The organism is Mucilaginibacter sp., assembly GCF_965201005.1.
Lineage (GTDB): Bacteria > Bacteroidota > Bacteroidia > Sphingobacteriales > Sphingobacteriaceae > Mucilaginibacter_A.
On sequence record NZ_OZ241747.1, the window covers coordinates 2,650,433 to 2,765,775 of the forward strand.

At 39.1% G+C, this 115,343-nt stretch carries 101 protein-coding genes (2 of these 101 running past the window's edge); 46 read left to right on the forward strand and 55 right to left on the reverse strand.

Going from position 1 to position 115,343, the window contains the following annotated elements:
• The 3 genes in view from ACOFKR_RS12225 to miaA are tightly spaced (at most 36 nt apart) and all read left to right on the forward strand, a layout consistent with a single transcriptional unit that may run on beyond the window.
• A protein-coding gene (locus tag ACOFKR_RS12225; protein WP_419803639.1) for a CCA tRNA nucleotidyltransferase crosses the window boundary here: on the forward strand, positions 1-335 show its final stretch. It extends 1,081 nt beyond the left edge of the window; only the last 335 of its 1,416 coding nucleotides appear in the window; the start codon falls outside the window, past its left edge; it ends in the stop codon at positions 333-335.
• A gap of 26 nt (positions 336-361) precedes the next feature.
• A complete protein-coding gene (locus tag ACOFKR_RS12230; RefSeq protein WP_419801086.1) occupies positions 362-985 on the forward strand; it encodes an IS1096 element passenger TnpR family protein in 624 nt (207 codons plus the stop codon).
• Positions 986-1,021: 36 nt separating this feature from the next.
• Complete coding sequence (gene miaA / locus ACOFKR_RS12235) at positions 1,022-1,945, forward strand: tRNA (adenosine(37)-N6)-dimethylallyltransferase MiaA (RefSeq protein ID WP_419801087.1); 924 nt, start codon at positions 1,022-1,024, stop codon at positions 1,943-1,945.
• On the opposite strand, the gene ACOFKR_RS12240 is transcribed toward miaA, so the two are convergent.
• A complete protein-coding gene (locus tag ACOFKR_RS12240) occupies positions 1,924-2,922 on the reverse strand; it encodes a glycosyltransferase family 4 protein (RefSeq protein ID WP_419801088.1) in 999 nt (332 codons plus the stop codon). The two genes, miaA and ACOFKR_RS12240, sit on opposite strands and share 22 nt — an antisense overlap.
• 61 nt (positions 2,923-2,983) lie before the next feature.
• Between ACOFKR_RS12240 and ACOFKR_RS12245 the strand changes: the two genes are divergently transcribed.
• The 5 genes from ACOFKR_RS12245 to ACOFKR_RS12265 are packed head-to-tail and all read left to right on the forward strand — an operon-like array spanning position 2,984 to position 8,399.
• Positions 2,984-4,246: an oligosaccharide flippase family protein gene (locus tag ACOFKR_RS12245; RefSeq protein ID WP_419801089.1), complete on the forward strand. Its 1,263-nt coding sequence runs from the start codon at positions 2,984-2,986 to the stop codon at positions 4,244-4,246.
• Positions 4,239-5,171 (forward strand): glycosyltransferase family 2 protein, encoded by a 933-nt coding sequence (locus tag ACOFKR_RS12250; protein WP_419801090.1) that lies wholly within the window; start codon positions 4,239-4,241, stop codon positions 5,169-5,171. Before ACOFKR_RS12245 ends, ACOFKR_RS12250 begins: the two co-directional genes overlap by 8 nt.
• Before the next feature lie 15 nt (positions 5,172-5,186).
• On the forward strand, positions 5,187-6,578 hold the full coding sequence (locus tag ACOFKR_RS12255; protein ID WP_419801091.1) for an O-antigen ligase family protein: 1,392 nt from the start codon (positions 5,187-5,189) through the stop codon (positions 6,576-6,578).
• Positions 6,568-7,266 (forward strand): acyltransferase, encoded by a 699-nt coding sequence (locus ACOFKR_RS12260; RefSeq protein WP_419801092.1) that lies wholly within the window; start codon positions 6,568-6,570, stop codon positions 7,264-7,266. Before ACOFKR_RS12255 ends, ACOFKR_RS12260 begins: the two co-directional genes overlap by 11 nt.
• 2 nt (positions 7,267-7,268) lie before the next feature.
• A complete protein-coding gene (locus ACOFKR_RS12265) occupies positions 7,269-8,399 on the forward strand; it encodes a glycosyltransferase family 4 protein (RefSeq protein WP_419801093.1) in 1,131 nt (376 codons plus the stop codon).
• Here ACOFKR_RS12265 and ACOFKR_RS12270 read toward each other — a convergent pair.
• Together ACOFKR_RS12270 and ACOFKR_RS12275 are read right to left on the reverse strand one after the other, a co-directional pair.
• Positions 8,396-9,499: a glycosyltransferase gene (locus ACOFKR_RS12270; RefSeq protein ID WP_419801094.1), complete on the reverse strand. Its 1,104-nt coding sequence runs from the start codon at positions 9,497-9,499 to the stop codon at positions 8,396-8,398. The two genes, ACOFKR_RS12265 and ACOFKR_RS12270, sit on opposite strands and share 4 nt — an antisense overlap.
• An 8-nt stretch (positions 9,500-9,507) precedes the next feature.
• On the reverse strand, positions 9,508-10,449 hold the full coding sequence (locus ACOFKR_RS12275) for an SDR family oxidoreductase (RefSeq protein ID WP_419801095.1): 942 nt from the start codon (positions 10,447-10,449) through the stop codon (positions 9,508-9,510).
• A gap of 259 nt (positions 10,450-10,708) precedes the next feature.
• On the opposite strand from ACOFKR_RS12275, the gene ACOFKR_RS12280 reads away from it, so the two are divergent.
• The 3 genes from ACOFKR_RS12280 to ACOFKR_RS12290 all read left to right on the forward strand — a co-directional run bounded on the left by ACOFKR_RS12280 (position 10,709) and on the right by ACOFKR_RS12290 (position 15,492).
• Complete coding sequence (locus ACOFKR_RS12280; protein ID WP_419801096.1) at positions 10,709-11,941, forward strand: glycosyltransferase family 4 protein; 1,233 nt, start codon at positions 10,709-10,711, stop codon at positions 11,939-11,941.
• A gap of 214 nt (positions 11,942-12,155) precedes the next feature.
• Positions 12,156-14,423, forward strand: coding sequence for an SLBB domain-containing protein (locus ACOFKR_RS12285; protein WP_419801097.1), 2,268 nt, complete (start codon positions 12,156-12,158; stop codon positions 14,421-14,423).
• A gap of 1 nt (position 14,424) precedes the next feature.
• Positions 14,425-15,492, forward strand: a complete 1,068-nt coding sequence (locus tag ACOFKR_RS12290; RefSeq protein ID WP_419801098.1) for a hypothetical protein — start codon at positions 14,425-14,427, stop codon at positions 15,490-15,492.
• 369 nt (positions 15,493-15,861) lie between these two features.
• On the opposite strand, the gene ACOFKR_RS12295 is transcribed toward ACOFKR_RS12290, so the two are convergent.
• The 25 genes from ACOFKR_RS12295 to ACOFKR_RS12415 form a co-directional block, all read right to left on the reverse strand.
• On the reverse strand, positions 15,862-17,505 hold the full coding sequence (locus tag ACOFKR_RS12295; RefSeq protein ID WP_419801099.1) for a capsule assembly Wzi family protein: 1,644 nt from the start codon (positions 17,503-17,505) through the stop codon (positions 15,862-15,864).
• Positions 17,506-17,561: 56 nt separating this feature from the next.
• Positions 17,562-19,247, reverse strand: coding sequence for a capsule assembly Wzi family protein (locus ACOFKR_RS12300; protein ID WP_419801100.1), 1,686 nt, complete (start codon positions 19,245-19,247; stop codon positions 17,562-17,564).
• A complete protein-coding gene (locus ACOFKR_RS12305) occupies positions 19,244-19,645 on the reverse strand; it encodes a hypothetical protein (protein ID WP_419801101.1) in 402 nt (133 codons plus the stop codon). Before ACOFKR_RS12305 ends, ACOFKR_RS12300 begins: the two co-directional genes overlap by 4 nt.
• Before the next feature lie 240 nt (positions 19,646-19,885).
• On the reverse strand, positions 19,886-21,820 hold the full coding sequence (locus ACOFKR_RS12310; protein ID WP_419801102.1) for a nucleoside-diphosphate sugar epimerase/dehydratase: 1,935 nt from the start codon (positions 21,818-21,820) through the stop codon (positions 19,886-19,888).
• A 288-nt stretch (positions 21,821-22,108) separates the two neighbouring features.
• Positions 22,109-23,077, reverse strand: a complete 969-nt coding sequence (locus ACOFKR_RS12315; protein ID WP_419801103.1) for an MraY family glycosyltransferase — start codon at positions 23,075-23,077, stop codon at positions 22,109-22,111.
• An 8-nt stretch (positions 23,078-23,085) separates the two neighbouring features.
• Positions 23,086-23,979, reverse strand: coding sequence for an NAD-dependent epimerase/dehydratase family protein (locus ACOFKR_RS12320; protein ID WP_419801104.1), 894 nt, complete (start codon positions 23,977-23,979; stop codon positions 23,086-23,088).
• A gap of 233 nt (positions 23,980-24,212) precedes the next feature.
• Entirely contained in the window at positions 24,213-24,971 is a 759-nt protein-coding gene (locus tag ACOFKR_RS12325; protein ID WP_419801105.1) for a glycosyltransferase family 2 protein, read from the reverse strand.
• Positions 24,956-25,666, reverse strand: coding sequence for a glycosyltransferase family 2 protein (locus ACOFKR_RS12330; RefSeq protein WP_419801106.1), 711 nt, complete (start codon positions 25,664-25,666; stop codon positions 24,956-24,958). Before ACOFKR_RS12330 ends, ACOFKR_RS12325 begins: the two co-directional genes overlap by 16 nt.
• A gap of 66 nt (positions 25,667-25,732) precedes the next feature.
• The gene (locus ACOFKR_RS12335; RefSeq protein ID WP_419801107.1) at positions 25,733-27,019 is read right to left on the reverse strand and encodes an O-antigen polymerase; all 1,287 of its coding nucleotides are present in this window, start codon (positions 27,017-27,019) and stop codon (positions 25,733-25,735) included.
• A gap of 54 nt (positions 27,020-27,073) precedes the next feature.
• Positions 27,074-27,817 carry a glycosyltransferase family 2 protein gene (locus ACOFKR_RS12340; RefSeq protein ID WP_419801108.1) on the reverse strand — a complete coding sequence of 248 codons (744 nt, stop codon included), beginning with the start codon at positions 27,815-27,817 and terminating at the stop codon, positions 27,074-27,076.
• A gap of 13 nt (positions 27,818-27,830) precedes the next feature.
• Positions 27,831-28,958 (reverse strand): glycosyltransferase, encoded by a 1,128-nt coding sequence (locus ACOFKR_RS12345; RefSeq protein ID WP_419801109.1) that lies wholly within the window; start codon positions 28,956-28,958, stop codon positions 27,831-27,833.
• On the reverse strand, positions 28,931-29,830 hold the full coding sequence (locus tag ACOFKR_RS12350; protein ID WP_419801110.1) for an NAD-dependent epimerase/dehydratase family protein: 900 nt from the start codon (positions 29,828-29,830) through the stop codon (positions 28,931-28,933). The genes ACOFKR_RS12345 and ACOFKR_RS12350 overlap by 28 nt, the downstream gene beginning before the upstream one ends.
• Positions 29,827-30,453 carry an acyltransferase gene (locus ACOFKR_RS12355; protein ID WP_419801111.1) on the reverse strand — a complete coding sequence of 209 codons (627 nt, stop codon included), beginning with the start codon at positions 30,451-30,453 and terminating at the stop codon, positions 29,827-29,829. The genes ACOFKR_RS12350 and ACOFKR_RS12355 overlap by 4 nt, the downstream gene beginning before the upstream one ends.
• Entirely contained in the window at positions 30,443-31,726 is a 1,284-nt protein-coding gene (locus ACOFKR_RS12360; protein WP_419801112.1) for a lipopolysaccharide biosynthesis protein, read from the reverse strand. Before ACOFKR_RS12360 ends, ACOFKR_RS12355 begins: the two co-directional genes overlap by 11 nt.
• Before the next feature lie 2 nt (positions 31,727-31,728).
• The gene (locus ACOFKR_RS12365; protein WP_419801113.1) at positions 31,729-32,640 is read right to left on the reverse strand and encodes a glycosyltransferase; all 912 of its coding nucleotides are present in this window, start codon (positions 32,638-32,640) and stop codon (positions 31,729-31,731) included.
• Between the two features lies 1 nt (position 32,641).
• On the reverse strand, positions 32,642-33,943 hold the full coding sequence (gene rfbH, locus ACOFKR_RS12370; protein ID WP_419801114.1) for a lipopolysaccharide biosynthesis protein RfbH: 1,302 nt from the start codon (positions 33,941-33,943) through the stop codon (positions 32,642-32,644).
• 148 nt (positions 33,944-34,091) lie between these two features.
• The gene (locus ACOFKR_RS12375) at positions 34,092-35,810 is read right to left on the reverse strand and encodes a thiamine pyrophosphate-binding protein (protein ID WP_419801115.1); all 1,719 of its coding nucleotides are present in this window, start codon (positions 35,808-35,810) and stop codon (positions 34,092-34,094) included.
• Between the two features lie 6 nt (positions 35,811-35,816).
• Positions 35,817-36,722 (reverse strand): NAD-dependent epimerase/dehydratase family protein, encoded by a 906-nt coding sequence (locus tag ACOFKR_RS12380; protein WP_419801116.1) that lies wholly within the window; start codon positions 36,720-36,722, stop codon positions 35,817-35,819.
• The gene (gene rfbG, locus ACOFKR_RS12385) at positions 36,715-37,794 is read right to left on the reverse strand and encodes a CDP-glucose 4,6-dehydratase (protein ID WP_419801117.1); all 1,080 of its coding nucleotides are present in this window, start codon (positions 37,792-37,794) and stop codon (positions 36,715-36,717) included. Before rfbG ends, ACOFKR_RS12380 begins: the two co-directional genes overlap by 8 nt.
• Positions 37,795-37,797: 3 nt before the next feature.
• Positions 37,798-38,571 carry a glucose-1-phosphate cytidylyltransferase gene (gene rfbF / locus ACOFKR_RS12390; RefSeq protein ID WP_419801118.1) on the reverse strand — a complete coding sequence of 258 codons (774 nt, stop codon included), beginning with the start codon at positions 38,569-38,571 and terminating at the stop codon, positions 37,798-37,800.
• Between the two features lie 52 nt (positions 38,572-38,623).
• A complete protein-coding gene (locus ACOFKR_RS12395; RefSeq protein WP_419801119.1) occupies positions 38,624-39,691 on the reverse strand; it encodes a lipopolysaccharide biosynthesis protein in 1,068 nt (355 codons plus the stop codon).
• A 41-nt stretch (positions 39,692-39,732) separates the two neighbouring features.
• A complete protein-coding gene (locus ACOFKR_RS12400) occupies positions 39,733-42,213 on the reverse strand; it encodes an SLBB domain-containing protein (protein ID WP_419801120.1) in 2,481 nt (826 codons plus the stop codon).
• A 476-nt stretch (positions 42,214-42,689) separates the two neighbouring features.
• Entirely contained in the window at positions 42,690-42,908 is a 219-nt protein-coding gene (locus tag ACOFKR_RS12405) for a sugar phosphate nucleotidyltransferase (protein WP_419801121.1), read from the reverse strand.
• A 16-nt stretch (positions 42,909-42,924) separates the two neighbouring features.
• Positions 42,925-43,968: an FAD-binding oxidoreductase gene (locus ACOFKR_RS12410; protein ID WP_419801122.1), complete on the reverse strand. Its 1,044-nt coding sequence runs from the start codon at positions 43,966-43,968 to the stop codon at positions 42,925-42,927.
• Between the two features lie 62 nt (positions 43,969-44,030).
• Entirely contained in the window at positions 44,031-44,339 is a 309-nt protein-coding gene (locus ACOFKR_RS12415; RefSeq protein ID WP_419801123.1) for a DUF3467 domain-containing protein, read from the reverse strand.
• A 334-nt stretch (positions 44,340-44,673) separates the two neighbouring features.
• Between ACOFKR_RS12415 and ACOFKR_RS12420 the strand changes: the two genes are divergently transcribed.
• Positions 44,674-45,099, forward strand: coding sequence for a DUF1810 domain-containing protein (locus ACOFKR_RS12420; protein ID WP_419801124.1), 426 nt, complete (start codon positions 44,674-44,676; stop codon positions 45,097-45,099).
• A gap of 101 nt (positions 45,100-45,200) precedes the next feature.
• Here the strand turns inward: ACOFKR_RS12420 and ACOFKR_RS12425 are convergent, their stop codons facing one another.
• The 3 genes from ACOFKR_RS12425 to ACOFKR_RS12435 form a co-directional block, all read right to left on the reverse strand.
• Positions 45,201-47,396, reverse strand: coding sequence for a bifunctional alpha,alpha-trehalose-phosphate synthase (UDP-forming)/trehalose-phosphatase (locus ACOFKR_RS12425; protein ID WP_419801125.1), 2,196 nt, complete (start codon positions 47,394-47,396; stop codon positions 45,201-45,203).
• 243 nt (positions 47,397-47,639) lie between these two features.
• Positions 47,640-48,206 (reverse strand): hypothetical protein, encoded by a 567-nt coding sequence (locus tag ACOFKR_RS12430; protein WP_419801126.1) that lies wholly within the window; start codon positions 48,204-48,206, stop codon positions 47,640-47,642.
• 361 nt (positions 48,207-48,567) lie between these two features.
• The gene (locus ACOFKR_RS12435; protein WP_419801127.1) at positions 48,568-51,216 is read right to left on the reverse strand and encodes an MGH1-like glycoside hydrolase domain-containing protein; all 2,649 of its coding nucleotides are present in this window, start codon (positions 51,214-51,216) and stop codon (positions 48,568-48,570) included.
• Positions 51,217-51,484: 268 nt separating this feature from the next.
• On the opposite strand from ACOFKR_RS12435, the gene glgX reads away from it, so the two are divergent.
• The gene (glgX, locus tag ACOFKR_RS12440; RefSeq protein ID WP_419801128.1) at positions 51,485-53,605 is read left to right on the forward strand and encodes a glycogen debranching protein GlgX; all 2,121 of its coding nucleotides are present in this window, start codon (positions 51,485-51,487) and stop codon (positions 53,603-53,605) included.
• A gap of 83 nt (positions 53,606-53,688) precedes the next feature.
• Positions 53,689-55,881: a 4-alpha-glucanotransferase gene (gene malQ, locus ACOFKR_RS12445; protein WP_419801129.1), complete on the forward strand. Its 2,193-nt coding sequence runs from the start codon at positions 53,689-53,691 to the stop codon at positions 55,879-55,881.
• Positions 55,882-56,103: 222 nt separating this feature from the next.
• On the opposite strand, the gene ACOFKR_RS12450 is transcribed toward malQ, so the two are convergent.
• The gene (locus ACOFKR_RS12450; protein ID WP_419801130.1) at positions 56,104-57,390 is read right to left on the reverse strand and encodes a citrate synthase; all 1,287 of its coding nucleotides are present in this window, start codon (positions 57,388-57,390) and stop codon (positions 56,104-56,106) included.
• A 341-nt stretch (positions 57,391-57,731) separates the two neighbouring features.
• On the opposite strand from ACOFKR_RS12450, the gene queA reads away from it, so the two are divergent.
• Positions 57,732-58,781 carry a tRNA preQ1(34) S-adenosylmethionine ribosyltransferase-isomerase QueA gene (gene queA / locus ACOFKR_RS12455; protein WP_419801131.1) on the forward strand — a complete coding sequence of 350 codons (1,050 nt, stop codon included), beginning with the start codon at positions 57,732-57,734 and terminating at the stop codon, positions 58,779-58,781.
• A gap of 34 nt (positions 58,782-58,815) precedes the next feature.
• Positions 58,816-59,493: a 2-C-methyl-D-erythritol 4-phosphate cytidylyltransferase gene (locus ACOFKR_RS12460; protein ID WP_419801132.1), complete on the forward strand. Its 678-nt coding sequence runs from the start codon at positions 58,816-58,818 to the stop codon at positions 59,491-59,493.
• A gap of 38 nt (positions 59,494-59,531) precedes the next feature.
• Here ACOFKR_RS12460 and ACOFKR_RS12465 read toward each other — a convergent pair whose 3' ends face one another.
• From ACOFKR_RS12465 to ACOFKR_RS12485, 5 genes are all read right to left on the reverse strand, one after another.
• Positions 59,532-59,693, reverse strand: a complete 162-nt coding sequence (locus ACOFKR_RS12465; protein ID WP_419801133.1) for a lmo0937 family membrane protein — start codon at positions 59,691-59,693, stop codon at positions 59,532-59,534.
• 298 nt (positions 59,694-59,991) lie between these two features.
• Complete coding sequence (locus tag ACOFKR_RS12470) at positions 59,992-60,213, reverse strand: DUF2795 domain-containing protein (protein ID WP_002996718.1); 222 nt, start codon at positions 60,211-60,213, stop codon at positions 59,992-59,994.
• Between the two features lie 72 nt (positions 60,214-60,285).
• The gene (locus tag ACOFKR_RS12475; protein ID WP_419801134.1) at positions 60,286-60,834 is read right to left on the reverse strand and encodes a cob(I)yrinic acid a,c-diamide adenosyltransferase; all 549 of its coding nucleotides are present in this window, start codon (positions 60,832-60,834) and stop codon (positions 60,286-60,288) included.
• Positions 60,835-60,981: 147 nt separating this feature from the next.
• Positions 60,982-61,272, reverse strand: a complete 291-nt coding sequence (gene gatC, locus ACOFKR_RS12480) for an Asp-tRNA(Asn)/Glu-tRNA(Gln) amidotransferase subunit GatC (RefSeq protein ID WP_419801135.1) — start codon at positions 61,270-61,272, stop codon at positions 60,982-60,984.
• Positions 61,262-61,999, reverse strand: a complete 738-nt coding sequence (locus ACOFKR_RS12485; protein WP_419801136.1) for a lysophospholipid acyltransferase family protein — start codon at positions 61,997-61,999, stop codon at positions 61,262-61,264. The genes gatC and ACOFKR_RS12485 overlap by 11 nt, the downstream gene beginning before the upstream one ends.
• A 39-nt stretch (positions 62,000-62,038) precedes the next feature.
• On the opposite strand from ACOFKR_RS12485, the gene trpS reads away from it, so the two are divergent.
• The 4 genes from trpS to kdsB all read left to right on the forward strand — a co-directional run bounded on the left by trpS (position 62,039) and on the right by kdsB (position 65,596).
• Complete coding sequence (gene trpS, locus ACOFKR_RS12490; protein WP_419801137.1) at positions 62,039-63,082, forward strand: tryptophan--tRNA ligase; 1,044 nt, start codon at positions 62,039-62,041, stop codon at positions 63,080-63,082.
• A gap of 47 nt (positions 63,083-63,129) precedes the next feature.
• Positions 63,130-63,744: a deoxynucleoside kinase gene (locus ACOFKR_RS12495; protein ID WP_419801138.1), complete on the forward strand. Its 615-nt coding sequence runs from the start codon at positions 63,130-63,132 to the stop codon at positions 63,742-63,744.
• A 246-nt stretch (positions 63,745-63,990) separates the two neighbouring features.
• Positions 63,991-64,629 (forward strand): NAD(P)-dependent oxidoreductase, encoded by a 639-nt coding sequence (locus tag ACOFKR_RS12500; RefSeq protein WP_419801139.1) that lies wholly within the window; start codon positions 63,991-63,993, stop codon positions 64,627-64,629.
• Between the two features lie 226 nt (positions 64,630-64,855).
• Entirely contained in the window at positions 64,856-65,596 is a 741-nt protein-coding gene (gene kdsB / locus ACOFKR_RS12505; RefSeq protein ID WP_419801140.1) for a 3-deoxy-manno-octulosonate cytidylyltransferase, read from the forward strand.
• On the opposite strand, the gene ACOFKR_RS12510 is transcribed toward kdsB, so the two are convergent.
• On the reverse strand, positions 65,597-65,908 hold the full coding sequence (locus ACOFKR_RS12510; protein ID WP_419801141.1) for a hypothetical protein: 312 nt from the start codon (positions 65,906-65,908) through the stop codon (positions 65,597-65,599).
• Between the two features lie 170 nt (positions 65,909-66,078).
• On the opposite strand from ACOFKR_RS12510, the gene epsC reads away from it, so the two are divergent.
• Complete coding sequence (epsC, locus tag ACOFKR_RS12515; protein ID WP_419801142.1) at positions 66,079-66,894, forward strand: serine O-acetyltransferase EpsC; 816 nt, start codon at positions 66,079-66,081, stop codon at positions 66,892-66,894.
• Between the two features lie 10 nt (positions 66,895-66,904).
• Positions 66,905-67,777, forward strand: a complete 873-nt coding sequence (cysM, locus tag ACOFKR_RS12520) for a cysteine synthase CysM (protein WP_419801143.1) — start codon at positions 66,905-66,907, stop codon at positions 67,775-67,777.
• A 144-nt stretch (positions 67,778-67,921) separates the two neighbouring features.
• Here cysM and ACOFKR_RS12525 read toward each other — a convergent pair whose 3' ends face one another.
• Entirely contained in the window at positions 67,922-68,257 is a 336-nt protein-coding gene (locus ACOFKR_RS12525) for a YtxH domain-containing protein (protein ID WP_419801144.1), read from the reverse strand.
• Positions 68,258-68,577: 320 nt separating this feature from the next.
• On the opposite strand from ACOFKR_RS12525, the gene ACOFKR_RS12530 reads away from it, so the two are divergent.
• The 9 genes from ACOFKR_RS12530 (at position 68,578) to ACOFKR_RS12570 (ending at position 79,133) form a co-directional block, all read left to right on the forward strand.
• A complete protein-coding gene (locus ACOFKR_RS12530) occupies positions 68,578-69,390 on the forward strand; it encodes an MlaE family ABC transporter permease (RefSeq protein WP_419801145.1) in 813 nt (270 codons plus the stop codon).
• Positions 69,391-69,399: 9 nt separating this feature from the next.
• A complete protein-coding gene (locus ACOFKR_RS12535) occupies positions 69,400-70,176 on the forward strand; it encodes an ABC transporter ATP-binding protein (protein ID WP_419801146.1) in 777 nt (258 codons plus the stop codon).
• Positions 70,177-70,179: 3 nt separating this feature from the next.
• Positions 70,180-71,175, forward strand: a complete 996-nt coding sequence (locus tag ACOFKR_RS12540) for an MlaD family protein (RefSeq protein ID WP_419801147.1) — start codon at positions 70,180-70,182, stop codon at positions 71,173-71,175.
• A 194-nt stretch (positions 71,176-71,369) separates the two neighbouring features.
• Positions 71,370-72,056 carry a class I SAM-dependent methyltransferase gene (locus ACOFKR_RS12545; protein ID WP_419801148.1) on the forward strand — a complete coding sequence of 229 codons (687 nt, stop codon included), beginning with the start codon at positions 71,370-71,372 and terminating at the stop codon, positions 72,054-72,056.
• Between the two features lie 220 nt (positions 72,057-72,276).
• Positions 72,277-73,119, forward strand: a complete 843-nt coding sequence (locus tag ACOFKR_RS12550; RefSeq protein ID WP_419801149.1) for a GLPGLI family protein — start codon at positions 72,277-72,279, stop codon at positions 73,117-73,119.
• Positions 73,120-73,292: 173 nt separating this feature from the next.
• The gene (locus ACOFKR_RS12555; protein ID WP_419801150.1) at positions 73,293-75,842 is read left to right on the forward strand and encodes a hypothetical protein; all 2,550 of its coding nucleotides are present in this window, start codon (positions 73,293-73,295) and stop codon (positions 75,840-75,842) included.
• A 452-nt stretch (positions 75,843-76,294) separates the two neighbouring features.
• Complete coding sequence (locus ACOFKR_RS12560; protein ID WP_419801151.1) at positions 76,295-76,660, forward strand: STAS/SEC14 domain-containing protein; 366 nt, start codon at positions 76,295-76,297, stop codon at positions 76,658-76,660.
• A gap of 167 nt (positions 76,661-76,827) precedes the next feature.
• Complete coding sequence (locus tag ACOFKR_RS12565; protein ID WP_419801152.1) at positions 76,828-77,205, forward strand: BlaI/MecI/CopY family transcriptional regulator; 378 nt, start codon at positions 76,828-76,830, stop codon at positions 77,203-77,205.
• A gap of 5 nt (positions 77,206-77,210) precedes the next feature.
• A complete protein-coding gene (locus ACOFKR_RS12570; RefSeq protein ID WP_419801153.1) occupies positions 77,211-79,133 on the forward strand; it encodes a M56 family metallopeptidase in 1,923 nt (640 codons plus the stop codon).
• Positions 79,134-79,206: 73 nt separating this feature from the next.
• Here the strand turns inward: ACOFKR_RS12570 and ACOFKR_RS12575 are convergent, their stop codons facing one another.
• The gene (locus tag ACOFKR_RS12575) at positions 79,207-79,707 is read right to left on the reverse strand and encodes an FKBP-type peptidyl-prolyl cis-trans isomerase (RefSeq protein ID WP_419801154.1); all 501 of its coding nucleotides are present in this window, start codon (positions 79,705-79,707) and stop codon (positions 79,207-79,209) included.
• Between the two features lie 86 nt (positions 79,708-79,793).
• Complete coding sequence (locus tag ACOFKR_RS12580) at positions 79,794-81,791, reverse strand: thioredoxin domain-containing protein (protein WP_419801155.1); 1,998 nt, start codon at positions 81,789-81,791, stop codon at positions 79,794-79,796.
• A gap of 256 nt (positions 81,792-82,047) precedes the next feature.
• On the opposite strand from ACOFKR_RS12580, the gene ACOFKR_RS12585 reads away from it, so the two are divergent.
• Positions 82,048-83,094, forward strand: coding sequence for an NAD(P)-dependent alcohol dehydrogenase (locus tag ACOFKR_RS12585; protein WP_419801156.1), 1,047 nt, complete (start codon positions 82,048-82,050; stop codon positions 83,092-83,094).
• 71 nt (positions 83,095-83,165) lie between these two features.
• On the opposite strand, the gene ACOFKR_RS12590 is transcribed toward ACOFKR_RS12585, so the two are convergent.
• Positions 83,166-83,504 (reverse strand): YMGG-like glycine zipper-containing protein, encoded by a 339-nt coding sequence (locus ACOFKR_RS12590; protein WP_419801157.1) that lies wholly within the window; start codon positions 83,502-83,504, stop codon positions 83,166-83,168.
• A gap of 147 nt (positions 83,505-83,651) precedes the next feature.
• Here ACOFKR_RS12590 and ACOFKR_RS12595 point away from each other — a divergent pair, with 147 nt between their 5' ends.
• The gene (locus tag ACOFKR_RS12595) at positions 83,652-83,795 is read left to right on the forward strand and encodes a hypothetical protein (RefSeq protein ID WP_419801158.1); all 144 of its coding nucleotides are present in this window, start codon (positions 83,652-83,654) and stop codon (positions 83,793-83,795) included.
• Positions 83,796-83,875: 80 nt separating this feature from the next.
• Here the strand turns inward: ACOFKR_RS12595 and ACOFKR_RS12600 are convergent, their stop codons facing one another.
• From ACOFKR_RS12600 to ACOFKR_RS12610, 3 genes are all read right to left on the reverse strand, one after another.
• Entirely contained in the window at positions 83,876-84,595 is a 720-nt protein-coding gene (locus ACOFKR_RS12600) for a dienelactone hydrolase family protein (RefSeq protein WP_419801159.1), read from the reverse strand.
• 102 nt (positions 84,596-84,697) lie between these two features.
• A complete protein-coding gene (locus ACOFKR_RS12605) occupies positions 84,698-85,354 on the reverse strand; it encodes a hypothetical protein (RefSeq protein ID WP_419801160.1) in 657 nt (218 codons plus the stop codon).
• 245 nt (positions 85,355-85,599) lie between these two features.
• Positions 85,600-86,685 (reverse strand): DNA topoisomerase IB, encoded by a 1,086-nt coding sequence (locus ACOFKR_RS12610; RefSeq protein ID WP_419801161.1) that lies wholly within the window; start codon positions 86,683-86,685, stop codon positions 85,600-85,602.
• A 118-nt stretch (positions 86,686-86,803) separates the two neighbouring features.
• On the opposite strand from ACOFKR_RS12610, the gene ACOFKR_RS12615 reads away from it, so the two are divergent.
• Positions 86,804-87,826, forward strand: a complete 1,023-nt coding sequence (locus ACOFKR_RS12615; RefSeq protein ID WP_419801162.1) for an aldo/keto reductase — start codon at positions 86,804-86,806, stop codon at positions 87,824-87,826.
• 207 nt (positions 87,827-88,033) lie between these two features.
• Here the strand turns inward: ACOFKR_RS12615 and ACOFKR_RS12620 are convergent, their stop codons facing one another.
• Positions 88,034-88,930: an aldo/keto reductase gene (locus ACOFKR_RS12620; protein WP_419801163.1), complete on the reverse strand. Its 897-nt coding sequence runs from the start codon at positions 88,928-88,930 to the stop codon at positions 88,034-88,036.
• Entirely contained in the window at positions 88,927-89,943 is a 1,017-nt protein-coding gene (locus ACOFKR_RS12625; RefSeq protein WP_419801164.1) for a threonine aldolase family protein, read from the reverse strand. The genes ACOFKR_RS12620 and ACOFKR_RS12625 overlap by 4 nt, the downstream gene beginning before the upstream one ends.
• 151 nt (positions 89,944-90,094) lie before the next feature.
• Here ACOFKR_RS12625 and ACOFKR_RS12630 point away from each other — a divergent pair, with 151 nt between their 5' ends.
• A complete protein-coding gene (locus ACOFKR_RS12630) occupies positions 90,095-90,805 on the forward strand; it encodes a hypothetical protein (protein WP_419801165.1) in 711 nt (236 codons plus the stop codon).
• Between the two features lie 112 nt (positions 90,806-90,917).
• Complete coding sequence (locus ACOFKR_RS12635) at positions 90,918-91,778, forward strand: N-acetylglucosamine kinase (RefSeq protein ID WP_419801166.1); 861 nt, start codon at positions 90,918-90,920, stop codon at positions 91,776-91,778.
• Between the two features lie 61 nt (positions 91,779-91,839).
• On the opposite strand, the gene ACOFKR_RS12640 is transcribed toward ACOFKR_RS12635, so the two are convergent.
• A complete protein-coding gene (locus tag ACOFKR_RS12640; protein WP_419801167.1) occupies positions 91,840-92,025 on the reverse strand; it encodes a hypothetical protein in 186 nt (61 codons plus the stop codon).
• The gene (locus ACOFKR_RS12645; RefSeq protein WP_419801168.1) at positions 92,012-92,707 is read right to left on the reverse strand and encodes an NUDIX hydrolase; all 696 of its coding nucleotides are present in this window, start codon (positions 92,705-92,707) and stop codon (positions 92,012-92,014) included. Before ACOFKR_RS12645 ends, ACOFKR_RS12640 begins: the two co-directional genes overlap by 14 nt.
• A gap of 113 nt (positions 92,708-92,820) precedes the next feature.
• Here ACOFKR_RS12645 and pfkA point away from each other — a divergent pair, with 113 nt between their 5' ends.
• The 6 genes from pfkA (at position 92,821) to ACOFKR_RS12675 (ending at position 98,554) form a co-directional block, all read left to right on the forward strand.
• Positions 92,821-93,801, forward strand: coding sequence for a 6-phosphofructokinase (gene pfkA, locus ACOFKR_RS12650; RefSeq protein ID WP_419801169.1), 981 nt, complete (start codon positions 92,821-92,823; stop codon positions 93,799-93,801).
• A gap of 4 nt (positions 93,802-93,805) precedes the next feature.
• Positions 93,806-94,654, forward strand: a complete 849-nt coding sequence (locus ACOFKR_RS12655) for a hypothetical protein (protein ID WP_419801170.1) — start codon at positions 93,806-93,808, stop codon at positions 94,652-94,654.
• Positions 94,655-94,658: 4 nt separating this feature from the next.
• Entirely contained in the window at positions 94,659-95,654 is a 996-nt protein-coding gene (gene gap / locus ACOFKR_RS12660) for a type I glyceraldehyde-3-phosphate dehydrogenase (RefSeq protein ID WP_419801171.1), read from the forward strand.
• 311 nt (positions 95,655-95,965) lie between these two features.
• Positions 95,966-96,403, forward strand: a complete 438-nt coding sequence (locus ACOFKR_RS12665; protein ID WP_419801172.1) for a hypothetical protein — start codon at positions 95,966-95,968, stop codon at positions 96,401-96,403.
• A 777-nt stretch (positions 96,404-97,180) separates the two neighbouring features.
• Positions 97,181-97,870: a sensor histidine kinase gene (locus ACOFKR_RS12670; RefSeq protein ID WP_419801173.1), complete on the forward strand. Its 690-nt coding sequence runs from the start codon at positions 97,181-97,183 to the stop codon at positions 97,868-97,870.
• A gap of 39 nt (positions 97,871-97,909) precedes the next feature.
• Positions 97,910-98,554, forward strand: a complete 645-nt coding sequence (locus ACOFKR_RS12675) for a response regulator (RefSeq protein WP_419801174.1) — start codon at positions 97,910-97,912, stop codon at positions 98,552-98,554.
• A 273-nt stretch (positions 98,555-98,827) separates the two neighbouring features.
• Here the strand turns inward: ACOFKR_RS12675 and ACOFKR_RS12680 are convergent, their stop codons facing one another.
• From ACOFKR_RS12680 to ACOFKR_RS12700, 5 genes are all read right to left on the reverse strand, one after another.
• Positions 98,828-100,165 (reverse strand): glycosyl hydrolase family 18 protein, encoded by a 1,338-nt coding sequence (locus ACOFKR_RS12680; protein WP_419801175.1) that lies wholly within the window; start codon positions 100,163-100,165, stop codon positions 98,828-98,830.
• A 33-nt stretch (positions 100,166-100,198) separates the two neighbouring features.
• A complete protein-coding gene (locus ACOFKR_RS12685; RefSeq protein WP_419801176.1) occupies positions 100,199-101,203 on the reverse strand; it encodes a glycosyl hydrolase family 18 protein in 1,005 nt (334 codons plus the stop codon).
• A 324-nt stretch (positions 101,204-101,527) separates the two neighbouring features.
• Entirely contained in the window at positions 101,528-103,126 is a 1,599-nt protein-coding gene (locus tag ACOFKR_RS12690; protein WP_419801177.1) for a SusD/RagB family nutrient-binding outer membrane lipoprotein, read from the reverse strand.
• 21 nt (positions 103,127-103,147) lie between these two features.
• Entirely contained in the window at positions 103,148-106,573 is a 3,426-nt protein-coding gene (locus tag ACOFKR_RS12695; RefSeq protein WP_419801178.1) for a SusC/RagA family TonB-linked outer membrane protein, read from the reverse strand.
• A 118-nt stretch (positions 106,574-106,691) separates the two neighbouring features.
• Positions 106,692-107,753 (reverse strand): FecR family protein, encoded by a 1,062-nt coding sequence (locus tag ACOFKR_RS12700; protein WP_419801179.1) that lies wholly within the window; start codon positions 107,751-107,753, stop codon positions 106,692-106,694.
• A gap of 394 nt (positions 107,754-108,147) precedes the next feature.
• Between ACOFKR_RS12700 and ACOFKR_RS12705 the strand changes: the two genes are divergently transcribed.
• On the forward strand, positions 108,148-108,747 hold the full coding sequence (locus ACOFKR_RS12705; protein ID WP_419801180.1) for an RNA polymerase sigma factor: 600 nt from the start codon (positions 108,148-108,150) through the stop codon (positions 108,745-108,747).
• A gap of 194 nt (positions 108,748-108,941) precedes the next feature.
• Here the strand turns inward: ACOFKR_RS12705 and glgB are convergent, their stop codons facing one another.
• Positions 108,942-111,068 (reverse strand): 1,4-alpha-glucan branching protein GlgB, encoded by a 2,127-nt coding sequence (gene glgB / locus ACOFKR_RS12710; protein WP_419801181.1) that lies wholly within the window; start codon positions 111,066-111,068, stop codon positions 108,942-108,944.
• A 306-nt stretch (positions 111,069-111,374) separates the two neighbouring features.
• Between glgB and ACOFKR_RS12715 the strand changes: the two genes are divergently transcribed.
• The 3 genes from ACOFKR_RS12715 to ACOFKR_RS12725 form a co-directional block, all read left to right on the forward strand.
• Positions 111,375-112,646 carry a TolC family protein gene (locus ACOFKR_RS12715; RefSeq protein ID WP_419801182.1) on the forward strand — a complete coding sequence of 424 codons (1,272 nt, stop codon included), beginning with the start codon at positions 111,375-111,377 and terminating at the stop codon, positions 112,644-112,646.
• 19 nt (positions 112,647-112,665) lie between these two features.
• Positions 112,666-113,760: an efflux RND transporter periplasmic adaptor subunit gene (locus ACOFKR_RS12720; RefSeq protein ID WP_419801183.1), complete on the forward strand. Its 1,095-nt coding sequence runs from the start codon at positions 112,666-112,668 to the stop codon at positions 113,758-113,760.
• Between the two features lie 129 nt (positions 113,761-113,889).
• A protein-coding gene (locus ACOFKR_RS12725) for an efflux RND transporter permease subunit (protein ID WP_419801184.1) crosses the window boundary here: on the forward strand, positions 113,890-115,343 show its beginning. It continues 1,684 nt past the right edge of the window; the window shows 1,454 of its 3,138 coding nt (coding positions 1-1,454); its start codon is at positions 113,890-113,892; the stop codon falls past the right edge of the window.

Genomic DNA, 115,343 nt, shown 5'->3' on the forward strand with positions numbered 1-115,343 from the left:
CCGAAAGTTTGATGCTGTTGTGCAATGCAGACGTAACCACCAAAAATGAGTACAAAATAAAAAAATACCGCAACAACTTTGAGCTGGTAAAGCAGAAGCTGAAAGATGTGGAAGAACGCGACCAGATACGCAACTGGCAGCCGCCGATTACAGGCGAAGATATTATGCTGGCTTTTGGCATTAAGGCCGGAAGGGAAGTCGGGCTGATTAAAAGCAGTATCCGCGAAGCAATTTTAGAAGGCGAAATTTCTAATTCCAGACCGGAAGCATTAAAGCTGATGATTGAAAAAGGAGAAGATATTGGCTTAAAAGTTGTTGTTGAAATTCAAGACTAATTTATTTAAAATAAAAATTTATACTGATGGCAGTTTACAGGTTTAAGGTGGTTTTTGAAGACTATGACGATGTTGTCAGGGAAATTGAAATCGAATCTAAACAAACATTTGAAGATTTTCACCGGATTATCCAGCAATCAACCGGTTACAATGCAGAAGCTTCATCTTCATTTTATGTGAGCAATGATTTTTGGATCAAGGGCGAAGAAATAGCTTTTATGCCATCTGCCAAAAAAACCGGACGCGGCGTAGCTTTAATGGAAAACGCTAAACTGAGCAGTTTCATTGATGATCCGCACCAAAAATTTTATTACACTTACAACTTTGATCGTCCGTATGATTTCCACATCGAACTGATCAAAATCTTGTTGGACGATGCCTCCGCAACGGTTTATCCGCGCATTGTCCGCTCTGTTGGTGATGCGCCAAAGCCTTTTGGTGCCGTGGCTGCCACGCCAGCTTCGGAAGAAACCAGCGAAGATTTTGATTTTTTGCATGAGGAAGGTTTGAACCCGGAAGATGCCGAAGATTTTACGGAAGTAGATGATGCTGAAGGTGTACCTTTGGATGAAGATGCGGATGAATTTGCAGAAGAGTTTGATGATAATGAGCATCCGGAAGAACACAGTAATGAAAAAGACGAGTATTGATGCTGTTTTTATCACCTAAATTTTAGTGTAAATTACTTGAACAATCCTTCCGGAAAAACTTTGATCGCTGTGTGCGGGCCAACGGCGGCCGGCAAAACAGCAATTGCCATAAACTTAGCACAGCATTTTAAAACAGAAATTATTTCTGCGGATTCGAGGCAATTTTATAGGGAAACAGAAATCGGAACGGCAAAACCTAATGCAGAAGAATTAAATTCAGTTCCGCACCATTTCATCAATTCGCACTCTATAAAGGATAAAGTTTCTGTCGCTGATTTTGAAACAATTGCACTCCAAAAGTTGGATGGTTTATTTCAAAAACATCCGGTTGTGATTATGGTTGGCGGTTCGGGTTTGTTTTTACAAGCTATCTATCAGGGTTTGGATGAATTGCCAAAAATCTCTGACTTTGAAAGAGAAAAATGGAACAATTTATACCAGGAATTTGGGTTGAATTATTTACAGGAACAATTGCAACTTCTTGATCCTGAATATTATCGTCAGGTTGATTTGCAAAATCCGCAACGCATTATCCGGGCATTGGAAGTTTCTGCAGTTGGAAAACCTTTTTCTTCTTTCCTTACCAAAAACAAAAAGCAACGCCCTTTTGACATTGTTAAAATTGGAATCAATCCCGACAGGGCAATTTTATATAATCAGATTAATTTACGCGTAGATGAAATGGTTGAAAATGGCTTGATAAAAGAAGCATCACAACTGCAACGATACCAACATCTAAACGCATTGAACACGGTTGGGTACAAGGAATTATTTGAAGCTTTCGACAAAAAAATACCGATAAAAGAAGCAATAGAAAAAATCAAACAAAACACGCGGAACTTTGCAAAAAGACAAATTACGTGGTTTAAAAAAGATTCTGAAATTGTATGGTTTGAATCTGCAAACATAGATTTAATTTTAAGTTATCTTTCTGAAAATCAACTGTTTTCTAACTCCTGATACAACGAATCATACTGTGCAACTATGCTTTCTTTGGAGAAACGTTTTATATTTTCAAAACCTTTTTTGATTAATTCTTCACGTAACTTTGCATTACTGATCATTTCTGAAATTCCGTTTTTGATGGATTGTATTTCAAAAGGATCAACAAAAACGGCAGCATCACCGGCAACTTCCGGCATCGATGAACAATTGGAAGTAACAACCGGCAAACCGCAGGCCTGTGCTTCCAGTATCGGCATCCCGAAACCTTCTATCGTGGAAGTAAAAGCCAATAAATCAGCTTTTTGATATTCTGATACAAGTTCCTGCCCGGTTAAATCAAGCTTATTGATGTAATTGATTTTGAACTTTTGCAAAGTTGTAAGTTGTGTATTATTTAAGCTTCCGATAATAATTAGTTTACAATTTACATTGGAAATTGCTTCTACCAACCTTTCTATGTTTTTATTAAAAGCAGTGCCAACTTGTAATATTTGAGGTTGAATTGTGTTAAAATTTTTATCTTTTACCGGTTGATAAATTTCAGAAATAAAGTTTGGGATTACTTTTATTTTTTGCGGATCAACCGAAACGTATTGTAATAAATCAGCTTTGGTTGCTTCAGAAATTACGGTAATTTGATGTGCAAACTTTACCGGCAGAATGATGTAAAACCATTTTAAAATGCTTCTTTTAGCACCTTTATTTTGGTGCATAAAAGCCAGGTCATGGATGGTCAAAACCCTTTTTTTAAACCAGGCACCTAAAATTGCATAATGCACATCACCGGATACATGTAAAATTTTACCCGGTAAAAACAGTATGCAGATCAGGTTAAGCAACCGGTTGAAAAAAGAATTGCTGTAATACGGAAGTGTATATTTTTGGATCTTTTGTGAGATTTGCAGTGAAGATATTAGTTTATCAAAAATAAATTCGATACTAAAAGTATTTGGAAACTGCTTACGGTAAATCAGGGCCACTTCTTTCGTCATTTCGGGAATTAGTTTTTAATTATTTAAATTAACCTAAATTTGAGCCTTTAAAAATCAAAGTTTGAAACAACAAATAGCGGATGCTTATAAAAAATTAACATCGACAAACGTCATTTCTAATTTTTTCAATTTAAGCAGCATTCAGCTTTCCAACACTTTACTGCTGATTCTAAGTATTCCGATCATAACCCGTAAAATTGGCATTGAAGAATTTGGTATCATGATGTTTGCCGGCAGGTTTATGCAATTAGCAGGCACTGTAATCAACTATGGTACAAATCAATCCGGGGTTAGGGATGTTGCCGCCAACCTTGCAAATACTAAAATACTAAGTACAGTATTTTACAGTACTTTTTTTATACGTTTATTTATCTTTCTGATTTTTGTAACTACACTTTTAGCATTACAATCATTTTACTTTCAATACATCAATTATATTCTTATTGCAGTGCCAATTGCACTTGCAGAAGTTGTAAATCCGTTATTCTTTTTTATTGGTGTGGAAAGATTAAAAGTTTTCAACATTGCAAATTTAATTTGTAATATTTTTACAATTGCAACAATTATTCTTTTTATACATAGGCCAACAGATGCCGCTTGGGTTAATTTTATTTTAGGCGGATTTAATGTGCTTACTTATATTGGTTTGTTGATTTATCTTCAACCAGCTTTTAAAATTAAATTTTTAATACCAAAAAAAGAAGAAATACTAACAATTGTTAAAACCAATTTTTATTTAACCATAAACAATATTTCTGTACAATTGCAGCAATCTGTCATGATTTTTGCTTTGACCGAATGGGGAAACACATCTTTACTTGGGGCTTATTCTTTATGCGACCGGATTATCGGACAATGCAGAAATTTGCTGATCACCATCTCAAATGCCGTTTATCCAACCACAGTAAAATACTACAATCAAAATATTAAATTATGGGATGCTTATCGTAAAAAAACAAAGTATCTGGTTGCTGGCATATTTTTCTTGGGTTCGGTTATACTGTTTTTACTGGCTGATTTTATCATCTTTACCTTATCAAAAGAACACAATGCAACAGCCGTTTTCTATTTAAAAACAATGGCTATCGTACCAACTGTTTCTGCATTAAATTTTTTAAATGTGCTTGATTTATTGCTAAAAAACAATACAGTTTATATTTTCAGGATTGCTGTTGTTTTATTGATGATCTCTGTAATAACAGCTTTTCTCTTACTGAAACTTCAACTTTTTTTATGGATTGGATTGTTTACATTGATTATCGAAGTTTGTGCTTTGCTGATGTATGAATATATGATAAAAAAACCTGCCCTGAAAAATGTATAAGCCAGTTGCAATAATTTTATTAAACTGGAATACGCCCGCGCATACTTTAAATTGTATTGCATCTTTACAAAAGTTTTGCAATCAATTCTTGTTTAATATTATTGTAGCGGACAACGGTTCAAGCGATGGATCTTTAACTTTGATCCGAACACAATATCCAAACTTAACTTACATTGACAATAAAGAAAACCTTGGCTTTGCAGAAGGTAATAATCGTGGATTAATCTATTCGATCAATCAGGGTTACGCTTATTCGCTCGTTCTTAACACTGATACAGAAGTTGATGAAGATATTGTTTTAAAACTAAGTACCCACCTCAATCAGCACACAACAGTTGCGGCCGTGCAACCTGCTATATTTTGGATGCATAAAAGAAGCATCATCTGGAATGGTGAAGGCTGCTTCAACAAACTTTTAGGTACAACTTCTTCCAATACAAAAAAACCGGCTTTGATAAACGTAGATGATTTTAAAAATGCCGAATGGCTGACCGGATGCTGCATGATGATCCGCAATTCGGCACTGATCAAAAGCGGGATGTTCAATAAAAATTTCTTTTTATATTTTGAAGATGTAGAATTATCGTTCCGGTTGCGCAGTTTTGGCTATCAATTACATTATCTGCCATCCTGTAAAATGTATCACGAAGCTGGTGTATCGGCAAAAGTTAATGCGCCAAAAAAAGAAGGTTTTTTAAGTCCGGTAATTCATTATTACATCAGCAGAAATCATTTGTGGTTTCTCCGGAAATATGGAAACGCTTTTTTATATCCTCTAAACATTATTTACAACGGCTTTTACTATGGTTTTTTATGGGGATATTTTAAAATCCGCAGCAGAAACGAGAAAGGTAAATTTTTACTTAAAGGTTTAAAAGAAGGTTTTTTCACCCCAAAAAACCTAATTTGGCCTGATAACCATTAACAATTTTCGATAAGCATGTTTATTTTCCTGCTGATATTTATTACTTCTTTTATTGTTGCTTTGAGAGAAGTTATCAACGGAAACCGGGCTGGCATATTCGTGTTTTTGATCTTCGGCCTTTCCATTTATACTACGGCTATGTCTGTGGCCTATTTAATTGGCCTGAAAAGTTTGATTCCTTTATTTCAGTTTTTTAAAGAATTTCTGGTATTAAGTGTTTTGATTTTAAACATCATCAGTTTAAAACAAAAACCACGTTTCCATCTCATTGATTACGCCATATTTGCTTTTCTGGCATACACCATTTTGTATGCAGTTTTACCAATTGGCGAGCAAAACTTTGGACAACGGTTAGTTGCCTTAAAAAGCATTTCTTTTTATGTAGTGGTGTATTTTACAGGCCGTTTTCTTGATGTCAAAAGCATTTATATCAGCAAATATTTTAATTATTTGTTGTTGCTGACTATTGCTGCCGGAGCGGTAGTTCTGGCCGAGCTGGCCTTTAACCAGCAACTGCAAACATTAACCGGTTATGCAGATTACAGTTATTACTTTTTCAACTTTGAACCAAGCGGAAACTATGGATTAAGCTGGACGTTTGAATCTGAAGGCGGCTATAAACGTTTTGCCAGTTTTTTTGCAAATCCGTTAGAACATGCGGCAGCTACTTTACTTGCGCTATCCGTCATTGCAGCATTATATACCCGTGATGATAATAAAATCAGTATAAACAGTATGGGTTTGCTTGCGCTGGGTGCTTCTTTTATCTCTATAATTTTTGCCATATCCCGTGCGCCGCTTGCCGGTTATTTTCTGATCATTTATGTTTACGGCTGGATCACCAGGAAGAAAACCATCACCAATACATTCCATGTTGCATTAGGTTTGGTTGTGGTTTATCTTATTTATTTATTTTCTAAATTTGAAGATAACAACACCGGAATTGTAGAAGTATTGATGAACACGGTGGATTTTAGCAACCCGTCCAGCGTTGGCCATTTGGTAGAATGGGTGCAGGGGATTATGGCGATGATTGCACAACCCTTAGGTCTTGGTTTGGGTTCTTCCGGCAGGGTTGGCGGCACGCTCGGCGAAAATATAGGTGGCGAAAACCAGTTTATCATCATTGGTGTGCAGGCTGGCGTTATTGCTTTATTTTTATATCTATCTGTTTATGTGCTGTTTATCAAAACCGGTTTTAAATGGATCAATCGGCTGAAAGGAAAAGAAAGAAAAATATGTATGGCAGTTTTACTGTTTAAAATCGGGGTTTTTATTCCATTGCTAACTTCTGAAGTAGAATCCTCCTCTTATATTTCTTACCTCAACTGGCTATTATCAGGCATATTTATCAGTATGATTATGTTGCCAAAAACAGTTCCGATTATTGCAGAAAATGTTTATTGAAAACCTGATCCGCAGGCTTAAAAATAATCCTGATTATAAATGGGAAAGCAATTATTCTGCTAAAGATTTGCTGGTGATTACTATTGGCCGTGCCGAGCAAGTTATAAAAGGTTTATGGCTGAAACTTTTTTTAAAAAAATCCCAGGGCCTGGTTTTTGTTGGCAGCCGGGTAAAAATCAAACATGCTTATCAAATATCCGCAGGAAAAAACCTGATTTTGGACGATCAGGTTAGTATCAACGCTTTGTCGGAAAACGGGATTATTTTTGGTGATCACGTTTCTATTGCCCGGGATTCTATTTTGTTCTGCACCGGTATTATTTCACAAAAAGGTACAGGCATTATTATCGGGAACAGAACCGGAATAAGTGCCAGAGCATATTTTGCAGGACAAGGCGGAATCTTTATTGGCGATGACGTAATATTTGGCCCGAATGTCCAAATCTTTTCCGAAAACCATAATTTTTCAGATCTGGCAATTTCGGTCAAAGATCAGGGCGTTACTAAACATGCTGTTTTTGTCGGTAATAATTGCTGGATTGGCGGAGGTGCAACAATCCTGGCTGGGGTAAACATCGGTGCCGGCTGTATAATTGCTGCGGGAAGCGTGGTTACCAAATCAGTTCCGGCAAATTCAATTGTAGCCGGTATTCCTGCAAAAATTATAAAAAGTCGCGGAGCAATTTGATTATGCCGATAAAACCGTTGATTATTGGCGTTGATGTGCGGGATCTGCGTGTAGCAAAAACCGGCACCAAAACTTACCTGGAAGAATTGTGCAAAGCATTTAAAAAATTGGATGATCCAAATACGATTTTCTATTTTTTAGATAGTGATTTCTCTATCTACCAGGGAAATAACAAAATATTTAAGTTGTTTGAACATGTTAAATATCTGTTGTGGAAACAGTTTACTTTGCCCTTAAAAGCCTGGTCAAAAAATTGCAACGTTGTATTTTGTACTGATAACGTTGTCCCGCTTGTTCGCTTAGGTTACAAAACCATTCCTGTTTTCCATGATGCTTTTTTCTTTGAAAACCCTGAAAATTACGGAAAGCTTTGGCTGTGGCTTTATAAAAAAACAGCACTTCCGGCGGCAAAAAAATCCCCTTTTGTAATTACGCCATCTTTTTATGCCAAACAGCAAATTCAAAAGTTTACTTCGCTCACAGCAGATCAGTTAGTTGTGATTTATGAGGGCGTTAAAACATCATCTGCTGCCGAAACAGTTTTTCCGCAGAAAACATCAGAACGTTTTTCACTGTTGCCATCCAATTACATTTTACATGTTGGTTCGATGTTTAAAAGAAAAAACATTCCTGCGTTGATTACTGCTTTTAGCAGGATAAAAACTTTAAACTATCCGGACCTGAAATTAGTTTTGGCCGGATCAATCCCTTCAAGCAAAACAGAAAGTGATTATCAGCAAATTACAGAAACAATAGCGCGCACCAACCTTCAAAACGAGGTAGTTATAACCGGTTATATATCTGATGATGAGTTGGATACACTTTATAAAAATGCTTTAATGTATATTTTCCCATCAATTAACGAAGGTTTTGGCTTACCCGTTTTAGAAGCATTTGAACACAATTTGCCGGTACTTGTTGCCAACAATACGTGCTTGCCCGAAGTTGGCGGCAACGCGGTTTTAACTTTTGACCCTTTTGACAGCGATGCTGTTTTTATGGCGATAAAAACAGTATTGGAAAATGCAGGTTTACGAAAAGAAATGGTTGAAAAAGGAAGGCAGCGTTTGCAGGATTTTTCATGGATAAAAACAGCATCGCAAATAATTGAAGTTTTTAAAAAAGCGGTTTAGCTATTCTTAAAAACTTCTACATGCTCATCGGTTACTTTTTCCCAATTGAAAACACTTAATGCGTGTACCTGTGCCTTTTGGGCGAGGGCGATCATTTCCGGATAATGTGTTTCACAATAGTTAATTTCTTCTGTTAACGAAGCAATATTACCTTTTTTAAACATCCGGGCCGTATCCTGCACAGCATATTTATTTTCCTCAATATCACTCACAATTAAGGGCACATTTAAGCCCATTACCGTTAAAACCACCGGCGACAGTCCTTCCACATCAGAAGGCTGAATGTAGCAGTAAGCATTGGCCATCAGTGTGTTGGTATCGTTTCCGTAAACGTAACCCGGAAATATGATTTGACTGTCGGCCATGGCCATCATCTGTCCTTCGTACGGAGAAGGGTTTGGTGACCCGCCAATCAAAACCAATTTTTTGGCAGAAATTGAATTTTTAAACGCCGGAATTAAATAATGCAAACCTTTATCCGGAATAAACCGGCCAACAAACAAGTAATATTCACCTTTTTTCAGGCCGAGTTTTTGTAAAATGTTACTTGTTTCACCATTTTGCTCCACTTCGCTGCCGAATGGAATAAACTTGAAGGATTTTTTAAACTTGTTTTCAAAAAGCTTTTTTGCGATGACGTTATCAAAAATAACTTCGTTGGGCAAATGGGCAGTGAGAAAAGCTGATAATCTTAAAAAAAGTTTGCCGTACCAGGGCCATTTGTCCCGTTTCCAATCTACACCATCCTGACTGATGAAAACTTTTTTACCGAACAACCGCAAAGGCAAAGCCCAGATGCTGTTGCCGCCATTTTGAATATGAATGATATCGGCAGTATTATGAAAAATAATATCAAAAGTGCTGCGGAAGGAATGCCACAATGTATCAAAACCTTTTTTATTTATGGTTCTGATCGTTTTAACTTTTACACCTTTGTAAGTATCAACATCTACAAAAACATCCGGGTATCGCCTGTTGTAAGCTACAATGCTGTGGCCTCTTGCCACTAATCTCGGGAACAGTTCTATTGCAAATTTATCTGCGCCGGCGGCACCTTTTGTTGGCGGTATTGACCGGAAGCCGAATGCAGCGATACGCATAGCCGGATTTATTGAGTTACCTGATTTGATTTAGGCGAGTTGACTTTGCCCTCAAGATAATCAGCATAATAATCCTGTATATATTCTTTTAAAGCAACTTTCCATTCACGCATAATGTTCATGTTCCTAAGTTCAAGTTTCCGGTTAATCAGGCGTTCCGAAGGCGGGCGTGGTGCAAAGTAAGTGTCGTTAAAATAAGTGGAAGTGACTTCATGAAAAATAACTTCCTGATCCAAACCCAAAATTTTGACCAATTCTTCCGCAACTTCGCGCCTGCTGGTTTCGCCGTTGCAAACTAAATTATACAATCCCCAATATTCTTTTTCAATCAATAACTTTACGTTTTTAGCAAAATCAACTGTAAAAGTTGGTGTACCGTCTTTATCATTTACAATATGCAGATCGCGCTTTCCGCTTGCTAATTGCTTGATGATTTTATTGATGAATTTTTTGTCCTTTTCCGGGCCGCCGCCCATCATCCAGCCGGCACGGCAGACAATATACCGCTTGGCGTTTTCACGCACGTAGCGTTCGCCCATGTATTTAGACCGAGCGTAATGGCCAAGCGGATTAGGTTCGTCCCAATCGTCATAAAAATCTTTTTTACCGTCAAAAATCCCGGCCGTGCTGATGTAGAGTAACGGAATGTTCAGATTATTGGCGATAAAAACAGCATTTTCTACAGAAGTAGTGTTGGTGAGGTAAGTGTCTTCCAAATTCAACTCGCAAAATTCCAAATCAGTGTAAGCACCTAAATGAAAAAGATAATCAGGTTTGAAGTTTTCTACCTCTTGTTTATATTTTTCAAAATTCCGAAAATCTAAAAAGCTCAGCCATTTTTCATTTACATCTTTATCCGTACACTTTATTTCGTAATCGTTTTTAAAAATCCGGTAAAAAGCTTCACCTAACATCCCTCCGGCTCCTGCAATGTAAATTCTTTTCTTCATTTTAAACGTTATACTATCATGCCTTGTCCCATCAGTAAGGAAAACAGCAGTAAGATTTTTTTACAGCTACACCTTAAACCTCAAAAGTAACTTTTTTTGCATCCCAAAAACAATATTTTTTAAAACCAAGTCCCAAACCTTAGATTTTCAGACTTTAAAAATATTAAGTAGAAAGCAATGCTTCTTTTACGATAGTTTTATTTATTTTGTTTTAACTTTATTTTTCAGTTTACTTTAAACCGTAAGTAAATATCTTTTGATGAACATCCTGATTGTGAATTGGACGTGGTACCCCAGTGGCGGAGATTGGACTTATGTAGAAAATATCAGCATGTTGTATCAGCAAAACGGACATCATGTTGTTCCGTTTTCGATGAAAGATAAGCGCAATTATCCATCTGATTATAACAAATATTTTATTGAAAACATTGATTATAAAAAGGTTGATAAAAGAAGCATCAAGGCCGGATTAAAAGTTATAAGCAATAGTATTTACTCTTTCGAAGCGCAAAAAAATTTAGAAAACCTGTTGGCGGTTGTAAAAGTTGATTTTGCCCACATCAATGTAATCCATCATTACATCACCCCCACGATTTTAAAAATTTTAAAAGAAAAAAATATCCCGATCATCTGGACGCTGCACGAATACACGCCTATTTGCCCGGAAAGTACCTTTATCAGCCACGGCCGGGTTTGCGAAAGATGTTTTGGCGGTGCTTTTTATAATTGCATTACCCATTCCTGCAAAAAAAGTTCTTACCTGGCCAGCACTGTTGCAGCTTTAGAAAACTATGTGCATCAGCAGCTTAACTACTATCGGTTTGTGGATTATTATGTTTGTCCTTCAGTTTTTTTGTATGAAAAATTCAAAACTTTCAATTTTTTTAAGGATAAATTAATCCAGCTTTATCACGGTTATAATTATGCCGAGGTTGAAGCGGCACAATCAAAACCATTTTTAACTGATGAGCCATATATAGTTTTTGCTGGCCGCTTAGAAAAAATAAAAGGCGCGCATACTGTTTTAAAAGCGATGCAATCCTGCCCGGATATCCGGCTTAAAATTATCGGCACCGGAACCCAGGAAAACGAATTGAAAGCTTTTAAGGAAACCCATCAGCTTGAAAACATAATTTTTATGGGTAAAAAAAGCAAGGCCGAAACTTTGCAAATTATCAGCAACGCTAAATTTTTAATCTGTGCTTCTGAGTGGTATGAAGTTTTAGGTTTCACTGTAGTGGAAGCAATGGCTTTAAAAAAACCGGTTATCGGATCGGCAATTGGCGCAATCCCGGAAATGGTGATTGATCGGCAAACCGGTTTTTTGTTTGAGCCCGGAAACGCAAAGCAATTAGCAGAAAAAATAAAAACACTTTATGCGGACGACAAAACGCTTTTGCAGATGGGCGGGAATGCCCGGGAACACATTCACCAGTTGATTGACAACGAAAAACATTATAAAGGCTTGCAAAAACTTATGCCGGGTTTGTAATGCTTCTTTTATGCCGGTAAAATTAATGCTTCTTTTACCGGACAATTTTAGTTGGCACTAACCGGAAACCCAGCTCGTTATTTGGCCACAGAACGATTTAATATTTTAGATTTGCATCGATTTTAAGACCATTTTTTACATGCGTAATCAATACCTGTTCTATATTTTTTTAATTTTCTTAATTTTTTCTTCAAGCTGTGTAAAGGCTCAAAGTATGTCGTTGAGTGATTTGCCCAACATCAAAGTAAGCCAATTAAATGATGATCAGATTCGGCTGGCATGGAAAAAACTACAAGATTCCGGCATATCAGAACAGGATGCTTATAAATTATTGCTGCAGAAAGGAATGCCTGCCGGAGAAGTTGAAGAGTTGAAAAACCGGGTAACGCTATTGGGTTTAAATAAAAGCAGTTCAAACAAAGTACCAACCTCCGCAGAAAAAAAAGACATAGATTTTTCCAGAACGATAAATGATAGTTTGAGTATCCCCAAAAGAACAAAACCTGCCCTTCCGCCTGCTAAACCAGTTTTAAATGTTTACGGCACCGATTTTTTTAACCAGCAAACCATCAAGTTTGAACCTAATTTTAATATAGCTACGCCAAAAGGTTATGTTTTAGGTCCGGGAGATGAAGTAATTGTACTCGTTACCGGCTTAAATGAAAGCAGCGTCCGCTCTAAAATTTCGCCCGAAGGGAATTTGCAAATCCCTTATGCCGGAATTGTTTATGTAAACGGATTTACAATTGAACAGGCAACAAACCTAATCAAAAGTAAAATGAGCAGGGTTTATCCGGCGCTAAAATCTGGTCAAACACAATTAACTGTTAATCTGGGCAATACCCGTAGTATCAAAATCACGATTGTGGGCGAGGCAAAAACGCCTGGTTCGTACACACTTTCGTCGTTATCTACGCTATTCAATGCTTTATACAATTCCGGCGGACCAACGATTAACGGTTCTTTGCGCAACATAGAATTGATCAGAAACAACAAAATATACAAAACAATAGATTTTTACTCTTTTTTACAGCAAGGGTTATTAACCGGCAATATCCGTTTGGAAGATCAGGATGTAATCAATATTCCGGTTTATAAAAAACGGGCAGGCATCAGCGGAGAAGTAAAACGCCCGGCAATTTATGAGTTGAAGGAAAATGAAACTTTAGATGATTTGATCAAATATGCAGGCGGATACACCGATGTGGCTTATAAAGGTATTGCCAAAATAGATCAGATCAACGCGATGGAACGGGAAGTGAAAGATGTTCCGGCAAACCTGCTTTCAAATTATATACCACATAATGGTGATTTGGTTGAGATTGGCGCTATTACCAATCGTTATACCAACAGGATTACCTTGGAAGGTGCCGTTTACCGGCCCGGGGTTTATGAGCTTACTGCCGGATTTACACTGGCAAGTTTGCTAAAATCTGCACAAGGATTGAAGCCGGAGGCTTACATGGAGCTGGGTTATATCAAACGGACGTTGCCAAACCTGGAAAAAGACCAGATTTCCTTTAAGCCTTCCGAAATATTGAACGGAAGAAATGATATCCCTTTATTACGGGAAGATTCTGTTGTGATTTTAGATCGGGACATTTTCACCCCAAACCAAAAAGTAACCATTAATGGTTTTGTTAGAAAACCTGCTGTTTTTACCTATCGTAAAGGCTTAAAATTGGCTGATGTAATTGCAATGGCCGGTGGGTTTGATGAACAAGCTGCAAATCATCATGTGGAAATTTCCCGGATTATCAAAAATGAATCTGACAGTGTAGCCAATCAGCTGGTGAGCACTTTTGTAGTTGATATGGACAATACTTCTGCAACAAACCATGATGTAGAATTGATGCCGATGGATTACATCAATGTACCCCGATTAGTTAATTATCGTTCTTTAGGCAATGTAAGTATAAAAGGTGAAGTGCTTTTTCCGGGGAATTATGCCGTGCAAAAAAGAGACGAAACAGTATTGGATTTTTTGAAAAGAGCAGGTGGCATTACGCCTTATGGCTCGGTAGAAAATGCGCAGGTTTACAGAAAAGGTGTCCGGGTGAACCTAAATTTGACAGAAACGGGCATAAATGAAGCAGCACGTAAAAACATGATTATGTTGCCTGGCGATAGTATTTTTGTCCCGAGGGTAATTTCTTATGTAGAAGTAGCAGGCGCAGTAAATAATCCGCAGTATGTAAATTACCTTAAACCCCGGTTTAAATATTACACTAATGCAGCCGGAGGCGTTACCCAAAATGCCAGGCTAAAAGGAGCATACATTAAATATCCCAATGGTTTGAACCGTCCGGTGCGGCACTTTTTGTTTTTCCGAAGTTACCCAACCGTAAAACCGGGAAGTAAGATTGTGGTACCGCAGAAAAGCCCGGAAAGCAGGTTTAAAATTGGCTTTGGTGATGTGGCCGTAATCGTTGCCCCTGTTTTAACTGCAATAGTGAGTTTATTTGCTATTTTGCACAAATAATATGAATCAGGAAAACGTTTCTTATCCTTATGAGCCTGAGTTTTCAATTAAAAAACTGTTGCATGACCGGGCAGATGACTTTAAATATATCCTTCAATTTAAAAAAACCCTGACACTGTTTTTAGTTTTGGGCGGATTGCTCGGTGCATTAACTGCCTGGTTATGGACACCTACTTATACTGCCCGTTTAACTTTTGTGGTTGATGATTCTAAATCTGCAGCTGGTGCGGGCGGATTAGCCTCTTTGGCAGGCCAGTTTGGCGTAAATTTGGATGGATTGAGTGGGGCGAGCGGTGTTTTGGCCGGAGATAACGTTCAGGAATTAATAAAAAGCCATAAATTAATTAAACAGGCTTTGCTAACTGCTTATGATGATTCTCAAACACTGGCCGACCGTTATGCAGCAGTTTACAAACTCAATAAAAAATGGCTGAAGTATAGTACAGATGGTAAAATTATCCGGTTTCCTGCAGATGCTGCGCACAATAGCAGAATACAGGATAGTTTATTGCACGAGATGACAACCTTGATTTTGTCGGGAGAATTCGGGATAGCTAAAACAGATAAAAAATTAGGTTTTTTTGAGGTTAACACAACCATGCGTGATGAAAAGTTGGCTCAACTTTTTTGCACACGCATGATCAAGCAATCCACAGATTTTTTTATCAGCACTAAAACCAAAAGGTTAAGAAATAACATAGCGCGTTTACAGCACCGGGCAGATAGTATCGGCCTGATCCTGAACCGTAAAACCTACGCACTTTCGGCCGCCAACCAAAGTTTGTTAAACTTAAACCCGGCATACACTTCCCCAAATGCAAATGTTGAAGTGCGGGAACGCGATAAAATTATGTTGTCAACTATTTTTACCGAAACAGTTAAAAACCTGGAAGCAAGTAAAACTATGCTTGCCCAGGAAACACCAACCGTGCAAATTGTAGATGAGCCCGAACTTCCGTTGAAGAAAAACAGGTTGAAATTTTCTGTAGGAATAATGATAGGGGTATTAATGGCAGGAATTGTATTCAGTTTTTATGTTTTGTTGACCAGGAAGAATGTCATTGCCTGAACTGCATTTAGCCGCTGTTTATGGTTCTGAAAACATAAAGTGTATGCTTCTTTTATGCCAGTAAATTTTGTTTTTGTGTTGATGGTCGAAAAAAAAAACCACCATATTTTAGGTGATAAAAGAAGCATAACAATAAGAGCCTGTTTAAATTTCTGTCAAATGATGTATGGTGCTTCTTTTATGTCTGTAAATTTTGTTTTTTAAATTGTTTCAGATAGAAAAACCCCATTAAAACCACCAAATTTTAGGTGGTAAAAGAAGCATATAAAATTTGGGGCAATACTTAAACTGAGTCTAATTTTCAAATAAGTTTATACCACTTCTTGCATAATGAATTTATAGTGCTAAAAGAAGCATCGGCAGAAAAGCTTAAAAACGGAAAGCTACGCCAAGTTCCCCGTGGAAATTATATACATCGTTGTGCGGGACATAATACTGACCTGCTGTATAGTCTTTTAAAATCCATTCATAATTCAAGGATTTAATTTCCTGAAGTTTGGCATTGAAGATCAGGTTTTTGTAATTCCATTCCCCATTCAAAGCAAAAGCAAAATCTACCCATTTCCGGCTGTTGCCATTGATATCTGGAAAGTTTGGAGTGCTAAAATCCACATCATGTTCATATCTCGACAACCCGATCCCTAATTTTTTAAGGCCACACAACCAACTTAAATTAAAAGATTGCAGGTTACCTCCGGAACCGGTGCCAGCACCCAAAACCTGACCTTGGTTAGTTTGTCCATCGGTAACCGCGCTATGAATATACCATCCGCTGGCATCCCTAACTATCCGATCTGCTGTTTGAGATAATTGTGTTATCTCGGCACCAAACAGTAGTTGTTGATTATTATTTAAAAGAAGCATTTTCCTCAAGCCAAAAATGTAAGCTCTGGAATGTTGGGGTGATTGGATAAAATCACGAAAATTATAGGAATTATCATTCAAACCATATTCAAAATAAACTTCCGCATGTGCTTTTGTCAATAGCCAGCGTGCATACGCAGAGGTGTATTGGTCTCTTGGAAAAGGGTCTCCGTTTACTCCTGAAACTACTTTCTGATAAGAAATAAAGAAAGGCACATAACCGCTAAACCCTTTCACATCTCCTTTATATGCATCAAAGGTTCTTGTTAAACCCAAAGTCAAGCCATGAACCCATTTAGGATGATAATTCAAATTAAATCCTGTGAAATATCTCCAATCCATTCTTTTTGGTACAAACAAATTGGTGCCATCGACTAACTTTGTTTCTTCTAAAGGCGCAAATCCGGAACCCTCTAAACGGGCTGCGATAATTTCTCCTTCAAAAGAACCAATATAAGTTTTTATAGGTTTTACAGTATTTAAGGTGATGTGTTTAAACCCAGGCGCGTTATTACTTATGATCAGTGCGTTTTGTATGCCCGGCCCCCACCAGATATTTTCATTTGATAAGCCTATTGATATTGGACTGAAAGTAAGCCGGACACTACTTTGTCCCCAGGTTACTTTTTGGTAAGTGCCTGTACCAAACTGTTCCGGCCAGTCTATCAAATTGTGAAATGCGTAGTATGCTGATAAATCCTGATCATTATGCCCTGAAGCATAACCTTTAAAGTTTTGATTAGCGGCATACACATATTCTGGTCGCAATTGGATGCTCAACGGGCCATATTTTACAAAAAAGCCTCCGCTGATCAACGTTTGATAACCTTTTGCCGGAATCATCGGACCATCGTTCAAACCATAAGGATGATCCGAATTATATTGTTGCTGCCAGGTTAAAGGCAGCACTTGGAAATAACCTTTGCCCTTAGCAAAAGTAACCGGCTTTAGCCTGAAAAAATTATCCTTGCTTAAAGAACTGTCCGGATCAAAAACATCTGCTTCTTTTATCAGGTATTTTGGAGAAACCGGCCGAACAGAAAAAGAATAATCAGAATCCAACTTGCCCAAAAGCTGCATCCTGCGATAATAGTCTTCCAGTACAGGTGTACCAACCGGAATGGTCTGGGCATCGGCGCGCTGCTGCATAAAAATGAAGCAGTAAAAACAGCAAAAATAAAATACTTTTTTTATCAACACTTTTTTTAAAATCTATAAGAAACACCAGCCTGAACTTGTAAATTAAACTTGCTGGTTTGATTTACAAATGTTGGATCATTATGATTGCCATTTAAATACCATTGATAATCTAAAGATTGTATGCCCTGAACCTTTCCGTTAAAAATCAGGTTTTTATAATTCCATTCGCCGCTTACAGCCAGGCTCAGATCCACCCAATGCCTGCTGTAATCCTGACTATCTGAAAAAGCGTAGTAAACAAAATCATCATTGTGCACATATCTTTCCAACTGAATCCCTAACCTTTTCAATCCGCGCACCCAGCTTACATCTAAAGTTTGCAAATTTGCACCAGGCCCAATCCCGGCACCAATTACTTCGCCCCTGTTGGTGTACCCTTGCCGTATTCCCTGGCTAACATACCATTCTTTGCCGGTCAAAATATCATTGATGTTGGTTTCCTGCAGTTGGGTAGCTTCCAAACTAATTAAAATGTGCTCATTTCTGGCTGTGTTAAAAGGCATTAATTTACGCAAACCAAAAATGTATGCCCTTGCTCTTTCTGGTGCAAGTAAGGTTTGTAAAAAACTTGAAGGATTGTTGTAATGGCCAAATTCAAAATAAACTTCTGCATGTTCTTTCTCCCAAACCCAACGCATAAAAGCTGCACTTAACCTGTCTTGTTTATTAATGGGTTGATCTGGTGCAGATACTGTTTTTACAGGAGAAAAAAACGGAAGATAATCTTTAACCCCGCTTAAATTTTTACCGTATGCTTGTGAACTTTGATCGTAACCTAAAAACAAACCTGAAACCCATTTGGGATGCCATGTTAATACAAAGCCAGACAAATACCGCCAGTCGTTTGGTTTTGGAACATTCAGGTTTGTACCAAAATAATCATGGTCCGGTTGCAGCGGCGCATAGTTGGAATTTTCTAACCTTCCTGCAATTATCTGGCCTTCAAAAGAGCCAATTGCTGTTTTTATCGGTCTTAATGTGTTAAGTGTTAAGTGTTTAAAACCCGGTGCCGTGTTGCTCATTAGCAAAGAGTTTCTTATGCCCGGCCCCCACCAAAGGTTTTCTGTTGACAGACCAAAAGAAAAAGCTTTATAATTTAACCTGATACTACTTTGGCCCCAGTAAGCTTTTGTATATGTACCAGTACCGAATTGTACCGGCAAATCAATATTATTGTATATATCATAATACCGGGCAAAAATTACATCATACTGGTTATGGTTAAAATTTTCAAAATCAGCGTTTTCTGCAACAACTATCTCTGGTTTAAACTGAAAAGAAAGTACACCATATTTTAAATACACACCGCCGGACAATTGTGTTTGCAAACCTGCTGCCGGAATCATCGAGCCGTCATTCCAACCATAAGGATGATCAGAATTAATTTGAGATTGAAAACTAAACGGCAAAAGTTGAACTTGTACTTTTTTACCGCCAAGCTGGTCAAGGTTTTTTAGATTTAGCAGGTTATACTTTTTTTCCTGGTTATCAGGGTAAAAAACAGTTGCTTTTGAATCAATACTGTTAGGAAATACCGGCCGAACGGTAAAAGAAACATTGGAATCAACCAAACCTTGCAACTGCGAACGCCTGAAATAATCTTCAATTGCCGGAAAACCAACAGGCAACGATTGTGCCCGTGATCCAAGTTGAGCAAACAACAATAAAGCAAGGCCAGCAATGCGCTTCATAATTTAATTGTCTTAACCACTAAATTATCAACAGACCAGCTTTCGTCACATTTAAGATTTGAAGAATCTGTTTTCAATAACTTGTCCAAGCATTCTAAAGATAAGGTATTGCTTTTATGCGTGAAAGTTTTACTGATTTTGTATAAGGTTGTCCAGCCGGCTATGCCTTTCATACTGCAAAAACCGGGAAGGTTGGTTTGATAAGCACCGGATTTTGGATTATGGTTACTGTTTGGATAATTATCAGGATAGGATTGCGGCGGACAAAAAGTATTTACGCCACAAACTGCATTTGAAAACGTGGTGTTGATATAAATTTTGCCATCAGCCAGCATTTGCCAAATATCAGGACCGAAAAGGGAAGATTGGTTACCGCCCCATTGATCATGTATGTACAAATCAAATGTTATAGATATTAAATCATGTGTTGGAAGATCGTTTAGGGATAGAATAAAGTTTTGATTGTAATAATTTCCAAGAACGTTTGAGCCGTTGAATTGGCCAATGATGCCATTTTGGATTGAAGTTAAGTTCTTGGATTCAAAATCATTATGATAAACCTGGGTTTCATTATCAACGTTAGTTTTACAAGACAATAATTGAATCAAACAAAATAATAGAAACAACTTTATTTTCATCTAATTAGTTTTTGAGACTGTATCTAACTGCTCAAAAACAGAATTTTTACTTCTAAATTCTGACACAATCTGCTTCATACTTTTTACTACTTGTAAATCATCATTGAATTGTGCATTATTTATTAATTTTTTTATCTGTGTTTCTACCTCTTCAAATAAATACTCCCTCACTTTTCCAATCATTATCTTTTCATGATGAGTTGGCATTGTGTTTTCATGATCATTTAACAGTTCTTCAAATAATTTTTCGCCCGGTCGTAATCCTGAAAATTCAATTTTAATATCCTGATTAGGGGTTAATCCGGCTAATCGAATCATTCTTTTTGCTAATTCGATGATTTTTACAGATTTACCCATGTCAAATATATAAATTTCACCACCTTTTCCCATACAACCTGCCTCTAAAACAAGTCTGCACGCTTCAGGGATCGTCATAAAATATCTTGTAATTTCAGGGTGAGTTACAGTTACCGGGCCACCTTTTTCTATCTGCTCTTTAAAACGCGGGATTACAGAACCATTTGACCCTAAAACATTACCAAAACGAGTAGTGATAAATTTTGTACCGGATTGAAATTTACTTTCAATATCTTCATTGGATTTATTAATGAATTTATTTAAAGATTGCACATAAATTTCTGCAATCCGTTTTGAAGCACCCATAACATTTGTCGGGTTTACCGCTTTGTCCGTAGAAATCATAACGAATTTTTGCACACTAAACTTTACAGCAAGATCAGCGATCGTCTTGGTTCCTAAAACATTGGTTTTTATGGCTTCGGATGCATTATCTTCCATCAAAGGGACATGCTTATAAGCTGCTGCATGATATACATAATGTGGTTTGTAAGTTTCAAAAAGATGGTTCATCCGGTTTGCATCTTTTACATCCCCGATAAAAGCATGAAAATTGGTATTGGCATGTTTATCTTCTGTTTCAAGATATAAATGGTGCAATGCAGTTTCTGATTGATCGCACATGATAATTAAACCGGTATCAAACTTCAACAATTGCCGTACAATTTCACTTCCAATAGAACCGGCTGCACCGGTAATCAAAATCCTTTTTCCTTTTAGTTCATTCTGGATACTGGTAGTATCAATTTGTATGGCTTTTCTGTTTAATAAATCTTCAATATTAATGTTTTGAATTTGTGCCGGTTTTAATTTGCCGCTGGGCCAAACATCGTAAGGTGGTATATTTAATACATTGATGTTGCTTTCTAAACATAAATCAACAATTTTGTTTTTCTGATCAAATGGAATGGTATATGAGGCAAATATAATTTCATCCAACTCACGCGTTTCAATCAAAAGCATCAGGTTTTGTGCATCCAGTATTTTAATGCCATCGATCATTTTTCCAACTTTCCGCTGATCGTCATCTACAAAAGCAATAATATTTTTGTTCACTTTATAATCATGGTCAAAGGTTCTTTTTGCAGCTACACCGGATTGTCCTGCACCGTAAATTATTACGCGTTTTTTGTCAAGCTTGAGGTTTTTAACGTAAAAAAAAAAGTATTTGACCAGGAACCGGTACGTCATCATCAATATAAAACAGACACCAACATTGATGATCAATATTTGACTGGAAATGAAAGGTTCTTTTTTGAAAGCAACCAAAATTATATCTGCTAAAAACAGTATGCTGTTGCTAATAACTACAGCAAGGAGAATCCTGAAAGAATCTTGCAGGCCCGTATATCTGATAATACCCGAATAAGTTTTAACTATAAAAAAAGCAATAGCACTTATACCTGATACAATTAAAATGTTCTGGCTAAATTGGATATAATCTAATCTGGATAAATCAAAATTTGATTTTACAAGATAAGCCACAGTAAGTGCCAACCAGCAAATCAAAATATCGATTAAAAATATAATCCATCTGGGTACAATATTTAACTGGTTTAGAAGGGAGGCTGAAGTCATGAGTGATTACAATTAAATTGCGCTTTTAAAAAAATTTAGCTCAACATTGAAATTAAGACCTTTTTAAAATTTGTTGAATCTGTTTTAGATACTTCTTTTATCACCTAAAAAATGGTGGGTTTTTTATTTAAAATCGAGGCTGACACCAAATTTTATAGGGTAAAAGAAGCATTGCATTTTTTTGGATATAGTTTATAAACAGGCCCTAACATCATGTAAATATTGTTTTCTACTTAATTGCACAAAACTAATAATTCAATTTATATAATTGTACGTTAAAATAGCAGGTTACGTTACAGTAAACAATCTTTTTGGCTTTTCGAGTGCTATCCTTACAATCAGGAAAGCAATGATAATAACACCAGCAAATTCTAAAGTTTTTATAACTGAACCTGTTAAATAAAAAATGATAATATAATTGAACAGGACTTGAAAAAACACGTATGCAGCAGAAACCAATAGTTGAGGTATTTTTTTTTCGTTGGCTAAATACTGATAAAAATGACTTCTATGGGCTTTAAAAATATTTTCTTTTCTAATTAGCCTGAACACAATCGTGGTGATGGTATCTAAACCATAAACCAAAAGTAACAACACGTAAGTTACGTTTCCGGCTTTAATCATAAGCTGCAATAAAAAGAATACAATAATAAACGCCAGGCTTACACTACCAACATCGCCTGCAAAACATTTTGCTTTTGTGCGGAAGTTGAAGAAATTAAAAACCAAAACCGACAAAATAGCTATAAGTAAAAAATTAATATCTGTAAATCTGATCACGTGTATGTTGATATAATATAATGCAGCAAGTGTAATCAATCCGTATCCGCCTGTAATCCCATTGATGCCATCCATAAAATTGATGGCGTTGATGGTGCCTATTACAAACACCAATCCCAGTAAGACCCAGTAAAACGCAAACGATAACATGCCGACCTGTAGAAAAAGCAAGGCGACAGCGATCAAATGAACTAATATCCTGATTTTATTGCTAAGCTCTCGTATGTCGTCCAGAAAACTGATAAAGCTAATCAGCAGCAGCCCCAAAAGAAAGTATGGATAATTTACACCCATAAAAACAGCATACAAAAGAAGTGCAACAGGAAAAATTATACCGCCGCCGCGAATGGTGATTGCCGTATGTGAACTGCGGTGGTTGGGTTTGTCGATGATGTTGAAATGATCGGCAATTTTAAAATAAAAAAGTTCTGCTGAAAACAGTATGACGAAACTAATAACAACAAAGTATAAGGGCATTACTTGTATTATTTAATTTTAAATCCTTTTAATACAGGTGTTGGGTTCCAACCGAAAGCTGCAACAGCTTTTGAATCATCAAAAGTTAGATCTGAGGTTATCTTATTTAGTTTTTTAGAATTAATTGGTGCTTTTGAACCTATCAAATCCCCAATTTGAGCCATGATATCTGCCGTCCATTTTGGAATATTTTTTGAATTAGATTTTCCTAATTGTTGGGCTATAATTTCCGAAAGTTCGTAAAAAGTAGGGTGATACCGATCTGTTAAGTTATAAATTCCACCTATATCAGCTACAATTGGGATAATTTTAGCAACATCTTCTGCTAAAACCATGCTTTTTTTTGCTTTTCCTTCTGCAATGTTAAAATAGTAACCTGATTTGATACCTTTAATCATTGAGCGTAAATTTCCCGGAGGGTTTGGTCCTGCTAAAAGTGGAAGCCTTAAAATTGTACAAATCACATTATTTTTTGAACACCATTGCTGAATCAAATTTTCAGCTTGGATTTTGCTTTCTCCATAAGGGTCTTTTGCCAATATAGGAGCTGCTTCATCAATCAAATTACCGCTTTCGACACCATAAACGGATACACTACTAATGAACACAAAAGCTTTTGGCAAAGTTTTGCATTGTTCCAAACCTTTGATTAAGTTTCTTGTACCTTGGACATTTACGCCATAAAACCTCTGCTTTTGTCCTACAGTTTTTGGAACTATATGTGCCTGACCTGCACAATGTATTACTGTTGTAATTCGAAGATCCAATTCGGGAACTGTAGATACCAAATCAGTTACAAAATCCGATTGCTGTTGACGACTCAATGTTTTAATATTATCTCTATTGATTGTACTCAATATTTGTTGGCCTAAAAAGCCAGAAGAACCGGTTAGTAAAATCATAAATAATGTTTCAAATTATGTAATGGTTCTTTTGTGGATAGACAATTAAGATACATATAAATATTATGAATGAAGTACCTTCATAAATCCAATTTTGTAATAAATCTTGTTTTTCGGATTTTATACCGATAAAAGAAGCATGAAAATATGTTTAACAAGATATTTAATTTTGTCTTAATTTCACTAAAGCTAAAATTCAAAATAAACAAAATTATTCAAAAGAAACATTTTAGCTATTTTCTATATTTAAAAAATCCGTTAATTGCCCAACTTATTGTGTAATATAAACTTCTTACTAAACCAAGCTTTTCAACTTTATAAAACACCATAAAATGGGGGATGATTAGCTTCCTTTTTCTACCAGTTGTAGAAGAATTCATTACTCTATAATTAGCAATAATTTTTTGATTGCCGTATGCTACGCCTACCTTTTTTATGATTTCTAACCAGTAAACATAATCATCCCTGTAACTTTTAAGTTCTTCCCTTAAATATACCTTCCCGAACTTTTCTATGTTATAAATCCCCGTTAAACAAGAAATTGAAGATGTTTTAAGCATTTCTTTGTAACCAACTTGATTTGGAACAATGAAGGGAGTCAGGATTTCCTCAGAATTTTCATTGATACGCCTATGTGAAGAATAAACTAATATGGCATTCATACTTTCCATAAAGTTCATTTGGCTTTCCAGGAAACCAGGATCCCAAGTATCGTCTGCATCCAATAGTGCTATGTATTGCCCGCTTGCTCTTCTTATACCATTGTTTCTGGCTGAAGCTGAACCACCGTTTGATTGATTTACAAGTTGTATCCTTGGTTCCTTGGATAAATAGTTTGAAACAATATCCGCACCACGGTCTTTAGAACCATCGTTAACAACAATCATTTCCCAGTTTGAATATGTCTGGCTCAAAACAGAATTAATCGTTTCAGCTACAAACCGTTCCCCATTGTAAAGGGGTGTTATAATAGACACTAAGCCTTTTTCCATTTATACTTGATATAAAAAATAATAACATGCTGTAGCATTACCAATCTACCGAATACTTTTTTATAAAAACTTCTTTTACTTTTACTAATTGCATGTGAAGTTACTGCTGAAGAATGCCTCCGATATAAAATTAACGCTTCATTATAAAAAAAAACTTTTCCTGTAATTTCAGCAACTAATCCAATCCACACATCATGACCAATTTCACTTGACGTAGGAAATGGTAATGCGTATTTTAATATTTCACTCCTGAAAGCCATACATGAACCAAAATAAGAGTTTTTAATTGCATTTCTGAATATCCCTTTTTTTGATCTATGGTAGGCAAAAAAAGAAGGATTAAGTTTATTAAGATTTTCGTCAACTATTATAGAATTACTCACAACCAAATCATATACTAATAGTAACTCCTTTAGTTTATCATATTTATTTTCAATCCAAATATCGTCTTGATCCGAAAGAAATATAAACTCTCCTTTAGCTCTTATAAGTGCATTTTGGAAATTTTCTGTTGGCCTTCCAGAGCTTTTATGTGTATAAACTTTTATCCTTGCATCATTGAAACTATTAACAATTGCAACGGTATTATCAGTTGAACCATCGTCAGATATAATCAATTCATCACAAGCATCAAGTTGATTTAAAATTGAGCTAACCTGCTCATAAATATATTGGCAACCATTATATGTTGCCATGCAAACAGAAACCATTATACTTGAAGTTATTATTAAAACATTAAAAACAGCAAACTATTGCAACTCTTACTTATTTAATTTAGAAAGCTTAATTATATGAAAAAAAACTTTTGACATTCCAAAAATTATTATAATTAAAGCAGTTATCCAAAAAATATTATTTAAAAAAACATTAATATCTGTAATGATAGTAAATGCATATAATATGAAAAGGACTAAAAAAATATGAACAGCATAGTTTTGTTTAGCAGGGTTGCTGTTTTTGTATAGCTTTCTCGCATATCCAAATATGAAACCCAATAAAGAAGAGTACAGAATGCTCCAATAATATCCAAAAAAAACTAAGCCAAGATAATTATGTCTGGCGTTAGGACCAACTTCGCGATTATTATACCAATATTCATTAATATCATAACCAATTATACTAGGTGGGGTTATACTGATTCCAATTGTTTTTAAAATTGTTCCAAAGCCGGGATAAAATACATATCTAAAAAATGAACTTTCTTTTATATGTTTTAATACAGCATCATTATATCCTAATACAAAAACGTCTCCACTAGCAACAAAACGTCCAAATAATGCAAGTAAGCTAGATAGTAAATTCCTATTACTAGTTAAAGTTATAACAAGTAGTGGAAATGATACAATAGCTAAAATAAGTAAAAAGTTGATTTTTAGTTTTCTTCTTATCCCATTATATACATCAGGATATATGGAAATAAAATAAATAGAAAAAAAACTTAAAATAGCTGATTTAGAACCGTTTGTTACAGTTCCTAAAAACATTATTATAAAACAAATGATATCAAATATCGAATATTTCTTTTTTAAGTGAAATTTCTTATATATCAAAGATGTAAAAAGTATACTTCTTGACGAAAAAAGAAAAGCTTTAATTATTCCAAATCCTTCATATGCTGATACATGGTTGATATTTTCGTTTAAAACTACTATACCAATGGTTACCAATGATATGATTTCCATTGTTAAAGAAAGGATTTCAGTTATAAATAGAAAAATAGCAAAACTATTTGGATTTTGATTTTTAAATATGGGGTTTTTAAATATTATTTTAGGTAAATATTTAGATATTTTAATCCCTATAATTAAACCTAATTCAGTTGCAACAAATGAAAAAAGATATTTATATTTTATGCTATTGAGATAAGCCAATACAAACACACAAAATGCTGCACTGCCCATGGAAATAGTTTCTAAAAGTAGAGGATCTAAAATGCCCCATATTTCATTTTTGAAAATGAAGAAATAAAGTAAAAGGAACAACAAATAAATTGTACCGTAAAAGTATAAATCTTGATATATTAATATAAAAAACTCTCCAAACTCCATCAACTATATCTGTTATAAGAAGCGTATTAAATAAATAAGGATAAATCCCCCCTCTTAATCTACTATTCCTAACTTAGAAAACACGGGTCTTATAACTGTATAAGCGGCTTTGTAACCAATAAAATATGCGTAAGTGATTATGGAGTATTTTGCCTTAACTAGTTTTACTAAATCATTTTTAAAATGTAAGTCTTTGATTTTTTTACTTAATCCAACAGTATCATCAAAAGAACAAATTAATACTGGTATATAGATAAAACTATAAGATTTATCAGCCATTAAACTTACATTTAAATAATAATCAGCAAATACTTTGTAATTTAGATCATATGAATATTTATTAAAGATATTTTTGGGATAAAAAATAGACTGATGACAAATGTTATTTCTAATTATCTTCCATTTAGAAGTTTTTCCGTAATATAAAATATGTTTACCAATCCAATAACTATCTCCATAAATAATGCTTTTTTCACTTTTTAAAAATTTAATAATTTTTTCAAGATTTGCAAGCAATATATCTCCAGAGTTCAAAAAATAAACAAAATCCCCAGTTGCTATTTTTACTCCTTTGTTCATTGCATCGTAAACACCACGATCACCTTCACTTATAAAATATTTTATTTTTGCCTGGTATATTTTTACTATTTCTTTTGTTCCGTCAGTTGATCCTCCATCTATAACGATATATTCAATATTATGATACCTTTGATCAATCACACTTTTTATTGTGTCTTCTATGGTTTCTACAGCGTTGAATACTACAGTTATAATAGATATAACAGGAAATTCTTTCATTTTTAAAACAGATTTATTCCATAAGAGAAAGGAAATTCTTTACAAATTTTATTATAAGTTCATCGTAGCTAATTTTCACAATTTTAAGATTCTTATTCAAAAGATATTTCATTTTGCCGGATAAATCATCCGCATCTATCGGATCAAAAAATAAACAATTGTTTGAAACTTGTTCTCGGTGAAGGGGAATATCAGAAACAACAATAAAATGATTCAATGCTTTACAATCTTCAACAACAGTACTCCATCCTTCAAAAAGAGACGGCTGAATAATAGATAAAGAGTTTTTCATTAACTGTAATTGATGATCGCGATCTATAAAACCAAGAAATCTAACTTTGTCTTCTATTTGATTATCTAGAACAAATTTTTTCAGATCATTTACATATTCTGGATTTCTATAATCTTTTTCTTTTCCTGTAAATACAACCTGAAAGCTAAAGTTTTCATTCTTCATTAATAAAATTGCATTTAAAATAACTTGATGGTTTTTGTGCTTCCAAAATTGATTTGGAACAATAAAGTATGGTTTAGTAACATTATATTGCTTTAACAAATCAGCAATTTGCAAATTTTTATAACTTGAATCAAGCACTGAAACAAATTTTAGCACATACTTTTTATTCTTATGGTTTGGATAAAACTTCTCAAAATCGTTTTTTGCATTTTCACTACTAAAAACTATAGGATACTTAGTATTGACTATGTTAGAATATAGATTTTCCCTTTGTTTAATTTCTTTTTTTGAAAAAAAATGCGGTAAATAACGTTCTTGAAAATCTGGTATCCAATGTAAGCCAGAGTTGACATTATGAAGATTTATTATTGGGTGTATAGGATATAAATTATTTATTTCATCGTAATTTATCTTCTTTTTGAATATATACTTCCCTAAAAACTTAATACTGAATTTTTGAATAAAATTATAATGTAAATCACAATAAATAAAATTTATATAAGGGTATTTAACTTCTTTTATTGTTCGTAGTGAAGATGCTTCGTTGTAAACAACATTGATACATGGCTTTAAAGTATCACTTAAAGTAAGTAAAGCTTTAATTATATTCAAAATATAGTAAGCTCCTCCTATCCAATTATCATTATATTGATATACTAATGTAATTTGCTTTCTTTCAACCATTCTACTAAATTTTTTAATCCAACATTTATTTCTGTTGTTGTCTGACAGCCAAAAGAGTTTAGCAAAGAAACGTCAGCTCTCCAATTATGAGGATCACCCGGTTTTACTAAATTATTAAATGTAATGGATATTTCTGGATCAATTTCTTTACAAAATATAGTTGCTGCCTCTTTAATGGTAGTTTCGATCCCAGATGCCACATTCACCGATTCTCCGTTAAACAGGCCATCTTCAATAATGAATTTCAAAACTACAATTAAGTCTTTTATATAAATAAAATCTCTGGTTTCTGCCCCGGTTCCAAACAACTCTATTTTATTATTTCTCAAACACTTTTTATAAATATCCCAAAAAAGTTGTTTTCTTAAACCTTCTCCATACACTGAGAATAATCGTAAGTTTATAGTCTTTATATTATATAAATAAAAATACTCTTTACATATTTGCTCTGAGTATAATTTATGCCAACCATACGGGGACAGGGGCCTTGCTTGATCCGTTTCATTGATAGGAAGTTTAAGTGGGTTACCATAAATTGCCGCTGATGATAAATTTATAAATTTACAATTAGGGTTATGAATTTTAATTGCCTCTAAAACTTTAATTGTATTAAAAGTATTTAACTCAAAATCAAATACCGGTAAATTTATAGATATAGGAACACTACCGTTACCGCTAGCATTAATACAAACATCAAATTGATTTTTTTCGAAAATGGGATTATAGTCAGTAGTTTGCTTATCAAGTTGAATATAGTTTTCCTGATCAACATTATCTATAACATCTGCCCCCAAAACTTCATTGTTCACTGAAAAATAATCAAAAGCATGTGAACCTATAAAACCTTGTGAACCTATAATTATTATTTTCATTTTGTTCTTAAATATTCCGGAATTTCTTTTATTAAAGTTGCAGGATTACCACCAACAATAGTCCATGATTTCACGTCTTTAGTAACCACACTTCCAGCAGCCACAATAGCTCCTTCACCAATAGTAATTCCCTTTAGTATTATACAATTCATACCAATCCAAGCATTGGTGCAAATTTTTATTGGCTTACTGACAACATTGTCCCAATTTTTGTTTTCTATAAAATTCCTGCCATCTCTTAAATCTTTAAGTTGTTGTTCAATATCCTTTTGCCGTTGTAAATAATCAATAGAATGAGAATTGTGATCATAAATATATCCTCCCCATGCTATAAAAACGAAATCTTCAATAATTATTTGTGTACGACAAATCAGTGTACTATTCCCTATAAATACTTTATCACCTATTGTGATTTTTCCATTCGACGATTCAAATATAACATTACAGTTTAATATACAATCATTGCCCACATTAAGATAAATTTTATCTTTTATAGGATTGTTAATTCTTAAATCAAAGCCTTCCAAAAAGTGTGACTTCCCTACCTTTATAAAGCTTTTTATCTTATCAAACCTTGTTTTATGGATTATCTTTTTTAAAAACTTTATTCCATCAGATATCATTTTGATTAAATTTTACAATACATTTCCTGCTTTTATGCATTAAATATACTAAAGTTGGCAGTGTGAGTATAGAAGAAGCCAAAGGGACTGTCCCCAATCCGATGTTATGTTTAAATAATAAATTAGACATTGGTATAATCAATATAGCTGAAAGTAAAGATAGTATGATTTGTACATCTAACTTCTCAAATGCATTTAAAACTACAGCTCCAGAATATGAAAAAGCTTGTATTGACACTAACAACAAGAATGGATATAACTGATTTAGATTTATCATTATAATATGCTTTGTCCAAATGTATATAATGTTGGGCATTACTAAAGTAATGGCTGCACAGCCAAAAACGAACAAACTTGAAAGTAGAATAAGTTGATTATAAAGCAATAATAATTTTTTTTTGTTTCTTAATGCCTTTTCTTGTGATATTTCTGCCCAGTAAACAGAAATTATAATATTGAAAACCGTTATACCCATCAAATATATTTTATTTACTGTATCAAATTGTGCAACCTTAATTAAATTTAGATGATTGTAGGTTAAAACATTCCCTAAAGAATACAAAAACAATGAAGATAATTGTAGAAAAAAAAATTTCCCCCCCAATAATATTGTTGTCTTAGATGAACTAAAGTTTTTGAAATTGACAATAGCTTTAAATTTAAATTTGATTTCTTTTAAAGAGATAAAGTAAATCGTGCCATTTGCAAATACAAACAGCATACTAAAACAAATAGCTAATACATTAATACTTGATTTAATGTATCCATTTTTAAATATAACAATTATTGCAAGCCAACTTAAGGATTGTAAAAACATTACCCCATAAAAAAAATTAAATTTTTTTAAACCCTGTATAATAAAATGCCCTAACGTAAACGGAAATGAAAATATGATAGGCAAATAAATAAGTATTGCAAGTGAACTATGAGATTTGAAAACTCCAACAAATACCAATGAACACAAAAAACAAAATAAAATTAGCACTGTCATAATCAGGTAGAACTGTATAGTCCCTGCAATCAATGGCTGAATTTCTGACAAATTTTTATTTGCTAAAGCTTCAGTAACTTTATTTTTCAAACTGTATCCTGAACCAAAGTCAAATAAATTTAACCAGGCAACCAGTGTTGTCATGGTTACCCATATAGCATAATCATTTGTGCCAAGGGCATTTAATAATAAAGGAACTGATATAAAAGATACTGCAGCTGCCGATAGCTTGAATATTGCAGATCCAATAATTGATCTTGCTACTGTATGGTTGATATTCACTTTTAAAATAGAGCTTTAAGTATTCTTAGTTTAGTGCTCAGTTTAGCTCTCCAAGGAAACCTAACAGAATTTATAAATTTCACAGCGCGGATAAAGCCAGAATTTCTTTTATTACTTAGTATACCTCCAATCAAATTTTTAGCATAAACCTCGTCTTTTATGTTTTTTTGATCTATCTTAATCCCTTTAATCCCAAAAAAAAAAACAGCTTCAACAAGTATTTCATCCTGCCATCTATCAATCTCGTTTAACCATTCAGTTGTTCCCAGAGTTAACGTTGTAGAATTGTTATGCCAAACTCGATAAGCAGCCAAGACTTCGGGAATAAATGTTACTGTCCCTTTTAGCAAACATTGTTGGATAAGTTTGCTATCTCCGGCAGTAATTTTATACGATGTATCGAAACCTCCATTCATCATAACAATATTTTTTTTGAAAATCAAGCCTGGAAACCTTGCATCTACACCATATTTAAATATTGAATAAGAGAACGGCGGACTCATTTTCTTATACGTATTTGGTTTCCAGCTATCAATAACTTTATCAGTTTCGTTTATAACATTATGACCAAATATCAATGTATCGCTCAAATGATCTGACTTTAAATATTTAGCAATAAGTTCGAATGAATTACAATAGTAGAGATCATCATCAGAAGGAATAGTAAACCATTCTGTCTTGACCAGATTGATACAATTGTTCCAATTTTCTAATGGCTCAAGTAATCTACTGGTTTTTACAAAAGTGAAATCATGATAAAATGATACAAACTCGTCAGGAACGCTTGAGCCGTTATCACTGATAATTACACGAATTGTACGAGGTATTGTATCTAGTATTTTTTTTAGCATATCTAACCGATTGAATGTTGGTATAACAACAGTTAAAACATCATCTAAAAAATCAACAGTCATATTAGTTTAGATAGTCTTTAATTACATTTGTCATATAATCATAATGTGTTTCATCCAAACCAGGCCACACCCCCAGCCAAAAAGATTGATTCATAATAATATCGGTATTGGGCAAATCTCCGATTTTCCTGTAATTGATATTTGCATATCCTGGTTGTCTTAACAAATTTCCACCAAAAAGCAATCTTGTGCCAATTTTCTTTTCTTCCAGATGTTGTACAAGCATGTGCCGATCTGCGGCATCCCCCTCCCGCAGCGTCAGTAAAAAACCAAACCATGACGGCTCGCTGTTTGGAGTTGGTTCAGGTAAAATAAATACTTCCTCAAACTCCTTCATACGGGCATAAAGAGCCTGATAATTTTCGCGGCGTCGCTGAACAAAATGATCGAGTTTTTTCAGTTGTGAAACGCCAAAAGCAGCCTGCATATCAGTCACTTTAAGATTAAAACCAATATGCGAATAAGTATATTTGTGATCGTAACCAAAAGGCAGAGAGCCTAACTGCTGCGAAAACCGACATCCGCAGGTGTTGTCTTTTCCAGGTTCGCAATAGCAATCCCGGCCCCAATCACGAAAGCTTTCGGCAATCTTCGCCAGTTGAGGGTTATTAATCAGAACTGCACCACCTTCGCCCATTGTAATATGATGCGCAGGATAAAATGAAAAAGTAGCAATATCGCCAAATGTACCTGTTTTTTTACTCATATAAGTTGCACCCAATGAATCACAATCATCTTCCACAACCCAAAGATTATATTTTTTGGCAACTCGCATAACCTCATCCAAATCAAATGGATTCCCTAAAGAATGGGCGATCATAATTGCTTTAGTTTTGGGCGAAACTGCTGCTTCTATATCTTCTGCTTTAACATTATGGGTAGCGATATTTACGTCAACAAAAACCGGTACAGCACCAAATTGGATCATTGGGTTTACCGTTGTTGGAAAGCCGGCCGCCACGGTGATAACTTCATCGCCTGGCTTCACCGCACGTTCGCCTAACTTTGGTGATGTTAATGCGTAAAATGCAACAAGATTGGCAGAAGAGCCTGAGTTAACTAATAGTGCTTTCGGAGCTTTGAAGTAATCAGCGAAATTTTTCTCGAAAACATTTGCAAAACGGCCGGCCGTGAGCCATCCGTCCAAAGCAGCATCAACGCCAAACATGATATCTTCTTCGTCTAAAACCTTGCCTGTTACCGGAATATAATTTTCACCGGGTATAATGATCTGACTGGTTTTTTGCCTTGCTATTTCCCTCAGACCTTGCTCCAAGCTGTTATCTGTAACGTTTTTAAGCATTTACTTAATTTTATTGTAAGAGGTTTTATTTATTTTTCAAAAGCTTCTTTTAGTACAATGTTTCGATGTAGCTTCAATAACTTAACCATTTTTTAATTGATAAAAGAAGCATATTATTGTGGATAATTAACTTCTTTCATACATATAATTATGTACTTTCCATATCCACTGGTTTAAAAAAAGGTTCCATTTCGGTTATTGGTTTGCCAAAGGCAATCTTTGGATAAGTATTGGTATGCGGATCGATCATTACTTGCAATAACTGCGGTTTATGGCGATTTTCTTCTGTCCAAAACCATTCAACAGCTTCTTCCGTCTCTTCTGGCGCAACAATTGTTTTACTATCAATCCCGTATGCCAATGCAACTTTAGCAAAATCGGGTGCATCATATCCCCAATAGGTGGATTGATATCGTGACTCGAAATGAGTATCTTGAAATTGCCTTATCATACCTAATGTCCTATTGTTTAAAACCACAATTTTCACCGGTAAGTTATTCCTAACTATAGTCTGTAGTTCCTGAATATTAATTTGCATACAGCCATCACCAATAATTACTACTACTGGGTTTTTGTTCAACGAAATACTAGTCCCAATTGATGCCGGAAGGGCGAAACCCATCGCGCCCATGCCCCCCGAGGTTAAAAAATATTGCCCTTCTTCCAATTCTATTGATTGCGCGCACCACATTTGATGGCTTCCAACGTCGGCAAGGTAAGCTTTAGCAGCTTTTGAAACCTTCGACAATGAATGTATAAATTCATTTGGATTTATACCTTTAGGAGACAACTCTTTAACATCAGGCCATGCTTCTTTTAAGGAGTTTATTTGTTTAATCCATTCTGTTTTTACGTCGAAAGTTTGATTGCCATAATAATCTTTAAAATGATGAAAAAAAGATTTCAAGTCCGCCGATATTTCAATACACCCTTTGATTCGATTGTTGATTTCTCCTATTTCGCAATCAATGTGATAAATTTTGCGATTACTAAAAAAATTAACATCTGCCCCAGTTTGCCGAATATCTAACCGACTACCTAAAACCACTAATAAATCACACTCTCCAATTGCCATATTAGCCCATCGATTACCATAACTTCCGATAAAACCCACTCTTTGCGGATGATCGTATGATATCGTATCGATCCCGAGTAACGTGGTAACAACCGGAATTTTGGTATGAACTATAAATTCGCTAAAGAATGTTTGAGACCCCGAAGCTTTTATGCCTCTTCCAGCAAGGATCAGGGGATTTTTAGCTTTCTTCAAATCCAACACTAACTGTTTGATTACTTCATCCTTAACAGTAACATAATTATCTTGCGCTTGCTCTTTATATTGTGGTTCGATTTGTGCTCTTTGTATGTCCATTGGAATATCAATAAGCACAGGGCCGGGCCTTCCTTCCAAAGCGATCCGATAGGCATCTTCAAAAATTTGCTCCACTCTTGCAGGATCATCTATCTGAAAGCTGGCTTTTGTAACTGGTTTTGCCATAGTTACAATGTCTGTTTCCTGAAACCCTAATTGACGAATATTCCTTTTGCCTTTTTGCTCATGCCTGTTCACCTGCCCGGTAATAAAAATTGCAGGTGATGAATCAAAAAAACAGCTTCCAATTCCAGTTAAAAGATTTGTTGCACCGGGTCCGCTGGTGGCCAATGCAATACCTGGTAAACCAGTAATTCTGCCGCAAGCTTCCGCAGCAAATGCTGCAGATTGTTCATGATGCATCGTATAAATGTGGATATCAGTTTTTTGACTAATGGAATCTAACAAATGGGTAATCATTCCGCCAGATAATTCAAATACACTTTTTATACCCTTTTTTTGAAGAAATTCAGCAATGAAATCTGATACTTTCATTAAATTCTATTCTGTTAGATAATAACCTATCGTTTTACGTAAAGCCAACTCAAAGTCGGTAAAGTCAATTTCACCAATCGACCCAGTCAATTTGCTTATATCACCTTCTACATACATAGATTGATTTGGCCGATAAGGAATTGCCCCAAAGTTAAGCTTAAAAGATGGATTTACTAAATCTCTGATGGATTCGGCAATACTTCTGATGGAACGGGTCGTATCACTGGATAGATTATAAATACCCGACGGAACCTGATGAATAACTATTTTATGTATGAATTTGGCAAAATCAAGTACATATAAATAAGCATATTTTTGTTGGCCTTCTGTAAGATCCATTTCGTTATTTTTTTGCATTATTTTAATAAGAGCAGGTATCAGCCATGATTCATCTTCTTTTTCGCCGAAGACAGAAAAAACGCGCAACCAAACCCACTTTATGTTATTGAGTGAGCAAAAAGCTTTTACAATCTCTAAAGAAGACAGTTTAACAGCAGAATAAGCGTCTAAAGCCGCTGCCATTTTTTGTTCGTTTACTTTTTCAAACATTCGTCCATATTCGGCCTGCGATCCTAAAAAAATAATTTTTTTTACAGAAATTTCAGCTCCTATTTCCAACAGATTGGTTAGAAACTCAATATTTTTTATTTGTTCGTTCCAGTTATTTCTGCTGCCAGAACCTACTCCCATCCATGCACAATGTATAATTATATCCGGACTTTGATCTAATAGATTTTGTCGCCAGTGTTCGTTAACTTCTACCCAAAAAACCTTACTGGTAAAATCTTTACATCGCCAAACATCTGAGTTTGGTCTCATCAATCCAACAACATCAAAGTTTTCCGAAAGTAGTTTCTCGGCGATTGCTGATCCCAAAAAACCTGTAATTCCAGTTACCAATACTTTAGTCATGCAGATACTCTAGAATTTGTGATTCTGTGTAAAAACAAATGTTACTTCTATTTAAAATAAATTCCCGATACCATTTTAAAGAAAGTTGTACTGCTTTCTCAGCACTCATTTTAGGATACCAGCCCAGCTCGGTGATTGCTTTACTGATATCCAGCTTTAACAAGCCTGCCTCATGTGGCGCATCATCAACGTCGTCGATTATAAAGCTGCCATTTCCCCAAAAGCCAATAGCTAAGTTCACCATTTCTTCAACAGAAAGTACATCAGTTGAAAATGGTCCAAAATTGTAAGATTGATTAAAATATATTGGATTATCAACCAATTTTTTTCCTAAAATAAGATACGCCACGATTGGTTCCAAAACGTGTTGCCACGGTCTAACCGACTTTGGATTCCTTATTTTTATTGTTTGATTAGTCGATAAAGCCAATACGACGTCCGGGATCAACCGGTCTTTCGCCCAATCGCCGCCACCAATCACATTACCTGCCCTGCCGACTGCGATCGCCTTTTGATGTTGCTGATAATGATTTGGATTGAAAAAAGAATTTCTATAAGAATCAATAACCAATTCTGCACAAGCCTTGCTTGCACTATAAGGGTCATAGCCACCTAAACGGTCTGTTTCACGATAGGGATATAGCCATTCATTATTGTGGTAAACTTTATCGGTTGTAATTAATACGACCTGACACTTCTTTTTCAACTTCCTAACAGCGTCTAATAAGTTAGCTGTTCCTACCGCGTTTACTTCAAAAGTCTCTAACGGCATTTCGTAAGATAATCTCACCAGCGGCTGTGCTGCCAGGTGAAAAACGAAATCGGGTTGAAAATCTAAAAGCTGTCGTGTTAGTTCACTTTTATTTCTTATATCTTCAATAATAGACTCGCAAAATTGCCCGCCATCGATTGCATTGTAAAGATTATTAGGATGATCAGGAGCAAGGGCATAACCCCTCACTTGTGCACCAAGCATGCTTAGAAGCTTTAACATCCAAGCACCTTTAAATCCAGTGTGGCCTGTTAAAAATACCTTCTTTTCGCTATATGCTTCTTTTAATAAATCAAACATTTTTTACCAGATTTTCCAGGGGGCATCATTATTTTCCCACATTTCAATTAAATCGTGTTTGTCTTTTAACGTATCCATAGGGCGCCAAAAACCATCGTGTTTAAAAGCATTCATTTGCCCACTGGTAGCAATTTGTTCCATTGGCTGTTGCTCCCAAACGGTTTTATCTCCTTCACTTATATAGTTAAATACTTCCGGTTCGCAAACAAAATATCCTCCGTTAATCCATGATCCATCACCTTTTGGTTTTTCCAAAAACGAATTTACCGACATATCCTCACCTAAATCCAAGGCACCGAATCTGCCTGAAGGTTGTACCGAGGTTACCGTACAAAGCTTTCGGTGCCCTTTGTGGTAATTAACTAATTCTCTTATGTTGATATTACTTACACCATCACCGTATGTCAGCATAAATGTTTCATTACCTATATGAGGCTGAATACGTTTTATGCGTCCGCCAGTCATAGAATCATTTCCAGTATCAACCAAAGTTATTTTCCACGGTTCTGCTTGCGAATCATGTACCTCCATTGCATTTTTACTTAGATCTATCGTTACATCAGATTTATGCAAAAAGTAGTTGGCAAAATATTCTTTAATCATGTAGCCTTTGTAGCCGAGACAAACTACAAAATCGTTAAAACCGTGCGCAGAATAAATTTTCATGATATGCCAAAGGATTGGCATTCCACCGATCTCAACCATAGGTTTTGGCTTCAGTACCGTTTCCTCAGATAAACGTGTACCTAAGCCGCCTGCCAGAAGTACAACTTTCATTTATTGGTATTTTTTGATTTTGATAAATTGATTAAAGGTGTTCTTAATTTGCTCATTTCATGATACTTTTAGATAGTTTTTTCAAAATCAGGACGAAAACTACCAATATTCCTGCTAAAACACTCCCAAAAACAATACCTTTTAATTTACCGAGTTTATTTACCGGCAAAGGCAGAACCGGCTCGTCTATCAACTGTATCAAAGGCGTTTCCTGAAGCAAAGACATTCGCGAAACTTCCAGGTTTTTTACGATTTCACTATAAATGGCCGTACTTGCCTGCACATCTACTTGCTTTCGCTGCGAAGGAACACGCAAAATCAACTGGTTCGGATTTGCATTTGGTGCAGCATCAATAGCAGAAGCTACTCCGCCTATGGAATAATTTAAAATCCTTTTAACACTATCTGCCTGTTTTTGTAAAATCTGCACGTTCTGGTAACTTTTCTTTGTTTTAGTTTGTGCATAAAAATTGTTCACCGTTTCTACAAGTTTAATATTGAATTCTTTTGAAAAGAGTTCATCTTCACTGGCAACATCAACTTTTATAACACTTAATTTTTTATCTAATTTTTCTACATTTAATATTTTTTTATTAAAGAGTTCTACAATATTTGTAATGATACTATCCTGTTTTCTATTAAATTTTTCTGGATTCCCATAAAAATTTATTGAATTTATATGATCTTTTTTTTTCCAAGTATTACGTAATTTGTTGAAATCTATATAACGTTCTATCAAAAGCTCAACTTTACCATTGATGTTTACTTTAGATAATAAGGTTTTTTCAATCATTACGCGCGATTTGTACAATTCTAGAATATTATCCCCTTGAAATATGCCACTAGCACCACCACCGCTAATATCTATTCCGGCGAGTGATGCTAAACCTGCATATTGTCCTAACCCGCCTGCTTTGTTATCCTCTAAAACAAACGTGCTTGTTGCCGTATAAATTGGCTTTTTATATATAGAATATAATACCCCTAATGTACCTCCCAAAACTCCAAATAGTATTATTATGCCACTCTTGCTTTTTAAATAAATAAAAGCAGACCTTAATTTTAATACAAGTTCTTTTAAGGATATTTCGTCAGGATTATCGTTGATATTATTATCCATAAAAAAACTTTAAAATCTTATTCAACTGCATCTCAAAAAGATTATTTTTTAGTAACGCTTATTATGCCCAAAATAATCGCACCCAATGAAGCCAAGCCTGTGGTAAACCCTAAAATAGCACCAATTGTATTTCCGATACTTTTAGGTCTTACAGGCACATAAATTTCACTCCCTGGCTTAACGGAAGGATGACTATTAAAAAATAAAAACTTTCGAGTACCTTTCACAGTTCCGTTCGGATAAATTATGTAAGAGCCTCTTTTATAAGCTGTTGGAGAGAAACCACCAGCATTTAAAACATACCCTTTAAAAGATTTTGTTTTATCAAACACTACAGCACTTGGATACAAAACCTCTCCGTTCACGCGTACAATTTGCTGTTGCTTTGGGATTCTTAATATATCCCCATCTTCCAATAATAAATCAATTTTAGATCCCGGTGTATTTAAGATTTTCTGTAAATCAATACCCACATAGTTGTTTCGTGGTTGCGAATTTTCAGTCTTGGTAGAATCTTTGTAGGTCCTTTTTAACCGGTTTAAACGATCTGTCCTTTCCTGCGCTATGGCAGTTGTATCAGATTTTGTTTTATCTATTCCTAAAATAGCTATATTTTCTCTTTTCAATGATCCGCCTCCTACATCGGCAGAAACGGTTAAACCGCCGGCACGGTTAATTAAATCTGATATTTTTTCATTTTTTGTTTCAATTGTATAAGAACCCGGATACAAAACTTCTCCTTCCACTTTTACTGTTTTTTGCTTCTCGTATCCCGGCAAACTGTATATAGAAACTATATCAAACGGCTTCAAGATAAAGTCTATTCCGCTTACCTTTAAATTATTGTCAACATTCACACTAAAAACTTGTGCTACTTTAGTGTTTTTTGATTTGGGATCTGCATCATTTACTCTACGTGCAACTTCAATCCGTTTAGATGTAGCACCTTCCGCAAAACCACCGGCTTTTAAAATCAAATCTTCTACTTTCATGTTATCACCAAAAGCAAAAACCCCTGGTTTTCTAACAGAACCATTTATAGTAACCGTATATTTATCACGAAGATCAAATATGGAGGATATATTAACTACATCTTCCCGCTGCAAAGTAATGTCCTTTACTTTGTTTAAAACATCTTTAACACTAAAATCAATTATTTCTGTACTGTTGTCAGGTTTTAACCGGGTAATAGTACCGCGTTCTGTAAAAGCATCTTCTTTTAATCCGGCCGCATTGGCAATCAACTGAGATAAGGTTAAACCATTTTGCAATTCAAATTCTCCCGGCCTAAAAACAGCACCATTAATGGTTACCCGGTTTTCAATCCGGTCAATAATGGAGGATACAAAATATTTATCGCCTCTTAATGGAATATAGTTGCTGTAATCCGCCTCAACCACATCAGTCAGCTTGCGTTGCTGGTTATCTATCTGTAAAACTTTTATCCTTGCCGTGTAAGCACTATCGGTAAAACCACCTGCGTAATTAATGATGTTTTGCAAATTTTCGCCGGGCAGCACTTCAAATAATGCCGGGATTTTTACCTGACCGGCCATTTCTACCCTTGTTCTGTAAGTTGGAACCCGGACAATGTCCTGATCATGCAGGGAAATATTATCTTTTTGATCTCCTTTAACCAAGAAATCATATACATCAAGCCTCCTGATGATCTTGTTGTTTCTGATCACTTCAATCTGCCGGAAAGAACCGTTTTCGTTTGGGCCGCCGGCAACATAAAGCGCGTTAAAAACAGTAGCCAAAGATGATAAGGTATAAGTTCCCGGGCGCATCAACTGGCCGATCATAATCACTTTTATACTACGGATGTTGCCTAAACTTACCTGTACACTTGTGCCCCGTCCAATTGCGTAATTATTGGCAGATAGTTTACTTTTTATCAGTGTGGTTACATTTTCTATCGTTTTGCCCGATACGTTTACAATACCGATCCCCGGGATATTGATATTTCCTTCCGGAGAAACTTCAAGCTTCCAGTTGACCAAAGAATTGCCATAGACATTAATGTTAAGCTGATCCTCGGGCCCAACAATATAATTAACAGGTGTTGCCAGTTTTAAATTTGGTTCGAAAGAACTATTTTTTGTTTTGAACAGATCGGCACCAAAAATTTTGGGTTTTAAACTTTCAAAGATATCCTGTTGAGTGGCGGAAGAATCTGCGCTATCCTTATCCTCTTTATAATTCGGCCTTCTTCTGCCATCAATTGTAGTGTCTGCTGAATTACTTGAAGGATTTTTGCTACGGATATCACGAACACGGTCTTGCAGTTTTTGTATCTGGATTGGAGACACGCCGCGGCTACGAGCCTGTTGCAACAAATCTGCATCACTTAAACCTGCATTTTGAGCATCTTGTATCAGCTTTTTAATCTGTTGATCGGTTAAATTATCTACATTAACAGAAGAAAGGTTTTGAAAATTAACTTGCGCATGTGCATTATTTAACAACCCGAAACTGATAAATGCAAAAAATATAAAAGTTCTAAAAATCCTGTTGTTCATTTTTTTAATATTATCAGATCATCAATACTTTTCTGATAAGGGAAACTATTTTTTGCAAAAGTAATTTAATTTATGTGTTATTAAAAACATCCTCCAAATAGCCTAAAACTCACATTTTGATTAATTTAGATAACACTGCCGGTTTTTAACTTTCTAATTTTTAGGCGATAAAAACAGTATATGCTTCTTTTATCGCCTTAATTTAAACGTAGGCATAATCACAAATACAAGTCTGTTTATCCGGTTCAGCATTAAAATCTTTAATATATAGAGGCTGTTTAAATTTCTGTTTATAAGTTGGCAATGCTTCTTTTATGCCAGTAAATTTTGCTTTTTTAACTTTTGCCGATGCAAGAACCTGCATATATATTCCCGGATTTTATATGATAAAAGAAGCATTGAAAATAATTCGGATAAAATTTTAACAGGATATTGTCTGCATCGTTAAGCCAGAGTTCCGGCCGCACCAGTATTTTTTACTTTGTAAATAAAAAATAGTTTGCAAAATATTCTTTGATCATATATCCTTTATAACCCAAACAGATTATAAAATCATTAAAACCGTAGGAAGAATAAATTTTCATGATGTGCCAAAGGATTGGCATTCCTCCAATTTCCACCATAGGTTTGGGCTTGATTACGGTTTCTTCGGATAAGCGGGTGCCTAAACCTCCTGCCAGCAACACTACTTTCATATCAACTTATACTTGTTTATGAAACTAAAAGTTTAATATTATTTGTTAAAGGCAAACTGCAACACAGCAAATACTCATCTTTATCTAAAAGTTGAGTATCGGACGAAGTTAAAACCGATTTTAATTCACCTGATATTAATTGCGCTTTACAAAGTAAACAAGTACCGGTTTGGCAAGAATACGAAAGATCTAGCATGGCATCCAAACCCGCTTCTAAAATTGTTTTTCCTTTCACTACTTCCACACAATATTCCTGTTCAGCTTTTTTGATCAGGACGGTTTGTGTAGCTATGCCTCCAAAAACTTTTGGGTTTATACTGAGTTCAAAATTTTCATAAAAAATATGGTCCTGCAATATACCATTCTCCTGTAGCGTGTTTCGCACCAAATCACTCAACCCGTTTGGCCCGCAGATGTAGTGATAAGTATCGCTTATTTCACTTGTTTCTTTTACTGTTTCAATAACTTTTTGAACATCAATGCGCCCGGATATAATTGCCGGACTGGTTTTGTTTTCTGCAAACTTTGAATGGAAATGCAGCACTGTAAAGTTTACTGGATACTGTTTTTGCAGTTCATTTATTGCCTGATGAAAAATGGTACTTTCCTGGTTACGGTTTCCATAAACCAGTGTTATATGCCTGGCAATATTGTTTTTTAAAGCATATTTGATCATCGAAAATAAAGGGGTAACCCCGCTTCCTGCGCCCCAAAAAACCAAACTGCTGCTATCAGAAATATTTTTATTTTCTAAAGTGAAATCACCTATTGGTTCCAATACTTCTAATACATCATCAATTTTTAAAAAATCGGCAACATAATTAGAGATTATGCCTCCGGGGACCTTTTTGATGGTTACATTTAAAGTAGGATCAATACCCGGCGCAGAAGAGAATGAATAGGGCCGGTGATAGGTCCGGTTGTTTATCCTGAAAATCAACGTCAGATACTGACCTGCTGAATATTTGATTTTTTTTAGTCCGGGTTGCTTAAAACAAATCGTGATCGTATCATTAGTTTCAAACTGAATAGCTACAATCCTGAGTGTAAATTTCAACATGTTTTGAAATTCGGCATTTAAAGATTAATTGTTCATTTTAAAGTTTGGATCATCGATCAAAACTAAGCCTGCCCGATCGGACCACCAAAATTCATAGGTAAAGCAGTAACTTCTTTAAGTTTGATTTTGCCGTTTATTGCCTCAAAACCACTGATGTTATCTTCCAAGGCAATCAACAATCGTTTTGCATGTTCCGGGGTTAAAATAATACGGCTTTTTACCCGTGCTTTTGGTATGCCGGGCATTACCCTCACAAAATCTACTACAAATTCAGAATCAGAATGCGTGATAATTGCCAGGTTGGAATAAACCCCTTCTGCCATTTCTTCTGCTAATTCAATATTCAGCGGGTTATTGTTTTGCTCTTCCATTATTCAGGTTGTGTTCTTAAAAAGTATGCTGGTTAATCTAAGCGGCAAGGCAACTCGGTTTATTGGTTGTAAAATCAAAAAAACCGGAATGCTTCCTCCCGCTGATGCAGAGGCAAGGTAGTAAAAAACGGCCAGAAAAAAACGGGAATATAAAATATCCGTTGTAAGTTATGTGGTTTACCGTTTCAGGAAGATTATTTTTACCGATGGGGCATACGCTGGCAAATCAAGCTTTGTTATATAAATGAACTGTAAGGGATTAACTAATTTTAATACGATAAAAACAGTATAAACAAGAAGTTAAGTTTGCTTGTTTTGCATCAATAATTCAAAAATGAACAATCAGCTAAACCTTCAGCGTTTTCTCGATGCCCAAAAATCTTCTTACCAAATTGCATTGGCAGAAATCAAAATCGGTAGAAAACGAAGCCATTGGATGTGGTACATTTTCCCGCAAGCACAAGGTTTGGGCTTTAGCGAAACGTCAAAATTTTATGCCATAAAAGAAGCATCCGAAGCAGAAGCTTATTTACAACATCCAATTTTAGGCCAAAGGCTGATCGAAATTTCTGAAGTTTTACTTGGATTGAAAACCAACAATGCAACACAGGTTTTTGGTTCTCCGGATGATCTGAAACTCAAATCATCCATGACGCTTTTTGCGGCTTTGGATGATACAAACCCGGTTTTTCAAGCCGTTTTAGATAAGTTTTTTGGTGGAAGCAAAGACCAGAAAACATTAAGCATCATTGGGAAATAACCGGTTGTTTTCCCTGAAAAAACATCGATAAAAGAAGCATCGCCCCACTTCCATCACGATCTAAAAGAAAAAAAGTAAAAAGCGATGCTTCTTTTATCAACCTAAATTTGGGCTGATGTTTCCTGTACAAAACCGGCCAGCAAGGTCCGCACTTCCTGCACATTGTTTACATAATATTTTGCTGCCGAGCTGTTGCTGCCCACTTTTATCGTGGCGGCATTATCGGGCATGGCTTTAAAAATATCTTCGTCTGTATGGTCATCGCCGATGGCAATTTTGAAATCATAATCCCGGCCGTACAGCAATGCCGCAACGCCTTTACCTTTATTGATTTCAATATTTTTTACCTCGATAACTTTGTTGCCCGGCAAAATCTGTAAACCTTTATCGGCCGTAACAAAACGCAGATTGTTCACCAGTTCGCTGGCACGCAAATCGCCCAAACCGGTTTCTACGTTGCGGTAATGCCAGGCCAGCGAATAGGTTTTTTCTTCAATAAACGAACCCGGCGTCCGGTCGGCAAAGGTTTCTAAAACCGGCTGTACGTTTTTTTTCCATGCGGCATTCAATGCAGGGATAGTCGTCCATTCACCTTTTATTTTTTGCCAGGCACCATGATCGGCCACCAAAGTAATGGGCAGATGGCCAAACCATTTTTCAAGCGTTTCATAATCGCGGCCGCTGATAATCACCACTTTATTTAACGGATCAGCTGCAAGGTTTTGCAAAATCCGGTACAGTTTTTCATCCGGGGAAGCCTTTTGCGGATCAGCATGAAAGCCAACCAGCGTGCCGTCATAATCCAGGAAAAAAATACGTTTGCTTGTTTTGGCGTAGATTTTATAGATGGCTTTGCGGGTTACCTCGCCCACAAAACGCGTATGCAAAGCCTGCTGCATGTCTTTCACTTCCCGAAGGCGGTCCATAAAAATTTTCACCCAGTGTTTTACGTTGAATTTGGATACGTTTTGCCGCAGTTTTACCATCCGGCTTTCCTGCTCGTCGGCGGGCATTTCCAGGGCTTGTGCAATAGCGGCGGTCATCATTTTGATGTCGTTCGGGTTTACGATCAGCGCATCGATCAGCTCGCGCGAAGAACCGGCCATTTCACTTAAAATCAAAACGCCGTTGTTTTGCGTGCGGCTGGCCACATATTCTTTACTCACCAGGTTCATACCGTCCCGCATGGGCGTAACCAAAGCTACATCGGCAGTGGCGTAAAGTGCCGATAAAGTTTCAATCGGAAAAGAGCGGTAAAAATACTGCACCGGGCTCCAGTCCATCGTCCGGAACAACGAATTGATGTTGCCCACGCGTTTGTCAATCTCATTTCGCAGGTTTCTGTACTGCGGAACGGTATCGCGTGATGGCACCACGATCATGTACAAAACCACTTTTTCCAGGTATTCGGGCTTGGTTTTGAGCAGTTCTTCAAAAGCCTGCAAACGCTGTAAAATGCCTTTGCTGTAATCCAGCCGATCAACCGATAATACTGTTTTTATGCCATTAAAACTTTCTTTCAGCTGATGGATTTCCTGCAAAACTTCATCACTTTGGGCCAGGGCTGCATATTTCTGCTCGTCAATCCCCATCGGAAAAGCTTCTGCCACCACCAACCGGTCTGGCAGGGAAACAATATTTGCTGATAAATTAAGGTGCAGCAGCCGCGCGCAGCCCTGGGTAAAATGCTGTACGTCATCAAACGTATGGAAACCCACCAAATCTGCCCCGAGCAAGCCTTCCAGCAGCTCTTTTCTCCACGGGATCAGGCGAAAAAGCTGGAACGACGGAAATGGGATGTGCAGGAAAAAACCGATGGAAACACCGGGCAACTGTGCCCGGATTATGGCCGGTAAAAGAAGCAACTGATAATCATGGACCCAGATTTTATCGCCGGGCTGGGCAATTTTCAAAACCTCATCGGCAAATTTTTGGTTCACCTGCTGATAAAAACCCCAGTTGGATTCTTTGTAATTGCTGTAAGTAGAGGCATAATAATGAAAAACCGGCCACAGCACCTCGTTGGAAAAGCCTTCGTAATATTCACTGATTTCCTGCTGACTTAAAAAAACCGGACGCAAACTCAGCCCGGCCAGTTCTGCCGTGATTTCCGGTTGTTTTTCTTCAGGGATTTCTGCGCCCGGCCAGCCAATCCACACGTTTTCGCCTTCCCGGTAAATGGTGCCCAAACCGGTTGCCAGTCCGCCTTCACTGGCCAATAAAGTATATTCGCCGTTGTTTTCCTGTATTTTTACGGGCAATCTGTTAGAAACAATAATCGTTTTACCTGTCATCATGTTGCTAATTTACTTTCTTTACAGGTAAATCCAATATAAAATACGTTCAATGAAGACCAATCCGGCTATTAGAAAAATTAATTCAGACCAATTTGCGCGGTAGCTGCAAACAAACTTTATTGATTTGTAAGGAACTGTAAGAATCGCATAATGCTGTTTTTATCGGATAAAAATTGTTGGTTTACTGCTTAAATTTTTTATCGCCCTGAGATGGTTTGTCATCAAAAAAACAACCGCCACAGATCAGCCTTTTAGATAATAAGTACATATCCAGACGACTTGATAAATGAGGAACATAATGGCCAAAGCGGCTTGTATAGTAGCCTTGCTGGATTTTATACCTATAATACACCCGGCAATATTCAGAAACCCCCTGAGAATATAAGGTATTTCTATCCGCGATACATAGTTTGCCCCTTTTATATAAGTATCGAAAAAATCAAATATAAATAAGGCCGCCAGGAAAGTAAAAAACCAGTTTTTCCTGTTCAGAAAGTAAGTTTTATAGTCTTTATGATCGCTGGTATCTTCCGGAAATAACGTTACCGCCAAAATGTAATAGATGATCGTGTAGGTAATGATGAACAGATATTTAAAAAAATCCCAATTAACAACCTCCGCTAAATGTACTTCAAACCACCAAAAGTAAATGGTGGTGAGAAACAGGTTAAAGCCCCAAAGCAATTGTACCCAATAGGGCTTAATTTTTGTGGGATGTTCTATGATTGTAATAGCACCTTTTAAAGAGTGCGTAATGCTCAATCCCAAAATAATTCCGATTACTGTTTTTATGTGGGCAAAAGTTTCCATATTCAGTCAATAGGTTTGATGGGGATTAGCGGTTTAGTTTTTTCAATTTTGGGTAAATTAAAAAATAATAACAGGAGCCTGTTTAAATTTTATTGATTTCTTTCGGATGCTTCTTTTATCACCCTAAAAACAGTAAATAGCAATGCTTCTTTTATCGGTATAAAATCCAAGACAAGATTTACAGGTATAAAAGAAGCATCGATTTTTTCAGATAAAAATTCAAACCAACCTTATAATTTAAGGAATACTTTTTTTCGTTGAAATCCTGTGTTCCCTATTATCAATACGATTGAAGTAGGGGTTTCTGTTGATAATAATCGGTGATTTTTAGCCATAAAAGTTACTTTTTGCGCATACTTATTTATACACCTTTGCCCATATCCGAAATTAAATTGGCCACCAACGCACTCCAGCCGGTTTGGTGGCTGGCACCTACGCCGCGGCTGTTGTCGCCATGAAAATATTCGTAAAACAGGATCAAATCCGCATTTTCCGGTTTCTGGTAAAAAGCGGTATCACTGCCGTTGCCGTTTACCGGCCGTTTGCCGCTTGCGTCTTTGGTAAAAATATTAATCAAACGGCGCGAAATCTCATCTGCAGCTTCTTTTAAATTGATGTTTTTGCCAGATCCTTTTGGGTATTCTAACTGAAATTCATCTCCATAAAACTCATGGTAGCGGCGCAAAGCCCGGATCACCATGTAATTGATCGGTATCCAAATCGGGCCGCGCCAGTTGGAGTTGCCGCCAAACATATCCGAAGTTGATTCGCCCGGATCGTACTGAATCGTATATGTATGTCCTTCAATATCAACCGAATACGGGTTGTTTTGATAAGCTTTCGATAATGCCCGGATCCCGCCCTCTGCCAAAAACTCGGCTTCATCAAAAACGCGCGTCAGCATACTCATCAGCTTTTCCTTGTCCACAATCGAAAGCAGCACCTTGCCGGTTTTGCTGTTGTCGATAATAGGTAAAAACTGGCGGTTTTTTTCGCGCGATTGATTGAGCCAGGTAGCCCGTTTCCTAAAATCACGCAGTTTTTCGAGGTTGTGATAACTAAAAATCGATACCGCAAAAAGCGAAGTCAAACCCACAATCGAACGTACTTTTAAATGGTAAGCGTGGTTTCTTTGCAGGCGCAGCGTATCGTAAAAAAACCTGTCTTCCTCGTTCCACAAACCCATGCCGTTCAGCGCATCGGCAATCAGCACAAAATGTTCGTAAAATTTCACCGCCGAATCTTCAAAAGCATCGTCCTGTATGGCAATTTCCAGTGCTATGTCCATCATGTTCAGGGCGTACATGCCCATCCAGCTCGTGCCGTCAACCTGTTCCAGTTCCAGGTCGCCATGTAATTTGCTGTTCCGGTCAAACACGCCAATATTGTCCAAACCCAAAAAACCGCCGGCAAAAATATTCTTGCCTTCCACATCCACGCGGTTGGTCCACCAGGTAAAATTGATGATCAGTTTCTGAAAAACCCGCTTTAAAAAACGCACATCGCCTACACCTTTTTTCTCTTTTTCGATGCGGTAAACTTCCAGTGCGGCCCAGGCCTGCACCGGCGGGTTCACGTCGCTATAATTCCATTCGTAAGCCGGAATCTGCCCTTCGGGGTTCATGTACCATTCGCGCATAATCAAAATAAGCTGGTTTTTGGCGAAGTTCGGGTCGATCATTGCCATCGGCACACAATGAAAAGCCAGGTCCCAGGCCGCATACCACGGATATTCCCATTTGTCGGGCATAGAAATCACATCCTGGTTTTTGAGGTATTTCCAGCTGCTGTTGCGGCCGTTCAGCCGGTTTTCCACCACGGGCGAAATCCCGTCGCTGGTGGTGAGCCAACGCTGCGTATCATAATGGTAATATTGCTTGCTCCACAGCAAACCAGCAAGTGCCTGCCGCTGGATGCGCATTTCATCTGCCGTACTGTTTTTACCGGCTAAATTTTGGTAAAAATCATCGGTTTCCTTTTTTCTGTCGATAAAAACAGCATCAAATTTTTCATCAAACGGATTTTTGACACGGCCTTTTGATAAGCGCAGTTTGATGGTTTGGGATGATTTTGCCTTGATCTGCAAAGCGTAAACCGGCGAAAATTTGGTGCCCGAGTTTAAAGTTTTCAGTTTTTCCAGATTGGTGCCGCTGATTACCGCTTCGTGGAAAGCATCTTTTACAAAAGGCGTATCGTTTGGCGTACCGAACAAACGCTCTTTATTGGTTTCGTTTTCGGTAAATAAGGTGTAATCCGGTTCCTCATAATACAAATGATAACTGCCCAGCGGCACATGTGTGGCGCGCACAGAACCGTCTTCTTCGTGCTCAATAATAGGTTTCGGTTTAGATTGATCGTATTGCCAGCGGTTGTAAAACCACAGCGTTGGCAGCAGCCAAACCGGCGCATCTTCGGCCCCGCGGTTGGTAATTTCAATGCGGATATGAATATCTTCCGAATTCTTTTTGGCGTATTCTACCGTTACATCAAAGTATTTATCTTCATCAAAAACGCCGGTATCCAGCAACTCATATTCCGGTTCAGATTTAGACCGCTGTCCGTTTTTGCGGTTCATATCCAAATACGGAAACGCCTGCTGCGGATATTTGTACAAATATTTCATGTAATAATGCGTGGGCACATTATCCAGGTAATAATATAGCTCCTTTACGTCCTCGCCATGGTTGCCCTGGTAATTGGTAAGGCCGTACAGGCGTTCTTTTAAAATTTTATCCTGCCCGTTCCATAGCGCAATCCCGAAACAAAGCTGCTGGTAATAATCAGAAATACCGGCCAAACCGTCTTCGCCCCAGCGGTAAACGCGGCTGCGGGCATGATCGTGCGGAAAATAATTCCAGGCATCGCCGTTCTGGCTGTAATCTTCGCGGACTGTACCCCATTGGCGTTCGCTCAAATACGGCCCCCATTTTTCCAGCGGGATTTCTTTGGCTTCATTTTCAAGTATGCGCAGCTGCTCTGCATTAGTAGTGGTTTCTTCATTAAACATCATGAATTTTATTCTGGGCCGAAAAATTACCGGTAAAAACAGTATCTTCTCCGCATTAAACATTTTTTCGGGCTGATAAAGTTTTTGTTTCCCGATGCGCAAAGGTGCATAAAGTTAAATAATCTACCTTATCAATCCTGATAAACCAAAGGCAAATGCTGTTTTTATCTACCTAAATTTGGGCAAATACAAATACGTTTAGCAGCCTGTTGCGGTTTCGGCAAATATGGTTTCTGCAAAACATTACAAACCAAAATTGATTTAATCAACCATGAATTTTATACAATATCCGGGGAAACCTTATCCTATTGGGGCAACCTGGGACGGCAAAGGGGTAAATTTTGCCTTGTATGCCAATTATGCCACTGCTGTTGAATTATGCCTGTTTGACGAGGACAACCTGGAGACAAAAATCGAAATCAAAGAACGCTCGCACCACATCTGGCATGTTTACATTCCCGGTATTTCGCACGGCCAGTTTTACGGTTACCGGGTGCACGGGCCTTACGAGCCGCAAAACGGGCTGCGTTTTAACCCTAACAAATTACTGATCGACCCTTACGCCAAATCTATTGCCGGGCCGGTAAACTGGCATCCGTCTGTTTTTGGTTTTGATCTGGACGATGAGGAAAAGGATTTAAGCTTCAGCACTACCGATAGCGCGCCTTACATACCGAAAAGCGTGGTGATCGATCAGAATTTTGATTGGGAAGATGACAAACGGCCAGACATTCCGCCGGAAAAAATTATTATTTACGAAACACATGTAAAAGGGTTTACAAAACTCTGCCCGGATATCCCGCAAGAAATCCGCGGCACTTTTGCTGCGCTGGCCCATCCCACAAGCATCAATCACCTGAAAAAACTGGGCATTAACGCGGTAGAATTGATGCCCGTTCATCATTTTATTGTTGATGAACATTTGCAGAAAAAAGGGCTTTCTAATTACTGGGGATACAACACCATCGGTTTTTTCGCGCCGGATGTGCGGTATTCCAGCAGCGGTATCCATGGCGAGCAGGTGATTGAATTTAAGCAGATGGTTAAAGCATTGCACAAAGCCGGCCTGGAAGTGATCATTGATGTTGTTTACAATCATACGGCAGAAGGCAACGAGCTTGGGCCAACCCTGTCTTTTAAAGGGATCGACAATCCTTGTTACTACCGTTTGCTGGACGAAAACAAACGTTTTTATATGGATTACACAGGTACCGGCAACACACTGAACGCCAATTTGCCCAACGTGCTGCGCCTGATAACGGACAGTTTACGGTATTGGATTTTGGAGATGCACGTTGATGGGTTCCGCTTTGATCTGGCGGCAACTTTGGCCCGCGAACTGCATGATGTAAATATGCTGAGCGGCTTTTTCGACATTATTTACCAAGACCCCATTATTTCGCAGGTAAAACTGATTGCCGAACCCTGGGACGTTGGCGAAGGCGGTTATCAGGTAGGCAATTTCCCGTATGATTGGGCCGAATGGAACGGTAAATACCGCGATTGTATGCGCGATTTTTGGCGCGGTGCCGATAGTATGCTGGGCGAATTTGCAGAACGGCTGACCGGCAGCCCGGATTTATACCGGGAGGATTTGCGCAAACCAACGGCCAGTATCAATTTTATTACAGCACATGATGGTTTTACGCTGAATGACCTGGTATCCTACAACGAAAAACACAACGAGGCCAATGGCGAAGATAACCAGGATGGCGAAAACCACAACCGCTCCTGCAACTACGGCGTAGAAGGGCCAACGGATCATCCGGAAATCATCAGACTTCGTGACAAACAAAAACGCAACCTGCTGACTACCTTATTTTTATCTCAGGGAACACCAATGCTGGTTGCCGGTGATGAGTTTGGCCGCACGCAAAACGGAAACAACAATGCTTACTGCCAGGACAATGAAATTTCTTGGCTGAACTGGGAAAATATGGATCATAGTCTGTTGGAATTTTCCCAAAAACTTATTTCATTCCGCAAAAAGCACCCGGTTTTTTCTAAGCGCGGCTGGTTTCAGGGTCAGCCGGTCAAAGCAGCCGGTTTAAACGACATTGTTTGGTTTTTGCCCGAAGGTATAGCGATGACGGAAAACAACTGGTCGCACGATTTTGCAAAATCATTAGGTGTTTACTTCAACGGGGATGAAATTACCGCTGTAGGCACACAAGGGGAAAAAGTGGTTGATGACAGCTTTTACGTTATTTTTAACGCTTATCACGAACCGCTGGACTACGTGCTTCCGCCGGAGGGATTCAGCCCGAACTGGTGCAAAGTTTTGGATACTTCCGAAAACTGCATTACCGAAGACGGACAGGTTTTCCCGGCCTCAGCGAAAATTAATGTTGCCGGCAATTCTGTTGTAGTGCTTAAACATCGCCGTGATTGATTATGGCCGGTTTCAACATCAAAAAAAGGACTTTCGATGTAAAAATGTCAGCCTCAATCCATCACGGTTTATAATAATCTATCATGTACGATCTTGTTTCCACCTACCGCATACAATTTCACAAAAACTTTAATTTTGATGATTTTGAAAAGATCATTTCGTACCTGCAAAAACTGGACGTGGCAACCATTTATGCTTCGCCGGTTTTTGAAGCTGTTCCGGGAAGTACGCATGGTTGCAATGGGCTGGACCCGAACAAAATCAACCCGGAAATCGGAACGGAAGGACAGCTTAAAAACATCAGCAAAAAACCCCAGCTTTTTGATGTGCCGGAAAAAGGCAAACGCTCTGTTTATGCCACATTTTTTGATGCTTCTTTTACAGGTATTTTTTTTAAAGGACAAATCATGGTGCCGTTTTTAAGCGGTCTGCTGGATGAAACCATCAAAAAAAGGGATTTAAAAATGACGTTTGAAGATGTTTTTGTGCTGAAATATCTTGAGGCCGCTTATCCGCTCAAACCTCGTTCGTATGCTTCGATGTTGCGGTTTATTACCGTTCCAACTTTAGGTTTGGCTACTATTTTCAGGGAACAAAATATTGATATTAAGCAAGTTGACTGGAAACAGATCAAAATTATCCTGCCAAAAGAAGCATCATCAAAATGGAAAAACCTGTTGGACGATACAAATGGTTCCGCAGAAAACCGGGAGCTGAAAATTGCCGATATTTTTGGTCCGCAGCTTTATGCGTTACTTAAAACGGGGCAAAAACAAACAGAACGGAAAGCCGGTATTTTGATGCACATCACTTCACTGCCTTCTGCTTTTGGCATCGGTGATCTGGGGCCGGAAGCCAAAAAATTTGCGCAGTTTTTGTACAAAAGCGGGCAGCGGGTTTGGCAGATGCTTCCGCTGAACCCAACCGAGGCCGAACAAAATTATTCGCCTTACAGTTCGGTTTCGGGTATTGCCGGAAATACACTGCTGATCAGTCCGGAATTATTGCAAAAAGAAGGTTTGCTCAGCAAAAAAGAACTTAAAAAACTGCAATTGCCCGGCACCGGAAAAGTGGATTTTGCAGAAGCCAAACAGGTAAAAGACTTGCTTTTTGAACGGGCTTATGAAAATTTTTGCAACGGCGGATTTAAGCAGCTTGAACAGGAATTCAGCCATTTTATAACGACGCAATCTTTTTGGCTGGATGATTTTGCGCTGTATTCTGCTTTGAAAAACCGGCTGCATAAAGCCTGGTTTGAGTGGCCAAACGAGTATAAAAACCGTGATGCGGATGCTTTGCAAAAATTTACTTCGGCAAATCAAAACCTGGTCCGCAAAGAAAAATGGCTGCAGTTTGTTTTTTTCCGGCAGTGGCTGGCACTCCAAAATTACTGCCATAAAAGAAGCATTGAACTGCTGGGCGATCTGCCGTTTTACATCAGTTACGATTCGGTAGATGTTTGGGCAAACCCGCAACTTTTTTCACTCGATAAAAACAGCAATATGATTGGTGTCGCCGGGGTTCCGCCGGATTATTTTAATGCGGAAGGCCAGCTTTGGGGAATGCCGGTTTTCCGCTGGGAAGAACTGAAAAAAACAAATTATCAATGGTGGCTGCAGCGCATCCGTAAAAACCTAGAACTTTTTGATGTGCTGCGCTTGGATCATTTCCGGGCTTTTGCAGATTACTGGGAAGTGCCTTTTGCAGAAAAAACAGCCATAAACGGCGAATGGAAAGCTGGCCCGGGAGCTGATTTTTTCAACACAATCAAAAAAGAAATTGGCAGCCTGCCTTTTGTGGCCGAAGATTTAGGGGAAATTTCGCCGGAAGTTTACCAGCTTCGCGATGAGTTTGATTTGCCGGGAATGAAGGTTTTACAGTTTGCTTTTGGCGAGGATATGGCGCAATCCATCCATATTCCGCATAATTATCCGCAAAACTGCTATGCTTATACCGGCACGCACGATAACAATACGCTGTTGGGCTGGTTTGAAAACGATGCCGATGCGCAAAATTTGAAGCGGCTGAAACAATATTCAGGCAAAAAAAATTCAGCAGAAAGCGTTAATTATACAATGATCCGGTTGATTTACGCTTCTGTGGCAAAAACTGTAATTGTGCCGATGCAGGATATTTTAGAGGAAAATGAACGGGCAAGAATGAACACACCGGCCTCAACCGAATTGAACTGGACCTGGCGCATATTATCCGTAAAACCGGACAAAAAGCTTCAAAAAAAGCTTAAAAAGATGGTTTTATTTTATAACAGAGCTTAAAAAACCCATCATCAAATCAGCATGAAATTATGTGGGTAAAAGAAGCATCGCTGTCCCTGAAATATTTTTCACAAGTATATAACATCATTGTTGTTAAAGGATTTGAAAAAATTGTCTGCAAAAAAATCACAAAACAATACTTCTTTTACCCCTTTAAAATGAAGAAAAAAGTCCCCGGTTTCCGCCAGAAGCTTCTTTTATCACTAAAAATTTGTACCGAAATCATCTGGCGTCCATCGCCACAAAATCCCGCTCGGTGGCACCAACATAAACCTGGCGCGGACGGCCAATCGGTTCTTTATTGGCTTTCATTTCTTTCCACTGTGCAATCCATCCCGGCAACCGGCCTAAAGCAAATAAAACGGTAAACATTTCTGTTGGGAAACCCAATGCGCGATAAATTATACCGGAGTAAAAATCCACATTCGGGTACAATTTGCGCTGTACAAAATATTCGTCTTTTAGGGCAGCTTCCTCCAATTGTTTGGCAATTTCCAGAACGGGATCATTTACGCCCAATCGTTCTAAAACATCGTCGCAAGCTTTTTTGATGATTTTGGCACGCGGATCAAAATTTTTGTAAACCCGATGGCCAAACCCCATTAAACGGAAAGGGTCGTTTTTATCTTTTGCTTTGGCAATCCATTTTTGTGTATCGCCGCCGTCATTTTTAATCTGCTCCAGCATTTCAATCACGGCCTGGTTTGCACCACCATGCAATGGCCCCCAAAGTGCAGAAATCCCTGCAGAAATAGAAGCGTACAAATTGCAATCCGAAGAACCCACAATACGCACCGTTGAAGTGGAGCAGTTTTGTTCATGATCGGCATGTAAGATCAGCAATTTGTTCATCACATCAACCAAAACCGGGTCAACTGCAACTTCTTCTGTGCGCTGGCCAAAAGTCATGTGCAGGAAATTGCTCACATAATCGTATTTGTTCTGCGGATAAATTACCGGATGACCGAATGATTTTTTATAAATCCAGGAAACAATCGTGCTCATTTTAGCCAGCATTTTGATGCTTGTTGTATTGATTTCCGCTTCCGTTTGATTGTTGTTCAACGATTCGGGGTAAAAAGCCGACAGCGAGCAAACAAGTGAACTCAACTGTCCCATCGGGTGCGAATGACTTGGGAAACCATCAAAAAATTTCTTCATGTCTTCGTGCACCAGCGTATGAAGGCTTATTTCCTTTTGAAAATCCGCCAGTTGTTTTTCGGTTGGCAACTCGCCATAAATCAGCAAAAAAGCAACCTCCATAAAAGTGGATTTTTCGGCCAGTTGCTCAATGGAATAACCACGGTAACGCAAAATGCCCAGCTCTCCGTCTAAAAAAGTAATGGCACTTTTTGTTGCCCCGGTATTTTTATAGCCGGGATCTAAAGTAATATAACCGGTAAGGTCACGAAGTTTGGCAATATCAACTGCTTTTTCATTTTCCGTACCTGTAATTACAGGCAAATCGTATGTGTTTTCTGCAAACTTTATTTGTGCTGTTTCTGGCATAAAGGTTTTGGTTAGCGTTCAAAAGTAAGTAAATCTGCCTACTTTTAAGCTGTATATGTGGATATAATTATAAAATCCGGGTTTTTGAAAAAGGTTCAGGTCCAAGCCAAAACCTGATGAACAGTTGCCGGCGGGGCTTTGTTTTTCAGTAAAACACTGCCCATTTTTTGTATGGTAAAAACAGCATCGGCAGTATAATCAATGCGGCAAAATGGTTTGATTTGTGCATTTAAAACTTCCGTTTCAAGCGGATTAATTTCGGTTTGGGCTGCGCAAACATTTCCATATAAAAAAGAATTGTTATTTGTACATTTGCGCCCTGAAATTTATTACGTTTTATCATGAAATTATCTCAATTTAAGTTCAATCTTCCTGAATCATTAATTGCACATTCCCCATCAGAAAAACGGGACGAAGCCCGGTTGATGGTGCTGCACAAAGATTCGGGCAAAATCGAGCATAAAATTTTTAAAGATATTTTGGATTATTACGATGATAAAGACGTAATGATCCTGAACAATACCAAAGTTTTTCCGGCCCGTTTGTATGGCAACAAAGAAAAAACCGGTGCCACAATCGAGGTTTTTTTGCTGCGCGAACTGAACAAAGAGCTTCGTTTGTGGGACGTTTTGGTTGATCCGGCACGAAAAATCCGCGTGGGCAACAAGTTGTATTTTGGCGATGACGATTTGCTGATTGCAGAAGTTGTGGACAATACCACTTCCCGCGGCCGCACCATCCGGTTTTTGTTTGACGGAACCGACGAAGAATTTAGAAAAAACGTAGAGATTTTGGGCGAAACCCCGCTTCCGAAATACATCAAACGCAAAGCAACCGCCGAAGATAAAGAACGTTACCAAACCATTTTTGCCAAAAACGAAGGTGCCGTTGCCGCGCCGACTGCCGGTTTGCATTTCAGTCGGGAACTGATGAAACGCCTGGAACTGAAAGGTGTTGAATTTGCAGAAGTTACGTTGCATGTTGGCCTGGGCACTTTCCGCCCGGTGGAAGTGGAAGATTTGACCAAGCATAAAATGGATTCTGAGCAGTTTATCATCGAGCAAAAACAAGCCGATATCGTAAACCGCGGCATTGCAAATAAAAGAAGGATTTGTGCGGTTGGGACTACTTCTATGCGCACAATTGAATCGGCTGTTTCTGCCAGCCACACGCTCAAAGCAGCAAACGACTGGACGAGCAAATTCATTTTTCCGCCTTACGAATTTAGCATTGCCAACTCCATGGTTACCAATTTCCACACCCCGGAATCAACTTTATTGATGATGATTTCTGCTTTTGGCGGTTATGAACATGTGATGAACGCTTACGAAGTGGCCATTAAAGAAAAATATCGTTTTTACAGCTACGGCGATGCCATGCTGATAATTTGATACTGTTTTTAGCACCTCAAATTTTGCTTCGCCAATGAAGTATTTTGCCATAATTGTTGCAGGCGGATCTGGTTTGAGGATGCAAACTGAAACCCCGAAACAGTTTTTGTTATTGAACGGAAAGCCGGTGATCATGCACACGATCCTGGCTTTTTTCGCTTCACCACAAAAACCCGAAATTTTGGTTGTTTTGAAAGAACAGTATTTTGGTTTGTGGGAAGTTTTGTGCGAACAATATTCCTTCAACCTAAAACACCGGTTGGTTGCTGGCGGAAGCACCAGATTTCATAGTGTAAAAGAAGCATTGGATTTGATCGCGGAAGAATCCGTTGTTGCCATACATGATGCTGTGCGGCCGCTGATTGATCCGGAAACGATTTCCGAGGCTTATTTGCTGGCTTTGCAGAAAGGAAATGCCGTAGTTGCCGTGCCCAGCAAAGATTCTGTGCGTTTACAAAAGATAGGCGGTTTTTCGCAAAGCCTGAACAGAAGTGAAATATTTTTGGTACAAACGCCGCAGACTTTTCAATCCAAAATTATTAAAAAAGCATACGAACAACCTTATAACGAGCACTTTACAGATGATGCAAGCGTAGCCGAACGCGATGGTGCACAAATTAATTTATTAGCCGGGAACCAGGATAATTTTAAGATCACTTTCCCAGCTGATCTTCGCCTGGCCGAAATAATATTGAACGAAAAAAGCCGCTAAAACTAAAATCAGCGGCTCTTTTTATTATGCAATAATTTTTAAGCTCTTCTGATCACTTTCAGCAGGATAATGATAACGGCAATCACCAGCAAAACGTGGATAAGTCCGCCATCACCAAAAGTTCCTAAACCGTGGAACAGAAAACCAACTGCCCAGATGATGATTAAAATTACCGCAATTAAATAAAGTAAATTTCCCATAATTTTTTTGTTTAAGGTTTGAATAGATTTATAATTGATTTGATCAAAGCTAAAACTATTTCAAATAATTTTACAAAAAAATGTCAGGAGCTGTTTAAATTTTTAAAATAAAAAATCCGGATACTTCTTTTACCACTATAAAATTAGTGTCGTTTACCTTCGGCACATAAAAAAAGACCGAAAGTTTTTAATGGTTTTTTAGGTGATAAAAGAAGTATGGAGACAGGTCAGACTAATTTTTTAAACAGCAAATCAGGAGTGAAAATTAATTCTTGTATAAACCGGCAGTCACAACGTATTAATATTCATCTTCATTAAAAAAGAAATCATCTTTTGTGGGGTAATCAGGCCAAATTTCTTCTATATTTTCATAAGGCTCGCCATCATCTTCCAGAGCCTGCAAGTTTTCAATTACCTCAACCGGAGCGCCAGAACGTATGGCATAATCAATCAGTTCATCTTTTGTTGCCGGCCATGGTGCATCTTCTAAATGCGATGCCAGTTCAAGTGTCCAATACATAGTTAAAAGCTATTGTTTAAAAGTTTGCAAAAGTATAATATTTTAATTTGATTATTAAAAAATATCAATTCATTATTTCCGCGCAATCCAGGTATGTTCAGGTATATTTTTATCAAAACCGGTTTTTCTTGCCAGCATGAACAAGTAATCGCTCAGTCTGTTCAAATAAATTTTTACCTTTTCTTCCACAAAACTATTTTCTGCTAATTCAACTGTAATCCGTTCGGCGCGCCTGCAAACGCAGCGTGCCAAATGGCAAAATGAAACGGCATTATTACCGCCGGGCAGGATAAAATGTTTTAGAGGCGGCAACATTTCGTTCATCCGGTCTATTTCAGTTTCCAGCAGTTCGATGTCCTGCTGGTGTAAATCCGGTATTTTCAGGTTTGAACGCTCCGGATCAGCAGCCAAGGCCGCACCGATGACAAACAGACAGTATTGGATTTCTTTTAAAACCGAACCGTCATGTACATCAATTTCCTGGCCCCGGATCAAACCGATATAACTGTTCAACTCATCCACCGTACCGTAACTTTCAATACGTAAATGATATTTCGGCACACGCGTTCCGCCAATCAGCGAAGTAAAACCCTCATCACCGGTTTTGGTATAAATTTTCATGCTGATAGAATTGAATTTACAGTGATTTGTTTATACCAAAAAAGTGCCGGTAAAAGAAGCATTTCAATTTTTGACGATACTTCTTTTATCACCCTAAAAATGGAAAAAACGCTATTGATTATTGGCTGCACGATTTCTGTTTGTTCTCTATTTCGATATCACTTTTGGTATTTTAAAATAGTTTTCGTCCCGGTCTGGCGCATTTTGCAAAGCTTCTTCATGGCTGATTACTTCTTTTACCACATCATTTCTGGTGATGTTTACGCCCGGGCTCATATAAACCAGCGGCTCTACATTGGTGGTGTCCAACTCGTTCAGCTTTTCCATAAAAGACAGGATTTTGCTCAGGTCTTTAATTACGCTTTCTTTTTGTTCCGGTGCAATTTCCAACCGCGCCAGTTTGGCCAATTTATCAACTGTGGTGATGTCAATCTTCATAATCTTGTAGTTTTTGGCTGATGACCGCATAAACCTGATCCCGCAACGCATCCGCATCGGCCAGTTTCAAACCTACGGTTTCTATCGGTTTGTGCACATAAATTTTACAAATTCCGGGCTGGCTGCCATATTTTAAACCATCGTCCCACAGCATTTTCCAGGTGTTAAAAGAAGTAACCGGCACCACCGGAACCTGCTGCTCAATCGCCAGCCGGAACGGGCCGATCTTGAAATCCTGCAATTGCGGCGGATAAATTTCGGCGATTTTTCCTTCGGGGAAAACAACCATTGTAATATCGTTTTTCAGATGATCCGAAGCGCGTTTAAATGCCTTAAAGGCCGAAATATTACTGTCGCGTTTTACCGTAATATCTATCGTTTTAAAAAACAACTTGGTGGTTGGGTTTTGCAGCAGTTCCTCTTTTCCCATAAAAGCAAAATTACTTTTCGGGATTAAAGTTGCCCAGGAAACATCCAGATTGGAAGTGTGGTTCGGGCAGATGACGTAAGTTTTTTTTCGGTCAAAATCAACCTCAAATTCCAGCTGGTACAAAATGCCGCTCATGGCCGAACTCCATTTTGCCCATTTTGCACGGAGTTTGTTTAAGACGAGGTAACGACTTGGCTTTCGGGAAAAATAATAAAAAAACGGATGAAAAAACAGGTATAAAAACAGCACCGAGAACATATAAAAGTAAGTGTGCAGCCTGCGGAGCATCAATTTCATCGGTATCAAAAATATAAAAAATCCTTACTTTCGCGGTATATGGAAACTGTTGTCAGCGGCATCCGATCGACCGGAAAACTACATTTGGGAAATTATTACGGCGCGGTGCAAAACTTCGTCAAAATGCAGCATGAATACAATTGTTTCTTCTTTATTGCCGATCTGCACTCGCTTACCACGCACCCAACGCCAGCAGATCTGCACCAAAATGTAAAACAGGTTTTGGTAGAATATCTGGCTGCTGGCATCGATCCGGAAAAAGCGACGATCTACATTCAATCCGAAGTGCCGGAAGTAACGGAATTGTATTTGTACCTCAACATGAACAGTTATTTGGGCGAACTGGAGCGCAGTGCTTCTTTTAAGGATAAAATCCGGGCGCAGCCAGAAAATGTAAACGCCGGTTTGCTGACTTATCCGGTTTTGATGGCTGCCGATATTTTGATGCACCGCGCCACAAAAGTCCCGGTTGGAAAAGATCAGGAGCAGCATTTGGAAATGGCGCGCACTTTTGGCAACCGTTTTAACCGTTTATACCAGCACGAATACTTCCCGGAACCTTATGCTTTTAGTTTTAGTGAAAATCTGGTAAAAATCCCGGGTTTGGATGGAAAAGGGAAAATGGGAAAATCTGAAGGCGAAGGAAATGCCGTTTTTCTTTCCGATTCGCCGGACGTGATCCGCAAAAAAGTAAAAAGTGCACGTACAGATAGTTTACCAACTATTACAAGCAGTGGCGAAGAAATGCAAAAAGAAATTGAGAAAGTTAGAATAGCTTTTAAGATAAAGTCTCCTGCTGTTCAAAGTTTATTTGATCTCATGAAAGTCGTTTCAAATTCACAAACTTTAGATTATTTTGAATACCAATATAAAAATGGAACTATCCGTTACGGCGATTTTAAAAAGCAATTGGCAGAAGATATAATTATCGCCACCGCACCTATTCGTGAACGGATTGAAGACATTGCCAAAAACGAATCTTACCTGCGACAGGTGAGCCGTTTTGGTGCCGTAAAAGCACGCGAAAGCGCACAGAAAACGTTGAAAGATGTAAGAGAGATTATCGGGTTTAAACGTTTCTGACTTCCTACCTTTTGCCTTTAACCTTTCAACCTCAAACCTCTAAAAAAATGCACATCGCCGTTGTTGGAAATATTGGAGCCGGAAAAACTACGCTCACCGAACTGCTGGCCAAAAACTATGGCTGGCAGCCGCAGTACGAATCGGTGGACAATAACCCTTATCTGGAAGATTTTTATGGCGATATGAAACGCTGGAGTTTTAATTTGCAGATTTTCTTTCTGAACAGTCGTTTCCAGCAGATCATGGAAATCCAGAAAAGCAAGGCCAACATCATCCAGGACCGGACGATTTACGAAGATGCCTTTATTTTTGCGGCCAACCTGCGTGATATGGATTTGATGACCGAACGCGATTATGACAATTACCGCAAGATTTTTGACAACATCACTTCGTTTATCAAACCGCCGGATTTGCTGATTTATCTCAAAGCTTCCGTTCCAACATTGGTCAATAATATCCAACGCCGCGGCCGCGAATATGAAATTGGTATCCGGCTGGATTATCTGTCCAAACTCAACGAAAAATACGAAAAATGGATTAAAGGTTATAACAGCGGTAAACTACTGATTTTGGATAAAGACAAGCTGGATTTTGCCAACAATACAGAAGATTTGAGTTCTGTGATTGAAAAAATTGAGGTAGAAATTAATGGGTTGTTTTAAAACCGATATTGAGTTGAGATGCGGGTTGATTTTTATATGGATAAAAGAAGTATCGCCGTTGCTTGATTTTATATCGATAAAAGAAGCATCGTAGTTCTAATCTAATTTATATAAATTCGTATCATTAAAATCTCTTTATAAAATATTGATTCAATTTTACGAAAGCCGCTGGCTTTTGTAGTTCTCGCTTTATCTGTTGGATAAGGACGAAATTGTATTGTATTATCAAATTTTTATAAAGAAAAAATGAAACAGAAAATAAAGATTGCCATTTTAGGCGGTGGTGGCAGAACCGGTAAATATCTTGTAACACAACTCGTAAAACAGGAATATCATCTAAAACTTCTTTTAAGAAATCCTGAAAATTTTAGCATAGAAAGCCCGTTAATAGAAATTATTAAAGGTGACGCGGTTGACTTTGAAGCAGTCAGGACATTAGTTCAAGATTGCCAAACTGTTATTAGTACAGTTGGTCAACGTAAAGATGAACCACTTGTGGCCAGTCAAGCATCTATAAATATATTGAAAGCAATGGCTGAGTTTGGAATTAAACGATACATATTAGTTGCAGGATTAAATGTCGATATTCCGTTTGATAAGAAAAGTTCAGAAACAATTATTGCAACTGAATGGATGAAAAATAATTTTCCTATTATTCACGCTGACAGACAAAAAACTTATTCTATTTTGTTAGATAGCGAAGTAGATTGGACTTTGGTCAGAGTTCCTTTTATTGAGTTTACTAATAAAAGCGGTGAAATAATTGTTAGTTTAGAAGATTGTTTTGGTAAAATGATAAGTGCTACCGATATAGCAACTTTCATTATCGAACAGATATCAGATACAACCTATTTTAAAAAAGCTCCTTTTATAGCAAATTCATAAATTGTTAATGGTGAACCTGAAAAACGGTTCACCATTTTCTTTTTGTTGTTTATAAGAGTTAGTTTAATATTTGTTGAATATGTTTTATATGCTTCTTTTATCACCTAAAAAATGGTGGTTTTTTTGTTTAAAATTGATACGGACACTAAATTTTATAGGGTAAAAGAAGCATTGCATTATTTCTGATATAACTTTTAAACAGGCTCTAACATTCTCAAATTAAAAAATGAAATTCCTCGGCATCATCCCGGCGCGGCACGCTTCTACGCGTTTTCCGGGCAAACCGCTGGCAAATATTGCCGGTAAAACAATGATACGGCGGGTTTATGAGCAGGCCTTACAGTGCAGTTTGCTGGAAAAAGTGGTTGTGGCCACAGACGATCTGCAGATTTTTGACCATGTGCTGGAGTTTGGCGGTCTGGTTGAAATGACATCAGCCCAACATCAAAGCGGTACAGACCGTTGTGCCGAAGTTTCTGCAATTTTTCCGGAATTTGATGTGGTGATCAACATTCAGGGCGATGAACCTTTTATCAACCCAAACCAGATCAATAAACTGGCAGCTTGTTTTACCGATGAAAAAACAGAGCTGGCCACGCTGGTAAAAAAAATTTCGCTGGAAGAAGAACTGCATAATTTTAACACACCAAAAGTAGTGCTCAACAGTAAATCAGAGGCGATCTATTTTTCGCGTTCGGTGATTCCGTATGTGCGCGGCCAGCAATTACAAAACTGGCTGCAAAACCATACTTTTTACAAGCACATTGGTATTTACGGTTACCGCGCGGATGTTTTGCAGACGATTACCAAACTTGCGGTTTCTCCATTAGAAAAAGCCGAAAGCCTGGAACAATTGCGCTGGATTGAAAACGGTTTCCGCATAAAAGTTGCAGAAACCGATTTGGAAACTTTGGCAGTAGATACCCCGGAAGATCTGGAAAACATCCTCAGAAAGTATTTTATCTGATCAAATACCGTTGATGATTTCGATAGAATCATTGATGTGATCGTTCAGATTGGCCACGCTGGCATAAAAACCATGGTCATTGTCCGTATCGTCGTGCACATCAACCTCATGAAAACCTTCGGGCAAAGATTTTTGATAATTTAACGTTACATCTTTAAATTTTTCGGGCGAAAAACTCAGCAATCGCGTACTTAAGGCTTCATATTCCTGCGAGTAGCGGCGCAGTAAAACGGCATTTTCACGATCAAAAACTTTTAAATCTGCCACTTTGCGGTGCAAGGCGGACAATGCTTCAAACAATTCGTTTTTCATAAATTCAGGCTATGCCCAAATATGAAAATAATTAAGGGATTAGGGCTATATTTTATCAGATATTTCCACGGCTGAAGCAAACCAACAACTACTTTCTTTTTACAATCAGTTCAAATTCAAATCCCTACAATTGCATATTTAATTTAAGTCCAAAACAAAGCTGCATCAGCATGACGGAGCAGGAATTTTATCAGCATTTATTAAGCAAAAAGCAGCAAATGGAGGCCGTTCCTTCCAACGAAGAAATTGCGCTATGGGCTTTAAGGTTGTTTGGCCTGCTTTTTCCGGAGCGGGCAAAAATGGTTTTTACCAATTTAGATGAGCTAAAAGAAGCATTCATTTCGCTTAAAAAAGAGCTTTTTGAAATTATGGAAGCTACCGGTGCGTGTCAGCATTGCGATAATTACCGGTTAACAGAAGTTTTTTTTGACAATGTGCCTGAACTTTACCGCATCCTCAACACAGATATCAAAGCGATTTTTGAGGGTGATCCCGCCGCCAAAACCGAGTTTGAAGTGATCCGCACTTATCCCGGTTTTTATGCCATCGCTTTTTACCGCATCGCCCATACTTTGTATTTAATAAACGTGCCGCTTTTACCACGTATTTTAACGGAATATGCACACTCCAAAACCGGTATTGATATTCATCCGGCGGCAATCATCGGCGAGTATTTGGCCATTGATCATGGAACGGGGACTGTGATCGGCGAAACATCTGTGATTGGGAACCATGTAAAACTATATCAGGGTGTTACTTTGGGGGCGATGAGTGTGGATAAAAGTATGGCCGATATCAAACGTCATCCTACGGTGGAAGATGGGGTAATTATTTATTCCGGGGCCACTATTTTGGGCGGAAGTACGGTGATTGGCCGCAACAGTATTATTGGTGGCAATGTCTGGCTGACCAAGAGTGTGCCGCCGGGTTCTGTAGTGTACCACAAACCGAACATTAAAGTGATTGAAGGAAAAATAAGCAGCTAAAAACAGCATCATGGCAGGAATTATAGATTTGATCGGGAACACGCCGCTGGTAGAGATCACGCGGCTCAACCCAAACCCGGACGTTAAAATTTACGCCAAACTGGAAGGCAACAATCCTGGCGGAAGTGTAAAAGACCGCGCTGCGCTGAACATGGTTCGCAGTGCGATGGAACGCGGCGAAATAAAACCCGGGACCAGATTAATTGAAGCCACCAGCGGCAACACGGGCATCGCTTTGGCCATGATTGCGCGGCTTTTTGAGCTGGAGATTGAACTGGTCATGCCTTCCAATTCTACCAAAGAACGCGTATTGACCATGGAAGCTTTTGGCGCGAAAGTTACTTTGCTTGAAAATATTGAAGCTTGCCGCGATTATGCTATGGAAAAAGCATCCGGTGGCGATTATTTTTTGATGAACCAGTTTGCCAATAAAGACAATTATCTGGCGCATTACAAAACCACCGGCCCGGAAATCTGGCGCGATACGGATGGTAAAATCACGCATTTTGTAAGTGCCATGGGTACAACGGGTTCGATCATGGGCAATTCTATGTTTTTGAAGGAACAAAACCCGAATGTGCAAATTATAGGTTGCCAGCCAACAGAAGAATCTTCCATTCCCGGGATCCGCCGCTGGCCGGAAGCTTACCTGCCCCAAATTTTTGATGCCAAACGGGTTGACCGGATTATGGACGTTTCTCAGGCAGAAGCTACGGAAATGACCCGAAAACTGGCCCGCACTGAAGGTATTTTTGCCGGCATGAGCAGCGGAGGTGCCTGTACGATTGCCTTAAAAGTGGCGCAGGAACTGGAGTCCGGACTGATCGTTTTCATCGCCTGCGACCGCGGCGACCGTTATTTAAGCAGCGATTTGTTTGGATAGGTTTGAGGTGCGGGGTTTGAGGTATGCCTTTCCACCTTTATCCTTTTTACCTTTAACAATACTGTTTTTACCGGCCTAAAATTTAGGGCATAAAAAAAGCATCCTGCAAATTACAGGATGCTTTTTTTATGCGGACTGATTAGTTTAGGAATATTTCCTTTTGTAACCGGAAGCTTTGTCTTTTGCTTCGTCAGCTTCATCTTCTGCCCAATCTTTGGCATCGTCTGTTTTAGAAGAAACATAACTCAAAATATCATCCAGTTTTGAAGAAATTTTGTCGGCCAGGGATTCTTTTAAATCACCCGCTTCGTCCAAAAGATCAGCAAATTTATCTTTTACTTTTCCGCCAAAATCTGATGCTGCACCGGCAAATTCTTCCTGTGTGTCTTCGCCGCTTTGCGGTGCCAGTAAAATCCCGGCCAAAACACCTGCCGCAACACCGATTAAAATACCGGCAACTACTTTTGATCCACTTTTCATTTTAAAAATTTTTAAGGGTTAAGTAAATTAATCAGGCTAAATTTCCTGCTTAATTCAAACGTACAATTTTCAATCCAAAAATTTTACTTCTGCCCAACGTCAAACAAATATTTCTGTTTTTGCTGTTTTTTGTACGATAAAAGAAGCATTCACCAAAACACTAATTCTGATTATCATTGTTGCGTATAATTATTTAATCAAACGATTAACATTTTCAATCTTTATATATTTGTGCCGCGTATAAACCTTGCGTTGGCAACTGCGTTTAGGTTTGATCGCAAAAAAATGTTGCTAAAAAAACAAAACTTTGAACAATATAAATGAAGGCCGACCATACCACAGCAGTAACTGAAGAAACCGCCAAGCCCAAATTTGCCGATAGTCTTAAAGGCTTTTTTGAAGACATTTACTTAGTTTACCGCTTTATCCTTCGCTTTTTTAAGGAAGCTTTTTTGCCGCCCTACGAATTTAAAGAGTTTGTGCGTCAGTGTTACGAGGTTGGCTACCGCTCTTTCCCGCTGATTACGCTTACCGGTTTCATCACCGGTGTTGTGTTTACCAAACAATCGCGCCCTTCACTTGCCGAGTTTGGTGCCACTTCCTGGATTCCTTCCTTGGTTGCCATTGCCATATTTCGCGCCCTGGCACCGCTAGTTACGGCATTAATTGCCGCCGGAAAAGTAGGTTCAAGCATTGGTGCCGAGCTGGCTTCGATGAAAGTGACCGAACAGATTGACGCCATGGAAGTATCGGCCACAAAACCTTTTAAATATTTGGTTTGTATGCGCATTTTGGCCACCACTATCTGCATTCCGGTTTTAGTGATGTACACCGCATTGGTAGCTATGCTGGGCGCGTATTTGAATGTGATGCAAAACGAAGCGACAAGTTTCAGTGCGTTTTTTCAAAGTGCGTTTGAACCGCTTTCGTTCCTGGACATCAATACCACGCTGATCAAATCTTTTGTTTTTGGCTTTACCATTGGTGCAGTGGGTTGTTACCAGGGCTATAATTCATCCAAAGGGACAGAAGGTGTAGGCAAAGCGGCCAACTCTGCCGTGGTATTGGGTATGTTTTTTGTGTTTCTGGAGGAAGTGATCATCGTACAGATTTCCGGCTTTTTCCGGGTTTAATTTACACTGATGGAAAAAGGAAAAGTTTCATTTATCGATAAAAGCAGTGCCGTAATCGAGATTAAAAACCTGGAAAAATCTTTTGGTGATTATGAAGTGCTCCGGGGCATTAATTTAGAGGTTTACCAGGGCGAAAACGTAGTTGTTTTAGGCCGCTCTGGGACCGGGAAATCGGTGTTGATCAAAATTATTTCGGGTTTGCTTTCCCCTGATGCAGGTACAGTAACTGTTTTAGGCCAGGATGTAAATAGCCTGAACCCGAAAGAATTGGAGCAGTTGCGCCTAAAAATCGGTTTTTCATTCCAAAACAGTGCTTTGTACGATAGCATGACGGTCCGCGGAAACCTGGAATTTCCGTTAGTGCGCAATCAGCGTAACCTCAGCAAAGCAGAAGTTGACGAACAGGTAGAATCTGTGCTGGACGCAGTTGGCTTATCGCAAACCATCAGCCAGATGCCATCCGAACTTTCCGGCGGCCAGCGCAAACGGATTGGCATTGCCCGGACACTAATTTTAAAGCCCGACATTATGCTGTATGATGAGCCAACTGCTGGTTTAGATCCAATTACCTGTCTCGAAATAAATCACCTGATAAACGAAGTACAAGAGCGTTATCACACGTCGTCCATTATCATCACACATGATTTAACCTGCGCCAAAGCAACCGGAGACCGGGTGGCCATGCTTTTGGATGGCAAATTTTTGCGCACCGGCACTTTTAATGAGGTTTTTAATACAGACGACGAGCGCGTGAAAACATTTTACAATTACAATTTTATACAATAAAACATGCAAACAACAGAAACTAAACGGAACGTACTGGTTGGTGTATTTATTTTTATCGGTTTGCTGATCCTGATTGTAGGGATATTTACGCTTGGCGGCCAGCAAAAAGCCTTTGTAAAATCCATGCGGATCAATGCCGTTTTCAGTGATATCGGCGGTTTAAAAGCGGGCAACAATGTGTGGTTTTCCGGGGTGAAGATCGGCACGGTAAAAACCATCAAGTTTTATGGAAGGTCTCAGGTAGAGGTTTCCATGAACATTGAACAGTCTGCCCGGCAATACATCCGCAAAGATGCCAGCGCCAAACTCAGTTCTGATGGCTTGATCGGCAATAAACTGATCGTGATTTTTGGCGGAAACCCTTCTACGGCTGAAATTGAAGACGGCGATATTTTGCAGGTGCAGAAAGACCTTTCTACCGATGACATTATGAAAACCTTACAGGAAAACAACGAAAACCTGATCGGTATCACCACAAATTTTAAAAAATTAAGTGGAGATATGGTGAAAGGAAAAGGTTTGGCGGGAACTTTACTGGCCGATTCATCGCTGGCAAAAAGTTTTAAAGCAATTGTAATGAACCTGCAAAAAACCACGCAAACATCTGCAACTTTGGCCGGGCAGTTAAGCCGGTTTTCAGCTAAATTAAACACAAAAGGTGGTTTGGCCGATAAAATGCTGACCGATACTGCCGTGTTCGGCAAATTAACCGCAACGGCAGATCAGCTAAAACAAACAGCTGCAAAAGCAACCGTAATTACCGATAACCTGAGCAAAGCCAGCAACAAATTAAACAGCACAGACAATGCCCTGGGTTTATTGCTGAACGATGCCAAAACCGCCGAACAGGTGAAAACAACGATGGGCAATTTGCAGGAAAGCTCTGTTAAATTAAACGATGATCTGGAAGCGGCACAGCATAATTTTTTGCTGCGCGGGTTTTTCAAAAAGAAAGAAAAAGCAGAAGCCGCTGCTGCAACACAAAAAACCACAAACTGATGCTGTTTTTATCGGTATAAAAACAATAATCAAAACGCCGGGCAAATCAAAACGCCGGGCGTTTTTTGTTTTCAAACTGATTTGGTAAATGCTTCTTTTAGCAGGTAAAATTTGGGTAGCAATCTTGTCCGCGGCAAGCACATTTTTATACCGGTAAAAACAGCATCTAAAAATTTATATTTTACTTTGCGCCGATGGACATTTACGGGCAGGCTTTGCAGGATTTTTACAACAATCAACCCGGAGAAAAACTCTGGGTCAACAATAATTACGGCGGCCCGGAAGAAATGCCGATAGAAGTTTTTTTTCGGGGCGAAGAGGAAATGCCCGAAGCCGAACTGCTGGCTTTGAGCTTGTGCCGCGGCAAAGTTTTGGATATTGGTGCAGGTGTTGGCAGCCATACATTGATTTTGCAGCAACGTAATTTTGAAGTTTCGGCGTTGGAAATTTCACCTGCTGCAGTAGAAATCATGAAAAAAAGAGGTGTAAAAACAGTATTGCAGCAAAACATTTTTCGATACAAAACCGGGAAATTTGATACGCTGTTGTTACTGATGAACGGAATTGGTTTAACGGAAAACCTGGACGGCCTTGACCGCTTTTTGCAACACGCCAAAACGCTGCTGCTGCCCGGCGGACAACTTTTGTTTGATTCATCCGATATTGCTTATTTGTATGATGAAATCCCGTTTCCGAAAAACAAATATTATGGCGAAATCCAGTATCAATATCAATACAAAAACCAAAAAGGAAGCTGGTTCAACTGGTTGTACATCGACCAAAAAACACTGCTAAAAACAGCATTGCAAAATGGCTGGGATTGCGAAATTTTGTATGAAAATGACATGGATTTGTATTTGGCGCGGCTGACATTAGCCTAAAATAGCTAAAAGTATTTTTGTTTGTACCTGCCGTAAGTTGAAAAACGAACTTTAATTGATAAAGCTTGCAGCCAACCGAGGTTTTTTGTTTTTGGTGCATTTAATCAACCTATTGCTATTAATCTGACGACAAATACCTTCAATAAATCAACGATATAAGATTATGAAAAAATATTTTTTAAAATTTGACTTTTAAAAATAAAACTACTAATTTAGTTTTATGAACGGCAGGATTTATATTTCAAAAGTATGCATCACGATCTTATCAATTTGCTTACTGTCAACTTTTCTAGCATCTGCCCAAAGCCCAGAACCCGTTATTGCAAAGGCCTATTATAAATTTAGCCATCAATACGATACGACTAATACCAACTTAATTAAAACTGAAAACTATATTTTGCTTTTAGGTAAAACTTCTTCTGTTTACAAAAGCTATGACCGTGCTAAGCAAGATTCTGAAATGTTAGCTAATTTGAAGTTGACAGGTGCCATGGCACCTCCGGCCGGTAAAAGGGCTGATGGAGAAGAGCTTTTTTATTATTTTATTCCTAAAAAAACCTTTTTAAGGGTTAGGATTTTAGGAGATTACGCAGTTGAAAAACCTTTTAATGATTTGAACTGGAAAATAGATAAAGAAACCAAAAAAATAGCCAATTTGGATTGCCAGAAAGCTACAGCCACTTATAATGGCCGCGATTATATAGCCTGGTTTACAAGTAGTTTACCATTCCAAGCTGGTCCTTGGAAACTACACGGCCTGCCTGGATTAATTATTACGGCTTATGATAAAACTGGGCGCATTCGATTTGATTTTAATGGGTTTGAACAGGTAAAAGTCCCTAATGAAGAAATAGCTTGGAGTAAAAAATACATTCCAATCTCGATAGAGGATTATAAAAAAATGGCTAAATCTTATGAGAATGACCCAAAAAGCTTTTTGGAGAATCAATTTGGCGGAAAATTGACAACAAGCATGCCATTGCGGCATATAAATATTCTTGCTCAAAGTTCGATGGTTAATTTCCCTATGGAGATAGTTCCAGACAGTATAGCTAAAAAATAGACATTTTAAACTTCGTATCAATTCGAAAGACACCTGACTTGTTAAAGATAATATTAATCACATTACTAATAATTTTTTCAATTACTTTTCAAAATCTACTATTTGCTCAAAATATATACTTATCCGGAAACATTAAATCGATAGCAAAAGGTTCATTAACAGGTGCAAATATTTTGCTTACAAGTGCTGATAGTACTACAATCCTGAAGTTTACCAGCAGCGATGAGAAAGGTAATTTTCGAATCACGCTATCCGAAAACGAAATGGCCCAAAATGGCTTGTTGCTCAAAGTACAATTATTAGGTTACGAGCCGCAGATTAAGCCTTTACAAAAAGGGCAAAGCGTTTATAATTTTACCTTAACGGAAGCACCGATTTTTTTAAAAGATGTGGTGGTAAAAGGCGGCAAACCTCAGTTTAAATTCAGCGGGGATACAACCTCCTATTTAGTAAAAGATTTTGCTTCGGTGCAAGACCGCACCATTGGCGATGTGTTAAAACGAATCCCCGGGATTTCTGTGGAAGATAATGGCCTGATCAAATTTAATGGTAAAAGCGTTAAAAAGCTGTATTTGGACGGCGATGATTTGCTGGACGATAAATATAGTATCGGCACCAGGACGATTCCGCAGCGCATTGTTAACGAAATACAAGTTCTGGAAAACCACCAGCGCATTAAAGCTTTGGAAGGCAAGGTTTTTAGCGACGATGTGGACATCAACCTGAACTTTAAAGAAGATGCCGGGCTGAAAGTGGTCGGCCAGATACAGGCAGGCGCAGGCGTACCGAAATTGTATGACGAAGATGCGAATGCCATCTCCCTGAAAAAGAAATATAAATCCATCACGCAGCTTAAACTCAACAATACCGGCAATTCACTTTTTAACGATGTATTGTCGCTCAACGAGTTGCAAGATAGGGTGAAACGCGGTTTTACGCCGGAGCAGGCGCAGCTTTCTGCAGGCACAGGTTCCAGTCCGCAGATCGAACAGAACCGTTATCTGTTCAACAATTCCGGGTTGCTCAACAGTAATAACCTTTGGAAACTTAAGTCAGGCATCCAGATTAAATCAAAAGCATATTTTGAGTATGATAATCAGCGGCAGCGTTATCAAAACCTTACAAGTATTTATTTGCCGCAAGACACGGTGAACTATACCGAACGGCAGGACAACAGAAAACTGGCGCAAAATGCTTATGCAGATCTGATCATCTTTATCAACAAACCTGCCTATTACCTCAACAATGCTTCGGTTTTTAAATATACCAACGAAGATGACAATGCATATTTACTGGCGAATTCAAAACCTTTAACACAGCAGTATTTTGCAAATAGTTATGATTTTTCCAACGAACTGAATTTGATCAAATCCCCGAAAGGCAAAGTTTTTACCGAATATTATGCTTATCTCAACTATCGTAAATCACCGGAACAGTTGCTGATCGATAGCGCGGCTTATCCGGCCATCTTTCAAACAAATTTGCCGCTAAAAACAGTAAGCCAAACCGTAAATATCCCAACGTTTTATACCAACGATTATGTGAATCTGCGTGTGGCAACCGGCAAAGTTTTGCAATCCTACAAAATCGGGCTTTCGGCAAAATTGCAGCAGTTTAATTCTGCCTTGCAAGCCACCAATTTACAAAATGAATTGGTTGTGCCAGACAGCTCCGCAAATGCGTTGCGCTGGAAAGAACTGAAAACTTATATAGAACCGAATTATGAATTCCATTCCGGCGATTTCCGTTTAATTGCCAAACTTCCGCTCTTTTTACAGCAGCTAAGCTTCGGGCAGCAAAACAGCAATCAGCATTATAACCGGCTTTTGTTCAATCCAAGTATAAATTTTCGTTACGACCGGCAAAAAGGATTTGCAGGCAACGTGTTTTATACCCGCACAGACAATGCCGGCAATCTTCTGCAAAGTTACAACAACTTAGTGCTGAACAATTACCGCAGCGTTAGCCAGAACAACAATTTGTTGAGTGTTTACCAGCGCAATCAGCTTGGCATTTTACTATCTTACAAAGACCCGGTGAAAATATTTTTTGTCAACCTGTCGGGCAATGCCCAGATCAACAATTATAACACGATCAATTACAGCATTATCAGCCGGGAACTTTCTGCTACAGACCGCGAACCGTATGATAATGTGAGTAAATCGATCAATGGCCAGGCAAATATCAGCAAATATATTTTCGATTTGAACACTTCGGTAAGCGGAGGCTTTGGCATTCAATTCGGCCAAAACAACCAAGTGCTGAACCGCGTGGTTTTTCCTTTTTTAAGCTTTACAAATACTTATAATGTTAGTGTGACGGGAAGTATCGGAAAAAAGTTTCGGTACGATTATGATTTTCGGTTATCAACTTCCAAAAACAGGCCAAAGCAAACTACTGCAACAATCAATACGGCTACGGCTACATTAATGCGCAACAAACTTGGCCTGGAGTACAACATTTCGGATTTTGTTTACCTGAAAGCCACAGGCACAAACGAGCTGAACCAGAACAATACCGGACTGAACGCGAACTACAATTTTGTAGATTTTTCGGCGCGCTATCGTTTAGTAAAACTAAAAACCGATCTGCAGTTGGAAATGAACAACCTTGGCAATATCAAAAATTATCAAACCGTTGTCCTTTCGTCAAACACGCAATACAATTATCAATATCCGCTGCGCGGGAGGATGATCTTGCTCAAAGCGTTTTTTATCTTTTAAATTGTCAAATCAATGTAGGACCCGCTTAAACTTTATGCGGCTCATTTTCGATGCTTCTTTTACCGACTAAAAAACGGGAAACTTTCATGCTTCTTTTATCGGTATAAATTTGGAAAACAAAATTTATGGGCATAAAAGAAGCATCGGAAATTTGTTGGTAAAAACTTAAACAAACCCTGAATCAACTGCTTCTAGCTTGATTTTTTATCCAATGATTTATCAATACAAAAACCAAAAAAGCTGATTTAACTGGTTGCACACCGACCAAAAAACACTGCTAAAAACAGCATTACAAAATGGCTGGGATTGCGAAATTTTGTATGAAAATGACATGGATTTGTATTTGGCGCGGCTGATTTTATGTTAATTGTTGTATAACATTTTTATGACCGGCTTCCTTAATTAAACAATTACAAAAAGAGTGCGTTAACCTTATATAAAATTTAAACATTATGATTAGTGTTATAACAGACGTTCCAAGCAACGTTGTTGGTTTCCGTACCAGTGGTGAAGTGAAAAAAGAAGATTATACAAGCACTGTGCTTCCCGAATTAGATAAACATTTGAACGACCACAATAAAATTAATATTTTGTGGGTAATGGACACCGATGTCAGCAATTATACGGTTGGCGCAATGCTTATGGATTTTAAAACAAGTATTGCTAATTTTACTAACTGGAAAAGCCTGGCTTTTGTTACTGAGCAGGATTTTATTAAAAACGTTGCCGAAACGGTAAGTTTTGTTTTGCCAGGCGAGATTAAAGGTTTTAAACATGCGCAACTTGCAGAAGCAAAAGATTGGGTTTCCAAACAATAAGTTTAAAATCCGTTTCATTTGTAAAGACCTTGCATAATTGCAAGGTCTTTTTTTTGTAAAAAACTTACGCTCCCCTCTTTCAAAAAAAATTAAAAATTCCTGAAAAATATTTTTTTTAAATACGAATTTCTTCGTATGTTTGAATACGAAAATATTCGTACCCAAAAATGGACATCAAACCAACTGAAAGCGAACTGGAAATTTTACAACTATTGTGGCAGAAAGGCAATGCAACCGTTCGGGAAGTGAACGAAGAACTCAGTAAAAGTAAACAAACCGAAATTGGCTACACCACTACTTTAAAACTGATGCAACTAATGCACGAAAAAGGTTTGGTAACACGCGATGCCAGCAGCCGGACGCATGTTTACAAAGCCCTGTTAAATCAGCAGAAAACACAAAAAAATTTAGTCAATAAACTGATCGACAGTGCTTTCGGCGGATCAGCTTCACAATTGGTGATGCAGGCTTTAAGCGATCATCAAACCTCGCCCGAAGAACTGGAAGCAATTAAAAGTTATCTGGACCAACTCAACCAAGAATAAATTTTATGGAAACCACATCGTTTATCCTGGCCCTGGGCAAAACGCTGCCTGCATCGTGCCTGCAAGGTTTTACTGTTTATCTGGTATTGCAATTACTGTTTTTAGCGGATAAAAAAAGTACACCGCTGGTAAAATTCAATTGTTATTATGTAGCTAATTGGCTTTTGTTTGCGGGTTTTATGTCAACGTTTTTTCATTATTATCAACCAATTGCTGATGCTTCTTTTATCAATGATTTTTCACCAACAAAAACAACAGGTAATTTTCAAACTACAATTTTAAAACCCGACTTGTGGTTCAAGCTTAGTTTCTGGGTTAAACATTATGCTTATATAATTACCTGTTTTTATTTAGTTGGACTAACATGCTGCGTATTAAAACTCAGCCTTGGAATTGTAAAAATTAGTTTTTTCAGAAATAACCGACATTTAAAATTGGATGAAAATTTAACACAAACCTGCATCCGGTCAAGTTCCAATTTTAGGTTGATAAAAACAGCATCGGTTTACTTGTCTGATAAAGTTTTTGTACCGCTAACGTTGGGTTTTATCAAACCGATCATTGTTTTCCCGATTGCACTGATCAACCAATTATCCGCAGCACAAACTGAAGCTATTTTGCTGCATGAATTGGCGCATATCAAACGAAATGATTATTTGCTGAACATTTTACTTTGCATTGTTCAATCTTTCCTGTTTTTTAATCCTGCAATCTGGCTGATGCAACGCGAAATCAACAAATACCGTGAGCAATGCTGTGATGATTTGGTGCTTGATCAAACCCAAAACCAATTAGCTTATGCACGTGCTTTGCTGCTGATTGAACAGTACCGAAGCAATACTTTGAACCTGACTTTAGCTTCCAACGGAAAGAAATACAATTTATTAAACCGGATTAAAAGAATTACAAACATGAAAACAAACGAAACTTCGCCCCAAAACAAATTAGTTTTATTGCTGCTGGCAATTATTACAATTGGATTAACTGTTGCCTGGAATATGCCGGTAAAAAAAGTATCGAAAAATTCAATAATTAATCGTTCTTCTGATTTTAATAGGATAAAAATAGCATTGAACCCTTTTGAAGTTAAGTTCTCCGATGATAAAATATTACCCTTTTATAAAGCACGCAATGTTTCTATGAATAAGGTAATAGCAGATACAATTTATGTTGATTATCAATCCAGAAAAAAACCAAGTCAGAAACTATCTTTTCAAGATAAAGAGATTTATTATAATCTTTCTGCTGACACTTCTATCAAATCCAAAAATAAGTTTAAAATTGTACTGGAAGATTCTGTTGGAAATAAAAGAGAATATAATTCAATTGAAGAATTGCCTGCGGATGCACGAAAAGATTTTTTAAAAGAGAACGAAAATACAAATAAGCTGGGTTTGTTTAATAATAATTTCAATGACACAAGCAACTATGCTTTAGTTAGAAAATATTATAATAGCCCGGAATGGAAAAAGAAAGAAGACGCGATCAATAAAATGGGCAGAGATGTAGATAACTATTATAACAGCCCGGAATGGAAAAAGAAAATGTCGGACATTAAAATTTACGGCGAAAAATTGCGCAAGCAAATTAACAGCCCGGAATGGAAAAAACAGCAGGAAGAGCTTCGTAAACAAGACGAAAAATTGCGCAAGCAAATGAACAACCCGGAATTTAAAAAGCAGATGGAAGATATTAAGGTTCAGAGCGAAGAAATCCAAAAGCAGTTTAACAGCCCGGAATGGAAGAAGCAGATGGCAGATATTGAAAAACAAGGCGAGGAAATACGTAAACAATTCAACAGCCCCGAATGGAAAAAGCAGATGAAAGAATCAATAGACAGTGCTCAAAAAAATTGGAAAAACTCGTCAGATTATCAACCAAGGCCAGGATCAAAACTAAGATACATAAAGCCAGAACAGTTGCACTAATTCAATATAAAAAAAATCCCGATCAAAACTGACCGGGATTTTTTTTACCAATTTTTATGTGTTAAAAGAAGTATTAATGTCCGGCATCTCCATCCTCGCCGTGCGCGTGGCCATGCGATAATTCTTCTTCATTGGCCGGACGGACGTTTAAAATTTCACCTTTAAAATGCAAAGCCTGGCCCGCCATCGGGTGGTTTAAATCAATTAAAACGGCATCTTCTGCAACAGAAACAACCTGGCCTTGCAAACGGTTGCCTTCATTGTCCTGCAATGGCAACATGCTGCCGACCGCCGGGATTTCTTCGCTACCGAACATCTCTTTCGGCAGGCTGGCAATGGCTTCATTGTCGTATTCGCCATACGCATCTTCGGCAGTTAACCGAAATTCGTAACTATCGCCGGTGCTTAATCCGCTTAAATGTTCTTCAAATTTTGGCAGCATCTGTCCTGCGCCATAAATAAAAGTTAAAGGTTGTTCTGCCGTGGCACTTTCTACCAAACCTTCTTCGCCGTTTTCCTGGTTTACGTATAAATCATAAGTTAATGATACAACGTGCTGTGGTTCAATTTTCATGTTTTTTGTTTGGGGTGAGAAGAGCGGGGAGCGAGGTTTGAGGAACTTGCAAACGCTCTTCCATCCTCGCTCTCCGCTCTTCTCACCTATTCTACAATTTGTTTAAATGCTTCGGATACTTCATCAACCGGCAGCTGGCAGGTTTTGTCTTTACAAACAAAAATGCTGTTTTTACTGCCGATTTTATCCTGCAACAAAGGTAAACTTCCTTTTGTTCCGCCCAATATTATTTTGTTGGGCAGGTATTTTTTCTCAAATTCTTTTCGCTGTTCGTCGGATTTTTCCCCGGTTATCACGATCTCATAAACGCCAAAAACCTGGTCTAAAAGAAGCATTGCCCAGTTGGAAAACGAAGAGCCGTATTGCACCATACTTTTCTCGATATTGAGCAATAACTGACCGGCCAGTTGTTGGTATTCTTCATGATCAAAAAACAAAGCCAGTTTCTTCAAGTTCCTGGCCATCACAGAGTTGGAAGATGGAATTACATTGTCCATTACTTCGGTTTTACGGGCAATCAATTGTGCATCTTCATCCGAAGTATAAAAAAACATGCCGCTGTCAGGGTCATAAAAATGATCTACCGCATACGTGTTGATCATGCCCGCGTGCTGCAGCCATTTTTCGTCAAAAGTAACTTCATACAAAGCAATCAAACCATCGGTTACCAGCGCATAATCATCCAAAAAAGCAGGCGAACCGCTACCGAAAACACGCTTCATTTTGCCGTTTTCCTCCACCAGGTTTTGCATGATAAAAGAAGCATTGCGGATGGCAACTTCCAGATATTTAGGCTCGTCCAGCGCGCGGTACGCATCGCAATAACCTTTTAACATTAAACCGTTCCAGCCAGCCAGAATTTTATGGTCTAATCCCGGCCTCACACGCGTGCTTCTTTTATCGAGTATTTTTTGGCGTGCCTGATTGATTTTCGTTTGCAGTTCATCTATTGAAAAACCGAAACGCCCGTCCAGTTCATCGGTATCATCTTTCCGAAAAAAAATATTGGTTTGCTCCTCTTCCCAATTCCCTTCCTCGGTTACATGAAAATAAGTGCAGAAAAGTTCGGCATCCTCGCCCAAAACCTCTTCTACTTCTGTTTTGGTAAACGTATAAAATTTGCCTTCCACGCCTTCGCTGTCGGCATCCAAAGCCGAGTAAAAACCACCTTCGGGCGAAGTGAGTTCGCGTTCGATAAAAGTCAGCGTTTCTGCAATAATCTTCGGGTACAAAGGATCCAGCGACCAGGTAAATGCCTCAGCATAAAGACTTACCAGCTGCGCGTTATCGTACAGCATCTTTTCAAAATGAGGAACATGCCAGTTGCCATCTACAGAATATCGGGCAAAACCGCCGCCAACCTGATCATAAATGCCACCGAAAGCCATTTTTTCCAAAGTGATTCTTACCGACATGGCCACGGCTTCATCTTTCATCAAAAAAGCGTAACGCATCAGAAACTGCCAGTTGTTGGGCATCGGGAATTTTGGCGCACGGTTGAGGCCGCCTTCCACCATGTCAAACTGCCGTTTCCAGGGTTTTACAATCGCTTCCAGATCGGTTTTGGAGAAAACTTTTGCTTCTTTTACCAACTCAAATTGTTCGTATTTGTGGATGCCATCAGTTAGTTTGGCGGCGTAATCTTCGGCTTCTTCCGGTTTTTCGTTCCAAAATTCGGCCAGATTAAGCAACAGGTTCAGCCAGTCTTTTTTAGGGAAATAAGTTCCGCCGTAAACCGGGCGCTGATCGGGCAGACAGATGCAATTTAACGGCCAGCCGCCGCGGTTCGTCATCAGTTGTACGGCACTCATGTAAATCTGGTCGATGTCGGGCCGCTCTTCCCGGTCAACTTTAATGCACACAAAAAAGCGGTTCATCACTTCTGCAACTTCCTGCTTTTCAAAGCTTTCGTGTTCCATTACATGGCACCAGTGGCAGGCCGAATAACCGATACTCACCAATAATAACTTGTTTTCGGCTTTTGCTTTTTGCAGTGCTTCTTCTCCCCAGGGAAACCAATCCACCGGATTATTAGCGTGCTGCTGTAAATATGGCGAAGTAGAATTGATCAATCGGTTTGGCATGATGCTGTTTTTATCGGGTGTTTTTTGGTGTCAGGATTAATACCAAAAAAAAGTAGGAATGGTTTGCCTCAGCGTAAAAGCCTTAAAAACTTAAACCTGAATCCCTCAAAAGCCTCACCCTAAATCCCTCTCCAAAAGAGAGGGACTTGAACTCGTGTGTAGCTAACTCCCTCTCTTTCGGAGAGGGCTGAGGCTCTTACATTCCAAAAACATTAAAATTCCTATACTTGTTGCACCATCAAAATCAACATAAAACATGAACAACGTAAAAGCATATGCGGCAAAGGCAGCAGAAACACCTTTGGCACCGCACCATATTGACCGCCGGGAACCCGGCGCAGACGATGTGGAAATCAAAATTTTATATTGCGGCGTTTGCCACTCCGATATTCATACGGTGCGCAATGAATGGGGCGGCACACAATATCCGGTTGTGCCCGGACATGAAATTGTAGGAAAAGTGACCCGCATTGGCGAAAATGTGACCAAATTTAAAGCTGGCGATACCGTTGGCGTCGGTTGTTTTGTGGATAGCTGCGGCCATTGCGATAATTGTAAAGACGATTTGGAGCAGTACTGCGAGAACGGACATACGCAGACTTACAATTCTCCGTCTCAGGATAAAAAAACAATCACACAAGGCGGTTATTCTTCGCATATTGTTGTAAAAGAGGGTTTTGTGTTGAATGTTTCTGATAAGTTGCCCTTGGAAAAAGTTGCGCCTTTGCTGTGCGCAGGCATTACCACTTATTCGCCGTTGAAACACTGGAACATAAAAGCTGGCGATAAAGTTGCCGTTGTTGGTTTGGGCGGATTAGGTCACATGGCCGTTAAACTGGCGGCTTCTATGGGCGCGGAAGTTACGATGCTGAGCCGTTCTCCTTCCAAAGAAAAAGACGCACAGGAATTAGGCGCGCACCATTTTGAACTGACAACTGACCCGGAGAATATGAAGAAACTGGCCAATAATTTCAACTTTATCATCGATACGGTTTCTGCGGAACATGATTACAGCGAGTATTTGAATTTATTGCGTACCGATGGTGTGATGATTGTATTAGGTGCCCCGCCAACACCTTCTGCTGTTCCTGCTTTTCCTTTGATTTTGGGCCGCCGCAGTTTGGTTGGTTCTTTGGTTGGGGGAATTAAAGAAACACAGGAAATGCTGGATTACTGTGCTGAACATGGCATTACTTCTGATGTGGAAATGATTACCATTGATCAGATCAATGAAGCTTACGAGCGTACTTTAAAAGCCGATGTAAAATATCGTTTTGTGATTGATATGGCATCTTTAAATTAAGCTGAAAAAATACCTTATAAAAAAAGCATCGCCAATAACAGCGATGCTTTTTTTATAAGGTAAAATCTGGTTTAATAAACAGTTTTGCGTTTGGTAACAGTATGTGTGCCAGCGCGGGATTTGCCTTTATCTGTCTCGTTACCAACCACATAACCAGCACCTGCGCCCAATGCGCCCCCAAGTAAAGCACCTTTAACGCCGTGGCCAATAATTGCACCGCCTAATGCACCTGCACCGCCGCCGATAATAGCACCTTTGGCCCGTTTGGACATGCCATGCCGCGTTTTGGTTTTGGTAACATATTTATGTCCGTTTTTGTAAGAAGTGCGTTTGGTAGTTTGCGCCTGTACAAGTGGTGCAGTGGCAGATAAGGTAAAGAAAACAGCAAAAATCAGGATCAGGTTTTTCATGATGAGGTGTGGATTTATCAATATTAAATGTTATAATTTTTAGTTGTTTAACGCATTTTTTAGGCTAAAGTTTAACACTTCGTTATGGTGTATCTTTTTATTAAAGCTGAAGGCAAAAATTTACCCGGTAAAAAAAGCATCAACGTAATGCCTAATTTGATTTTTATGCCGATAAAAACAGTAAGCGTGGTGCTGCCAACAGACCATTTGCCCGAAAACCTCATCCAAAAACAAAACCTACAGAAAAAAGAATCTTCAAGTTATGGTATTCGCCATCAGCATGGTGTTTAGATATGCTGTCAGCTCTCGGCCATCGCCCGGTAAACAGTCCAAACAGGAAGGCTGAAAGCTAATAGCTGATTTCCTGAAACTTAAACCTTCATCTTCTGTATAAAAAACTCAAGTGTCAAGCCCCAGGCCAGTTCGGCGGCACTGGCATTAAAACTGGCGCGTTCATCACAAAAGAAACCATGTTCGGCATCAGAAAACGCTACATTGATAAAATTTTTGCCAACTTTTGTCAGCTCTTCATTGATGATTTGAGGTTGTTCTTTTGGGATGTGCTCGTCTTTTCCTCCCCAAAAAAACAAATGCGGTGCGTTTAAAGAAGAGGCACGTTTTACTAAATCCGGCACAATCCCAGCACCATAGTAGGACGCTACCGCTTTAAACGGCAACATGGTATTGGCCAGGAAACTTACCCGGCCGCCCAGGCAATATCCGGTAGCCACAATATGTTCGTGCGTTACCTGAGAATTGCTTTGCAGCCAGTCCCAGGCGGCTTTAATGTCCAACTCCAGATTTGGAACAGTAATGGCCTGCATGTGCGGCATGGCCGATTGAAAATCAGTATAATCAATGGTTACGCCTGCAGGGCCGGAACGGTGGAAAAGTTCCGGCGCAATCACCAGATAGCCTTCATCGGCAAAACGATCGGCCAGTTTGCGGATGTGATGGTTCACCCCGAAAGCTTCCTGAAATAAAATCAAACCCGGAAACGGGCTTTTGCCGTGCACCGGAATGGAAGTATAAGCCTGCATGGTTGTGCCATCTGCCACTTGCAGCTGTACTAAATTTTGTAAACCTGACATAGTTTTTTTCCTGATAAAAGAAGCATTGGCCAAAATAGTTTGGATAAAGAAGATGCTTTTTTTACCGGTATAAATTTGGTGACGGTTTAACAGTTGTGATGCTTAATTTTCTACCGGCATTTCCCGCAATTGCTGCGGCGTAAGCTGATGATAACCGGCCGGTGTAGCAAACACGCCTGCCGGGACCGGTTCAAATTTGAGTTGCTGCACGGTAACTTTCATTTTCATAACCGGCTGGCTGATGGTAAACGAAAGCGGCACGCCCAGGGCAGAATCCAGCATCATGGTAACGGAGTTTTGCGGAACGGCAATTTTGGTGGTAAACCAGGCTTCGGTGGTTTCGCCTGATAATTTATCCTGAAAAATATATTTTTCAGCAGGATAACCGGCAATCGTTTTGGTTTCTTTTTGTTTGGTTACGGTGTGCGGCGGAAGCGTGCCAATTTCTTCGGCCTGCTCGGCTTTGTTGTAATCAACCATAAACTGCCTGAAAGTAGATTTGAGCAGCACCCGCATAAAATTGGTTTTTTTATTGGTGATGATCGTGGTGGATTCATTTTGTGATTGCTGGATACTTACGGTAGAATCGCCTTTAAAATATACTTTGGCCTCTTTCGGCAGAAATTCGGCATAACGTTTCAAACTGTCTGGCAATTGATATTCCAAACGATAGGTGATCGAACCTTCATCATTGGTTTTGTGATTGCAGGCCGCTAAAAACAGCATCAGCACAAACCCGAAACAGCTAAAATTTTTCATGGGGCGAAATTCAGGTTTTTTTGTGCCGGAACAAGCATATTTTCATTTCAACCCTGAAACAATGAAATTTAGCCGGTAAAAGAAGCATTGGTTTTTAACTTCTGCACCTGAAACTATCAGTTGTAAAGAAATGTTCAAGCAGGAAATCTTTTTTAAAAACATTTATTTGCCTTTGTTCAATTATCAAAAGATACAATTTTTTAACTATTCATCGGAACAATGTACATTAAAACATAACCTGAAATTTACAACGCTTCGGCGATTTTTTCTTTACCGATCAGTTCCAGCAATACCTTTTCTGCCTGGTTTAATCCCGGGACAGAAAGCGGTTTATCTTCGGTTATTTGTTCTAAGTAACGATCGATCCGGCCTTCCTCATAACTTTTGATCAGCGTTGGGTGCACATAATATTTTTTGCAGACCGTGCGTGTATTGCCCAGGTTAAAGGCCACATCATCCAAAACTTTGGTAATGTTTTTCTTACATTCTGTTGCCGTGCTGAAACCGCCTGCCGCTTTAAAAGCATACAAAGCATGTACGCTTCCGCTCCAAGTCCTGAAATCTTTTGCCGTAAAATCTTCGCCGGTAATTTCTTTCAGGTAAGTGTTCACATCGCCGCTGGTTATGTCGTGCGCTTCGTGGTTTTCATCGTAATATTGAAACAATTCCTGCCCGGGTATATCCTGACATTGTTTGATAAGTTTGGCCAGCTTTTTACTTTCTAACGTTAAATCGTGGTAAACGCCTTTTTTTCCTTTAAAACCAAATTTTACGGTGCCGCCTTTAATTTTCACATGCTCATCCTGCAAAGTGGTCAAACCGTAAGAGCCATACAGTTCGCGGTAAGCATCATTACCAATACGGATATGCGTCAACTCCATCACCCGCACCACCAAAGCCATAACTTTCTGTTTATCAAGGTTTTTTCGGGCGAGATCAGCGTCAATCTGCTCTCGGATTTTAGGGATATGGCTGGCAAAAACCTCCATCCGGTGATATTTGGACTGATTGCGGATTTTGTTCCAATCGGCATGATAACGATATTGCTTGCGGCCTTTTGCATCCAAACCGGTAAACTGCAGATGGCCGTTTTCGTGCATACAAATCCAAACATCCGTGTAAGCCGGCGGAATAACCATTTTTTTAAACCGGTTTAACAAGGCTTTATCTTTGATGATGCTGTTTTTATCGTCTAAAAATTGGTGACCTTTTCCTTTTTTAATGCGTGAATAACCCGGGGAAGTATCGTGTACATATTTTAAACCAACGGCTTTTGCGGTAATTTCCGGGTCGCGGCCGATCTTATCTAATTGTTTGCGAAGTTGCTGCATGAGATCATAAACGCGATTTTGTGGCACAAGTTTTAGGTTGAGGTCATTCAATCCGCACAAAACAAAAGAACAAAAAGAAGCGGGCGACAGTTAAATTATTATACTTAAAAACAGCATTATGAAATACAATTTGTTAGGCAATACCGGACTCTTAGTGTCCGAAATCTGCTTCGGAACGATGACTTTCGGCTCCGGCGGTATGTGGGCGGCCATCGGCGGCGTGGAGCAGGCAGGCGCAAACGATATGATCAAACAAGTGATTGATGCCGGAATCAACTTTATTGATACGGCCAACGTTTATTCGTTCGGGCAGTCAGAAACCATGCTTGGCCAAGCCATCAAAGATTTAGGTTTGAACCGGAACGACCTCGTGATCGCCACCAAAGTGCGCGGCAAAATGGGCGAAGGCAAAAATAATGTGGGCCTGTCGCGCTACCATATTTTTCAATCGGTTGACGAAAGTTTGCAACGTTTACAGCTCGGTCATATCGATATTTTATATGTTCATGGCGTGGATTTGTTGACGCCGATCGAAGAAATCATGCGTTCATTAAATGATATTGTTTTAACCGGAAAAGTGCGTTATGTGGCTGTTTGCAACTGGCCCGCCTGGATGGTGATGAAAGGTTTGGGCATTGCCGAAAAACACAATTGGAACAAGTTTGTGGGCATGCAATATTTCTATTCGCTTTCCGGCCGCGATATTGAACGCGAGATTTTGCCATTGGCCAAAGCCGAAAACATTGGTGTGATGCCCTGGAGCCCGCTGGCCGGTGGCTTTTTGTCGGGAAAATACACGCGCGAAAACGAAAAGGCTGGCAATTCCCGCCGCGATAGTTTTGATTTCCCGCCGGTGAACAAAGAAAAAGGCTACGATATAATTGATGTGCTAAACGAAGTAGGGCAGCAATATCAAGTTAAGGCAGCTGAAATTGCACTGGCCTGGGTTCGGCAGCAACCGGGCGTAACCAGTACGATCATTGGAGCTAAAAACCCGGAACAATTAAAATCCAACTTGCACTCTATTGAATTAACTTTAAATGCAGATGAGCTGAAAAAGATTGATGTAGTAAGTGCGCTGCCCAAAGAATATCCCGGCTGGATGGTAGAACGGCAAGGAGGCGACCGGAAGCAGGATTGATGCTTCTTTTATCAGGTAAAAATTAGGTTTTAATTATTGAGAAAGCCGGAACAAGTGTTTCGGCTTTTTTCTATCGGAACAAGCTATAAAGCAAAAACTTTTTGAATTTTAAAATTTCTTGTTGTAAAATCACCGATCCAAAACAACTTTCTTTATCGAATTAAAATGAAGAAATTTTTGTTAAAATAATTTCTTCATGTGTTTAATTTAACGATGCTGTTCGTAAAAGTTTGGGCTGATGCTTTGATGCAAAACCTGCATATCTTTATCCGTTAGTTTTGGTGTTTCAATTGCATCAGCGGCATCAATTAATTGTGCTTTGGTCCGTATCCCAATCACGGCACTGGCCACAACTTTTGGAACCAAGGCAAACCGGATTGCAGATTGTGCTTCACTCCTATCTACTTTTGAAACTTGCTTAATTGCCCGTGCTGTTTTTAGCACCTCTTTTTCAGTATAATCTAAATAAGGTTTTGCAAATTTGTCCACCAGTAAACCTTGCGCCATACTGCCACGCGCAACCACGCTGATCTGGTTTTTTTCGAGCAAATTAAAACAAGTTTCTTCCGGGCGGCGGTCCAGCAAACTGTATTGCATCATCACCGAAACCAGGTTTGATTTGGAAACATATTCCCTGATCACATTTGGCCGGATGGAAGAAATGCCATAATACCGAATTTTCCCTTGTTGTTTCAACCATTCAAAAGCTTCAATCGTTTCATCAATATGATCTTCGATCATACCGCCGTGCAACTGATACAAATCTAAATAATCGGTTTGTAAACGGTTTAAACTTGCATCCACCGCTTTTAAAATATAAGCTTTACTTACATTCCAAATGGTATTGCCATTGGCCAGCTTTTGGTTCCCAACTTTAGATGCCACGATGATTTTACTTCGGTTTGATTTTAACAGTTTCCCCAATTTGATTTCGTTTTCACCGTCTTCGTACAAATCTGCCGTGTCAAAATAATTGATCCCAAGTTCCAATGCTTTGGCGATCAAAGTTTGATTTTGTTTTTCATTTCCTCCAAGCGACATACAACCGAAACCAATCCGGCTGACTTGCAAATCTGATTTTCCTAAAGTTGCATATTCCATCATTCGTTCAGGCTTTTTAAAACATTTATGGTGTGTTGAATCTGATCCGGATTTACATCCAAATGTGTTACAAAACGGATCCGGCGCACATCATTTGCAGCAGCTTTGATCCCTTTTTCGGCCAGTTTTGGCAAATAATACGATGCTTCTTTTACCGTATCAAAAATGATGATATTGGTTTCTACCGATAAAACGCCGGTAACCCAATTACAATTTTGTAAAGTTTCTTCGAGCAATTTAGCGTGATTATGATCTTGCTGCAAACGCTCAATGTTATTATCCAATGCATAAATTCCGGCAGCGGCCAAAAATCCGGCCTGGCGCATCCCGCCGCCTAAAACTTTACGAACGCGGCGCGCATAAGCAATGCTGTTTTTATCAGCTAAAAAAATAGAACCCACAGGTGCGCCCAAACCTTTGGACAAGCAAACCGAAATCCCATCAAAATAAGTTCCGTAATACTGTGGTTTGTCTTTGGTGAAAGTTAAGGCGTTAAAAATCCGGGCACCATCCAGATGCAGTTTGATGCTTCTTTTAGCACATAAATTTGCGATTGGTGCGATCTGGGACAATTGATAACAGTTGCCGCCGCCTTTGTTCACCGTATTTTCCAGCACCACCAAACTGGTGTGCGGATAATGGATATTTTCGGCATTAATTTCCGGCCCGATCATTTCCGCAGTGATGATGCCGCGTTCGCCACATAATAATCGCGTAGAAACAGCCGAATTAAAAGCAATCCCGCCGCCTTCGTAACGATAAACGTGCGCGGTCTGGTCGGCAATCAGTTCATCCAGCGGTTGGGTAAAACTTTTGATGGCAATCTGGTTTGTCATCGTTCCGGAAGGACAAAATATCGCGGCTTCCATGCCAAACATAGCGGCAATTTTGGTTTCCAGCGTATTTACAGTTTCATCTTCTCCGTAAACATCATCGCCCACTTTTGCGCTAAACATGGCATCCAGCATTCCGGGCGTTGGCTTGGTCACGGTGTCACTTCTTAAATCAACAATCATTGTGTTTTATAATTTTACTTCAAAATAAAAGCAATTCAACCAGCCTTTTGCTTATTTCATTTATTTTTTAAGTTTGATATAAACGTTTTACAAAAAACTCAGTCTCAGCAAAAAACACCTGCTAAAAACAGCATACTAAAAACAATAAAAAATGGTTTATCCTGATATGAAAACAGCTTCTTTGCGCCTGCTTATGTTTGTTTCTTTGTTGATGACGGCCTTTTCTGCTTCGGCACAACTGGGCTTAAACCAATGGGACGACGGTTATTTTTACGATGCCAACGGTACTAAATTTGTCGGCCAGATTGTGGCCAATCCTTCAGGCCGCGGCCCGCAAAACAACGAAGGTTTTATTTTGTACCGAAAAGATAAAGGCGAGCAAAAAGAAACTTTATCAGCCTCGATGATCCGATCTTTTGTGGCCGGGAAAGACAGTTTTACGGTTGCCCACGCGCCCCGATCAGAAAAATGGGCAGGCAGAGGAATTGATTTTGTAAAAGTGCTGGTGAACGAACCTTTAAAATTATACGCCACAACTGGCGGCGGCGGCGGTTTATCGCCGGGCATCAGCCCGAGTTTTGGCATTGGCGGCGGCAGTTTTGGCAGTGGGGTTGGCGGCGGTTTGGGCATTAATCTGGGCGGAGGCCGTGGCGGAAAAGGCAAAAACGCTTATTATTATGGCGATGACCCGAACAGCTTAAAGGAGCTGAACCGGGACAATTTTATTCCCATCATGTCGGAAATTATGGCCAGCCAGCCGGAAATTGTAGAGAAAATCAAAAATAAAAAATACCGTTACGGGCAGATGGACAAATTGATCTTCGATTTTTACCAGCTAAAAGAAGCATCGCCTAAATCATAACACGAACGATAAGCAAAAGATCGAATCCTGATAACTTCTGTTGTCGGGATTTTTTTTTGAGGAAATAGTGTTTAATATTGTATTTTCAACCCACAATTTAACTACTTGGTTTATGATTATTATAGCGGACGGCGGCTCAACAAAAACAAATTGGTGCCTTATCAACGAATACGGGAAAAAAGTTTACTACAACACCGAGGGCTACAATCCTTTTTTTTCTGATACGGCTTACATCATCAATTCTTTGAATGAACATTTGCCTTCCGACCTGGAAAAAGAAAAAATCACCGAACTCTATTATTATGGTGCAGGCTGCGATGTGGCCGATAAAATCCTGATCGTAGAAAATGCCATGAAAGCGGTTTTCAAATCGGCAAAAGTTTTTGTGGGGCACGATTTGATGGCGGCCGCGCGTGCTTTGCTGGGCGTAAACGCTGGTTTTGCGGCTATTTTGGGCACCGGGACCAACACTTGTATTTACGACGGGAAAGACATTACGTTCAAAATCAATTCATTGGCTTATATTTTGGGCGATGAAGGCAGCGGTTGCTACATCGGCAAAAAACTGCTTTCGGATTATGTGCGTGGCTACATGCCGCAGGAAGTGAAAGACATTTTTTGGGAAACTTTCCAGTTGACGCCCGACGATATCATTGATACGGTTTATACCAAGCCTTTGCCCAACCGTTTTTGCGCCAGTTTCAGCAAGTTTGTTTACGATAATACGGCCAACATTGCTTATTCCCGAAATTTGGTAAAAACATCTTTTGAGGATTTTTTCCGGAATTTAGTTAGTCATTATCCGGATTATAAAAACTACTCTTTTAATTGTATCGGTTCTGTGGGATACAATTTCCGCAACGTACTGGAAGAAACCGCGAAAGAATACGGCATGAATTTTGGCCGTATCATCCGCTCGCCGATAGATGATCTGGTAAGATATCACCAGCAACTGGCACCGTTGAGCAAATAGCAATACTGTTTTTACCGACTAAAAAACCTGCTTTAATTTATGTTAAAGCAGGTTTTTTGTTTTAAAAGTCTCTCCATAAACCCTTCTCTAAAAGAGACAAGTTTGAGCGGTACAAGGCAACAACTTCAAAAGTATTATAAATAAATAAAAAATGTACGATAAAAGAAGCATTGGCCGGTTTTAAACCACGAGAAGGTTGGGGCGAGACCGAAAAAAGGCCGATAAAAACAGCATCAGCCTTCAACACTTAAATCGTTCTGAAAAATTTTATTGTACTTGCGCCGGTCAAAACGGTACAGCTTTGCTGCGCGGTAAGAAACGCCTTTCTGCTTTTCGTCGAGCTCTTTCAAAAAGCCGTAACTCAGCATTTTTTTGCGGAAGTTCCGCTTATCCAGTTTTCTGTTCAAAATTGCTTCGTACAGGGTTTGCAGTTGCGTAAGTGTAAATTTTTCGGGCAGCAGTTCAAAAGCAATGGGTTGATAACTCAGGCGGCGGCGGATTTTGCGGAAACCGGTTTCAAAAATTTTCTGATGATCAAAAGGCAGTTTCCCCAAATCTTTTACCGGGTGCCAATACGCGGCACGTGCAAAATTGGTAACCGGTTTCAATTCCTGCTGGCCGTCAATCCTGATCAGCGCATAATATGCTACGGTAATTACGCGGCCTTGCGGGTGCCGGTCCACATCGCCAAAGGTATGAAACTGCTCCATGTGCAAACCGCGCAAACCGGTCAGTTCATACAAAATACGTTCCGCGGCATCATCAATACTTTCATCCTGCCCAACTATATAGCCCGGCAAAGCACGCCAGCCTTTGTAAGGTTCTTCGTTTCGGTCGATCAGTAAAATTTTGAGTTCATTTGCCTGAAATCCAAAAATCACACAATCCGTAGAAAATACCGAATCAAGTTTAGGCAGTAATGTTTCCAAATGAAGGGGTTTTTTTGCCAGGCATTGCCGCCTTCCTCAAAATTAATAAATAATATATTACTTAGTGTAAGCATTACACCTTATCTTCGCAAAAATAAGGAGTTGGTTAAAAAATGTCTAAAGTAAACAAGATTGCCGTATTAACTTCAGGCGGAGATGCACCGGGCATGAATCCGTGCATCCGTGCAGTAGTGCGCACGGGTATATATCATGGCCTGCAGGTTGTTGGCGTTAAACAAGGTTATCAGGGTTTGATCGACAATAATATGTATGACATGAACGAACGTTCTGTCAGCAATATTCTGCATTTAGGTGGTACGATATTGAAAACGGCCCGTTGTTTAGAATTTAAAGAAGAAAGCGGACTTGAAAAAGCCTATCAAAATTTAAAAAAACGCGGGGTTGATGGTTTGGTTGTAATTGGGGGCGATGGCACTTTTACCGGTGCCGAGCGGTTTTCGCGCATTTATGATATTCCTGTTATTGGCATCCCGGGCACAATTGACAATGATTTGTACGGTTCTGATTTTACGCTGGGTTTTGATACGGCCACCAACACGGTAATTGAAGCATTGGATAAACTACGGGACACGGCAGATGCGCATGACCGTTTGTTTTTTATTGAAGTGATGGGGCGCGATTCGGGCTGTATCGCTTTGCGTGCAGGAATTGCCGGTGGTGCAGAAGCTATTTTACTGCCCGAGAAAGAAACCGCTATTGAGGAACTGATCGAAAACCTGAAAACCGGCAGTAACAAAAAAACATCAAGCATTGTAATTGTGGCCGAAGGTGATAAAACCGGCGGTGCCTACGGTATTGCCAAACATGTAAAAGAACATATCCCTTCCTATGATGTAAAAGTGACGATTTTGGGCCATTTGCAGCGCGGCGGAAGCCCGAGCAGTTTTGACCGCGTGCTGGGCAGCCGTTTGGGTTATGCCGCGGTAAAAGCTTTGCTGGAAGGCGAAACACGCAAGATGGCTGGTTTAAAAGGGAACACCATTCAGCTTACAGAATTAGAAGAGGCCATTTCGCACCACGAATTTAAACTGGAGCCGGACTTGCTTGAAATGGTAGATATTTTAGCTATCTGACCTGATGATTGCGATTGTGTATAGTGGTTCTAATTTTGCAAACTGGAAGCTGGCACAAAAGCAAACTGTTGTACAATCGTTCAAAACCAATGGTATCAATCCGTTTGTAAACGACGAGAAAAGCATCATTTCTTTGCTGAATAAAGATATACACCTGATCCATCATGCAGAAGAAATCAAAAAGATCTATTTCTTCGGGCCGGGCATCACTTCCCAAAAACACAACCAGATTGTTTACAATGCTTTTTCGCAGTTTTTTAAGTTTGGTAAAGTAATTATAGAAGATGATATCTATGCTGCGGCACTGGCAAGCTGTCAGGATATGCCGGGCATTGTTTGTATTTTGGGCAGCGGTTCCAACGCGGCTTACTTCGATGGAAAAAAAATCAAACCAAACAATTACGGTTTAGGTTATATTCTGGCAGATGAAGGCTCGGCAAACTGGATCGGAACAAAAATTGTTAAAGCTTACTTAAACCAGACCCTGCCGGATAACCTGGAAAAGAAATTTTCAGAAAAGTTTGATCTGGATCGAAAGCAGATTTTAGATAAAGTGTACAAACAACCGCAGTCGGCTGTATTTTTAAGTTCTTTCCGCAACTTTGCAAAAGAGCATGTAAAAGAAGCATTTATATCAGATTTGCTGAAAGAGGGTTTTGAGCAGTTTACCATTAAATATCTGCTTCCGCTGATCAGGCAAAACCCGGATGTTCCGGTTTATTTTGTTGGTACTGTGGCCGCCAACTATCAGGATTTGCTGCTGGAAACGGTTTTGAAGTATCAAATCAGCATAAAAAATATTATTAAAGAACCTATCAATAACTTGTTAACATATTACATCAATAAAAATTAAAATTATGAAAATAGGAATTAACGGCTTTGGCCGCATCGGCCGTTTGGCTTTCCGTGCCGCGATCAACAAACCAAATGTTGAGATTGTGGGCATTAATGATTTGGTTGACCCGGAATACATGGCCTACATGTTGAAATATGATTCGACCCACGGCCAGTTTAAAGGTAGCATTGAAGTTAAAGACGGCCACATGGTAGTTAACGGAAAAACCATTCGCGTAACTGCAGAAAAAGACCCGGCAAACCTGAAATGGAACGAAGTTGGCGCCGAAGTGATTATAGAATCAACCGGTTTGTTCCTGACTAAAGAACTGGCTCAAAAACATATTGACGCAGGTGCTAAAAAAGTAGTGATGTCTGCCCCGGCAAAAGATGACACGCCTACTTTTGTAATGGGCGTAAACAATAAAGAACTGAAAGCGGAACAAACCATCATTTCCAACGCTTCCTGCACTACCAATTGCTTAGCTCCTTTAGCAAAAGTTTTAAATGATAAATTTGGTATCGAAGAAGGCTTGATGAGCACGGTACACGCCACAACTGCCACACAAAAAACAGTTGATGGCCCGTCTCATAAAGATTGGAGAGGCGGCCGCGGTGCTTCACAAAATATCATCCCGTCATCAACCGGTGCTGCAAAAGCGGTTACCTTGGTAATCCCGGAACTGAAAGGAAAACTGACCGGTATGGCTTTCCGCGTTCCTGTTCCAGATGTATCTGTGGTGGATTTAACGGTAAAACTACGTGATGCCGCAACTTATGATCAAATTAAACAGGCCATGAAAGATGCTTCCGAAGGTGAACTGAAAGGCATTTTAGGTTATACAGAAGACGATGTGGTTTCTCAGGATTTTTTGGGGGATCCGCGCACTTGTATTTTTGATGCCGGTGCAGGTATCGCCTTAAATGATAAATTTGTAAAAGTAGTTGCCTGGTACGATAACGAATGGGGCTACTCTAACAAACTGGTTGACATTTGTGAAGAGGTGGGCAAACTGTAATCAACTTAAAATATAGCTGCTAAAAACAGCATCTGCCCAAAACCGGAAGTTAAAACTTCCGGTTTTTTTGTGCCGTAATTTTTAAACTGATGATTTTATACTGGTAAAAACAGCATACGTAAAACTACGCAATCAGCATGGTGTTGACACGGAAAATTTCTGCGATTTTCAAAATCGATGCTTGTTTAAATGCTGATTTTTAGTTTGTTATGTTTTTTGTACGGTTTATGGCTTGCTTGATAATTAAGCTTGATTTAAAAATTATCAAAGCTTTTATGTTAAATTTATCCTAAACAAAAACCAAAAAAATCATGGAAACAGAAAAAAAACCAAACCCGGGACCAGAGCAAGGTTTAAACAAAGAAACCGTTTTAGAACGTGGTAAAATTGAAAAAATCGGCGGCCCGATAGAATTGGAAAAAGTAAGAAATTGGACGCATAACTATCGCAGGATGAATGATAAAGACACAACTTCACATTTGTTCGGAAGAAAAGTTATTGAAAAACTACTTGCCCAAAAAGATTGCCAAGGCATTAGGATGCATTACTGTATTGATGATACGGGCAAAAAACAGCTGGTATTATCAGGCGTAGACCATTTTGGAAACAACCAGTTACCGCGCGAAAAACAAGCAACAAAAACAGAAAACAAAACCCAGCTTTTACCGGCAATTGCAGGCAATGATGATTATGAACTTGTTGACCAGTCCTGGCCTTGTCCCGGAACACAAGGCTGTTCTTCTATCTGATAATTTAACAAGTAGTTAAGCAGGCAAATAACCGATTTTTAAAATGCCATTACTAAGTTACTTAAGTTTTGCATCCGGATTGTTGCCACTGATTGCGGCAATCGTAAACTTTAAAAATCTAAACCAGATTTTAAAGTTGATTGCCGTATTCCTTGCTATTACTTTTATAATTGATTTTTTAGAATGGGTTTATTATCTCGGGCACATTTATATAAAAAACAATTATCCGTCCGTAAAAAATAATTATCCAATTTTATACTTATCCATTATATCAAGTTTTTTATTTTATACCTGGATATATTTTAAATCGTTCTACAATATTTATCTTAAACGGTTTACACTTTTGGTTGGATTGTTAGGCTTACTGATGTGCCTTTTTTTTATCGTTAAAAACAGTATCTGGAATTATCCAACCTGGGGAAACACGGCATTAAGTTTTTTTATGATCACAATTTGTTTGTTATATTTTAACCAGTTGTTCAACCGGCAAGAATTTTTGCACATCGAACAACAGCCTTTATTTTGGTTCAATTCTGGTGTGCTTATCTATTCATCGTTCAACATATTCCTTTACATGCTTTTCACCAAGCTTAAGTTTTCTTACAATTTATATGTCATCCATTTAGTTACCAACATTATTTCTAACCTGTTTTTTACCATCGGCTTATTTTGCAAAACCCGGAAAGTAGCTTAACAACTGTATTAATTATTGGTACGCTCGTTGTTGTTTTGTTGATTGTTTTTTTGTTTTTGTTCGTGATTATTTATCAGCGGAAAATGATCAGTAACCAGGAAGAAAAAAGGAATTTACAGATCGAAAAACAAAACGATTTGCTGCGCGCAATTTTAGCAACTCAGGAAAGTGAACGGAAACGTTTGGCCGAAGATCTGCACGACAGCGTTGGCCAGGTTTTATCCGCCGTGAAACTTAATTTGCACCGGTTGGATCATTTTTGCACACAAGATGAAAAAGCAGGCAAACTGTTGAGCAATACCAGAAACCTGGTTGATGAATCGATTCAGGAAATCCGCGACATTATCCAAAACGTGCGGCCGCCGCTTTTAACAGATTTTGGTTTGCAGGAAGCTTTAAAAGATTTATGTTTCAAAATTCAGAAACACACGGGCATCATCATAAATTATCAGAACGAAGCCGGGAACGAGCGGTTTTCTGCGGAGATTGAAATTACCATATACCGGATTGTGCAGGAACTTTTTGGCAATACCATCAAACATGCCGAAGCCAAAAACGTACAGCTCGGCTTTCAAAAAATAAGCGATAATTTATATCTGGATTATGCTGATGACGGTAAAGGTTTTGAGCTGAACGGAATCAAAAACGGTTCCGGGTTGAAGAACATAGAAAGCCGTGCTTCTTTTATCCATGGAAAAATCGGCTACAAAACATCTGTCAGTCATGGCGTTAATGTTAGCGTTACTATTCCGGTTAAGTTTGATAACCAATAGTTTATATGTAAATTTAGCTGATAAAAGAAGCACTGTACCATGATTAATTTAGCCATTGCCGATGACCATAAAATTTTTAGGGAAGGTTTGAAAGCCACATTAGAAGATTGTGCCGATCTAAACCTCGTTTTTGAAGCCGCAAACGGGATTGAACTGGTTAAACAATTAGCCCACAAAAACCCGGATGTTGTTTTGATGGACATTAAAATGCCGGAAATGGACGGCATGCAGGCCACGGCTTACATTCAGGAAAACTTTGGCCACGTAAAAGTGCTGGCCTTGTCTATGCACAACGAAGACAAATATATTTTGGACATGATGAAGGCCGGTGCAAGCGGCTACCTGCTTAAAAACGCTGAACCCCAGGAAATTATCGATGCTGTTTTTACCGTGTATAAAAAAGGTTTTTACTTTAACGAGCATTTATCGGTTACACTAATCAAACAGTTGATGGGCAACAGTTCGCAGGCCAAAAACAAAGGCGAAACCGAATTGAACGAGCGCGAAATTGAAGTTTTAAAACTCATCTGCCAGGAAAAACAAAACACCGAAATTGCCGATAAACTTTTTTTGAGCGTGCGCACGGTAGAAGGTTACCGCACCCGGTTGTTTGAAAAAACAGGTTGCAAAAACATCGTCGGCCTGGTTATTTATGCGATTAAAAAAGGTGTTATCGAGGTATAGTTTCCTGATTTTTACCTGGTAAAAGAAGCATCGGCACAAAATTGGTACATGGCTGGCTTCATTAATCCTGTGATCTGCTGTTTTCTTATTTTTCTGAATTTGCAAAAAGTTATTCTGCCTTTTCAAATTTATTTATAAGATTTTTAATGCTTCTTTTATCCACTAAAATTTGGTGTAATCCCAAGCTGCTGACCTGGCCAACAACCATAAGTTGCTGCTGAAATTAAATCAATTTTTAGTGGATAAAAGAAGCATCGGACACAAAAACACAAATTATTTTAAAGTATTGTATATGGCGGCCATTAAAGAATTGCTGCCAGTTGCATCATAATCAGCAGCCCACAAATAAGCTCCTTTAAACCCATTGGCTTTGATATAAGCCGCTTTTTGGGTTACCAGCGGGATGCCGTTGTAGTAAACGCCCGATGCAATATCTGCTTTTTCTTTTCCGGCCGCAGCAGGATCGGCTGCTACAATAGCTTTATAAGTCATGTAATCGTATGATCCGTAGCTGGCATTATGACCAGCAGCATTAAGGGTATTATAACGCAGGCCAAAAGCAGGCATACCAACAACAAGTTTGCTTGCCGGTAAATGAAACTTAGTCCAGATTTGCGTGCCCGATACCATAAAATCATAACTTGATGATTGCCCTACCGGCGAATCAGGAAAATTGTGGCCGTTATCTTCAAAAGCATGGATATTAACCCAGGTAGCTGCCGAAAGATCCGGATATTCCCAATGTTGATAATTGACCGAAGCAGTAACCGTTACAATTGCGTTTTGAGGAAGTGCGGCTTTAAGCGCAGTTAAAAACGGGCCTATGGCATGGATATTAGCCGGTGCGTTTGCAGAATTTATATCCGTCATGTTGATATCAACACCGTCCATTTTCCGGTTGGCCACATAGGTTTTTACCGATTGAACCAGTGCCTGCATTTTTGCATTGTCCCTGATTGCCGTGCCAAAATCATTACTTTCGTAAACAGCCCATCCGTCAATACCCGACAACCTGCCGCTAATCCCTAAAATAACCGGCACACCGTTGATGTGCGCGCGTGCCACTATTTCGTCTGCACGCTGGTTTACATTTCCTTTTGAGGCATCAAAACTGCCATCTGCCGCTACTTTGCCTACCTGATAATCTAAATGGGTAATGTTGTTCCAAACCAAATCAGCGGCCGTACCATCTTCCGTTAACTCGGCCAAAACCACATTGGTATAAAGTTTAAACTGATAAGTGCTTGGGCTGACCAATACTTTTGTTGACCGTGATGTTGTTGTGCCCTGATAAGTAACATCAAGCTTGATGTTGTATTCGCCACCGGCAGCGGGCTTAAATTTATAAGCAGTATCGGTTGACATTTCCTTGTCATTCACCTTCCAACTGATCTTGACTTTGCTGGCAGGCGAAAAAGCAAGGCCGGTAAAATTTGCCGTTTCGCCTTCGTTGATAATCCTGGGCGCGGCAAATATCCTTAAGTTGTCAAATATCCGCGGCGTGTACGGATTGTCGGCTTCCTGCTGTTTTACCTCGTCTTTTTTACATCCGGAGAACATTATAAAAATCACCAGGAACACTGGTATTGACCTGTACATAATTTTTTTCATATCATTGTTTTTTTGCTGATTTGTCTTTAATAATCATTTATGGTGTGATTTGATCACCCTGTTAATCGTACCAAGCAATGAATTCGGGCCGATGTCATCCTGCCGCAATTGCCAGATCATGATGCCGCCTGCTTGATCAAGTGCCAATTCGGTTTTACTTTTTATGGTGGCTATACCATTATAATACACTGTCCCACCGCCATTTACGATAACTTCATCTTTGTTTTCAGATCCCGGATAAGCTGCTATAATATCTTTAAACCCCAAACTTTCAGGGGCATTGCTGCCAAAACCATAACCATAAAACGGCACACCTAAACTCAGTTTTTCTTTAGCTATCCTGCGGGTTCCGTTCCAGTACGCCAAATCTTCAACAGCCATATCATACGGTGCATGTTGGCCGGGGACATTGAGGTTCCATGGCCCTGTTTTATCGTACGACATGATGTTTATAAAATCAAACTGTGCCAACGCCTTATCCGTGTACCGATCCTTATAAGCTGTGGCAACTGCGGCGGTAATCAGTTTATTTCGGGCTTTAAGTGCGCTGGCAAGATTAACCACAAAAGATTCGTAGTTTTCATCTATAAAGTTTCCTTCAAGGTCAACATCAATCCCGTCCAGATCATTATCAGCAGCCATCTTAACAAGGTTGGCTATCAGTTTAAGCTGATTGGCTTGGTTTACCAGTTTGATAAGATATGCAGGCGGATTGCCGCCGCCTATGGAAGCTAAAATTTTTACGCCTTTGCTATGGGCAAGTGCAGCAAGTTTCTTTAAATCTTTAGTTATGGTAAAAACACCGTTGGTATCAGGGGTGATAAAAGCCACGTTAAGATGCGTGATCATATCGAAGTTGATGGGGCTTGCTTCGGCTGCCAAATTACCTTCGTACCGAAAATAACCCACTACCCGGAATTTTTCTTTACTACTGCCGTTTCTCTGCGCGGCTTTAACATCATTTTTCTGGCATCCTGCTGTGGCAAGCAGGATAAAAAAAGCAAATGTCGATAATTTTCTGTTTTTAAATATTTTCATTGATTGTGTATTAAATAATCGGGTAAAATTTCCCAGGGTTGATGATATAAAACGGCAATACTTCTTTTAGCACTATAAAATTGACCTGTGTATTTTATGAGGCAGGAACCATCAGCGATGAACAAATATTTTAGGTGATAAAAGAAGCATCAAACTTTAACAGTGTTCAATTTATTTTCCATGCTTCTTTTACCGCCCTAAAAACATTGAAACTGCACCATATTTTTGTATCGATATATAATTAAAAAAACACCATTTTTTTAGTGGTAAAAGAAGCATCAGGTTTTTTCCAAATAATAATTTCAGCAAAACTTAAGCAGTTTTCTATTTTTTGTCCCACCAAACACGGCCTGTCCAATCATCCTTACCGCCAAGTGCCGTTAAAGCTTTTTCGATATTGGCCGCATTTTGTTCACGTTCAGACAGTGGATATTCAAACCTGCGCGGAATAGTGGTGGTGGTTGATTCTGCCGTTATAGCCGGTATTAAAGCAGGATAACCTGTTCGGCGCCAGTTGGCATAAGCTTCCGGGGCGTTCATCAAAAGTGCTACCCAAATTTGGTTATCTATGGTTTGCAATTCTTTACCGGGTGCCAGCTGGTTATCCTGTTTAAAGTTCTGAATCTGTGTACTGGTTAAAACCGGGCCGTTTGGAAACAGCGATAATTGCGTACAGGCGGCTTCCAAACCTTTTTCATAAAGTGTTTTTGCGTTACCGCCCAAATTCAGGTTCCATCTTACTGTGGCTTCGGCCAATAAAAATTCAACTTCGGCATAAGTTAAATGAAAAAATGGCGCATCGCTTCGCACCAGGAAATCGGCAAGTTGTGCCTTTTGGCCTCCGTTTGGAACAGATATGGTGCCACGGCCAGGATAATCGATATTGATAGCGCCTAAAAAGTTGTCGTAATTATAATGTCCGGCATCTACGCCTAATAAACCTACTTGTGCTTTTACCTGATCGGTAACATCAAGCCTGTCAGACAACCTGTCGGGGTTGGTCCAGTAAGCCCGGGCAATATATTGCAAACGCGGGTCGTTGGTCTGCTTCATTTCATTGATCAAAGTATTACAAACACGCGGGCGGCCATCATCTACATACTGATTGATGCCTACCGAAACACCGTTGCCGCGTATTTCTGCATAGCCATTGGTGATGTTGTTATAATCTACCTTGCATATATCCGTGTTATCGGTAAACAAACCAGAATTGTACGCATCCTGCACTTCCGCTTTTGCTTTTTCAGGGTCAACTTTTACCAGCCGCATGGCCAACCGCAAACGCAGGGAATTGGCAAATTTTTTCCATTTACTTATATCTCCATGATAAAACAACTCTTGCCCTACGGCATCTTTTGAAGTGTTCAGGCTGTTCCCTGCTTCTTTTAGCTCTTTAAAAAAGTCATCGTAAATATCTTTTTGTGCATCAAATTTTGGGTGAACAATGCCGGTAGCATAAGCTTTGCCTGCTTCGGAGTAAGGTATATCGCCATACAAATCGGTCATCCTGGCAAAAATATATACCTTCATGATGCGGCACATGGCATTCAGGTTTGTTTTCAGCGGATCAGATTGGGTACGTTCCACAGCATCGGCAATGTTCAATACATCGTTTGGATAACCAATTTCCCACAGTTCAGACATGTATTGTTTATTTTTAATGTAGGTACTGCCATAACGGTTATAATAAGCACCGCTGATTTGCTGAACCATGGGCATCGTCATGATGATACTGGTACGCTCATTAATGGTTACATCTCCTGCAAAACGTAACTGTGTAAATACCAACTGGTTGACCGGGTTCAGGTTGCTGGATTTTGTCGGATCGATATTCACGTCCCCAAACTTTTTGCAGGAAAACAGCAGCACAGGCAAAAGGAGCGAAACAAGCAAATATTTATTTAAAGTTATTTTCGTTTTCATTTTTTTAAGATTATACATACTTTAAAATCTGAAGTTTAGGTTAAAGCCCCAGCTTTTTCTGGATGGCAGCGAACCATACTCCAGGCCTTGTCCGTTTCCGTTGTTGTAGTTTGAATCAGGGTCAACGTTCGGCACTTTTTTATGAATGATGAACGGGTTACGGCTTACCAGGGCAACGGTCAGGTCTTTCATGCCTAATTTAGCGATAGTTTTTACCGGCAACCTGTAACTCAGTGTTATTTCGCGCATTTTAATATAACTTGCATCATAAATAAATGGCGTTGCAACCCCATTGCCATCGCTGTAATATTGCGACCAGTAGTTGGAAGGATCAACGGCAGTTTTGTTGGCCGTGTAAACAGTTTTGCCGTTAACAGTGGTTTGAATAACACCTTGCGGCACATAACCACTTACCTTTCCTGCTGCCCGCCATTGATCAATGCTCATCCCGGCCGTTTGGCGGTCTTCTTCGGATTTTATCCACTCGGCCCGGCCTGGCAGTGTCGAAATCTGACTTCCCCTAATTACCGCAAACATATTGGTCATAGAAAAAAGGTCAGATCCGTGTTTAACATCTATAACAGCACTTAAACCTATGTTTTTATACGTAAAACTGTTGGTCAAACCGCCTGTCCAACTCCAGGTGCCTTTCCCAAGTACAGTACGTTCTTCAGCTTGCAGTGGTGCTAAAGTTTGTGGGTTAAGTATGATGTTTCCGCTTGGGTCCCTTTGATAATCAAACCCTAAAATGGCACCATAAGGCGAACCCGGCTTGGCTACTACTGATACACCCAGCCAACGCGCGTCCGAAAGGGTTAAATAAGGCACACCTTCGGCCAATGACAAAACTGTATTGGTATTTTTGGCAAAATTAGCATTGATGTCCCAACTGAAATCCTTGCTGACAATCGGCCTGCCGTTAAGCTGTATTTCTACACCTTTATTACCCACTACACCGGCATTAATAATTTGCTGTGCAAAGCCTGATGAAAGCGGTGCCGGAACCAAGTTGATCTGATCCCTTGATTTTGAAGTGTAGTAAGTAAAATCAAACCCCAGCCTGTCTGTAAAAAACTTTAACTGCGTACCTACTTCAAAGGAACGTGTACGTGTAGGTTTTAAGTTTTTGTTGGGCAGCACCGTGCTTGATATACCACCTAATGAACCACCGTTAAAAGTTTGCGGATAAAGGTTATAATACAAATTTAACTGATACGGATCAGTGTCATTGCCTACTTCAGCACCTGATACCCTTATTTTTCCGAAAGAAAGTACATGACTTTTAATCTTAAAAAAATCAGTAAAAATAAAACTGGTAGCAACCGAAGGATATATATAGGAGTTATTATTTACCGGTAAAGTAGAGGACGCATCCATGCGCAAACTTGCATCTACATAAAGATAACTTTTATACCCGGCACTGAACAAGCCATAAATGGAGTTGTTTTGTTTTCTGTAGTGGCCATCTACAACTGTTTTGTCCGAAAAACTGTTCGGACTGATCACATCAGGAACGTTTAAGTTTACAAATTGTAAAACAGAACCGGGGTTATCTATTCTGGACAAACTGCTGCCAAACCGTGCAGAAAGGTTAAGCGATGGTGTAACCTGCTTTTGCAATGTTACCAATAAATCAGCTTCGGTAGTCGAAAGTTTTTGGTTAAGTTGATCAAGTTGCCCGGCCAAAGCACCCGGCGTGGTACGCGGGCTAAATTTTTCATAATTAAAATAAGTGAAATCGGTTGATGCCCGGCCCTGAATATTAAGCCAGCTATTAACCACATAATTGGCTTGTAAACCCCCGATAACCCTGTTTTTTTGGGTATTATTGCTCATTTTATTAATTACCCAGTAAGGGTCTAATCGATATTGGCCGCCGCCCCAGTCCAGATAGTTCCCTTCGCTGTCCTGATAAGCATTTTTAAAATAAGCCTGATCAACATTGTTGGCCAAACCTACAAAGCTGTTGCCAATATTCCCGGGGTCATCCGCCAGGGCGGGACGGTTAATTACTTTTTCATTTAAGTACATAACCCTTGCCGACAAAGTGATTTTATTACCAAATTTAGAACTGCCGGTAAAGTTAAAAGTATTGCGCCGCAGGCTGCTGCCCGGCACAATGTCCCTGTTCCGCAAATCAGAAATAGACAAACGGAAAGACGAATTATCATTTGAATTTGAAAAGGCTATGTTATTGGTAGCGGTAGTACCTGTTCTGAAAAAGTTGTCAATATTGTTTTTGACGAGTGCATACGGCCTGTATTTACCATCAAACCCGATAACTTGCAGATTAGGGTCCAGCCGCGGGCCAAAGTTATTGAACAAAGTGTTTTTGGCCTGCGATGGGTCAACAATCAATTGTTCGGCCGTTCCCTGTCCGTAAATATATTGATAGTCGTTATAATGGGTAAGCTGTTTTTCAAGAGAAGTAGTGCTGTTGACCTCGATGCCGAGTTCCCTTTTTGAACTGCCTTTTTTAGTGGTGATCAAAATCACGCCATTACCTGCCCTGCTGCCATACAAAGCAGAGGCCGAAGGGCCTTTCAACACGCTTATTTTATCAATATCGTCCGGGTTGATGGCCGAGATCGCATCACCAAAATCAAATCCGCTTGAATATTTGCCACCGCCAACCTGCCCGTAATTTGAATTATCGATAGGTACGCCATCTACCACATAAAGCGGCTGGTTATTGCCGGTTATACTGGTATTTCCCCGGATGATCACCCTTGACGAACCGGCCGGACCGCCCGCCGTGCTGTTGATGATCAGGCCGGGCACTTTACCTGCCAGTGAATTGATCACGTTGGTTTCCCTGGCTTTTTTCAGGTCGTTGCCATCCACTTCAGAATAAGCGTAACCTAAAGCACGCTCTTCCCTTTTAATGCCCAAAGCGGTTACCACTACGGCATTTAATTCGGTAACTTTTTGTTTTAAAACAATTTTTATGGTTTTGATTTTATCCGAAGCAATAATGGAAGTTGTTTCATAACCAATCATGCTAAAGGTGATGATGTCGCCATTATTTACCGCAATCACAAAACTTCCTGCTTCGCCGGTAACTGCGGTTTTGTTTTTGCTGGTGTTTATAATGGTAACACCGGGCAAAGGCAAATTATCATTATCGGTTACCTTACCGCTTAGGTTATATTCATCAACAACCGGCACCGAGGTTTTAAACGCTTTTTGGGATTGGATCATCACTGTTTCGCCCACAATTTTGTATTGTGCATGTATTTCCTGTGTCAACAAGCTGATAATCTGCGACAAACTTTGGTTGCTTACCGTTAGGCTGATCTTTTTTTTCAGGTCAAAATCATGTGGGTTGTATGAAAAATGTACGGCGGCTGCTTTTTCTATCTGGTTAAAAACAACAGGAACAGCCGAATTTTTCCAGTTGAACGAATAAACCGGTGTGGCTGATTGTGCATATCCGGTGATTGACACAATTAATAGTACCGAAGGAAGCATCCTCAGTAATATCCATGAAAGAAATCGTGTACGAAGTAGTGGTTTTTGCATAAAGTTATAGTTTAAAAATTGGTTAATTCAAGTTAAATTTGGTTTAGAACATCAATTTTACGCGGTTGCCTTCCTGCTTATAAGTAAAGTGATTGGCAAAGCCAATAGCATCCAGCACGGTAGTAAGGTTTTTATCATTAAACTGGCCGGTAAACGAAATATCTTCGCCGGGTTTGTTTGCCGGTTTAACAACAATGCCGTACATCTCCTTTAGTTTAATGCTGATCTCTTTTAAACCGGCATCCGAAAACACCAACTTCCGGTTTAGCCAGTTGTGTAATCCTGCTTTAGAAAAACCCGATTGGCTGAAAGCTTTGCTGCCCGTGGTCAACGTTGCCTGCCTGCCGGGAACAAGGGCAACCTGAACGAATTTTAAACTGGCCTGTGTAGATTCAACCTTTACTTTCCCGGTCAGCAACATTACATTTGCTTCAGGCTCAGCAGGATAACTTTGCACTTTGAACGAAGTGCCCAACGCAGTAGTGGCTATTTTGCCGGTAATTACAACAAATGGTTTCTGAGGGTTTTTTATAACTGAAAAGAATGCTTCGCCGCTCAGCAGCACATGCCGGTCAGCAGCATCATAATCATTTGCTATTTTTAATGTGCTTGACCCGTTGAGTAGTACAGAACTTCCATCGGGCAATAAAATTTGTTTACGATGGTCAAAATCTGTTGTGCCGATCAAACGATAATTTGCAGCAGTTGCTTCGCGATACAGTTCTGCACCGGACGGCGGTGTGATCCATCTGTAGACTGCATATGCACTCATTAAAACCAGCAAGGATGCGGCAACAGCCATCCAGCGCGAAAAATAAGTTTTTTTGCCGGTGACAGATGAAAATGGCTGATGTTTGTTGATTTCGCCTGTTAAATCAACAGCAGTTTTTAAGCGTTCGAGTGCGGTTGCTTTTTCGGCAGCACTTACTTTAACGCCTAATAAAAAACACAAGTTACGTGCCTCAATTATCATTTTTCTTAACTCAGGATTATCGTGATAAATATTTTCCCATTTGGCTTTGGCGGTTTCATCGTCCCCTTGGCAATAAAGTATAAAGCTTTCATCGGTCAAAAAATCTTCGGTTTGGTATGAGGCGTAATCCATTTAATATTAAAGCAATATTTATATATACAAGTGCAATAAATTATTCCTTTTTACCAATCTTTTTCCAAATAAATTTCAAGCTTCAATTTTGCAGGGATTCATACTTCTTTTATCACCTAAAAATCATGCTGGGCCATAATTAAAAAACAGAAAATGAACAATGGCTTCATCACCATTAAAAAAGCAAATTGCTATGCTGAAAAATACTAACTTGCCGTGTCTTTTTGTATCGACAGTACACAAACACTAATTTTATAGTGCTAAAAGAAGCATCGCCAATCCTAAGCATGATGAAGGGTTTTTTAAGCCGGGATATACTTATACAAATTCAATAACCTGCTGTTATTTGCCAATTATTGTTTGCCAACGCCTAAAGAATTGTAAAAAAGTTTTGATGAGCCCTCAACCAAAAAACGTTTGTAAAAACTGGCAATTACTTGCCGAGGGCGAAAAGCAGGGACTTTATGAGTGCTTTAATATTTTTTATGATGATTTGTACCGTTTTGGGCTGTCTTTATACAAAAACCCCGGATTGGTTAAGGAAAGTATCCACAACCTGTTTTTAGAGTTATGGCACATTAAGCACAAACTTGGCGGCGTACAAAACATACAGCAATATATCCTCGTTATTTTTAAACGAATATTATATAAAACCTATCGGCAGTGTTTAGAAGAAACCCAAACAAACCCTTCAGCAACAGGCCGGTTTACAGAAAACGTATCTTTTGAACCATCCTACGAAGCTATACTTATTGCAAGCCAGCAGGATGAACAAATGAAAATCCGGCTTCAAAACGCCCTTGAAAAGCTGTCGCCGCGCCAAAAAGAGGTGATTTGTTTACGATATTTTGATAAAGTTGCTTTTAAAGATATTGCCTGCCAAACCGGCCTGAGCGAACGCACGGTTTACAATACGCTGCACAATGCCATCAAAGTTTTAAGGGAAGTGATTTTATGGGTTTTGATATTCAATAGCTGCTGGCCATATTTATAATTTGTGCAAGTTTCATTTATCCAAATAAAATTTGCTTGCATATTTTTAAGATGCTTTTTTTAGCACTATAAACTTGGCTTTTAAAAACATGCGCTGTAAAAAGTTCGGTGAAACCAAATTTTACCCGGTAAAAGAAGCATCAACAAAAAAGCCGGTTTAGTCAACCGACTTTTTGCTTTTGTTCGATACTGTTTTTACCCTACTTTTTTCAGTACAATTGCTGCCAGTGGCGGCAAAGTTAAACCTACCGATTGCGGCTTGTAATTCCAGCCAACTTCTTCCGTAACCAGTTCATCAGGATTGATGGCCCCGCTGCCCCAAAAATGCAGATCATCAGAATTGAAAATTTCTTTCCAGCTTCCGGCCTGCGGCACACCAACACGGAAACCCTGGCGTACAACTGGCGTCAGGTTTAAAATGATTACCAGTTCATCTTCCGGTAAAATGCCTTTTCGGGCGTAAACCAGTACAGAATCTTCGGCGTTGTTTTCATCAATCCACTCAAAACCATCTCCGCTAAAAGCTTTTTCGTATAAAGCCGGTTCGGTTTGGTATAATTTGTTTAAAGCTTTGATTAAATCCTGCATTCCTTTGTGCGGGCGATGTTCCAGCAAATGCCAATCCAATGATTGTCCGAATTCCCACTGCTCAGACTGGGCAAATTCATCACCCATAAACAGCAGTTTTGTGCCCGGGTGCGTAAACATATAGCTGTACAAAGTCCGCAGGTTGGCAAATCGCTGCCACTCATCGCCGGGCATTTTGTTGATCATAGATTTTTTACCGTAAACCACTTCATCGTGCGACAAGGGCAGCATAAAGTTTTCGGTAAAAGCATACAACAAACTAAAAGTGAGTTCTTTATGGTGATATTTCCGGTTGATCGGATCTTCCTTAAAATAATTGATCGTATCGTGCATCCAGCCCATCATCCACTTCATGCCAAAACCCAACCCGCCCAAGTAAGTTGGCCGGCTTACACCACCAAAAGAGGTTGATTCTTCGGCAGTGGTTTGCACATCCGGGAAGTTGCTGTAAACCGCTTCGTTAAACTCTTTTAAAAACTGTATGGCTTCCAGGTTTTGGTTTCCGCCGTAAATGTTTGGCTCCCACTCGCCTGCATTGCGCGAATAATCTAAATAAAGCATTGAAGCCACGGCATCCACGCGCAAACCATCAATATGATAACGCTCCAGCCAGAAAATGGCATTGCTGATCAGAAACGATTTTACCTCATTTCGGCCATAATTAAAAATATAGGATTTCCAATCTGGATGAAAACCTTTCTGCGGATCTTCATGCTCGTACAAACTCGTTCCGTCAAAACGGAAAAGCCCGTGTGCATCGCCCGGAAAATGAGATGGCACCCAATCCAGGATCACACCAATATCTTCGGCATGAAATTTTTCGATCAAATACATCAAATCCTGCGGGGAACCATAGCGTGTGCTTGCCGCAAAATAGCCCGTAATCTGGTAACCCCAGCTTGGATAATACGGATGTTCGGCCAGCGGCATAAACTCTACATGCGTAAAGCCCATTTCTTTAACATAAGGCACCAGCACTTCGGCCATTTCGCGGTAACCCATAAACTGGTCCGGGCTTTCCGGGCTGCGCGCCCAAGAACCAAAATGCACCTCGTAAACGGAGTATGGCCGCGTTAACGTGTTGTGTTGGATCCGCTTTTTCATCCATTGCCCATCGTGCCAGTCGTGGTAAGTATGCGTTACGATAGAAGCCGTGCGCGGTGGTTCTTCCCAGCGATAGGCAAACGGGTCGCCTTTCTCCAGTTCTTCTCCGTAAAAAGATTTAATGGCATATTTATACGTTTCGCCATGGCCAACATGCGGGATAAAACCTTCCCAAATCCCGGAACCGTCCCAGCGGACATTTAACTGGTGACTGTTTTTGTTCCAGCCGTTAAAATTACCGATAACGTGCACCACCTGCGCATTGGGCGCCCAAACGGCAAAATAAGTTCCGGTCACGCCTTTGTGTTCTAACGTGTGCGAACCAAAAAGTTCGTATAATTTGTAATGTTTTCCGGCTTTAAAAAGGCTGATGTCGAAATCAGAAAAACGACTGTAAACTTCAACCGGCTGCAAGCCCGGCGCAGTTGATTGGATTTCTGCGGAAGCAGTACCGGACAATGCTGTTTCTGTGATTTTTGAAGGCATTTCAGAATCGGCCTGCTTTAAGTTTTTAGCTTTTGCCGATGCTGTTTTTACCATGGTTTTTTTGGTGCCTGATACTTTTTTTTCTTTAGAAGAAGTAAGATCAATATTCGTTTCCTCCGTAGTAGAAATTATTTTTTTGGCCATCACGTTTATAGTTAAGGTAGAAGTACAAGTTTAAGCAAATTAGCTTAAATAGGTTTTTATGATTTTTTCAAAAAGAACATCACAAAAAAGTTGCATTACATATTTATAATAATATCTAACTTTCGCCATTAATAATGTATCAGATTTATTGTTACAATATTAAGATGCTAAAAAAAGCATTGATACTTTTGAAAAATCAAATTTCATAATCCGGCTTCAGTTTTTTTGTAAAATAATACATTTTAGCAATTTTTTACGTTCAGGTACATTATTCAAAATAATTAAAAACCCGACTACGGTTTATATATGTTTAAACTAAGATTTGCATTAGGTTTTCTGGCTTTAACAACAGTAACCAATGCTTTACATGCACAAAATCAAACAGATACCTTAACTTTAAAATTTCAGGAAGCCGAAAAAAGGTTTTTGCTCAACAATTTTACCCTGATTGCCCAAAGATATAATGTTGATGCGACCAAAGCATTGATACAGCAGGCCAAACTGTGGGATAACCCGGCCTTAAGCACCGATCAAAATTTGTACTCTAAAGGTGCCGGTTTTTTCAATCATTCTGATGGTAACGGACAGTTTTTTGCCCAGATCAATCAATTGTTCAAAACGGCAGGCAAACGCGGCAAACAAATCAGGCTGGCACAGGATGATGTAAATGTGCAGCAGGCACAATTTAACGATTTGCTGCGCAACCTGCACTATAATATGGAAGTGGATTTTGCACAATTAGACAATCTGCTGCAGCAAAATAAAATTTACCAGTACGAAATCAATTCATCCAGAAACCTGGTAAAAGCTATTTCTGCGGCTTACGGCGTAGGCAATTCGTCTTTGCGTGATGTAGTACGTTTGCAGGCTTTAGCTTTTGGTTTGGAAAACGATATGGTTGAAAACAACCGCCAGGTTAACGAGCTGGAAAATGATTTGAAAACCTTGCTTGTTGTTAAAGAAACCACTTTTATCAAACCGGACATCAGCACGCCCACAACCAATGCCACTTTAAATATCACGGCTTTAATTGACACTGCAAAAGCCAATCGCGGAGATTATCAGGCAAGTAAATTTCTGGTTGAGCAGGCTGGCCACAATTTAAGTTATCAGAAAGCACTGGCCATTCCGGATTTGACTATCGGCGTGGATTATGACCGCGCCAGTAACTACGTGCCTAACTATTATGGTTTGGCCATCAGTTTGCCGCTGCCGTTTATCAACCGGAACCAGGGCAACATCAAATCGGCCAAGTTTGCCATCCAAAACCAGGAATTTGTGTTGAAAAACAGTGATTTGAAGGTTAAAAATGATGTAGTTACCGCAGTAGAACAATATAATTTAAGCTTGCAGCTGTTTTCAAAAAACAACATCGATTTTTATGGCACTTACGATAAACTTTTTGCCAGCGTGGTAAAAGCTTATAAAGAACGACAGCTTGGTCTGGTAGAATTTATTGATTTTTTTGAATCGTACAAAGACACTAAACTGAAAGTGATCCAGCAGCAATATAACCTGGAAAAAGCAATTGCCGATGTCAATTATAATGTTGGCTCAACCGTAATCGTTCCTCAATAAAAATTTCCTGAAAAATAAAATGAAAAGAGAATTGTTAATCAGCCTTTCCGTATTGCTGTGCCTGGCATCCTGCAAGCAGAAAAAGGAAGAAACCGTACAGAAACAAAGTGTTTGCATTACGGATTCTTTGGCAAAAATCACCAGCATTGATACCGCCAAAACAACCAATATGCAGGATGAACTGACTTTGTCCGGCGAGGTTTCTTTTGACGATAACCGCGTGGTAAAGGTGTTTCCGTTTTCCAGCGGACAAGTTACCGATGTGCGTGTTTCTTTGGGCGATAAAGTGAGCAAAGGCCAGGTGCTTGCCGTTATGCGCAGTGCCGATGTTGCCGGAAATTACACAGATCTAACAGCTACCAATTCCGATCTTTCGATTGCTAAAAGGCAGTTGGCACAAACAGAATACCTGTATAAAAACGGTATTTCCAGCGAGCGTGATTATACCGAAGCCAAAGAAAACTATAATAAAGCGATAGCCGCCAATACAAAAGTACAGGAGCAACTTAGCATTAACGGCCGGGGCAACACCAGCGCAAACGGGCAGTATATTATCAAAGCACCCGAAAGCGGTTATATTGTTGAAAAAGCAGTTACGGCCGGAAGTTTTATCCGGTCTGACAATGCGGCCAGTATGTTTACCATTTCGGATATGAAGGATGTTTGGATTTGGGCAAATGTTTTTGAAAGCGACATCAGTAAAGTAAAAGATGGCTACGCGGCCAAAGTAACCACGCTGGCTTATCCGGACAAAGTTTTTCAGGGGAAAGTAAATGAGGTCAGCTCTGTTTTAGATCCGGACAATAAAGTGATGAAAGTAAAAATCACGCTGCCAAACCCTAATATGCTTTTAAAGCCGGAAATGTTCACTTCGGTTGTCGTTACCAATAACGAATCCACACAATCCGTTACCGTGCCTGCCTCTTCCATTATCTTTAACGACAGCAAAAATTATGTGGTTATTTACCACAGCAAATGCAATATGGAGGTTAGGGAAGTTAATGTGATAAAAACAGTAGATAATGTAAGTTACATATCATCCGGTTTGAAAGCCGGCGAAACACTGGTTTCCAAAAACCAGCTCTTACTGTACGATGCGTTAACAGAAGAATAAACAAGGGTACAAATAAATCAGGTTTAAAGCCATTCACTATAAATAATTGATGCTTCTTTTATCAGCCCAAATTTACAGGCATAAAAGAAGCATCACTATTCAACCAGCTAAAAAAGGTAACTCATACCAATGGATAAGTTTATTAAAAATATCATCTATTTTTCGTTAAAAAACCGCGTTTTTGTGTTTTTTATGACGGGCGTCCTGGCTATCCTCGGCGTAATCAGCTACCTTAATACTTCAATAGAAACCTTTCCGGATGTAACTAATACACAGATTATTATCATTGCGCAGTGGCAGGGCCACAGTGCCGAGGAGGTGGAACGCATGATTACCATCCCGATGGAAACGGTGCTCAATTCTGTTCAGAAAAAATCAAACCTGCGCACTACGTCTTCTTTCGGTTTATCTTACGTCCGCATTATTTTTGATGATAATGTAGATGACGCTTTTGCGCGACAGCAGGTTTTAAGCCGATTGCTTAATGCTGATTTGCCGGATGGCGTAAAACCCGAAGTAGAGCCGCCTTACGGCCCAACCGGCGAGATTTACCGCTACACCCTCCGCAGCAAAATAAAAAGTTTGCATGAGTTGACTGCTTTGCAGGACTGGGTGCTCGACAGGCAGTTTAAAGCCATTCCGGGTGTTGCCGATGTGAATAGTTTTGGCGGAGAAGAAAAGGATTACGAAGTAAGCGTAAACCCTGCCCTGCTAAGTAAATACGGCCTGACTTCACTGGATGTTTTTAACGCTATTAACCGAAGTAATATTAATGTAGGCGGTGATGTGATCGAGAAAAACAACCAGGCTTATGTGGTGCGCGGGATTGGCGTGATCAACAACATCAGCGAGATCCAAAACATCATTATTAAAAATGTGAACAACGTACCGATTTTGGCGCGTAATGTGGCAGACATTCATGAAGGTGGTTTGCCGCGTTTGGGTCAGGTTGGCCGCGATAAAGAAAACGAAGGTATTGAAGGCATTGTGGTGATGCGGAAAGGTGAAAACCCGGCAGAAGTTTTGGTTCGGATCAAGGCCAAAGTGAAAGATCTGAACGAACATATCCTGCCAAAAGACACCAAGATCGACGTTTTTTATGACCGTACCAACCTGATGGATTTTGCCACGCACACGGTAATCCACAACTTGATTGAAGGTATTGTGCTGGTAACCGTAATTGTGTTTTTGTTTATGGCCGATTGGCGTACTACGCTGACCGTTACCATCATCATTCCTTTAGCACTGCTTTTTGCTTTTATTTGTTTAAAGCTGAAGGGCATGAGTGCCAATCTGTTATCAATGGGCGCGGTGGATTTCGGGATTATTGTAGATGGGGCCGTGGTAATGGTGGAAGGTATTTATGTTGCGCTGGATCATCGGGCAAAAGAAGTGGGCATGGAACGTTTTAATAAGCTGGCCAAGCTGGGTTTATTTAAAAACGTGGGTACAGAAATGGGGAAAGCCATCTTTTTTTCCAAGCTGATTATCCTTACCTGTTTGATGCCGATTTTTGCTTTCCAGAAAGTAGAAGGTAAAATGTTTTCTCCGCTGGCTTATACACTTAGTTTTGCTTTGCTGGG

Bases quoted from the DNA above. Each gene is read 5' to 3' on its own strand.
- ACOFKR_RS12595 (WP_419801158.1), top strand. From the start codon at position 83,652: ATGCCTAATTTGATTTTTATGCCGATAAAAACAGTAAGCGTGGTGCTG.
- cysM (WP_419801143.1), top strand. From the start codon at position 66,905: ATGGCAGGAATTATAGATTTGATCGGGAACACGCCGCTGGTAGAGATC.
- trpS (WP_419801137.1), top strand. From the start codon at position 62,039: ATGGAAACTGTTGTCAGCGGCATCCGATCGACCGGAAAACTACATTTG.
- ACOFKR_RS12545 (WP_419801148.1), top strand. From the start codon at position 71,370: ATGGACATTTACGGGCAGGCTTTGCAGGATTTTTACAACAATCAACCC.
- rfbF (WP_419801118.1), bottom strand. From the start codon at position 38,571: ATGAAAGTTGTACTTCTGGCAGGCGGCTTAGGTACACGTTTATCTGAG.
- ACOFKR_RS12285 (WP_419801097.1), top strand. From the start codon at position 12,156: ATGTCGTTGAGTGATTTGCCCAACATCAAAGTAAGCCAATTAAATGAT.
- ACOFKR_RS12565 (WP_419801152.1), top strand. From the start codon at position 76,828: ATGGACATCAAACCAACTGAAAGCGAACTGGAAATTTTACAACTATTG.
- ACOFKR_RS12295 (WP_419801099.1), bottom strand. From the start codon at position 17,505: ATGCAGCAGCGCGCCGATGCCCAGACCATTCCGGTTGGTACACCTGTA.
- ACOFKR_RS12470 (WP_002996718.1), bottom strand. From the start codon at position 60,213: ATGTATTGGACACTTGAACTGGCATCGCATTTAGAAGATGCACCATGG.
- ACOFKR_RS12270 (WP_419801094.1), bottom strand. From the start codon at position 9,499: ATGCGTATCGCTGCATTCGGCTTCCGGTCAATACCGCCAACAAAAGGT.
- ACOFKR_RS12715 (WP_419801182.1), top strand. From the start codon at position 111,375: ATGTTTAAACTAAGATTTGCATTAGGTTTTCTGGCTTTAACAACAGTA.
- ACOFKR_RS12495 (WP_419801138.1), top strand. From the start codon at position 63,130: ATGCACATCGCCGTTGTTGGAAATATTGGAGCCGGAAAAACTACGCTC.
- ACOFKR_RS12675 (WP_419801174.1), top strand. From the start codon at position 97,910: ATGATTAATTTAGCCATTGCCGATGACCATAAAATTTTTAGGGAAGGT.
- ACOFKR_RS12280 (WP_419801096.1), top strand. From the start codon at position 10,709: ATGAACATCCTGATTGTGAATTGGACGTGGTACCCCAGTGGCGGAGAT.
- ACOFKR_RS12460 (WP_419801132.1), top strand. From the start codon at position 58,816: ATGAAGTATTTTGCCATAATTGTTGCAGGCGGATCTGGTTTGAGGATG.
- ACOFKR_RS12395 (WP_419801119.1), bottom strand. From the start codon at position 39,691: ATGGATAATAATATCAACGATAATCCTGACGAAATATCCTTAAAAGAA.
- ACOFKR_RS12380 (WP_419801116.1), bottom strand. From the start codon at position 36,722: ATGACTAAAGTATTGGTAACTGGAATTACAGGTTTTTTGGGATCAGCA.
- queA (WP_419801131.1), top strand. From the start codon at position 57,732: ATGAAATTATCTCAATTTAAGTTCAATCTTCCTGAATCATTAATTGCA.
- ACOFKR_RS12290 (WP_419801098.1), top strand. From the start codon at position 14,425: ATGAATCAGGAAAACGTTTCTTATCCTTATGAGCCTGAGTTTTCAATT.
- ACOFKR_RS12230 (WP_419801086.1), top strand. From the start codon at position 362: ATGGCAGTTTACAGGTTTAAGGTGGTTTTTGAAGACTATGACGATGTT.
- ACOFKR_RS12345 (WP_419801109.1), bottom strand. From the start codon at position 28,958: ATGGTTGAAAGAAAGCAAATTACATTAGTATATCAATATAATGATAAT.
- ACOFKR_RS12365 (WP_419801113.1), bottom strand. From the start codon at position 32,640: ATGACTGTTGATTTTTTAGATGATGTTTTAACTGTTGTTATACCAACA.
- ACOFKR_RS12350 (WP_419801110.1), bottom strand. From the start codon at position 29,830: ATGAAAATAATAATTATAGGTTCACAAGGTTTTATAGGTTCACATGCT.
- kdsB (WP_419801140.1), top strand. From the start codon at position 64,856: ATGAAATTCCTCGGCATCATCCCGGCGCGGCACGCTTCTACGCGTTTT.
- ACOFKR_RS12425 (WP_419801125.1), bottom strand. From the start codon at position 47,396: ATGATGACAGGTAAAACGATTATTGTTTCTAACAGATTGCCCGTAAAA.
- ACOFKR_RS12310 (WP_419801102.1), bottom strand. From the start codon at position 21,820: ATGACTTCAGCCTCCCTTCTAAACCAGTTAAATATTGTACCCAGATGG.
- ACOFKR_RS12680 (WP_419801175.1), bottom strand. From the start codon at position 100,165: ATGAAAAAAATTATGTACAGGTCAATACCAGTGTTCCTGGTGATTTTT.
- ACOFKR_RS12420 (WP_419801124.1), top strand. From the start codon at position 44,674: ATGAACAATCAGCTAAACCTTCAGCGTTTTCTCGATGCCCAAAAATCT.
- ACOFKR_RS12340 (WP_419801108.1), bottom strand. From the start codon at position 27,817: ATGAAAGAATTTCCTGTTATATCTATTATAACTGTAGTATTCAACGCT.
- ACOFKR_RS12605 (WP_419801160.1), bottom strand. From the start codon at position 85,354: ATGAAAAATTTTAGCTGTTTCGGGTTTGTGCTGATGCTGTTTTTAGCG.
- ACOFKR_RS12620 (WP_419801163.1), bottom strand. From the start codon at position 88,930: ATGATGGAATATGCAACTTTAGGAAAATCAGATTTGCAAGTCAGCCGG.
- ACOFKR_RS12320 (WP_419801104.1), bottom strand. From the start codon at position 23,979: ATGATTTTACTAACCGGTTCTTCTGGCTTTTTAGGCCAACAAATATTG.
- ACOFKR_RS12300 (WP_419801100.1), bottom strand. From the start codon at position 19,247: ATGAAGCGCATTGCTGGCCTTGCTTTATTGTTGTTTGCTCAACTTGGA.
- gap (WP_419801171.1), top strand. From the start codon at position 94,659: ATGAAAATAGGAATTAACGGCTTTGGCCGCATCGGCCGTTTGGCTTTC.
- ACOFKR_RS12720 (WP_419801183.1), top strand. From the start codon at position 112,666: ATGAAAAGAGAATTGTTAATCAGCCTTTCCGTATTGCTGTGCCTGGCA.
- ACOFKR_RS12260 (WP_419801092.1), top strand. From the start codon at position 6,568: ATGTTTATTGAAAACCTGATCCGCAGGCTTAAAAATAATCCTGATTAT.
- ACOFKR_RS12685 (WP_419801176.1), bottom strand. From the start codon at position 101,203: ATGAAAATATTTAAAAACAGAAAATTATCGACATTTGCTTTTTTTATC.
- ACOFKR_RS12550 (WP_419801149.1), top strand. From the start codon at position 72,277: ATGAACGGCAGGATTTATATTTCAAAAGTATGCATCACGATCTTATCA.
- ACOFKR_RS12500 (WP_419801139.1), top strand. From the start codon at position 63,991: ATGAAACAGAAAATAAAGATTGCCATTTTAGGCGGTGGTGGCAGAACC.
- ACOFKR_RS12275 (WP_419801095.1), bottom strand. From the start codon at position 10,449: ATGAAGAAAAGAATTTACATTGCAGGAGCCGGAGGGATGTTAGGTGAA.
- ACOFKR_RS12700 (WP_419801179.1), bottom strand. From the start codon at position 107,753: ATGGATTACGCCTCATACCAAACCGAAGATTTTTTGACCGATGAAAGC.
- ACOFKR_RS12615 (WP_419801162.1), top strand. From the start codon at position 86,804: ATGAAATACAATTTGTTAGGCAATACCGGACTCTTAGTGTCCGAAATC.
- glgX (WP_419801128.1), top strand. From the start codon at position 51,485: ATGAATTTTATACAATATCCGGGGAAACCTTATCCTATTGGGGCAACC.
- ACOFKR_RS12580 (WP_419801155.1), bottom strand. From the start codon at position 81,791: ATGCCAAACCGATTGATCAATTCTACTTCGCCATATTTACAGCAGCAC.
- epsC (WP_419801142.1), top strand. From the start codon at position 66,079: ATGACGGAGCAGGAATTTTATCAGCATTTATTAAGCAAAAAGCAGCAA.
- ACOFKR_RS12560 (WP_419801151.1), top strand. From the start codon at position 76,295: ATGATTAGTGTTATAACAGACGTTCCAAGCAACGTTGTTGGTTTCCGT.
- rfbH (WP_419801114.1), bottom strand. From the start codon at position 33,943: ATGCTTAAAAACGTTACAGATAACAGCTTGGAGCAAGGTCTGAGGGAA.
- ACOFKR_RS12400 (WP_419801120.1), bottom strand. From the start codon at position 42,213: ATGAACAACAGGATTTTTAGAACTTTTATATTTTTTGCATTTATCAGT.
- ACOFKR_RS12330 (WP_419801106.1), bottom strand. From the start codon at position 25,666: ATGGCAACATATAATGGTTGCCAATATATTTATGAGCAGGTTAGCTCA.
- ACOFKR_RS12485 (WP_419801136.1), bottom strand. From the start codon at position 61,999: ATGAAATTGATGCTCCGCAGGCTGCACACTTACTTTTATATGTTCTCG.
- ACOFKR_RS12575 (WP_419801154.1), bottom strand. From the start codon at position 79,707: ATGAAAATTGAACCACAGCACGTTGTATCATTAACTTATGATTTATAC.
- ACOFKR_RS12690 (WP_419801177.1), bottom strand. From the start codon at position 103,126: ATGAAAACGAAAATAACTTTAAATAAATATTTGCTTGTTTCGCTCCTT.
- ACOFKR_RS12325 (WP_419801105.1), bottom strand. From the start codon at position 24,971: ATGGAAAAAGGCTTAGTGTCTATTATAACACCCCTTTACAATGGGGAA.
- ACOFKR_RS12570 (WP_419801153.1), top strand. From the start codon at position 77,211: ATGGAAACCACATCGTTTATCCTGGCCCTGGGCAAAACGCTGCCTGCA.
- rfbG (WP_419801117.1), bottom strand. From the start codon at position 37,794: ATGTTTGATTTATTAAAAGAAGCATATAGCGAAAAGAAGGTATTTTTA.
- ACOFKR_RS12475 (WP_419801134.1), bottom strand. From the start codon at position 60,834: ATGAAAATTTATACCAAAACCGGTGATGAGGGTTTTACTTCGCTGATT.
- ACOFKR_RS12590 (WP_419801157.1), bottom strand. From the start codon at position 83,504: ATGAAAAACCTGATCCTGATTTTTGCTGTTTTCTTTACCTTATCTGCC.
- ACOFKR_RS12655 (WP_419801170.1), top strand. From the start codon at position 93,806: ATGATTGCGATTGTGTATAGTGGTTCTAATTTTGCAAACTGGAAGCTG.
- glgB (WP_419801181.1), bottom strand. From the start codon at position 111,068: ATGGCCAAAAAAATAATTTCTACTACGGAGGAAACGAATATTGATCTT.
- ACOFKR_RS12465 (WP_419801133.1), bottom strand. From the start codon at position 59,693: ATGGGAAATTTACTTTATTTAATTGCGGTAATTTTAATCATCATCTGG.
- ACOFKR_RS12450 (WP_419801130.1), bottom strand. From the start codon at position 57,390: ATGCCAGAAACAGCACAAATAAAGTTTGCAGAAAACACATACGATTTG.
- ACOFKR_RS12535 (WP_419801146.1), top strand. From the start codon at position 69,400: ATGGAAAAAGGAAAAGTTTCATTTATCGATAAAAGCAGTGCCGTAATC.
- ACOFKR_RS12530 (WP_419801145.1), top strand. From the start codon at position 68,578: ATGAAGGCCGACCATACCACAGCAGTAACTGAAGAAACCGCCAAGCCC.
- ACOFKR_RS12375 (WP_419801115.1), bottom strand. From the start codon at position 35,810: ATGAAAGTATCAGATTTCATTGCTGAATTTCTTCAAAAAAAGGGTATA.
- gatC (WP_419801135.1), bottom strand. From the start codon at position 61,272: ATGAAGATTGACATCACCACAGTTGATAAATTGGCCAAACTGGCGCGG.
- ACOFKR_RS12525 (WP_419801144.1), bottom strand. From the start codon at position 68,257: ATGAAAAGTGGATCAAAAGTAGTTGCCGGTATTTTAATCGGTGTTGCG.
- ACOFKR_RS12665 (WP_419801172.1), top strand. From the start codon at position 95,966: ATGGAAACAGAAAAAAAACCAAACCCGGGACCAGAGCAAGGTTTAAAC.
- ACOFKR_RS12600 (WP_419801159.1), bottom strand. From the start codon at position 84,595: ATGTCAGGTTTACAAAATTTAGTACAGCTGCAAGTGGCAGATGGCACA.
- ACOFKR_RS12265 (WP_419801093.1), top strand. From the start codon at position 7,269: ATGCCGATAAAACCGTTGATTATTGGCGTTGATGTGCGGGATCTGCGT.
- ACOFKR_RS12510 (WP_419801141.1), bottom strand. From the start codon at position 65,908: ATGAAAAACGAATTGTTTGAAGCATTGTCCGCCTTGCACCGCAAAGTG.
- ACOFKR_RS12585 (WP_419801156.1), top strand. From the start codon at position 82,048: ATGAACAACGTAAAAGCATATGCGGCAAAGGCAGCAGAAACACCTTTG.
- ACOFKR_RS12355 (WP_419801111.1), bottom strand. From the start codon at position 30,453: ATGATATCTGATGGAATAAAGTTTTTAAAAAAGATAATCCATAAAACA.
- ACOFKR_RS12705 (WP_419801180.1), top strand. From the start codon at position 108,148: ATGAGCCCTCAACCAAAAAACGTTTGTAAAAACTGGCAATTACTTGCC.
- ACOFKR_RS12240 (WP_419801088.1), bottom strand. From the start codon at position 2,922: ATGACGAAAGAAGTGGCCCTGATTTACCGTAAGCAGTTTCCAAATACT.
- malQ (WP_419801129.1), top strand. From the start codon at position 53,689: ATGTACGATCTTGTTTCCACCTACCGCATACAATTTCACAAAAACTTT.
- ACOFKR_RS12255 (WP_419801091.1), top strand. From the start codon at position 5,187: ATGTTTATTTTCCTGCTGATATTTATTACTTCTTTTATTGTTGCTTTG.
- ACOFKR_RS12540 (WP_419801147.1), top strand. From the start codon at position 70,180: ATGCAAACAACAGAAACTAAACGGAACGTACTGGTTGGTGTATTTATT.
- ACOFKR_RS12430 (WP_419801126.1), bottom strand. From the start codon at position 48,206: ATGGAAACTTTTGCCCACATAAAAACAGTAATCGGAATTATTTTGGGA.
- ACOFKR_RS12630 (WP_419801165.1), top strand. From the start codon at position 90,095: ATGGTTTATCCTGATATGAAAACAGCTTCTTTGCGCCTGCTTATGTTT.
- pfkA (WP_419801169.1), top strand. From the start codon at position 92,821: ATGTCTAAAGTAAACAAGATTGCCGTATTAACTTCAGGCGGAGATGCA.
- ACOFKR_RS12670 (WP_419801173.1), top strand. From the start codon at position 97,181: ATGATCAGTAACCAGGAAGAAAAAAGGAATTTACAGATCGAAAAACAA.
- ACOFKR_RS12610 (WP_419801161.1), bottom strand. From the start codon at position 86,685: ATGCAGCAACTTCGCAAACAATTAGATAAGATCGGCCGCGACCCGGAA.
- ACOFKR_RS12335 (WP_419801107.1), bottom strand. From the start codon at position 27,019: ATGGAGTTTGGAGAGTTTTTTATATTAATATATCAAGATTTATACTTT.
- ACOFKR_RS12250 (WP_419801090.1), top strand. From the start codon at position 4,239: ATGTATAAGCCAGTTGCAATAATTTTATTAAACTGGAATACGCCCGCG.
- ACOFKR_RS12405 (WP_419801121.1), bottom strand. From the start codon at position 42,908: ATGAAAGTAGTGTTGCTGGCAGGAGGTTTAGGCACCCGCTTATCCGAA.
- ACOFKR_RS12435 (WP_419801127.1), bottom strand. From the start codon at position 51,216: ATGATGTTTAATGAAGAAACCACTACTAATGCAGAGCAGCTGCGCATA.
- ACOFKR_RS12635 (WP_419801166.1), top strand. From the start codon at position 90,918: ATGATTATTATAGCGGACGGCGGCTCAACAAAAACAAATTGGTGCCTT.
- ACOFKR_RS12410 (WP_419801122.1), bottom strand. From the start codon at position 43,968: ATGTTGAAATTTACACTCAGGATTGTAGCTATTCAGTTTGAAACTAAT.
- ACOFKR_RS12315 (WP_419801103.1), bottom strand. From the start codon at position 23,077: ATGCCCTTATACTTTGTTGTTATTAGTTTCGTCATACTGTTTTCAGCA.
- ACOFKR_RS12625 (WP_419801164.1), bottom strand. From the start codon at position 89,943: ATGATTGTTGATTTAAGAAGTGACACCGTGACCAAGCCAACGCCCGGA.
- ACOFKR_RS12415 (WP_419801123.1), bottom strand. From the start codon at position 44,339: ATGGAAGAGCAAAACAATAACCCGCTGAATATTGAATTAGCAGAAGAA.